Source organism: Bacillus sp. V3B, assembly GCF_024494465.1.
GTDB lineage: Bacteria > Bacillota > Bacilli > Bacillales > Cytobacillaceae > Bacillus_BD.
Genome location: NZ_JAETXM010000005.1, coordinates 115,343 through 210,945, shown reverse-complemented (window position 1 = coordinate 210,945; position 95,603 = coordinate 115,343). Strand labels below are relative to the sequence as shown.

Below are 95,603 nucleotides of genomic sequence, written 5' to 3'. Positions count from 1 at the left end.
ACAAAAGCGAGCAAAGAAAACAACTCGTAATAAGAAAAATGGCAAGATGAACCGTAAGAAACGATTCGGCAAGTCCATCGCTCACCATGCTCCTGCCATGCTCCTAACGATTATTGACCGAAAACTTGGTTATCAAGGACGATCCATCAAGAAAATAGATACCTATGCTACAAAGGCTAGTCAGTTCAATCATCTAACTGGCAAATACAAAAAGAAACAACTCTCAGACCGTTGGAATGGTTTTGGAGAGTTTCGTATCCAGCGTGATTTATATAGCGCCTTCTTGATTGGCAACACGAATGAAACGCTCAATTCCGTTGATGTGGATTTATGCAACGTTGGGTGGGATCGCTTTGTTGAACTGCATAATTATGAGATTGCACGATTAAAACAGTCATCGAGTAAAATATTGCGTTGGTTTGTCGCATAAATACAAATCTGATTGGTCGTGACAACGCCCAAGAGAAGTCGGAACGATAAGCACATCAAGAGTCTTTTTAGGCTTGTTGAGAGAAGTGCCTTGCTATATGCAATACGTCCGTTAATGTTCTAGAAGAACGTACATCAGTGCTTGAGTAGAAACTCTTTCTGCGAAGAAAGATAAGGGTACTCTTGAGAAGTGTATTAGTACCTTAGAACCCCACTGGCTTTAGCCGTGGGAGTTGTCAGTTTCCCTTTAACATCCTCAGTAAAATGCTTTGCGATATATTTCGCTGCTTGGGCATGGCTTCTTACTTTCTCTACAGGGGTATACTCACCGCTTTCTAGCGATGCGATCGGTTTAATATTTAATAGCGAACCTAACATAGCAGTCCCTTTGCCAATCCTTCCACCCTTTGCTAAGTTCTCTAATGTATCGACAACGATGTAAAGACGAGACTGTTGACGCACTTTCTTTAGTTTCTCCACAATATCCTCCGTATTATACCCTTCTTTTACCATTTGAACAGCCTCTACCACTTGGAAAGACAATGCTTTTGAAATAAAACGTGAGTCTACAACCGTTACATTTGTTTCTGTCATGTCTGCAGCACTTTGTGCAGACCGAGCTGTACCACTCATACCTCCCGTTAAATGAATGGAAATGACGTCATAACCTTTCTAAACCAAGTCTGTCATATACTTCGAGAAATGCACCAGTAGACAGTTGTGACGTTTCGGGTAATTCTTCAGACTCTTTCATTTTTTTCATAAACTCAGAAGGAGTAATATCTACTCTATCGGTATACGTTTCACCATTAACACTTATGGTTAATGGAACAACTTCAATATCGTATTTCTTTATTTCCTCATCCATAAGATCCACTGTTGAATCTGTTACGATTTTAATTTTTGACAATCCGTTCACTTCCTTATTAGAACACTAACTTTTATTATACATGCAATAATTATTTTAGAAAAATATCGTCATGAAGCACCCAAAAAATATAAAAAGCACCGACTATGTCGGTGCATACATCATTATGCATTATTCTTAAGTTCTGGCGGTGAAAATATATCCTCATAATCAGGCCACCTTAATATTCTTTTTAAATAATCCTTAAAAGAATAGCATTTTTTCATGCTTTTCTCACCGTAAATAGTTGTCATAAATGTTTGTAAACGGAGTTGAATCATAAAATAATGAGGGTTATCTTTCTCCAATACCGGGATCTCCATAATTTTTACCTTCTGTCCAACAACATTTTTGAACTCTAGGCTTTTAAATAACACTATATCAATCCTTCTTTTCACCCGTTTAATTTTATTATACCTTAATTATAACGCAAAATGTATTTGATTATACAAAAAACCTCGTCTTTTTTTATACAATACTCGACAATTTTCTAGTATTAAAAAATAAAAAATTTATTTACATAACAAGAGGCTGCCTCCAAAATAAATGGGGGTAGCCTCTTGTTATGATATCCATATTGATTATACGAACCTTACTCTTTGGTTATTTCATCATCGTCAGTTGCAAATTCAGCTTCCCATTTCTTTACCTTTTTCAATTTCCGTTTATAGACGATTTTCGATAAGTTCACACTAATCTCATATAAAAAGAGCAATGGAACCGCTACTAGAAAATCAGACATAAAATCTGGTGGTGATATAAGAATCGCAACTACAATAAGAATGAAATAAGCATATTTCCTTATCTTTTGCAGGACGTATGGATTAATAATTCCTAGTGAGGTTAAAAACATTAATACAACAGGCAATTCAAACAGAATACCAAATGGTATTGTCGTATTCATTAGAAAGCGAAAATATTTTTCAGCGGTAAAATTTGTCGCCATCATATCTCCACCGAGTTCAATCAAAAAACTCATAATTGTCGGAAAGATAATAAAATAACCAAAACAAAGCCCCACAATAAAAAGAAGAAACAGGGCAGGAATATATGAAAGTGATATCTTTCTTTCAATTGGCTTGAGAGCAGGTTTAATAAAAAGCCAAATTTGTGTAGCAAGTACTGGAATCGTTCCTGCAACTGCAATGACTCCCGCAATCATGAAATAAATCCAAATAATATCACTTGGCCCCAAAACAATCAGCTTTACATCTAAATCTCTAACAAACCACTGATATATCTCTTCTACATACATAAAACCCACAATAAAAAAGATAATAAACGCGGCAACAATAATAATGAGTCTCTTTCTTAATTCATCTAAATGATCGATAATATTTAATTCTTTATCCGTCATGTACTTCCCCTGCCATTTTTTCTTTTAAAAAAACCTAAAGTGTATATCATAAACTGTTTAATGAATAAACAAATTTACACAAAAAATTCAGTGATCACACCTTAAATTCAAGAAAAAAAGGTGTAAGAGAAAATCTCACACCTTATTTAGTCACTTTTGTCGATTCTGTTACATCTTTTTTTACATCTTCTACTTCATCCATTACGTCACTTGTTAATTCACGCGTAGACTTTTTAAATTCACGTAGCGTTTGTCCAAAGGCGCGACCAATTTCGGGTAATTTCTTTGGTCCAAATATGATAAGAGCTAGAATAAGGATTAAGATTAATCCTGGAACTCCAATGTTTGATAACATAAGATGCATCTCCCTTTGTCGTTTATTGTCTTACTATTTTTCTAGCTTAATTATATTACAACTATACACACTTTGGTAAAAGAGAAATGAACTTTCATATAAACTTCACAAAAACCATGAGATATTTATAATATGTGATGATTATCATTTTATCTCAAACAAAAAACCTGTATTATGACTCCCTTTACCTAGATCAATAAATGAAATAAACGACTATCGTTATTAATTTCGGAGTATTTAAAGCCCTTTTTCTCCATTCTTACAATTAAATCACTATAATCCGATTTATATTTTAATTCAATGCCGACAAGTGCTGGTCCATTATCCTTATTATTTTTCTTCGTATATTCGAAACGAGTAATATCATCATTTTCCCCAAGTACTTCATCTAAAAATTCACGTAAGGCACCTGCACGTTGCGGGAAATTAACAATAAAGTAATGAAGCAGTCCCTCATATAGTAAGGATCTTTCCTTGATATCCTGCATCCTTCCAATATCATTGTTTCCTCCGCTTATCACACAAACAACGGTTTTTCCTTTAATTTGATCTTTGTAAAAATCGAGTGCAGAGACTGGTAATGCTCCAGCCGGTTCAACCACAATCGCATGCTCATTATATAACTCTAGAATAGAAGTACATATTTTCCCTTCAGGAACAACGATGATATCTTCCACTAAATCTTCACAGATGGAGTAAGTTTTTTCTCCTACACAAGCTACAGCGGCACCATCCACAAAGCTATCAATCGATTTAAGTTGTGTAACTTGATGATTTTGCAGAGACACTTGCATAGAAGGAGCACCTTTTGGCTCTACTCCAATTACTTTTGTCTCAGGTGAAACGCTGTTTATATAAGTACTTAAACCAGAAATCAGTCCACCTCCACCAATACTACCAAACACAAAATCGATTTTATCATCACAATCATTTAAAATCTCAACAGCAACCGTTCCTTGACCAGCTATAACCTTTTCATCGTTAAAAGGATGGATAAATGTCCTTCCTTCTTCTTCTGCACAAATAACAGCTTGATTATAAGAATCATCAAAGGTATCTCCACTCAACACGATTTCGACAAATTCCCTCCCATGCATTTCAACCGATCGAATCTTTTGACTTGGAGTAGTCGTAGGCATGTAAATTTTCCCTTGGATTTTAAGCTGCCGACATGCATAAGCAACACCTTGAGCATGATTTCCCGCACTTGCACAAATAACACCATTTCCTAGTTTTTCTTGTGGTAGCATTTTCATCGCATAGTAAGCACCGCGCAATTTAAAAGAGCGTACAACTTGTAAATCTTCTCTTTTTAAATAAACATTACAATCATACTTCTCGGATAATCGCTCGTTTTTTTGCAATGGCGTATGGGTAACGATATCTTTAAGATGCTGGTAAGCAATGAGAATATCCTCCACTTGCAACCATTTCTTTTTTACAACCTTCTGTTCCATATCTTCACCCTCAATTCATTTCTATATCCTTATTATTAATCAGTACATTATATCATGAATCCCGATATTTTCAATTCCCCCTTCCCAATATACATATATTTCTGTTAATTATGAGCCTAAATCTTTATTGTTTTTCCAGTTCATATAAAGAACATTTTGAAAAAAATGATGAAACTCGATGAATAAAATAAAAGAAATAGGGAAATCCATTGATGTAAGGCTTTAGAATGTGTTATATATGATATATAGTGCTATTAAATACGAATATCGTTAATAGTCAATTAATTGCTACAGGATTGGGAGGATTTACAATGGATAAACGTAAAGCAGCAGAAATGGTTGGTTTGGATTTTGGCTATGTTTTAGAAGCAGCAAATTATTTTAATTCTTTAGACGAAACATTTAACTGGATCTATCTTACAGGGCATAATTATGAATTAAGTCAACAAGATTTAATTAAACAATTATCCGCTGTTACGGTTGAACAAATGAAAGAAGTTGGTGCGAATACACCTGCTGAGTATATGGTTCTAGACCATGATCACACCTATATAACAAGTGAAGGAATAGCATATTTACGTATTACAAGATAAAAAAACAATAAAATACGAAAGATGATTACAAAAGCAGCCTATACACGATGGCTGCTTTATTCATTATTGAACAATAAAATACATTATCATTTTTCAATTTGAGTACAGGGATTGATTTTTACTTTTATTATTCATTGTTATTGTTTCTCTAATAGACTAAAATGAAACAACATAAAATTATGGAGGTATAATATGATCTTTTCGCTTAAAGAAGAAATAGCTAATAGTATTACTCATGGGATCGGGTTTCTATTAAGTATGCCTGCACTCGTTCTACTAGTCGTTTTTGCCGTTCAAAGTGGTGACCCGTGGAGGATTGTTAGCTTTACTATATTTGGTGTTACGATGATTCTATTGTACCTTTCTTCAACTCTTTTACACAGTATTCAACACCCTAAAGTAAAATATTTTTTTGAAATTCTGGACCATTCAGCGATTTACTTACTTATTGCCGGCACCTATACGCCTTTTGTCTTAATTCCTCTACGCGGAGGACTAGGGTGGACTTTATTCGGAATTATATGGGGCCTAGCTATTTTGGGTGTTGTTTTTAAATTCTTTTTTGTCAAAAAGTTCATCATTCTTTCAACCATTCTATATGTGATCATGGGTTGGTTAATCGTGATCGGCATTAAGCCTCTTTATGAATTTCTTGGTAATTATGGATTTAGCTTGTTACTGATAGGTGGTATTCTCTACACAGTTGGATCCATTTTCTATATGCTACAAAAAACCCCCTATTTCCATGCTGTTTGGCATATCTTTGTTCTTGCAGGGAGTTCATCTATCTATTTTTGTATTTTATTTTATGTATAACAAAATACAAAAATATCTTGTGTAACTAGATTATTACCTCTCACAAAAGGAAGCAACCATCCGGTTGCTTCCTTTTGTATACACACTTCAACTTTTTATTTACGCTCGTAAATATTGAAAGAATAATCATAAGGGTTTTTTTCGTCTTTGGGCCCTTTTTCTGTGGAAATGAGATTCCAATCCGTTTCGTTAAATTCAGGAAAAAACGTATCACCTTCAAATTCATGTTCAATCATTGTAATATAAAGACGATCCACGTTTGGAAATGTTACTTGAAAAAGTTCTGCACCACCAATTACAAATACTTCTTCCTGTTTTTCTTCAGTAAACTTGGTCAATTCTTCTACTGAATGAATAACCGTACAGCCTTCCACCTTATACTCCTGATTTCTCGTCACAATGATATTTTCTCTACCAGGTAGTGGTTTCCCAATTGACTCATACGTTTTTCTTCCCATTATAATAGGATGTCCCATCGTTACTCTTTTAAAAAATTGTAAATCTGCTGGTAAATACCATGGTAACTGGTTATTCTTCCCAATGACCCGATTTTTATCCATTGCTACAATATATGAAATCATATCATAACCTCCTTTTTCAATAAGTATAAAATAACTTATACAGCTACAGGTGCTTTAATCGCTGGATGTGGATCATATCCCTCAATTTTTAAATCTTCCATTTCAAGATCAAATAAAGATTGTTTATTCTTGTTTATATGTAAAGTTGGAAAAGGCTTTGGTTCACGTGTTAACTGTGTTTTAATTTGCTCAATATGATTATTATAGATATGAGCATCTCCAATTGTGTGGACAAACTCGCCTACTTCAAGTCCACATTCATGGGCAATTAAATGCGTTAACAACGCATAACTAGCAATATTAAAAGGAATTCCGAGAAAAATATCCCCACTACGCTGGTATAATTGGCAGCTTAATTTTCCACCATACACATAAAATTGAAACAATGTATGGCACGGTGGCAAAGCCATTTGTGGTGTAAATTCAGGTGACCATGATGTTAAGATTAACCGTCGAGAATCAGGATTAGTTTTAATTTGCTCGATCAAATCCTTCAACTGATCAATGGCTTCTCCTTTTGTCGTTTCCCATGCCCGCCATTGTTTTCCATAAACAGGACCTAGATCCCCATACTTTTTTGCAAACTCATCATCTTTTACTATCTTATCTTTAAATTTATCCATTTCTTCTTGATAACGTTGACGAAATGCCTGATCTTGTTCACTGCGTAATCCAAAGTCTTTCATATCAGGTCCTTTATATTCATCACTTTCAATCCATTTTTTAAACGCCCATTCATTCCAAATATTGTTATTATATTGAAGTAAGTAACGAATATTTGTATCGCCTTTAATAAACCATAATAGCTCACTCGCTATTAAACGAAAGGGGATTCTTTTTGTTGTCAGTAAGGGAAATCCCTTTTGTAGATCAAATTTCATTTGATGACCAAAAACAGATAAGGTTCCTGTTCCTGTTCGATCACTTTTTTGATTGCCATTTTGTAATACATGACGGCACATGTTTAAATATTCGTACTCTGGATGTTGCAATAGCTTACACTCCCTTTGATAAACTTCACGATTAAAAAGACAACGAAGTCAGTTACTTTTCTAATTCACTACTACATTTAACAGCAATGACCATTTCCATTGTATCAAATATCCAAACTCTAGGACAAACCTCTGATCAATTGATAGGTCATTGGAGCTGACCTTTTCAATTTTTCTCGATATTTTCCACCCATATAAAAATAAGCAAAGCTTTCAGCAAAATATTCTTCAGGAAAGGTTAAAAAATAATGGTTTCCAGGAAACAATTGGTCTTTTTCTTGATTCCAAATATCTAAAAAATGTTGTTGATAACGAAGTCCTCTATAGACATGGCGGTCGATCGAGTGTGCCAATTCATGAAATTCTAGATTGATAGAATTATGTCCATTTCCTTGATTACTTGATCCTATTTTCACAAGAACGGTTTTACTCCCCCCCATGCCTGGTACATTGTCCCATGTTACTTTCTTGACATAACCACGAGGAACCACACCCGAAAGATGTGTAGCCGTTCTGTTATCGGTTAAATTGCCAGTAAATAGTTTGACCACAATATCATTTCGATAAATTTTTGCTAATAGGGAAGTTGGGAGCCTGTCCAATCGTGATATCATTTTTGCAGCTTCTTCTTGATTAAAATTTGAATTTGGAAGAATAATAATATGATTAAGTTCATGTACAGACGTTAACTGCAACGATGTCTTCAAAATAGAGGTTTCTGGATAATCTTTTAGCTTTATCCCTCCTTTTTCCGCTTGGGAATTTCCCATAAGCGCTAATGAAAGAAGCGCGATACAAAGGAGAATATAATTCTTGTTTTTCATTAGCCTCAGTCCTTATCATAATCAAATCTAGGAGGTTATCAATCTATGTTGGAATCGATTAACATTGAACATACGCTCTACACTATTTATCTCAAATTAGACGATAGTCAGGTGGTTTCAGTAGGAAAGCTCGGGGAATTTTCTTTTCCAAAAGGAATATATATTTATGTAGGCAGTGCCAAAAGAAACCTCAAACAAAGAATTGAACGACATAAAAAGATTCAAAAGAAATTTCATTGGCATTTTGACTATCTTCGTCTATATGGAACAATTACTAGAATTATAACATATGATCGTAGGTTCGGAGAGTGTGAGTTAGCTGAGAATATTAGGAAAAAAGAAAATGGGATTACCAAGGTTAAAGGATTCGGCTCCTCTGATTGCAAATGCGACTCTCATCTAATCTATATTGGGGATTATCATTAAAATGGTTCTTAAAATTATTTTTGTAGAAGATTTTACTTTAAAATGGATAATGGATATGAGAAATTCTAAAGAAGAGTCCACTGGAAATAGTCATGGAAAAGAGGTCTGACAGTTACTGTCAGACCTTCTTTTCTTATATTCTCTCTATTTATTACGTATATGAACGAACAAGGTCACTCAGACTGGCTGCTGTCGTGCCATTCCCTACTGCTGCAAATTTCCAATCAGATCCATTACGGTAGAGCTCACCTACAAATAACGATGTTTTTCCGCTATAATCATCTGATAAATTATAATGGATTAACTCCTGCCCGTTGGCTGGATTTACAATTCTAATAAATGCATTCTTGATCATACCGAAATGCTGTCTTCTTTTCACACAATCATAAATATTTACAGCAAATACAAGTTTATGAACCGTAGAAGGAATACGATCTAAGTCAATACGTACTTGCTCATCATCACCAGCACCCTCACCTGTTAAATTATCTCCTGAATGCTGAATGCTACCATCGTTACTTTTTAAATTCCCAAAATAAATCACATCACTATTGTGTTTAAGCTTACCGTTTTCATCAAGTAGAATAACAGATGCATCACAATCAACATTTGGTCCTGAGCTACCGCCGCCAAAGAGTGAGCTTAAGAAACCACCTTTGCTGCCGCTACCACTCGCAACTGGGTCCCAACCAAGACCGACCATGATTTTGCTTAAACCGGGGTTCCCTTTCGTTAAATCAACACGTTGACCTTTTTGCAAACTAATAGCCAAATCAATCACCTCTATAACTAATTTATATTTAAAAACTTTGTGGACAGTCACACACTTCGATGAATCCTTACAGTAAGCTATAAAAAGGCCTTTCTATGAGGTTTCGTCATGTGCTTGTTTAGAATGAACACAAAGGAAATCCTCTTTGAGATACTACATGGAAACAAACCTCTCTTGTTTCGAAGGTAATTATTATTTTCTTATTAGGAATGTTTTACTTTTTGAAAGCTCTCCTGCAGTTGTTCTAATCGTTTTGTCCCTTCCTCTCGAAGGCGTTTGTTCTCTTCTTCAATCGATCTGGTTTCCTGCATCCCCTTCATAATAATATTCCATGACTCCTCAACCGTTTCAATCTTGATACTAGGACTCCCCGCAAGCCGAGAGATATCAACACTTTGCTGGGATATATTTTGTGCATTTCGAACAAGCATTTCATTTGTTCTTCTATCAAGTTCACTCATTGAATCAGCGACCAGTTTTTGGCGTTTAGCCGCCATTGCTTGAATGAGGCCATTTTTAAAAATAGGAATAGTGGTCACAAATGCGGAATTTATTTTTCCAATAAGCTTTGTATTTCCACGCTGTAGCAGTCTAATTTGCGGTGCAGTCTGTAAAGAAACCATCTTTGCCATTTCAAGATCATACACTCTTTGCTCTAACAGTTCGACAGCATTACGCAAAGTATCAAGCTGCATAGAAGCAATTTGGTCTCCTCCCGCAGCACGTGATTCTAATTGGGGTAGTTGATGGGCCTTTAACTCATCCGCCTTCATTTGTCCGGCAACAGCATACTTTTCAAGTTCTAAATAGAATTGATAATTTTGCTCGTACATATCTTCGAGCATCGTTGTCGAATTGACCATTTCACTCTGATATTTGGAAATTTCAACATATACTTTATCAATTTCATTCCCCATCGTTTGATACTTTCCAAACAGTTTTTCAACGATTTTTTCACCTTTCTTAAAAAGCTTTCCAAAAATCCCTCCTGAGGTTTTTTCAAAATCCTTTTTATCAAACTTATCCATGATTCGACCAAGTTGCTTTAACAATTCCCCTGAATCCTCAACCTTTGTTGTTTTCATATTACTTAAGATTTGATCAGAAAAACGTGAAATTTGTACAGCAGGTTCTTTTCCGAATTCAAGAATTTGAATTTGATCGCGCTCATCAATTGAATGAGCAAGAGTTTGCACCTCCGGATCATTTCGTAATGCAAGCTTAAGTTCCGATACTTTTGTTTCAGAAAGCTTATCATCAACCGGTGTTATACTAGTTTCAATTGGTTGAATCTGATTAGTCATTTCATTAATCCCCTCTCAAATTTTTTAAAAAACCATTAAAGAATATTTTTTTCAATGGAGATGGCTCTTTATATTCCTGATCAAAAACAAGATCCTCTAGCCAATGAGTATCAAAAATTTTATCATCTATATAAGTTTCAATATCATTCTGTCCTGACGGATTATAGATCATAATATCGATACCAAATTGATTTAAAAGTAATAATAATGCCGCATCGGTTCTTGTTATTGTGCCGTTCAAACCATTATTATAAAGAACTAATTTTGGGACATCTTGTGAATAATCAAATTTTTGCATAAGTCTCACAATTTCGGATGGAATTTGCATACCCTGTGTAAACAAATAAACTTTTACTTCTTCCTCAGTTTCTTTATGAATCGGCTTTAGTCGAGGTTGTGTACAACTATTCTTGATCGCCATTGCTATCCCGTTCTGTAAACCTTTAGGAAGATGGTTATATTTCCAATAATTTGCTTCCATTATTTTTATTACATCTAGTTCACCACTTTTTGAAAGTGCATTACGATAATGAAAGCGAAAGTCATTGTTGATCGAATGTGTTAATGGGAACTGTGTAATTAATAGGTTATTCTCCAATTCAGTAAGTGAGTGAAGACGCTCCCAGTACTCTTTTCGGTTTTTACTAACTCCTTGAATCTTGGCAAAAATGGATGGAATTCTTACAACTCCATCCTTCACTTCAAAACCAGGGCGAATCATGGCTTTCTCTTTACCAAGAATAAATAATTCATCATAGGTTGTTTTCAATGTAACAGAAGAAGGCGTATAATCCCTTAACTGCCATGGTTTATATAATCCAGAACCTTCATGATTAAGGATCGACTCAATTTCCCGCGATGCTCGATAAGCCACCGTTGCTTTCCGACTTCTCTTTTCAGTCGGAAAAGGTTCAGAATCTCGAGTTTCTGGAAATTTATGAACAAAGGTTAGTTTTTGCTCAGCGTCCATACCAGAAAGTGGATCTTGGCCACTGGGATTAAACATTAAAACATCACAGCCTAGCTGGATTAAATAATACAAAAAATATTGATGGCTTTTTTTCGTATTTCCATACCAAAGAAACTTTGGCATATTCGTATCTGTACTTGACCTCTCAAGCATTTCAGACAAATGATTAAACGACCATTTAATCAAATCCACTAAAACTCTCTGTAACTCGTTACTTTTTAATCCTTTTGTTTCCATTTTTGAAAAAATCTGTAACGTAGCAACCATGGCTTCTCTTATTTTACGATGAATAGCTGGAACAGATGACTTTAAAAGAAGCTGTTCACCATCCAGAAAAGCAGTAAAACGATTAATGGATAGATTTTGTTCACGGTTTATGTTTAACACCTTTTGTATTGATTGAAATTGCTGGTTATGAATTGTTTTATCTAAAAAATCATGGCTGATCAATTCAATTCCGGGAATTTCCTGATGAACGAAATCATATAGCTGATTATAATATTCGTCCTCATCTAAAGAGATACCAAGAAATCGAGCTACTACTTGTCCGATATGTACGATTCCCTGATCAATAACATATTGGGGACGTTCGGATATAGGCTTATTTAACGTTGACTGCCAATTTTCAAAAGACAATGGCAAAATATGAAGAGTCATTTGCTGAGTCGTTTGTTTCAAGTTTGTCACTTCCCTTTAACAGCGAAAGATTATATTCAAAAAGGGTGATAAAAATGTAGAAACGAGGGGAACTTCTAGTACTTTTTTCTGCACTAAAGAAGGGATATTCAAGAAAACCTCATTTCCATTTATTAAAACTTCTTTTTAAATAGTTATTCCTTTTCATCATAACATAGCTTCTTTCCAATTAGTATGATTACGCTGAATTGGTAGGAAAGGTTTCAGTTTTATTAAATTTCTATTTACTTTATTCACCGTTTAGTAAATCCATACATATAGTTGAATACAGTGATAACTATGAATTGAAAACTTCCCTTTCTGAATTTTCTCGCATTTAACTATAAGCAACAATAATAGATGATTATTATGTTAAAAAGGGTGAACAGCATGAGATTTATGTATAAACGAGCTGCAGATGAAGAATTGCAAACCGATTTAAATATCGTTCAGCATACATTAAATTCAGGATATTTTATTTTAATAGATCTAATATTTTGGGCATTTTTTTTAACTTTTTTCACTACAACAGCACACCATTCGATCAAATTAGCTATCCTTTTTTTTATCAGTTACTATATTTCTGGTGTATGTTTATTTTTATTGTTAAGAAGTTGGCTCAAAAACTAACTACTAACACCATTATTGCTGTTTTCAATGACAATTCAGCTAAAAAGAGAGCAGACAAGAATGAAAATACTGAAAAGTGTTCACTTTGAATCATTAAAAGGGACTCTCATCCGTATACACTAAATAAAGAAGTTGATTATTTACATGTAGTAGTTAATCAACTTCTTTCTCTCTTTAAAATGGACCTTTTCAACGCCTTCGACAAACACTCGTCTTTTCTTTAGACAGTAAACTTATCCTTTAAAGCTTTTTCAACTACTTTAGGTACTAACTCCGAAATATCTGCGCCATATCGTGCCACTTCCTTTACAATACTAGAACTTAAGAAAGAATATTGATTTCTCGTCATGATAAAGAATGTTTCAAGATCTTTGTTTAATAAGCGATTCATAGACGTGATTTGCATTTCATACTCAAAATCAGAAACAGCCCGTAACCCTCTAATATTAGCTGTTGCACCAACTTTTCGAGCATAGTCAACTAACAGCCCACTATACCAATCAGCTTCTATATTGGGAATATCCCTCGTCACTTCTTTAATTAAATCTACTCGTTCTTCAACCGTAAACAAAGGATTTTTGGATCCGTTATTCAGCACGACAATATAGAGCTTATCAAATATTCGAGCTCCCCTCGTAATAATATCTAAATGACCATTTGTAAGCGGGTCAAAAGTTCCTGGGCAAATCGCAATATTATCCATATTTTCCTCCTATTTTTCCCCATATGTATAAATAGAAACAGCAATGATTCCATATTTCTCATATTTAGTTTTTACGAAATTTCCAACAATTTCAGGTAGAGTAATTTCAGATCCATGCTCACAAACGACAGTACCATTTTCACTTAAAAGTTTGTGTTCATCTAGCATTTTCAAAAGCTTTTCTAACTGTTGCTTTTTATAAGGAGGATCCAAAAAAATATTATTAAACACGAGTTCTCTCTTTGTAACCGCTTTAATAGCCCTCTCTGCATCATTACGATACACTTCAACCTGATGATCAAATTCACATTTATGAATATTTTCATAGATCGTTTGGATTGCTTTTCCATCCCGATCGACAAAAATGACTTTTTCTAATCCTCTACTTAATGCTTCTATGCCAAGTCCACCGCTTCCAGCAAATAAATCAAGACCTATCCCTCCATCAAAATAGGGACCAATCATATTGAATATAGCTTCTTTTACCTTATCAGTCGTTGGCCGAGTTGAATTACCTGGAACAGCCTTTAATGCCTTTCCTTTGCAACTACCTGAAACCACTCTCATTATATCACCACAACATTTCCATTTTCATTAACTTTTTTTATTTTCTATCCTAACACACAGAATCAAAGTAGCCAATCATAAGTATTCCATTTTCAAGAAAAAAGAGTCAATTTTAACGTATAAGGAACTTTAATATGGAAATAATGAAAGTAACAACATCATTCGAGGATGTTGTTGCCAACCGCGGAGAAGACTTACGTTTCCCCATAAGTTCTTCCTCCGGTTTCTCCTCTCCCTTTACCTTCTATCCAAGTTGGATATAGAAGGACCCTGCAGATTGCTGCAGGGATTTTTTATTTTTTCAATTATATAGAAAAAAGCTAACTCAAAAGGAGTCAGCCTTTTAGATACCCATTTTATAATCATATTCCTTCGCCTTATCTGGCTTCGAATTTTCAAATTCTATTTTAATAAACGGTTTATAAGAGGGTTCAACCTTTTTAACAAAGGAATAGGACTTTATTTTCGTCATTAACTCTTCTATTTCCTCTTGATTACAATATAAAACAGCATATTTTAATCTTTTTGAAACATAATGAACATTGCCAAACCTTCTAAGCATTTTTGCTTGTTTAAGTGAATATAACCAAACAATCAGTCCTTGTCGTTGACCTAACATAACATTTCCCCTTACATATATTTCTATTTCTAGTCTAGCATAATAAGGAACAGAGTTTCAATCCATATTAGGCTTGACAAAACAAATGAGTTTACCTCAAAAGGGCAAACCCATTTTTACCTGCTATATAAATCCTGTTAAGCTGAACAGCTGCAACCCCCGCCAGAACCGCAACCACTTGAATGACTACCGAAGAAAGGATTGCCAGTGGGCACTTTAATATGTTCGGAAACAGAGTGACCGATCAGCATACTCACTTCATCAAACAAATCTTGCAAATCATTTTCTGCTTTTCGAAGTTCAGCCACATTTTCATCAAGGTCCATTTCTCGTTTTAAATGCCTAACCCTGGTCATAATCGTTTTATAATCAGGGTGGTATTTACCAAAACGCTGTACGTCCTCGTATTGTTCTTTTATCTTAACGAATTCACGGATTTTCCGCTGTGTTTCATCATTGTTCTTTACATTATATAAACATCTATTATAATGATCAGCTAATTCTGACTGCAGTATCATTTTAGCTATTTCTTCTGCTTTCTCTACTATTACCACACTTTCCATTGTAGCAAGCATAATCGCTCACCTCCGCTTCATATTTTAACATAAAACTGAGTCAAAACGAAGTATCTGATTTTTAATACTCACTGAAAAGGAATTGTTATTTTATTATAGAATAACTACTTCAATTTCTTTTATTGCTTTAGCTGAATGTTCATTTTGTTTGAATAGTTCCAACTTTAATTGATGTGTACCTGACTGAAGTTCTTTTACGATAAAAGCAGCTTGTTTAATTTCTTTGTTTTTCTTTCCATCAATAGACAATACTATTTTTGCACCGTTATTTCGGAATGAAATGTCCTTCACCATGCATTCAATATACACATTTTTCCCCTTTACTTGATGTTTCACAAAAAATGGATCAGCTTGAACAACCTGATATCCTGAAGCTTGTACAGCTTTATCCAATTGAAAAGAGATATCTTTTGTTTCAGGCTCTGGTATATCATTTTGACAGCCCACCAATAGGGAGAGTAATAAAAGGGGCATTATATAGTACATCTTTTTCATTATAATCACTCCTTACATTTGTTTGGGAAAGAAACAAATGTTTGTTTAGGTTTAAACTTGGTCATATTGTTTACTATCTGTAGTCTTTTTACTCGGTAAATCATTTAACATAAAATAGAAAATAAAAAAGCTCTCTCTGTGATGAGAAAGCTTTTTAAGGCTGAGAATTCATAGTTTGAAACATACTAATCATCATGGAAGCCATCTGAAGTCCATTTGAGAATTTTTCCACTCGGTGTGGGATCGTCTTTTTATAATAATGCAATGCCTCAATTTCCATTGCTTGAATTCGACTTGGATCTCTCGTTAACTTACGATACCATCCTGGTTGTTCTCGGAGAAACGTTAGTAACTCCTTATTCTGTTCCAAATACATATATACATCTTTTCTCATTGTCACTCTCCCTATTCGACTCAATCTTTTCTAAATGAAAAGGGGTGATTAGGCTTTGGGTGAGGAGAATTCGAAGAGTTCTTGGCAGCTCCGTTCTGAAACTGCGTAAGCACTCCTTGGACTGCTCCCAGCGCTTGGCTTAAATGACCAATATAACTTTGCATTTGCTCTGGATCCATTTTTTTCATGGTTCCTAAAATATTTGAAAACCAATCTGTTTTTGATTCGCTTGTATGAACCTCATCCTTTTTCTCAGAACGAAAGTCATCCCACCTCGTATCATCTTCACCTAACAAGTACCAGTCCTCATAAAGTTCTTGCAGTGTGGTCCGTCCGCTTCTAGCTTCTTCCAAAATTTTTGGGTTACTTTTCACAAATAATTTAAATTTCTCAATTGATGGATGAAGCTTACTATTTGTCATTTATTTTCACCTCAACCTATGAGTTACCTATATTACGATATGTTCAGGAGAAAATTTGGTGAATAACATTATTCATTGTTTCTATTGGTAAAGTAAATTCTCGTAAAGTATGTTTTATAGACACCAATACCAATATGAGTAAAATCATCATTTAGAAGGCTCTCACGATGACTGTTACTATTAATCCATCCTTCAACAATTGCTGGGGCATCGATGTCATCGTAAGAGGCATTTTCAACTGCCAATTGATAGACAACATCTCCTTCTTCTATCGTATTTGTAATCTCATCATATTTCTTTGCAGTTTGAGATGCATCATTTTCAAACTTATCTACACTATGGGTATAAGCAACCTTTGCTTTTTCTTCATCCCACTCCAATGGTTTAACCTGAAAACGAGCTCTTAATATGTTTGTCAAATCGAAAATTTGCTTTTCATGATCCCTTTCTAACTTTTCTTCGTTTATACCCCCTACCGCTGAAGCTTCTTGTGATTCTCCTTTGTCATCAAAGGGATACAGCTTGATTAGCGTCGGAACATCCATTAAACGAATACTCGATAAGGTACCAGTAAATTTATCAATATATAATTGCACATAAATATCTCCTATTTGAATGAGCGGCCGATTATTAATATCTTCTTCGGACAATTCAAAATAGTAAGATTCCCCCTGATAATCAAGACTTACAACTGTTTCAATGGGGTGTGTGGCATAAATTTTACCGACGGACTGTCCTATATAAAAAGGACGAATATTGACATCTTCACCAATGGCAAAAAGTGTGACAACCTCATGATCTTCAATTCCAACTTGGACATATTCTTTTTCACTTTCTTTATAAATCCACCAGTCATAACCATAGGAGGATAGATCGACTCTTACCGGTTTTCCAAGTTCAGCTTCTACCTCTTTTTCACTTTTTCCCATTAGATTAAAGAGCCCCTCTGTTTGTGATCCATAGGAGGTTGTATCCCTAAATTGTTGGTTTTGTAATGGATCTTGATTCTTTTCTGTAATGTTCATGTAAAATAAAATCCCAAATAAGATCATTATAATAATTAAAATTCGAAAAATAGTTTTCAGAGGCGTACCTCCTCTCCGTCATACTGTTATTGTGCATTATGATTACCTTCATTAATAGAATAAGTACTTTATTCTATTATAACATTTCAACTAAACGACTATGTGAAATATACATTAAAATTATCAATATATAATCATAAGAACAGCACAAAGTACCTCTCTATCGGTTTAAGCTCAACCGATATCTTCTTTTATAAATTTTTACATCAAAAGAAAAAGGCGCCTAGAGGCACCTTTTTATTGGATTTGATTATGTTGTTCTGATATATCAGATAGAGCATGTCCGGCCTGCTCATCTGTTAAATCACGAATAGCAAAATCACCTAGACTAACAATTCCAACCAGCTTTTCTCCTTCGACAACAGGCAATCGGCGAATTTGATGTTCAGACATCAACCTTTCAGCATCTTGCGTAGTCGTCTCCCCTGTAACCGTCACAAGGTTAGTACTCATGACCTTCTCTACCTTTGTTGATCCTGGACTTTTTTCGGCTAAACCACGGATCACAATATCTCGATCCGTAATCATCCCAACAAGCTTTTGTTCATCGACAATGGGAATAGCACCTACATTTAACTCCTTCATTTTCATGGCAACTTCAAACATATTGTCTAACAAAGAACAGCATTCTACATCATCTGTCATTATATCACGTATTTTTCCCATCACTATTTACCTCCTCTTTTGAAGTTTCGCTCTAATCATTCTAGACTGAAGACTAATCATAATAGAGCCCATTCTATTTGTTAGATTTTCCAATTCATTAATAATTATACAAAATTAAATTTTTTATATGTAATAGATTGAAACTTTACCTTATTTAAACTATTATTAAATTTGAATAAAATTTGATTTTTGGAAACAATACAATAATTTATATCTTAACTGACAGGAAGTTTTGATAGGAGGGACAGACAATGAAGTTTGAAGACAAAGGATTTAAAGGATTAAAAGCCGACCTAAACCGCCTAGAGGATTGTTTCTTCGAGTATGGTTTAGTACTAGAAGGTCAATGGGATTATGAACGTGTTACATATGATCGAAAATTCGAATTAGAAGAAGGTGTTTTCTATCTTCGAATAATGGGTCATGCTGTTGAGGGAGATGTTGGTTCTAATAAGGCTCTGATTCAACTAACGACACCACTGCTTGGTAAACACTATTATCCACATGGCGTTGAGTATGGCGAAGGTGAACAATTCCCAAAACCTCTTGTAGCTGAGTGTGAGAAAATTTTAACCGAACTAAAAGCAGAAATTGATCAATTCGCCAAATAAACTACATCTAGTATAAAAGAAAATAAAAAAGATATATTTTACTCACTCTAACTGTATGAAGTAAAACTCAAAAAGCCCAAAAAGCCACGCTATTCTCGTGCACCTTTTTAGGCTTTTTTCATCTTATATGTATTACCAGAACCTCTAAAATCCTAATATGGCTTTCAAAACAGAAGTCGTTTCTCCACCGTGATAAAAAACATAAAGCAACAAATATACCGCTACACCCGTAATAGCCGTAAAAAACCAGATAATACTTGTAATAGGACCTAACTTACGATGTTTAGCTAAATTATTTTTCAGACCTGTAATAAGCGTAATAATCCCTAGTACGGCTCCTGTCGTTGCCAAAGTAATGTGAAAAACCAGAAAAATCGTATAATAGATTTTAAGATGGTCTGGCCCTCCAAAAGATGTGTTCCCTACAAAAATCGTTCTACTCGCATAAATAATAAAGAAAATGATCGCAAAAACAGCCGCCCACAACATACACCTTTTATGAGCTTCAATCTTCCGTTGCCTGATTAAGCTCCATCCAATGGCAACCATAATAGCACTAAGTACAATAAATGTCGTACTAATGGTTGGCAAAATTGGCAATGAATATTCCATAGTAGTATCCTCTCTACCTTTTGAATTCTTTTATATAACTAATATAAGTATCTATTCATTTATTGTAGTGGAGAAAGTATTATTTTTCAATAACAATCAATTGTTATTCACAAAATATTATTAATTTATTACAAAATAAAGATAAAAATGTGATGAATTTAATTGACTAATTATAATAGGTAGAAACAACCTAACGAAAAAAGCCGCTCATTAACTTATTATGAGGGCTTTTATATTAGCTAGCTAATTATTCAACTGGCTGTGGATTGTATGCGGTTAATTGTTCAGACTCTGATTCCTGCTGATCTTTCCGATACCATTCAGTGAAAACACGCGCTAAAATGATACCATATACAATCTCCTGAATAACCTTCATCAAAACACCACCAAGTTGTTGGTCATGCAGTAGTGACATTGAACTGAACATTTCAGGGCCACTTAAATCTAAAGTGGCTAACGTTGCCGATGGAACACAAAGGGCCAACGCTGCTGCCCATACTTCTGGATCAGAATAAGTAGAGTACATCGGTGTATCATTAAAAATAATAAGCGCACAGGCGGGTAATATTAATGCTCCGCCTACAAAAATATAGGCAACTTTCTTTAATCCAATGATGCTTCGATTTTGATCAATCTTATTAACGAGCGGCCACCACATGCACATGGCAAGAATAAATAATGTAATCGTATAGATCTCATGAAGCCATATATTTACTTTAATAACATCGAATATAAGTGGGATATGATAAAACGAGAACATAACATTAAACAAAATAAGCGCTATAATGGGTCTAGTGAAAAAGGATAGGACATTTTTTAACACTGATTTTGACCAAATTCTGCTCCATATCCATTCTGGTATTGCAAGAATCAAAATAGGAGGAATAATAAATAGGAGAAAAGCCATTTGAATCATATGAGCATAGAACATTAAATGCCCCATCAAATCAAGTGGTCCACCTTTTATAAGATACAATAGAAACATCGCAATAACAAAAAGGCTTCCTTGCAATTTCGTAAGCGTTTTATTTTCATTGAACATATGTCTGTATTTAATTGTCAATAAAAAGAAACCAACTGTTACCAATACAATTCCTGCGAAAAAATAAGGGCTCCATAATGCTCTAAAGCCAAAAATCTCAAGAGACATAACTCTTTCACCTCGATCTCTTATACTAGAGATAGTGTTAAAATCCTATCTCCATTAATTCATAATATTATACTATTTTCATATTATACGCTCAAATGAAGTGCTTACCTACTCTTTATAACGAGTAAAAAGGAAATCAGCCTAGCCGATTTCCTTTTTCTTTCTACCACCAAACGATTGTTACAAAAGCTAGGACCGTTATAAAAGCGATCAAGACGCCACTATACATAAATATAGCTACCATTCCATGACCTTTATGGCTCATATGCATAAAATAATAAAGTTGATAGGCAACTTGTATAACCGCTAGTAAAAGTATAAATGGGATTATAAACCAATTACTAAACCCCTCATAGGAAACTGCAACAAAAGAAACTAAAGTGAGGAAAATCATAAGCGCAAATGTTATAACTTGATGTTTCATTTCCTCCGCATTTTTTTTGCGACGATAGTTGATATCAGCACTAGGGTTAACTGAATTCAATTGTTCATGATTCATCAGATTATCCCACCATTCCCATTAAATATACTACTGTAAAGATAAATACCCATACCACATCGATAAAGTGCCAATAAAGACTGGCTATATAAAATTTTGGTGCATTATATAAGTTTAAGCCCCGTTTCGCATTACGTACCATCAACGTTATAATCCAGGCAAGACCGAATGCCACGTGAGCCCCATGAAAACCTGTTAATGTATAGAAGGCTGATCCAAAAGCACTACTCGAAAAAGTATGATGGTATTCATGAACATAATGATTAAATTCGTAAATTTCGAGCCCTAAGAAACAAGCACCTAGTACAACTGTAGCACCTAACCAAATCATCATTTTCTTAAACTGAAAATTCTTCATATGATACATGGCGTAAACACTCGTTAAAGAACTCGTTAATAATATCATTGTTGTAGCAAAAACTAATGGAAGTTCAAATAAATCTTTTGCTAACGCATGATCAGGACTAGGGACTTTATCCTTTAAGGCAAGATATGTAGCAAACAAAGTTGCAAATAGTACCGTCTCTCCACCTAAAAATAACCAGAAACCAAGGAATTTATTTTTCCCTTCCAATGTTTGTCTTTCAGGTGAAGCCGGCCACGTTTCAGCTGTCCATTTTTCTTCCGCGTGCATTATGCCTTCCCCCCCTTATCATCATCAAGCAAGTCTTCTTTATGAATATGAAATCCATGATCATCTTTAACCGACCGGAAAGCCATCGAACCAAACGTAATAAGCAAACCGATGATAAGGACGATAGTTCCGCCAGAATTAGCAAATACTTCACCCGTATTTAAGTCATATTGATATGTAGCACCAAGTGCCGCAATAAACAAACCTACACTGATCATAAATGGAGTAAAAGATGAATTTGGCATATGGATATCACCTAGCGGCTCAGCTGGTGTTAAATTCTTCTTCCCTTCCATTTTCTCAATCCAATAAGCATCTAACCCACGCACAAGTGGCGTTTGTTTAAAGTTATAGAAAGGTGGTGGTGAAGCAATTGCCCATTCAAGTGTACGTCCATCTTCCCAAGGATCGTTACCTACTTTTTCATTTCTCACCGTTGTAATAATGACATTGATTAACAAGATAATAACAGCAACAGCCATAACAAAAGCACCAATTGTACTAATTAAGTTTGCCGTATCCCAACCTTGATTTGGAAGGAATGTAAAGACACGACGTGGCATTCCCATTAAACCTAGGAAATGTTGAATAAAGAAAGTTAAATGGAAACCAATTAAAAATAACCAAAAAGTCACTTTACCTAATTTTTCACTCAACATCGTACCAAACATTTTTGGCCAGTAGAAATGTGCTCCAGCCAGTAACGCTAACACAACCCCACCTACAATAACATAGTGGAAATGAGCAACGATAAAATAACTATCATGATATTGGTAATCTGCAGGTGCTGCCGCTTGCATGACACCTGTCACTCCACCCATAACGAATGATGGAATAAAAGCTACCGCATACAGCATTGGGGTTGTAAATTTAATACTCCCACCCCACATCGTAAATAACCAGTTAAAGATTTTAATCCCTGTCGGAACCGCAATAGCCATTGTGGCAACAGAAAAGATTGCATTAGCAATTGGGCCAAGGCCCGTTGTAAACATATGATGCGCCCAGACCATGAAACCTAAGAATCCGATTAACATCGTTGCAAAGACCATGGAAGAATATCCAAAAAGTCTCTTTCTTGAGAAAGTTGGGAAAATTTCAGAGAAAATCCCAAACGCTGGTAAAATTAATATATATACTTCAGGATGACCGAAAATCCAGAAAATATGTTCATAAATAATGGTATTCCCACCACCAGCTACATTAAAGAAATTCGATCCGAATAGGCGATCAAATGTTAATAAAAACAATCCAATAGCAAGTGGAGTAAAAGCAAATAATATAAGAGTGGATGCAACAAATGTTGTCCAAGTAAACAGTGGCATCCTCATAAAAGTCATGCCAGGGGCACGCATATTAATAATCGTTACAAGGAAGTTTATCCCTGAAATCAAAGTACCAAATCCTGATATTTGTAAACCTAGGGTATAAAAATCAATTCCATGGCCTGGTGAATCAAGTGATAGGGACGCATATGAAGTCCACCCCGCATCAGGTGCTCCTCCTAAAAACCAAGAAAGATTCAAAAAGACTCCGCCAGAGAGAAACAACCAAAACCCTAACGAGTTTAAAAACGGAAATGCAACATCCCTTGCACCAATTTGCAGAGGCACAATGGCATTCATAAATGCAAACAACAGTGGTGTCGCTGCTAAAAATATCATCGTTGTTCCATGCATAGTAATAATTTCATTAAATAATCCAGCACTGACAAAATCATTATCAGGTTTCACAAGCTGAATTCGAATCATCATTGCTTCTAACCCACCGAGAACAAAAAACAGTCCACCGGCAATTAAATAAAGGTGTGCAATCTTTTTATGGTCTACCGTTGTTAAATAATCCCATAAAACTGCCCCAAACCCTTTTTTTTGAGCATAGGTACTCACAATTTTACCTCCCCTTTTACAAGATACTCCTCATTAATCCTGTACTTTTAAATTCATTAGATATTCAGTTAATGCATCAAGCTCCTGATCAGTTAGCTCTCCATATGCACCAGTCATTTTATTAGCTGGCTTGAAGCTTTCTGGATCTTGAATCCATTTTTTTAAGTTTTCTTCATTGTGCTCTAATACACCCGCAATTGTGTCACGCTCACCAAAGTTAGTTAAATTAGGTGCAATTCTCGCAGCCTCAGGTGTCGTATTCTCTGGCGTAACAGCATGACAACCAATACAGCTATTGTTATAAACTTCTTGACCTTGCTGAGCTAAAGGTGTAGTTGCTTGTTCAGGTTCTGTAACACTTTTCATGTCTTCTACCCAACCATCAAACTCATCGCGAGAGACCGCTTTTACTTTGAAGTCCATAAGCGCATGGGAAGGACCACAAAGCTCTGCACATTTACCATAGAAAATGTTTCCAGCTTCTTCTGCCTTTTGACTATCGAATTCTAACCAGAACTTGTTAACATTATCTGTATTTGTATCCATTTTCCCACCAACAGCAGGAATCCAAAATGAATGTTTGACGTCAGAAGCCTTCAAATTAAAGTAAACCTTTTCATCAGTTGGAACAACTAATTCCTGACCCGTAATAATTTCTTCATTTGGATACTCAAACTCCCACCAATATAGACTGGCACGTACATTTACCACTACTGCATTCGTATCTTCCTTTTCCATTTCTGCTGTATCAGCTAGATTAAATGTTGCTGATACGGTTGGAATAGCAAGAATAAAGAGTAAAATAATTGGAATAATAGTCCAAATAATCTCCAGTTTATGACTACCCTCCACTTGCTTTGGAATCTTGTCATCTTTTCTCCTGAATTTCCAAATAACCAATAAGAAAAGGATAACAACAACCACAATAACTCCTACCATAATTGCAGTACTAAATATCATTAAATCATACTGCGTTTTTGCCACTTCCCCTGCCGGCTGTAAAGTGGATAGAAACGGTTCACCACAACCGGATAGAACAAGCGCCAGCACCGACAATAACGGAATTAGACGCCACTTTGATAGCCTCTTCATAGCGAATTCATACCCCTCTTTCGTGAAAAATTTCTTAAATAGAATATTGCAAAAAATATGGATAACTTCTTTCTGTCCTTGTCTTACCATTTCAAGAAAGAATTTCCTACCAAAAATCAAATGAAACGCCACTCATCCCCTTTTAATATGAGTGACGCTCTCTAGTATGGTGGATCTTGATGTGTGACACTATAAAGAAAAGAGTCATATTTTTAGAGTTCCATAATCAAATTAAATGAGTGTAACAATCACCATAGAGACAAACATGATCGTTAAATACTGTAAAGAATATACAAACATGATTCTTGCCCATTTTATATCATCTTTAAATTTATTCGCATATACTCCAGTAACAAGCCAACCTATATTAAGAATCGTAGCTAGTACTAAAAATGAAATTCCTAAATCAGCCATAAAAAATGGAAGCGGCATCAGTGCAATTACCCATAAATAAATATGTAGTTTTGTCCTTTTAAATCCTTTCAAAACCGGAAGCATTGGGATACTAGCTGCACGATACTCCTCAACTCGCCGCATAGCTAGAGCGTAGAAATGAGGCGGTTGCCATGCGAACATGATAAAAAATAGCATCCATGCCATTAAATCAAGATTAGGATCAATAGCAGCCCAGCCAATTAATGGAGGTACTGCACCTGAAACGCTTCCTACAATCGTATTTGAGACATGCTGACGTTTTGACCACATGGAGTAAACGACTACATAACTAAAGACACCGATGAGCCCAATCACTACTGCTGATATTGTAGTAAATAGTAGAAAGATTGTCCCAAGTAAAATGAACAAAAATCCCATAACTGCTACCATCTTGGAATTCACTTTCCCGGTAACAGTTGGTCTCGCTTTTGTTCGATCCATTAAATGGTCAATATCACGATCGATATAGTTATTAAGACTACATGATCCAGCCATTATGAAAGCAGAACCGACTAATAAAAAAAAGACAATATGTAAATTTTCAAAAAAGCCTTCATTCGTAAAATGTAATGCCAACCAAACGCCTGTAAAGGTTGGAATTAAATTCGAATTGACAATACCTATTTTAATGAGAGCTAGAAAGTCTTTCCATCCCGTTGTTTTCGGTATGTTTGCTTCTAAACTTCCTTCATTGGTCGCCATAACAGTATCCGAGGTAACCCTAGAACTAGGCATCTCTTTTCCTCCTTTTTTGTTATTACAAGTACTATCCACTTGCAATAACATAAAACTTCATCAGACATTGAAGTTTTAATCAACAACTATTCATTCACAAAATAATATTTATCATTCTCACTCTCTAAGCCTTGTTGACTGAATATTAAATCATTACATCTCTCTTCTGTATATTAAATCACACTTTTGATACTTTTTGTGAATTTTTTTTGAATATTTTTTGAAAAATATGTGCCTGCAATGTTATTTTGTTTCCAATCATGTTATTTTAGTGCCATAATAAAGAAAATTAATAATTTACGGATAACTTATAATTGATTAAATTTTCTTTATTATTTTTTCTTTTACCTATATTTCTAACAAACTATTATATAAGTTTCAACCTTTTTAACCATATGAACAGTGAATATTAAGATTAAACAGAAAAAGGTCATTTTTATCTAGTAGTACTTGAAAAAGGAAAGCCACTTTCTACCTTGTTTAACATGATTAAATATGTTGCAATTATGTTATTATTTTGTATATTTATTTTATTATATTTATTAATGTATTACTATAGTAAAGATAAGAACTAAGACAAGTAGGTGGAAAAAATTGAGTCGCTCTCTTAAATGGTTTTCTGTATTAACAACAATTGGCATGCTTTTTATCTTACTCGGAGGTGCACTAGTTACGAAAACAGATTCTGGCATGGGCTGTGGCCGGTCATGGCCTCTTTGTGACGGTCAACTGATTCCAGCGGAAGTTACTAGTGAATTACTTATTGAACTAGCACATCGCATCGTTTCAGGTGGCGTTGGAATCATGGTTGTCATTCTATCCATATGGGCTTGGAGGTCAATCGGACATATCCGAGAGACTAAGTTTCTCTCTATTACATCCATATCATTTCTCGTTTTACAAGGGTTAATTGGAGCGGCGGCCGTCATATGGGGGCAATCTGATTTTGTCCTTGCTGCTCATTTCGGTATTTCTTTAGTTTCCTTTGCAACCGTTTTGCTACTGACCCTTCTTATTTTTGAAGTGGACAAAAAATTTCAAGCTGACAAACTCATTCTTGACAAACGTATGAAAGGTCATATTATCGGTGTAACGCTCTACAGTTTTATTGTTGTGTACACGGGTGCCCTCGTACGCCATGTAAATGCAAGCCTTGTTTGTCCTGATTGGCCATTGTGCCTTAATGATCAATTTGCACTTCCATCAAATATGTATCAATGGGTTCAAATGGGCCATCGTGCAGCAGCAGGCCTCATATTTATTTGGATCGCTTACATCACCTATCTAGCAATTAAACATTATCGACATCAAAGGGTTATATACTGGGGATGGATTATCTCTTTTATATTAGTTTCTTTACAAGTCATCGCAGGCGCTTTCATTATTTTTTCGAGAGGACTTCTACTGATTGCCCTCTCTCACGCCTTCTTTATTGCTTGTTTGTTTGGAATGTTAAGTTATTTCATTTTACTCACATATAGAAGTAAACTGAATGCGGATACTTTAAAGACCCACTCAGAGCAAGAAGTAAAAAAAGAGTTACAGCTCAAGCTGTAACTCTTTTTAATCGGTTATTTTGTTAATTCAATAAGGAGATCTCCATTTTGAATCGCGTCTCCATTTTGAACATATATATCTTTGACAACACCTGAGAATGGAGCTTGAACAGTCGTTTCCATTTTCATCGCTTCTGTTATCATCAAATGATCGCCTTTTTCTACCTTTTCCCCTATTTCTGCAATGACTTTCACAACTGTTCCAGGCATTGTAGCTGATAGGTGGTTAGGATTTTTTGGATCACCTTTAATTTTAGAAATGACCGTTGACTTAATGTTTTCATCCTTAATGACAACCTCACGAGACTGGCCATTTAATTCAAAATAAACAACTCTTGTCCCATCTGCTTGAGGTTGACCTACAGATACGAGTTTGACAATCAATGTTTTTCCAGTTTCAATCTCTATTTCGATTTCTTCACCGAGGCGCATTCCATATAAGAAAGTCGGTGTATCTAATACAGAAAGATCACCATATTGTTGTGTCATTTTCACATATTCTAGAAATACTTTTGGATAGAGTGCATAGGCAATAAGGTCGAAACTTGTTACTTCTCTTCCGATCTCTTTATACAACTCATCTCTTAGAGCCTTAAAGTCAATCTCTTCCATTAGTTCACCAGGACGAACCGTAATAGGTTCTTTCCCTTTAAGAATGACTTTTTGTAACTCTTTCGGGAATCCGCCATGTGGTTGACCTAGATATCCTGTAAATAACTCAATGACCGAATCTGGAAAATCAATTGTATTACCTTTTGTTAACACATCTTCTTCTGTTAAATTGTTTTGCACCATAAATAAAGCCATATCACCAACTACCTTAGAAGAAGGGGTTACTTTAACGATGTCACCAAACATTTGATTAACTTGGGCGTACATCCTTTTTACATCATCCCACTCATCCCCAAGGCCAACTGCTTTCGCTTGTTGCTGTAAATTACTATATTGACCACCAGGCATCTCATGCTGATACACTTCTGTATGTGGTGCAACCATACCTGATTCGAACACTTGATAATATTTACGAACATCTTCCCAATAATGAGAAAGTTTTTCTAAAGAATCTGCTTTAACAGACGGTTGACGATCTGAACCTTCAAGGGCATAGAATAAAGTGTTTGCACTTGGTTGTGATGTTAACCCTGCCATAGAACTTAAAGCAACATCGACAATATCAACACCCGCTTCAATCGCCTTTGCATAAGTAAAGATTCCATTTCCACTTGTATCATGTGTATGCAAATGAATTGGTATATCAATCGTTTCTTTCAGTTCAGAAATCAAACGATACGCTGCTTCCGGTTTTAATAATCCAGCCATGTCCTTAATCGCAAGAATATGTGCACCTTGAGCCTGAAGTTCTCTTGCTATATTTTTATAATAATTTGTATCATATTTGCTTCTTGTAGGATCAGAAATATCACCTGTATAACAAACAGCTGCTTCAGCAATTTTTCCTGATTGTCTTACCGAATCGATCGCTACTTCCATTCCGCTAACCCAGTTTAAGCTATCAAAGATACGGAACACATCGATTCCTGCATGAGCTGATTTTTCGATAAATTCACGGATTACATTATCTGGGTAATTTTTATAACCAACAGCATTTGAAGCTCTAAAAAGCATTTGAAACATGACATTTGGGATTTGCTTTCTTAATGTCAATAATCGATCCCATGGGTCTTCCTTTAAGAATCGGTATGCAACATCAAATGTTGCCCCGCCCCACATTTCTAAAGAAAATAACTCAGGTAGCATTTTTGCAGTTGGTGTAGCAATATGTTTAAAGTCATTTGTTCTAATTCTTGTTGCTAGTAATGATTGATGGGCATCACGGAATGTCGTATCTGTCAATAATACTTCTTTTCGATCTTTTACCCATTTAACAAGTCCATCTGCGCCTTGTTCATCTAATATTTGCTTTGTTCCATTTTTCAGTTCTAAATCGGGTGGCAGTTTTGGAATTCTTGGCTGATCAAAAACAGGTCTCTTCTTTTTCTTTTCAATCCCTGGAAAACCATTAATTGTAACATTGCCAATATAGTTAAGCATTTTTGTTCCACGGTCTTTTCTTTTCGGGAAAATAAATAATTCAGGCGTGTCATCTATAAAAGATGTATCATAATCCCCATTACGGAACTTTTCATGTTTAACCACATTTACCAAAAACGGAATATTTGTTTTAATACCGCGAATACGGAATTCTTGTAAATTACGATCCATTTTCGATGCAGCTTGCTCAAATGAATGCGCATGTGTAGTTACCTTCACAAGTAATGAATCGTAAAAAGGAGTTATAACAGACCCTTGATAAGCATTTCCAGCATCCAAGCGAACACCAAACCCACCGCCAGAACGATAAGCCATAATTTTCCCTGTATCAGGCATAAAATTATTTAATGGATCTTCTGTAGTGACACGAGATTGAATAGCATATCCGTTTGTTCGTATGTTTTCTTGTTGCGGTAATTCTATTGTTTCTCCGTGAAGGTCATGCCCTTCCGCGACAAGAATTTGCGTTTGAACAATATCAACACCTGTTATCATTTCGGTAATGGTATGTTCAACTTGAACACGTGGATTTACTTCGATGAAGTAAAACTCTTCGTCAGCTACTAAATATTCTACAGTACCAGCATTAATATAGTTAATATTTTCCATTAAACTAACAGCTGATTCACAAATACGTTTACGCAAATCCAGAGAGAGAGATACACTTGGTGCAATTTCGACAACCTTTTGATGACGACGCTGAATAGAACAGTCACGTTCATAAAGATGAATGACGTTACCATGTTGATCCCCAATAATTTGGACTTCAATATGTTTTGGTCTGTTAATATATTTCTCTACGTATACTTCGTCATTTCCAAATGCCGCTTTTGCTTCTGATTTTGCTCTGTCATAGGCTTCTGAAACTTCATCCATACTATTAACAATTCTCATTCCGCGACCACCGCCGCCTAAAGAAGCTTTAATGATGATTGGAAAGCCAAACTGTTCTCCAAAGTTTTTTACTTCCTCAAAGCTACTAACTGGTCCATCCGTACCAGGAATAACAGGAATGTTTGCTTTTATCGCTTGTTCCCTTGCTTTAACTTTGTCACCAAACATATCAAGATGATCTGACTTAGGGCCAATAAAAATGATTCCCTCTTCTTCACATTTTCTGGCAAAATGAATATTTTCTGATAAAAATCCATAACCAGGATGAATGGCATCTACTTCACTTTCTTTTGCAATTTCAATAATGCCATCAATATCAAGATATGCGTCAATTGGCTTTTTTCCTTCACCTACGATATAGGCTTCATCTGCTTTATAACGATGTAAAGAGCTAGAATCCTCTTTCGAATAAATTGCAACAGTGCGAATATTTAACTCACTACAAGCCCTAAAGACGCGAATAGCAATTTCTCCCCTGTTTGCAACTAACACTTTGTTGATGCGTCTGCTCACATAAAACACCTCTTCTATTCTGTATATTTGGGCTCATTAATGATTCTTGTTAAAAATATACAAAATGAACACATTTAAATAAAAATGCAAGTTCACTTTCACTATAAAGAATTCATTAATGAAACCTATATTAAAAAGCGCAGGGGGATATATTCCCCACGCCTATTTACGAATGGAATACTCTTGTCTAGAAATTTGATTTGTTTTTTTCGATTGAGTTTTCGTTACGCCTGGTTTATGTTTTTTCTCATAATTCACAAACATAGAAACATTCAGTAGAATACCCATTGCTATGGATAATTGCAATAAGGATGAACCACCATAGCTGACAAATGGTAATGGTACTCCAGTCAATGGAATAACACCTGAAATCCCTCCAAGATTGATAAAAGATTGAATACCGATCATAGAGGAGATACCAATGGCCAGAAGGCTTCCAAATGGATCTTGACATTTTATACCAATAAATATTCCTTTTAAAACAATGTACCCTAAACATAACAAGACAAAGGAAACTCCAAATATACCTAATTCCTCAGCAATTACAGCCATAATAAAATCCGTATGTGATTCAGGTAAGTAGCCAAGCTTTTGAATACTTTGACCAAGTCCTAGACCTTTAAGACCACCTGAACCAAGAGCCATGTAAGAATTGGCTAACTGCCATCCAATTCCTTGTTCATCGACAAAAGGGTCTTGAAATGCTAGGAAACGTCCAACTCGAATATCTGAAAATAAAATATCCTTCATCATGAAAAGCAGTGGCATAGATAGTATCAAACCAATCCCACATAGCTTTCCTATATTTTTGAAACTCATTCCTGATGAAAAGATAATCATTCCTGCGATTAAAAAGATAATCGCTGCTGTTCCAACATCAGGCTGAATCGCAACAAAAACAACGACAAGAAGCAAATAAGCTAGTGGTGGCACAACCCCTTTATTAAATTCATTTATATAGGATTGTTTCTTAGCATATACAGCTGATAAATAAATAATAACACATAATTTAACAAATTCTGAAGGTTGAAGGCTTGAAGCACCAATTTTAAACCAACTTTGAGCATTTCCTGCCACATGCCCGAAAATAAAAAGGCTACCTAATCCAAAGAGAGACAATATAACCATTGGAACGAGAATCTTATTACTTTTAAGCATTTTATATGGAATCAATGCTGTAAAAATAAAGACCAACACAGAAACAATTAAGTTGACTTTCTGCTTCTGGTAGAAATAATCACTCTCTACACCGTATCGCTGGACTGCTGAGACCATACTAGCACTGTATACCATGATTAAGCCAAAAATAACTAACATGATTAAAGCAACAATAATCGAATAATCATATGATTTTAAGATTTTTTTTAACATCCAACCTCTTCCCTCGTCTTCCAAGTTGTATAATTTATTCTACTATACTATCAAATATCCTGCATCTAGAGAGAAGAAAATGTTTAGAGTTATAAAAGGGAATTGCATTTTTATATCATACTAGTTAAAACGAGCGGATGCAATCTTCATTATACAGAAAACTTAATCATCTATCATATGTATTTGTATATAATGCTCTAGTCTAAAACAACTACAATTATGAGATAAAAAAACTCAAACAAGCTCTTCCCATGTTTGAGTTTTAATCTTATTTTTTTATTGACGATTCATGTAAGAGAATAAGTTCTTTTTCCAACTCGTCCAAAAGATTTTTCCCATCATTTTCGTCAATAAGCCCAAGTCGTACTGCAAAGTCTATTTCACGCGATAAGCCAAACATTTGCGTGTCCAATACATCTTCATAAAGAGGACATTGAGGCATAGTGAGATTATCCATCTGCACTTTGATCAGCCTTAATATTTTATGAGCATCAGCTTTTAATAAAGCACCTGCTTTTTCTTTATGATCAATGGTCATTTTAGAAGCCAAAGTTGATCCCCCCGTTTTGCGAGCGATTATCCTATTTATAAATTTTAAACTTATATATATAAAAATGCAAGGAATATTAAAGAAGCTCAGACTTTTGACTCTAATATCATAAACAATAATATTTTGTTCCTAAGTACATTTCATGACAGCTGATCATTAATAGAGTATAATCTGTAACAAAGAAAAAATGCAAGGTACACTCAAGTTTTATGTACAACGATAAATATTAGTGAATACATAGAAATAGCAGTAAAATAAATAAATATAGGAGGCACAAATGGAGAATATTGTACATATTAATGGTAAAGTCAAATTCCCTATTACGCTTGATCCGAGCGTTTGGATTTTCGATGATCGCAAACTTGATCTAGATACATATTTTGACCAACAGTTAGAAAAGGTTAACGAATTAGAGGAATATACAAAGTCTATTTCAAAACATTGGGATCGCGAAATAATAGAAGGGGCAACGGTTTCCACTCCTGGAAAAGAAAAGAAAAGATATGAAAAAGAGAAAATATTAACTACTTCCTTCGGGATTCTCTTTCAACCTTTTTTAGATAATGCAGAGCCTTTGGAAGAGGCACAAACGGTTGTTATTGAAGGGGTCGATAATAAGTACTCCCTTCCGATAGAAGAAGCAAAAGACATGATACTTGGTTTTTCACAGACCGGAAAGCCACTAACAGAAGATGGACCTATTCATGTTTATTTGGGCGATGGAAGTAACAGAGAAAATCCGATTAAAAATATTAGAACCTTTAGAGTTGAATAAAACTTTATTTAAAGCTATGTTAATCATTATTGTTGATACACTAAAGGCCATTAGAACATCAACACGATTATTTAACATAGCCCTATTTAAAAGGAGAAAAAGCCTTAGCTCTCTCTCCTTTTTTCTTACTCAGCTTACAATAAATCAGCTGCCAATTGGGCTAGCCCAGACCTTTCTCCTTTTATAAGCTTTACATGTCCAGCTATTTTCTGATCTTTAAACTTTTCGACCACATATGTAAGGCCGTTGTTATATGCATCTAGATATGGGTGATCAATCTGCTCTGGATCTCCCATTAAAACAATTTTACTCCCTTCCCCTACCCTCGTCAGAATTGTTTTCACCTCATGCTTGGTTAAATTTTGCGCCTCATCAATAATGATATATTGATCTGGAATACTTCTTCCCCTAATATAGGTTAGTGCCTCAACTTCGATTGAACCCATACCTGCTAGAATCGCTTCGAGTTCACCTGGCTTTTTAGCATTAAATAAGAATTCAAGATTGTCGTAAATCGGCTGCATCCAAGGTCTTAATTTCTCTTGCTTTTCACCAGGAAGAAATCCTAAATCCTTTCCAACAGGTACAATAGGCCGTGCCACAAGTAATTTTTTAAAAGTGCCCATATCCTCAGTTTGCATGAGCCCTGATGCAAGAGCTAGTAAAGTTTTTCCGGTCCCTGCTTTTCCTATTAAAGTGATGAGCGGAAAATCTTTTCTTAGCAACAGTTCAACAGCCATTGTTTGCTGAACATTCCGTGGCTTAATACCCCAAATATGATCATGATCAAAGATTAGTTTTTTCACTTTTTGTGCATTAGGATCCACGATGCCAATAGCTGATGAAGAAGAACCAAGTGCATCTTTTAAAAGGATAAATTGATTTGGATAAAAAGGATGATTCGCAATATCCCTTAATGGCAGTTCCCCATTTTCATAAAACCTATTTAATAGTTCGGTTGCAATAAAAATATTTAAATAACCTGTATAAATGTGGTCATTTTCTACAACACGATCACTAAGAAAATCCTCTGATAACAATCCGATTGCATCCGCTTTTACTCTTACAAGAGCATCTTTACTTACTAGGATGACTTGTCGTCCATTTTCTTTCGTTTCCTCTTCTAATGACAGATTTTTTGCAACGGCTAAAATACGGTTATCATTTGTTTTTTCAATAAAGATTTCTTGCAGTTGATGAAACGAACGATGATTAAGCTCAATTCGAATTTCTCCCCCATTTTCTAATGGAATCCCTTCATGTAATTTCCCTGTTTCCCTGAGACCGTCGATCAATCTCGCTACTTGTCGTGCATTTCTCCCTATTTCGTCCATGTATCTTTTTTTGGAGTCAACTTCTTCAAGTACAACTGCTGGAATAATAACTTCATTTTCTTCAAATGAAAAAATTGAATGAGGATCTTGTAACAACACATTGGTATCTAACACGTATATTTTACTCAATCCGATGCCTCCTGCTCCTATGTGTTCTATTTGCTGTGATGCGTTTCCTTTTTCTCTAAAGACAAACAGTGTAAACGTATCTTGTTGACTCCCCCCATAATTTCAAGACACTGCTTGCCCATTACGCAGAGTTTTAATGTTATTACTTCACAGAGCCTTCCAATGAAAGTCGCTTTCTTATCAGGTTGCCACACCCCTTCATTGATGAACTAACCTAGGACAGTTAGAACTTTGGTAAAATATATGATTTTTTGTATAAAGATAGAAGGTATTTTGCACAATAACTAATAATGATTTCAATTTTAATTGAAATAATCCCCTATTCACCCTAAATTGATTGTGATATTTAAAGGAGGTGCTTGAAATGAAAATGTACTTATTACTCCTAATCAGCCTGCTTACCCTTTTTGGATGTGGAGGAAAAAACGAGGTTACAGAGCAAAAACAAAATGTCATCAGCGTAAAAAATAGTACCGTTCAGAAAGTTGATAAACAGACAGGGCAGGAGGTTTCAAAACATTTAGTAAGTCTTGCTTCAAGTATTCCAAATGTAAATGATTCCACTGCAGTAGTTCTTGGGAATTATGCAATTGTTGGTATTGATGTAGATAAAGATTTAGACCGTTCAGAAGTTGGATCGATTAAATATTCTGTAGCAGAAAGCTTAAAAAACGATCCACACGGGGCACGCGCTATCATAGTTGCAGATCCTGATATAAACGCCCGCCTAAAAGAAATTCAGGAAGATATCCAAAATAATAAACCCATTCAAGGGATCATGAATGAGTTGGCTGATATCGCTGGACGTCTCATGCCTGAAATCCCAGCCGATATGGCCGATCCAAATCCAAAAAATGCTACAGAAGATCCAAAAAACAAATTAAATGACAACGAAAAACAAAACCTAGAAAAAGAACAACAAGAACAATCCAACCATCATAAATAGAAAAGCTTGTCGCGTCTTGAGGTTGTAGTCGGATGCAATGAAAAAAGCTTAGTCATTTGACTAAGCTTTTTTCATTGCATCCATTACTTGAGTATCCAACCTTTTAGCGGCTTCACGATCATATGTTTTATCATATTCAGGTGCGCTAGTAATTTTCGATCCATAAAACATGACATCTCTTACTTCCTTTATATCCAATTGGATCAGTGCCAGCTTTAATGGAGCTTCCTCAATCTTTTCTTGTATCACCCTCGCATCACCACTAATTGAATAAGAAGACTCTTCCACAATCACATTGATTGCTATTTTAGAATTCCCCCTAATATTCCGAACAATCCTAGAGCGATTATCAACTGCAAACAGGATAGTTTGTTCATTTTTTGCCAACACCCAGGAGATAGCACTTACATTCGGACCTCCTGTCTCGTAATCAACCGTAGATAGCAGAACAAACCGTTCACTTTGTAAACAATCAAATAATCGCTTAGTCAATACTAATTCTACTTGATTTGCCATCAAAAAACCTCCTTTTCATTACCACCATCATATTATTAAAACACCTTATTTTCAATGTTATAGCAATTAAATTAATCCACTTAGAGAACAAGAACAATAAATAAATTCGAAACAAATAAAAACATATTATATAATATAAGTAATACAACTTATAAGTAGTGTGAAATTTATCCATAGAAAGGTTAAAGTAATTAAAAGAAAGATTAAGAAAAAATAAAATTCCATTTTAATTTAGATAAAATGAATGAAATTCTAGAGGTGTGTCGAATGAGAGTAAAATGCGTAATTTGTGATAATATTGAATCCATTGAAGATGATTCCTTTCAAGCAAAACGATTAAGAAACAGACCTATTTATACGTATATGTGTCAACCCTGTACAAACCGAATCACAGAAAGAACTGAGCAAAGAATAGCAACTGGAAATTTCCATCTCTATCGCAGCAAAAAACAAGAAGACGAATGGGAATAAAATAAAGAAAGACTGTTCAAATAACAATCGTTTTAAGAAACAACAAAAAGCGCCCATTAAAATGGACGCTTTTTGTTTACACGATTGAACTGACATTATAGGATATTCATTTTACTCTGGATAGATCTTATACTTCTCTGGTTCCTCATTAATTTGATTGATCATTACATCGATTAATTCCCTTGGAAAGCGAGCTTTAGAAGATTCTCCATCTTTCATATATGTAATATAATACATAACCTCATCCTTATCGATCGTTACGTTAGATAGGCCATGCTCATCTTCTAGAATCGTCCAAAACATCTCTTCCGTTTCAACTGCCGCCAAGTCACCAGGTCTTTCCTCACACACTACTCTTATCGTCAACCAATTATAAATAGCATCTTGAACAGATTTCATGATTATTTCTCCTATTCCACATAATACTCATGCATTTTTATATCTATGTAGACGAATTTTATAAATAATTAAAATTAATGCAGCTACCACGAGCCCTTCTGTAATTGGTAGAAAAATACCTAGAAAACTTAAAAATGCACAACCGAAAATTAAGAATAAATAGATAATGACAGATTTAAGTAATGGCAGTTTTTGTGCAAAACCAAGCTTAAACACAAGAATACTCAAAAGTAATATCGTTATATACAAAAGCCACATACCCAAATCCGAATTCTCATCTACCCTATATAAAGCAGCAAAAAAAGAAAGGCGTTCACTTATATCCATTCCCCTTTATTCCCCCTATTCTATCCCTTCATCTAAAATCTACTATACTATGGATGAGAAAACCGTTCAATAAAGAAAACTTCCATCAGTGGTCGTTTTTCGATACATAGTAAAAGGGAGACAATACTGCCTCCCTTTTAACTCTTGCTATTTTATGCCTGAACTTCAGAACCTTTTTTCTTTTTTGCTGATTTTTCACGTTCATTTTTATTAAGAACTTTTTTACGTAAACGAATCGATTCTGGAGTGACTTCACAATACTCATCTTCATTTAGGTATTCTAATGATTCTTCCAACGTCAAAATACGTGGCTTTTTCATTGTATTTGTTTGATCCTTCGTTGCAGAACGAACATTTGTCTGTTGTTTCATTTTTGTAATGTTCACAGTAAGATCATTTTCACGGTTATGTTCACCGACAATCATTCCTTCATAGATCTCTGTACCAGCATCAACAAAAATAACACCACGATCTTCTACTCCCATAATTCCATAAGTAGTTGCTTTACCATTTTCCATTGAAACAAGCACACCTTGACGTCTACCGCCTACTTGACCCGCTTGCATTGGTTGGTAGCTATCAAATGTATGGTTCATAATGCCGTAACCACGTGTTAAGGTTAAAAATTCAGTGCTATATCCAATCAAGCCTCTTGCAGGTACATTAAAAATGAGACGAACTTGCCCATTTCCATTGTTGATCATATCAAGCATTTCACCTTTACGAGCACCCATCGACTCCATAACCGATCCAGTATGCTCTTCAGGTACATCAATTTGAACACGTTCAACTGGTTCACAACGAACACCATCAATAATCCTTACGATAACTTCTGGCTTAGATACTTGAATTTCAAAGCCTTCACGACGCATATTTTCAATTAAGATTGACAAATGCAATTCCCCGCGTCCAGATACAATCCATGCATCAGGAGAATCCGTATTATCAACACGTAAACTCACATCCGTTTGAAGTTGTGCACGAAGTCTTTCTTCAATTTTTCTTGATGTCACAAATTTTCCTTCACGTCCCGCAAACGGACTGTTATTGACAACAAATTCCATTTGTAACGTTGGTTCATCAATTCTTAAAATCGGTAATGCTTCTTGATGCTCAACCGGACAAACTGTTTCTCCAACATTAATATCTTCCATACCGGAAACAGCGATTAAATCACCTGCATATGCCTCTTCAATTTCTAGTCGTTTTAAACCAAAAAAGCCCATTAGCTTCGTTACCCTAAATTGTTTGACCGATCCATCAAGCTTCATTAATGCTACTGACTGTCCAACCTTTATCGTACCACGGAAAACACGGCCGATCCCGATTCTACCAACAAAGTCATTATAATCTAACAAAGCCACTTGAAATTGAAGTGGTTCTTCACGATTATCGATTGGAGCAGGAGTATGTTCCAAAATCGTATCGTATAGTGCTTTCATGTTTTCATCTTGTTTTTCCGGATCCAGACTTGCTGTTCCATTAATAGCAGACGCATAAACAACTGGAAAATCTAACTGATCTTCTTCTGCACCTAGTTCAATAAATAAATCAATGACTTCATCGACTACTTCTGTTGGTCGAGCAAAATCACGGTCAATTTTATTAACAACAACCATCGTGTTTAATTTTTGCTCCAATGCTTTTTTAAGCACGAAACGAGTTTGCGGCATACAACCTTCGTATGCATCAACAACTAATACAACTCCATCAACCATTTTCATAATTCGTTCGACTTCACCACCAAAATCCGCATGTCCTGGTGTATCAAGAATGTTTATTCTTTTATTTTCATACTGAATCGCTGTATTTTTTGCTAAAATGGTAATACCACGTTCTCTTTCTATGTCATTTGAATCCATAGCCCGTTCTTCTACATGTTCATTTGTACGAAATGTACCAGACTGCTTCAATAACTGATCCACTAACGTTGTTTTTCCATGGTCTACGTGGGCAATGATTGCAATATTACGAATATCTTCTCTGATTTTCAAAAAAACTTCCTCCTACCTATATTTAAGGTGAAACACTTGCTAGCTATCTAATAGGGTGATCAACATCACCTAAATGTCCGAAGCTTAACTGAGACATTATAACACAAATGTGTGGAAAAATAAAAATATTTTGTGTAAAATATCTTTAAAGGTTTATTAGAATACTTTTTATTTTTCAAATAAATTATATTTTCTGTCTGGAGGCATTCACTTTGAAAAAAATCAAATGGGTATTTTTATTATTTGCAATTATGGCGACTGCATGCATGATGGGATTTGCAATAGCCATCGCCGAAAGAAGTATCATCGGAATGTTAGCATGCACCCTACTCCTAGTTTTTATCATGGGGATAGGTTTTATGAAAAAGAAAAAGATGAGGGAAAATGGGACTTTATAATCCCTTTCCTCACCTTCCCCATTGTATAAAAAAAATGGTGACTGTTCTGACCTTATCCTTCTCAACAAAAAAAGATTAACTTACTTACCAATTTCCATTGCTTAAATAACTTTTCAAAATTTCTTCATGCAGTCCCGGTTTTGAAATAAAAATTGAATTTTTCTCCAAAATATTCAATGGCTCCCCTCTTAAATCAGTCACTACTCCGCCTAATTCTTCGATTAATATGATTCCAGCCGCAAAATCCCATGGAGCTAAACGCAATGAAACATAAGCATCTAGCCTTCCTGCAGCAATTGATGCTAGTTCAATTGCTGCACATCCATATGATCTTGTCCCACGCAAATCTTTGACAAGCGCTCCAAGTATAGAAGGATTTATCCGTTTATTCTCTGTTACCCATGTCGCATTCATGCCAATAATCGCTTCTGAAACACGCCCTTTTTTTAATGGACTTAACCGAGTGTTATTCATATAGACACCATTATTTTTTGTTGCATGATATAATTCATCACGAACAACATCATAGATTAAACCAATTTGACCTATCCCATCTTCATAAATCCCTATTGAAATAGCAAAATCTCGTTGCATATGCACAAAATTCATTGTTCCATCAATCGGATCAATAATCCAAATAACCCCGTCCGTCGATGTTAAATCATCACCAAAGCCTTCCTCACCAATAATTTTATGTTCTGGATAGGTTTCACGAATTTTACGAATAAAAAATTGTTCTGTTGATTTATCCATTTCAGTAACAAGATCATTTTGATTTGATTTTGTTTGAATATCTAACGTTTTAGGAAAAGAGTCTTTTATTAGCCTACCTGCCTCATTAATCCACTCTTTGGCTTTCATATCAATTTCAGTCCAATTCGTCATTGTCGCCCTCCTTGATTTAATCGAAATTCCAATACAATATTACAATCATTTTAGTTTATTATTTCAAATAAAACCATTTTTAGTGTTTCCAAACATAAAAAACGAACTCTTTCATTCTTACAGAAGAGTTCGCTTCTAATCAAAAAATAATTTCATCATTTTCTATTTCTTTCCCCTTTTTCTTTTTACAGAGCCTTTAACATAAGAAGTTCCTGTCTAATCATCTCTAACCTCTTTTTACTTTCTTTTTTCTTGTTTTCATTATTATCTCCCATTGCCTCAAAAAGAACAGCTAGCTCATAATCCATTTCCATTTTTAGTACAGCTTTTCTCTCCTTTTCAATCGCTTTTTTCTTCACTGAATTCATCACTTGTTTCATTGACAGTACACCCCTTCCAATTTTATTTCACTTCTCCAAAGAGTCTGATTATTCTTATTATTATATTATGTGGAAAACCTTGCTCTTGCAACTAATTTGCACACTTGCCTATTAGAAAAAAACTTTGATATTACGGTCATCAACCGAATAATTAGAAGCTGTAAGTAAGAGGCTTTTTACTTCAGTCATATCTCTTAAAATAGTGATCATACAAATTTCACATTATGCTACAGACAACTTTCTTCTTGTTTATTAGTCTTTATGATACAATGTTTGACAAAGTAACAGGAGGTTAGTTAGATGTCTTTTACGGGATTTACCCATTCTGATTTTGATGTTTTTTCGATAGATGGATTAGAAAATCGTATGGATGCTTTGAAAACACATATTCGACCAAAGCTTCATGCACTTGGTGACCATTTCACTCCAACGTTTTCGGCTATGATAGGTGAAGAAATGTTTGCACATGTTGCAAAACATGCACGTCGGAAAATAAATCCTCCAAACGATACATGGGTAGCGTTTTCTAGCAATCCAAGAGGCTACAAGATGTTACCACATTTTCAGATTGGATTATGGGGGACCCATGTGTTTATTTGGTTTGCCATGATTTATGAAGCCCCACAAAAATCCGAATATGGAAAAATACTTCAATCACAAGTTAACCAGATTCATCAAAAGATTCCAAAGGATTTTGTTTGGTCCGTTGACCATATGAAACCTAATGTACAAAAACACAAGCGGCTTTCCAAAGAGGATTTGACAAACATGTTTGTCCGTTTACAAACGATCAAAAAAGCGGAAATACTATGCGGCTTTCAAATTCCTAGAGAAAAAGCGATCCACATGTCTGGGCAACAATTTCTTGAACAAGCCCAATCCGTATTTAAGGAATTATATCCTTTATACAAATTGGCATATAACTGGAACTAAATGCATATAATGAACTTGGAATACCACCTCCTAAACCTATAATGATTTAGGAGGATTTGTTTATTTTTCATTATATGCACTTAGTTATGGTTGCATTCTAATTATTGCACCCAAATCAGATTCTTTTCCTTTTTTTATTGTACGGTAAGAGGAATAGCCACTTACCTCTTCAAACTCTGAACAAAGTTTCTTTTCTTGTGCTTTACCTGGAACAATTTCCTTAAACCTTCTGTAAACACTAAGTAATTGCTCTCGCTTTACACCCTTTTCATATGCGCGTTCAATTGTCTCAAAAAAGTGTATAACATCAACAACTTCTTCTGTTGACCAATCATGATCAATCGGATACTGATACTCCATTTCCTTCATCCCTTACTTTTTATTATTCATTCGTTTCATTTTCATTTTCTTCCCAATTACGACAACGCCTTTAGCTCTACCCATTGATTCTTGCAAATGCTATCCTCAACGTTATAGACATCTTTAATAATCCCCATAACCCGGTCTTCTTGTACAAATGCTTCCTTCATCCTTTTTCTCTTAGATATATCCTAGCTTAGATAACCTTTTAATCGCTCATTATCACCCTCTTTTTTTCAATATTTACTATGTATGTATCTCACTTCATCTTTTTCGCCTCCCCTATATTAGTATTTAAAAATGATACAAGACCTCTTTCACTTTTCATCACTATTCTCCTTTTATTATTTAAAAATGGTTTAGAAAGACCATAATAAGAAGAACAATTAAAATAAAAAAATATATGAACGGTGAAGTTAAAAAATTCAAGTCCTTACTTTTTTAAAAAACCTATGCAAGGAATTGTAATAATGCTATAATTCATATGTTTTGTGACGAATAAAACATATTACTTCTATTACATCTATACTAGCATGCTTAAGATGAACTTATTTAATTAATTTAAAATAAAAAGGTGTGGTAATCAATTGTCTCAACATCGTACACCGTTATTTAGCGGACTACTTGAACATACAAAAAAAGAGCCTGTTCAATTTCATATACCTGGACATAAAAAAGGAAATGGAATGGCACCGGAATTCCGAGAATTTATTGGTAATAATGCATTATCGATCGACTTAATTAATATTGGTCCCCTTGACGACTTACATCAACCAAAGGGGATCATTAAAGAGGCACAAGATTTAGCCGCTGAGGCTTTCGGTGCTGATCATACATTCTTTTCAGTACAAGGTACAAGCGGAGCTATTATGGCCATGATCATGGCTGTATGTGGGCCTGGAGATAAAATCATTGTACCTCGAAATGTCCATAAATCCATTATGTCTGCTGTTGTGTTCTCTGGCGCTATTCCAATCTTTATTCACCCAGAAATTGATAAGGAACTTGGTATTTCTCACGGAATTACAATCGAGTCTGTCAAACGAGCTCTCGAACAACATCCAGATGCAAAAGCGTTATTGGTTATTAACCCAACTTACTTCGGTGTTTCAGCTGATTTAAAAAGTATCGTTGAAATTTCCCACTCGTATGATGTTCCTGTATTAGTAGATGAAGCACACGGGGTACACATTCACTTTCATGATGAACTACCTTTATCCGCTATGCAAGCAGGTGCAGATATGGCCGCAACAAGTGTTCACAAATTGGGTGGTTCCATGACACAAAGCTCTATTCTTAATCTAAAAGGAAAGCTTGTTTCCTATAAACGAGTACAATCGATTCTCAGTATGCTGACAACGACTTCAACTTCTTATTTGTTGCTCGCCTCTTTAGATGTAGCAAGAAAAGAACTTGCAACTAACGGAAGAAAGCTCGCGGATCATTCCATCCAACTGGCTAACTCAATCCGACAGCAAATCAATGAAATTGAGCACATCAAATGTATCGGCGAAGAAATTTTAGAAACAGAAGCTGCTCATGATTATGATCCTACCAAATTAATCATTTCTGTAAAGAATCTGGGAATGTCTGGATATGATGTAGAAAAGTGGTTACGTGAACATTATAATATAGAAGTTGAAATGTCTGATTTATATAATATCCTTTGCATCATTACCCCTGGTGACTCAGAAAGAGAAGCAGACATTTTAGTTGCAGCTCTAAAACAATTAGCTAAGGAGCGACATATACTTGCTGAAAAAATAGAAACTAAGGTTCTTCTTCCTGATATACCTCTCTTGGCTGTTTCCCCAAGAGAGGCGTTTTATTCCGAAACTGAACTTATTCCCTTTGATCAATCTGAGGGAAGGATTATTGCTGAGTTCATCATGGTGTATCCTCCGGGTATTCCAATTTTTATACCCGGAGAAATCATCACAAGCGACAACCTTCTTTACATTAAGAAAAATATGGAAGCCGGACTCCCTGTCCAAGGACCAGAGGATTATGACTTCAAAATGCTTCGTGTTATTAAAGAACATAGAGCTATAAAGTAGAAAAAGAGAAAAACTTAAACGCCTTAATTAACCGACGAAGTCTTTAGCCAGCCCCAAAAACAAAAGAACGAGCCCTTTCTTCATCGAAAGGGCTCGTTCTTTTGTTTTAATCTAAATAAAAAAAAGCATGCGATATGCATGCTATAATTTATAAAAACAATTGATTATTTTTGATCGATTTTTTCATGTTTACAACAATTACAATTCGAAGAATAAAGAACCGTTACTTTTTCATCCTCAAAATGATCCAATGTTGCGTTGCATTCTTGACATACGATAGTTCCCATTAATTCCATCTCCTTATCATTATGATTATGACCTTATTAAGTAAACGCTTTATTTTCTATAAATCTATAATAATATAACACAATTAAAAAATCAAGCTCAAATTGTATAACACATTTAAAATATTATGGAATAAATAAACTCAATATCAAAAAAACGTTATCCCCATCAAAACCATAATAGTTTGTCCGGCGATAACGTCTTTATTAACTTAAAGATTGATCCAACCCGTATGTTTCCTTAATAATACTGTGGTTCATACGGTAGACTTGGTAAAGATTCAGAAAAGAACTCTGCTAAATCTGCTGCTTGCTGATGGTTTTCAACATTAAATACCTTCTGTAAATAATCAATATCTGCGAGGTCTGCTGGATCGAGGAGTGTAGAACGGCCAGTTTGCATACAAACGACAAGAGGCTTACCAAAAAATAAAGTAGTATAAACAATTCCAAAATCATAACGATTAAGTTCAGTCATAAATCCGATAAAACGAACTTTAACATTTTCATCTTCATCATATAGTTTATCAAATATTTCCATTTTCTTAGCTCCTCTCTTGGTTAATATTTAGATAATCTTTAGAATATAATTATATTTCAAAAAGTATGCTTTATGCAATTTATTACCGAAAAGTTTTCAAATTTGTCATAAATTTTAGAACAATGTTAGAATAATAGTGTAATATTTTATTAAACTTTCATTGATTCATTAAAGTTCAACAAAAGGATGGGGATAGAAATGACCATTAATGCCTATATAAAACTTGTTCCTGCTTCAACAAAACAAACAATATCAGTTGATGAACTGATAGAGCTCCTTGAATACTACAAAGAAATCACCGCAAAAACAGCTAGCCAAGTTAATTGGAAATACGAACAAGCAGCCTTTCCATATGAAATGAAGGAACAGCCAAACGATAACAATAACGAGATTCATTTATTTTCAAATGATGATCGCTACCGTGAAATCTTCATTTTTATTGAGCAAGAAAACCTCACAGATGAAAACCATAAGGAATCATCACAAACGTTTATCAAAATAACATTATCAAAATTCTCCACCTATGGAGATAAAGGGAAAGCAAATGAATTCTGTAAATTCATTGCCAAAAAACTTCAAGGAGAGTTACATTTATTTAACGGCCGTATCATGTACTATTACCGTAGAAAATAAGTTTATCGATCTGGTAAAGGTACGACTTTCGTGAAATACCTTTACCAGATACTGATCATCACTACATGAAAAATACTATAAAGACATAAACTTAAAAGAGTCGTGAACATTGTTTTTTTATTAGACTGAATGATCTTATTACCTATCATAATGGCAAGATAAAAAAAGATAAAAAACATAGTGATTTTATAAATAATCCCGTCATATGTTGATAACCATTCAATAAATGAAAAACCACTCCACACCATAAATTGTATGATAACGACCGTATAGATCCGCATATAACACCACCATTAAGCTAATATATTTTACATTTAATATATGTAAACACTCTCTTACTTATTTTTCATTTATGTAACAAGTACATAATAATACATATAATCCCAATTTTTTATGATATCATGATTTTATCATTATATATTTAGTCTATATGATATTTATTTAGGAAGAGGAAGAGAAAAAGTAAAGCGAGGCAATGTATAAATGAAAGAGAAATCCATCTTAATAGTGGCTTTTACTCTTTTACTTATCATGTCATGTGATAGAAAAGAGTCAATCAATTCATGGAGTAGTGACCAAAACACGAAACAGATTGTATTTTTTTCTGACGAAGAGCATTACGAACAAGAGATTTCCTATTACGATGCCATTATACAATTAAAACAAGACTATCCAGAAGAAGTAAAAAATATGAAAATTCTCTCAGCTTCTGAGATGAGAGATTATACTCATATTTTTCAAATAAACCATTGCCCCGCTCTATTGGTTTATTATAAGGATCAAGTAATTGTAGAAATAAAAGGTAATAAAGTAACCATTGATGAAATTGTAACACCCATTGCAAATGTTCTATCAGACGCTTATTAAAGAATGGACTGTTATTTTAGTTGAGAAATAATGATCAAAAAGCCCCTTTAACAAAAAACTGCTCATAAAGGTAGTAGACTCCACAAAACGATATCTATAATTAAAAAGATATCGTTTATATGGAAGTCAGTCCCTTTATGAGCAGCCTTTTTTATATTCTTGTCCTACTTTATTTTAAAACATGAATCGGTGTTCCTAAAGCAACTTCAGCCGCTTCCATTGTCATTTCTCCAAGAGTTGGATGTGCATGAATGGTTAAGGCTATATCTTCTGCAGTCATTCCAGCTTCAACAGCTAGTCCTAATTCAGAAATAATATCAGATGCATTAGCACCGGCAATTTGCGCACCAATGACCACCCCATCTTCTTTACGCGTGACTAATTTTACAAAGCCATCTGTACTGTCGAGTGATAAAGCACGACCGTTTCCTGCATATGGGAATTTTGCAGTTGTCACTTCGATCCCTTCATCTTTTGCATCTTTTTCAAGATAACCAACAGTTGCAAGTTCAGGATCTGAGAATACAACAGCTGGAATTCCTAAATAATCAATTTCAGATGCATGACCAGCAATTGCTTCAGCAGCAATTTTGGCTTCATAAGATGCTTTATGCGCTAATTGAGGACCAGAAACAATATCTCCGATGGCATAAATATTGCTTACATTTGTACGACATTGTTTGTCAATTTCAATAATGCCACGATCAGTCATCTTCACTCCAGCTTGTTCTAGACCCATTTCATCTGTGTTAGGGCGTCGACCAACCATGACGAAAACGTAATCAGCTTCAATTTTCTTTTCTTCACCTTTTGCTTCAAATGTTACGACAACACCATTATCTGTTTCTTCCACACCTTTAGCCATTGCTTTTGTATAGATTTCCGCACCGTTTTTCTTCAAGTTGCGCTTAACGAGTGCAGACATTTGTTTTTCAAAACCAACGCTTAAAATATCATCTGCTCCCTCTAAAATGGTTACTTGTGTACCAAAATTAGCATAAGCACCACCAAGTTCGACTCCGATAACACCGCCACCAATTACAATGATCTTCCCTGGAACTTCTTGTAAAGCAAGCGCACCAGTAGAGTCAAGAACACGTTTAGAATATTTGAAAGTAGGCAATTCAATCGGACGAGAACCTGTTGCGACAATTGCATTTTTAAAGTTATACGTTTGAGAAGAATTATCACTGATCACACGTAGGGAATTACTATCAACAAAGAATGCTTCACCACGAACAATATCTACTTTATTTCCTTTTAATAGTCCTTCAACACCGCCCGTTAACTTTTTAACGATACTAGATTTCCATTCTTGAACTTTTGAAAAATCAACTGTTACATTTTCAGCTGAAATCCCATACGCATCAGAATGCTTCGCTGTTTCGTAACGATGTCCTGCTGCAATAACCGCTTTCGAAGGAATACAACCGACGTTTAAACAAACGCCTCCGATATGCTCTTTTTCAATAATTGTTACTTTTTGTCCTAATTGGGCAGCACGAATGGCTGCAACATATCCACCAGGACCTGAACCAATAACTATAGTGTCTGTATCAATAGGAAAATCACCAACTACCATTTTATCACGCCTCCATTAACAAAAGTTCAGGATCATTTAATAATCGTTTAATATGATTTAAAGCATTTTGTGCTGTAGCTCCATCAATCATACGGTGATCAAAGCTTAAGGATAAAGCTAAAACAGGTGCTGCCACAATTTCACCATCTTGAACAATTGGTTTCTGAGCAATACGACCGATTCCAAGAATAGCTACTTCTGGATGATTAATAACAGGTGTAAACCATTGTCCACCAGCTGAACCGATATTTGAAATCGTACATGATGCACCTTTCATTTCATCAGGAGCAAGTTTTCCATCGCGGGCTTTAGCGCCTAATTCATTAATTTCATTTGAAATAGCAAAAGTTGATTTGCGATCAGCATCTTTAACAACTGGTACTACTAAACCTCTATCCGTATCAGCAGCGATTCCAATATTATAATAATGTTTGTGTACAACTTCACCAGCTTCATCATCAATAGATGTATTAAGTGCTGGGAATTCACGTAATGCACTTGTTAGAGCTTTGACAACATAAGGAAGGAATGTTAACTTAATTCCTTTATTTGCTGCCACTTCTTTAAACTTCTTACGGTGAGCAACAAGTTTCGTTACATCGATTTCATCCATAAGTGTAACATGTGGTGCTGTGTGTTTCGAATTTACCATTGCTTTGGCAATTGCTTTACGCATACCACTCATTTTTTCACGAGTTTCAGGATATTGTCCTTGTGGAATAGCTTGAGCTGTTACTGTTTCTTCAGTCTTTGGAGCCTCAGCTTGTTGAGAATCTACAGTTGGCTGCACTGCGCCTCCAGTTGAGAATGAATCAACATCTTCTTTTAAGATACGACCATTTTTACCGCTACCGGCAACAAGGCGGATATCAATTCCGTTATCCCGAGCATATTTACGAACAGAAGGCATTGCCACTACATTACGATTAGGATCAACTTCCGCTTGTGTGCTAACTGCAGCAGGAGATTCTTCTTTCTTTGCTTCTGGGGCTGCAGCAGGCGTAGGTGCAGGAGATTCTTCTTTCTTCGCTTCTGGCGTTTCTGCTTCTTCATCACCTTTAAACTGCAAATCTTCGTATCCAGGAGCATCAAATTTAATTAGAACTTGTCCAACTGTCGCAACCGTTCCTTCTCCAACTAATACTTCTTCTACAGTTCCTGCTACTGGAGAAGGGATTTCGACAACAGCTTTATCATTTTGAATTTCACACAATACATCATCTTCTTGAACCTTATCTCCGGACTTTACAAACCACTTTACAATTTCACCTTCGTGGATTCCTTCACCTATATCAGGCATTTTAAATTGAAATGACATCGGAAATTACCCTCCTATATAGTCACGTTCATATGTATGTTGTTTCAAGTATCCTATTTTCCGTATGAACTGACCTTACTTATTATGACTGCTTTATCAATTTAGCATTAGTTATTTCGGAATAACATCCATGCCCTGCTAATAAAGAAAGCAATTCCCAACCTTTATGCAGGACATATTAGATTCATTTTCATAAGAATATTAATTAAAATGTTAAGACCTTTTTCGCTGTTTCAATAATGTCTTTATAATTTGGTAACCAAACAGCTTCTGCTTGCGGGAATGGGAATACCGTGTCAGGAGCCGCTACACGTAATACAGGCGCTTCAAGACTTAAAATAGAACGATCATTAATTTCAGCAACGACTTGTGCTGCAATCCCAGCCTGCTTTTGTGCTTCCTGAACGACAATTGCACGACCCGTTTTTTCAACTGAAGCAATAACTGTTTCAATATCGATAGGACTCACTGTACGCAAGTCGATTACTTCTGCAGAATGACCTTCTTTTTCTAACTCTTCTGCCGCTTTCAATGCCTCATGTACCATTGCACCATAAGTAACGATCGATATACCTGTACCTTCGCGTTTCACTTCCGCTTTCCCTAGCGGAATGGTATAATCCTCTTCAGGAACATCTTGACGGAAAGAACGATATAACTTCATATGCTCAAGGAAAATAACTGGATCATTATCACGAATAGCTGAAATAAGTAACCCTTTTGCATCATATGGAGTAGACGGGATTACAACCTTCAATCCAGGTTGTTGAGCCATGAGTCCTTCTAAGCTATCAGCATGCATATCAGGAGTATGTACGCCTCCACCAAATGGTGCGCGAATCGTAACAGGTGCACTGTATTTACCTCCAGTACGATAACGCAAACGGGCTAATTGACCAGAAATAGAATCCATTACTTCAAATACAAAACCGAAGAATTGAATTTCTGGTACTGGACGAAACCCTTGTAAGCTAAGACCAACTGCCAAACCACCGATTCCGGACTCTGCAAGTGGTGTATCAAACACTCGATCTTCACCAAATTCTTTGTGTAGCCCTTCCGTTGCTCGGAATACGCCGCCGTTAACACCTACATCTTCTCCAAATACTAATACATTTGGATCATTACGTAGTTCTGCGCGTAACGCATCAGTAATTGCTTGAATCATTGTCATTTGCGCCATGGCTTACTTCGACTCCTTTGCTTTATAAATTTCGTATTGTTCTTTTAGATTTTGCGGCATTTCTTCATACATAATAGACATTAAGTCTGTTACTTTTTGTTTTGGCGCACTATCCGCTTTTTTGATCGCTTCTTTAATTTCTTCTTTTGCTTGTTCAATCACTTCATTTTCCTTCTCTTCATTCCACAATCCTTTTTCCTCTAAGAATTTACGGAAACGAACAAGTGGATCCTTCTTTTCCCACTCATTATTTAGTTCTTCTGTCCGATATCGAGTTGGATCATCCCCTGCCATCGTATGTGGACCGTAACGATAAGTAAGGGTTTCAATTAGAGTTGGCCCCTCACCATTGATTGCGCGCTCACGAGCTTCATGTACAGCAGCGTATACAGCAAGTGGGTCCATACCATCTACTTGAATTCCCGGAATTCCAGCTGCAACCGCTTTTTGAGCAAGCGTATTTGCTGCAGTTTGCTTTTCAACAGGAGTTGAGATCGCAAATTGGTTATTTTGAGCAATAAAGATAGCCGGAGCTTTGAAAGCACCTGCAAAGTTCATTCCTTCATAGAAATCCCCTTGAGAAGTTCCACCGTCTCCTGTGTATGTAATAGCCACTGATTTTGCACCACGTTTTTTCATTCCAAGTGCGACACCCGCTGTTTGAACATACTGAGCACCGATAATAATTTGAGGAATCGCCACATTAACACCTTCAGGAATCTGTCCACCTTCAAAATGACCTCTTGACCATAAAAATGCTTGATATAATGGTAAACCATGCCATACGATTTGTGGGACGTCACGATAACCTGGTAATATATAATCTTCTTTTTCAAGTGCAAATTGTGATGCTAATTGCGAAGCTTCCTGTCCAGCAGTTGGAGCATAAAATCCTAATCGTCCTTGTCTGTTTAATGAAATAGAACGTTGATCAAGAATTCTTGTATAAACCATGCGGCGCATTAATTCTTGAAGTTGTTCATCACTTAAATCGGGCATTGCTGCTTTATTTACAACTTGACCCTCTTCATTTAAAATCTGAAGCGTTTGAAATTGCTCAGCGATCTTTTCCGCTTGAGTGTTTGCATCGAATTGCACATTCTTTGTTTTAGAAGCCATTTCAGTCACCCTTTCATTTCTTTTCGATATTAATAGACTATCCAAAAAACTAATTTCTCATTGCTATTTCATAAAGAAAATATTTTAAAGATAAAGTATCTATTTTTTAATTAATATAAAAGAAAGAACTCCTCATTTAATATTAATTATTATAATTTAACGAACCTTTTGCAGATATATTTTACTATTAAATACTAATATACTTGTATACTGTATCATTATAATTTTTTATATTTAATAATACACTTTTTCACCTGCTTTTTAGTTTAACGATAAAAGTCGTGCTAGTCAATGAATATGATTGAAATTCCTTTAAAAAGATTCAAGGAATGTACATAATATAATCAATCTGTATTATAACCCTAAATAAACTGTATTATATGAACCTATTATTAAGAATTGTGTTATATGAAAGAAACAGATTTTCTATAAATAACAACTACTATAATAAGTGAACTGTTTTTAACTATTGAGTCATTTATATATGTTGGATATGATGATGGTAAGGGGATTTAATTAATAGTACAACGACCTATCTCTTCTTTTTATTAACTTTTTTTATATTCTTTGTTAAAATTGGACTACATGATTTTTTAGGAGGAAGTGTTTCAGAATGCTAACCATGAATGATATTATTCGCGATGGACATCCAGTATTAAGAAAAGTAGCTACAGAAGTTCCTTTACCCGCATCAGAAGAAGATAAAAAGATCTTAAATCAATTAATGGAATTTGTTCAAAACAGCCAAAACCCAGAAATCGCAGCCAAATATGACCTTCGCCCAGGTATTGGTCTGGCTGCACCACAAATAAATGTATCCAAACGAATGATTGCCATTCATGTTACAGATGAAAAAGGGAAATTATATAGCTATGCTCTTATGAATCCCAGAATCATCAGTCACTCTGTTGAACAATCCTTTCTTGCAGCCGGCGAAGGGTGTTTATCAGTGGATGAGCCATATCCTGGATATGTACCAAGATATGCTAGAATAACTGTTAAAGGGTTTACTTCAGATAATAAAGAAGTGAAAATCAGATTAAAGGGGCTTCCTGCTATTGTTTTCCAGCATGAAATCGACCATTTAAATGGAATTATGTTCTATGACCATATTAACAAAGCTAATCCAATGAAAGAGCCTGAAAACGCAATTGCAATTGATCGATAATGAATAAGCAATAAAAAATGACAGCAGCTTGCCGTCTTTTTTATTGCTTTTCTAGAAGGTTTACATATCAGACTTCATCATTATTTTACTCCCCTCAACTATTGATCCTTCAATAAACAAAACAAATTCCATATTTACCCATGAGAAATAACCGTATTTATGTCAATAATATAAGAAAAAAGAGGGATAAATTATTTTAAACACTTAATACTACTTTACATTGTAGGAGGAATGTTTAAAATAGAATTAAGGAGATGAACCACAATGTTGAAGAAGCTGAAAAAAAAGCTCTTAAAACAGTGGAATGATATGCTGCGAAAAAAATCAATTGCCTGATTATTTGAGCCCTTCAGTCTTACGGAGGGCTCCTTCCTTATTTTTATTGAACGTGTATACGAGCCTAATGAAAAAACATATATAAGTTTGTTTTTTTAAATATAAAGGGAAAAATAGATAAAGGAGAGATATAAGTGATTTTTAAGGTTTATTTTCAAGAATCAAAAACGCAAGTACCCGTTCGGGAAAAAACACAAACCATCTATGTGGAAGGTAAATCAGTTCGAGATGTACGTCGTAAATTGCTAAGCTATCCATACAATATCGAGTTTGTTTCTTCTATAGAAGGTGCATTCTTAGAATATGAAAAACAAAATGAAGACTTTAAAGTATTGGAGATATAAAAATGAAATTTGTTAAAAATGATCAAACTGCTGTTTTCGCCCTTGGAGGACTTGGGGAAATCGGAAAAAATACGTACGCAGTTCAATTTCAGGATGAAATTATTTTAATTGATGCTGGGATCAAATTTCCTGAAGATGAACTACTCGGAATTGACTATGTCATACCCGATTATACTTATTTAGTAAAAAATGAAGAAAAAATTAAAGGTCTATTTGTTACACATGGTCATGAGGATCACATTGGTGGGATTCCTTATTTATTACGTCAAGTTAATATCCCTGTTTATGGCGGAAAGCTCGCTCTAGGCTTAATTCGAAATAAATTAGAAGAGCATGGTCTATTAAGACAAACCGTATTACATGAAATTAAAGAGGATGATATCATCAAGTTTAGAAAAACATCCGTCACGTTTTTCCGTACGACACATAGTATCCCTGATTCTTATGGGATTGTTGTCAAAACTCCTCCAGGTCAAATTGTCCACACAGGAGACTTTAAATTTGACTTTACACCTGTTGGTGAACCAGCAAACTTAACAAAAATGGCTGAAATAGGAAAAGAAGGTGTACTTTGCCTATTATCTGACAGCACAAATAGTGAAATCCCTCATTTCACGATGTCAGAAAGACGTGTGGGTGATACCATCCATGATATCTTTAGAAAAGTGGAAGGTCGCATTATCTTTGCTACCTTTGCTTCCAATATCCACCGTTTACAACAAGTTACAGAGTCTGCAGTTGCTAATGGACGGAAAATAGCTGTATTTGGACGAAGTATGGAAGCTGCGATAAACATTGGACAGGAACTTGGTTATATTCGAGCACCAAAAGATACCTTCATTGAGCCGCAAGCCATTAATCGTCTCCCAGCCGATAAGGTCACAATACTATGTACAGGAAGCCAAGGGGAACCAATGGCAGCACTATCACGAATAGCAAATGGTACGCATCGACAAATTCAAATTATTCCTGGTGATACGGTTGTATTTTCCTCCTCTCCAATCCCTGGAAATACGATCAGCGTGAGTCGAACCATTAATAAGCTCTTTAGAGCAGGTGCAGATGTCATCCATGGAAAATTGAGTGATATTCATACATCTGGTCACGGTGGACAAGAAGAGCAAAAATTAATGTTAAGGCTCATAAAGCCGAAATTCTTTATGCCTATTCATGGTGAATATCGCATGCAAATAACGCATGCTAAGCTAGCAGTTGATTGTGATGTTAAAGAAGAAAACTGTTTTATTATGGATAATGGTGAAGTACTCGCACTTAGTGATGATCAAGCACGAGTAGCAGGAAAAATCCCTTCTGGAAATGTTTATATTGACGGAAGCGGTATTGGTGATATTGGTAATATTGTGTTGCGTGACCGTCGTATTCTTTCCGAAGAAGGACTTGTTGTTGTCGTGGTTAGTATTAATATGAGGGACTTCAAGGTTGCATCTGGACCAGATATCATTTCACGTGGTTTTGTCTATATGAGAGAGTCTAGTGATTTAATTAATGATGCCCAGAGTTTAATTACGAAGCATTTGAATAAAGTCATGGAACGACGTACTACACAATGGTCAGAAATTAAGAACGAAATAACAGATACGTTAGCACCATACTTATATGAAAAAACAAAGCGTCGCCCTATGATTTTACCAATCATTATGGAAGTTTAAATTTAAACAAGCAAAAAGCACCTGTAAAAAGGTGCTTTTTGCTTTTCCATATAAGCTTATACGAGTGCCGTGTTACTAAAGTATCTGGCAAACTCACCCGACCTCTTACTCTGCTATTGTTTAGCTTTATGAATTAGCCAGTCAGGTCGAGATCTTAAACGGGTTGTGGTTGACCAAACAAATTTCTCTTATTCCAAAACCTTTTTTTCAAAGCGATTCATATCAACGTCTGCACCGATAACGATAAGGATGTCATTTTCTTGGATAATTTCATTTGCCTGAGGCGAAACAATGATTTCATTTTTTCTTTTTATAGCAACAATATTAATCCCGTATTTAGCCCGGACATCTAAATCAATAATAGATTTCCCATCAATCTTTTGACTCGCCACAATCTCGACAATGCTATGCTCATCAGAAAGCTCTAAATAATCAAGAACACTGTTAGAAATCATATTATTAGCAATACGTCTCCCCATATCACGCTCAGGATGTACAACATGATCCGCACCGATCTTTAACAATACCTTCCCATGATAATCATTTTGGGCTTTCACCGTAATATTTTTAATACCCAGTTCTTTTAAAATGATCGTTGTTAAAATACTTGCCTGAATATCATCACCAATTGCAACAATTACATGATCAAAATTTCGAATCCCTAAACTTTTCAACACTTTTTCATCCGTTGTATTTCCGATAACTGCATGTGAAGCAATCATTGAATATTCATTGACGCGATCCTCATTAAAATCAATAGCCATTACTTCCATGCCTTGTTCCGCAAGAGTGCGACATATACTACCTCCAAAACGACCTAATCCAATAACTGCGAATTCTTTTTTCACCATTCATTCCTCCAACAGTAATACGAACTATGCTCCTATTTTAGCATAGAAGTAACTTCTTACAATACGTACACTTCATCTAATCGGACAAAATATAGGACTCCTTTTCTTTATTTTGTTTTTCACTTCTTAAACAATGGAAAAGATGAAATATGTATATAATCAATTTAAAAAGGAACCAAGCAGACAATGCTTGATTCCTTTTTAAACCTTTAGCTTACTCACTTTTCGCAGTCTCATCTAACACACGATTCACACGCTTTTCTAGCATTTTCATTCCACTACCACCTGCTTGGAAATGACGAAGTTGGCCATCTTTATCAAAAACATAATACGCTGGTACATATTGATTTTCAAATGCTTCCGTTAACTTATGTTCACTATCGACAAAGATTGATTGTGATATCCCATGTTCTTCCGCTACTTCCTTCACAAGATTAATATTAATATCATCTTCAGATCGAGGCATATGAACAGCCACAACATTTAACTTGTCTTTATAGTCATCACGAAATTTATTGACTTGTGGCATAGCTTCTTTACATAAGTGGCAACTAACTGACCAGAAGTGAATTAAAGTCGGTTTCTCTCCAATTAATTGTTCTTTAGATACTTCCCCATTTACCCATTCCGTTGCACCTACTAATTCTGGCATTGGTTCGCGTAACTTCATTGGTTATTCCTCCTAGAATTTCGAAAAATTTAATAACAATCATTATATGGTGAGAAAAGACCTAACTTTAACGTTAGGCCTTTTCTCCTTCTTTATATAATAGTCTTTGAATATTAAACGCTTATAGAGTTGCTTGACCTGGCTTCCAGTTTGCTGGGCAAAGTCCACCAGTTTGAAGTGCTTGAAGAACACGTAATGTTTCATCAACATCACGGCCAATGTTGTTATGGTTCACAACTGCGTATTGTAATTCACCTTCTGGATTGATGATGAATAATCCGCGAAGAGCTACCCCTTCTTCTTCAATAAGAACACCATAATCACGAGCAACTTCATGATTTGTATCTGCTGCAAGCGCATAGTTAAGATCTCCAAGACCATTGTCTTTACGATCTGTTTTAATCCATGCTAAGTGAGTATGAATTGTATCTGTTGATGCACCAATTACAACTGCATCAAGATCTTCGAACTCGTCGTTACGATCAGAAAGTGCAGTGATTTCAGTTGGACATACGAAAGTGAAGTCCATTGGATAGAAGAAAAGAACAGTCCATTTATCATTTTTCATATTTTCTTCAAGGCTTACTTTTCCAAATTCTTTGTTAGGTAATACTGCTTCCATTTCAAAGCGTGGTGCTTGTTTTCCTACCATACGTTCTGCCATTAAAAATCCCTCCAAATATGTTTATTATTAAATGAGAAAATCTTATGTAATTCTCATTTGTTACCTCATCTCTACAAGACTTATTATAATACTTTGGGTTTTTTTAGTCAATATTAAATTATAATAAATTTAAAAAACTATTTATTATTAATATTATCTTAAAACTCCCTTACTTGTTTTACCCTATTTCATATTAAAATAACCAAACTTAATGAAGCACTTTCCTAATTAGTTTAACAAATATTTATTTATAGACAAAACAAAACGCCTTTTTTACTGACAATTTTCTACGTTTTCACCTATATATTTGCTAAAAAAAAACCGGATATTCCGGTTTTCGAACATAGCTTAATCCATTTACTATTATCGTAAATTATTCATTTCCTTTAAACTCAATATATTGAGTAATCAAATGGATCGCTGTATCAATTGCTGCCTCATTTGGTTTGAGCTTTGCATGATGAAGACCATATTCGGACTCCACACCAAGCCAAAACATGAAGCCAGGTATTTCTTTTAACATATACCCAAAGTCTTCCCCTGTCATTGCTTCTTTGCATTCAATCACTTTCACATCCGTTTGACTTTCTGCAAATTCCATAAATTCTCTTGCTAAACGGGCTTCATTATATACTTGGTAGTACATAGAACCGAAATCGACTTTCGCTTCACATTGAAAACCTATTTCTATCCCTTTAACTATTTCTTCAATCCTTTTCTTCACTTTATCCATCGATTCAGCGGAAAGTGTACGAATCGTCCCGTCCAACCGTGCGGTTTCTGCAATAATGTTTTGAACGGTTCCACTTGTAATCTTTCCAATTGTAACGACAGCACTGTCAAGAGGATCAACATTTCTTGAAATAATAGTCTGTAACTGTGTTACTAAAGAACAAGCAGCAATGATCATATCATTTGTTTGATGAGGATATGCTGCATGTCCTCCTTTACCTTTTAAATCAATAAATAATTCAGATGTATTAGCAAACAGTAGCCCTTCCCTCAATGCAATCGTTCCAACTGGATATTCTGGTGCTATATGAAGGGCCATGATCATATCAGGCTTCCATTCCCTCATAATATCTGTCTTAAGCATGGACTCGGCTCCACCAGGACCTTCTTCAGCCGGTTGAAAAATAAATAATAGATCATCCTTTATAGGATTGTGGACAAAGCTTGTTAATACACCAAGAGCAATCGACATATGGAAGTCATGACCACAGGCATGCATTTCTGTTTCATGATTGGAATAGAATGGTAGGCCCGTTTCTTCCACAATTGGCAACCCATCTATGTCGGCGCGGTAACCAATTATTTTTTTCGGTGCTATACCATTCACTTTAACAAAAATACCTGTTTTCCATTGTTTTATTTCCATTCTGTCTTGTGGTAAAGAATCTAGATAGGACAACAAATAGGCTTGTGTTTTATACTCTTGAAAGCCAAGTTCAGGAATTTGATGAAGATCGCGACGAATTTGAACGAATGGATTCATTTTGATACCTTCCTTCCAATTATTTTCATGATACTGATTTTCACTAATATCAATAGTGGCAATTATCCTATTATTCTGCCTTATACATTCTTTAAAGAAGGCGTGGACTCAAATGGTCCACGCCTAGTCCTATTTTACAGCTGACGAAGTTCTTGTTTTATTTCAGTTTTTGATTTCGTTTTTTCATCAATTTCTTTAATCACACGAGCCGGAGTACCTGCAACAACGGTATATGGTGCTACATCATCAACTACAATCGCTCCTGCAGCAACAACAGCACCTTTTCCAACTGTAACACCCTCTAGCACAACACAATTTGCTCCAATCACAACATCGTCTTCAACAATAACCGGCTTTGCAGACGGCGGCTCAATCACACCAGCTAATACAGTACCTGCACCAACATGACAGTTTTTACCGACCGTTGCTCTTCCTCCAAGAACAACATTCATATCAATCATCGTCCCTTCACCTATTACGGCACCAATATTAATAGAAGCACCCATCATGATGACAGCATTATCGCCGATTTCCACTTGGTCACGAATAATGGCACCAGGCTCAATTCTTGCATTGATATTTTTCATATCTAATAATGGAATCGCTGAATTTCTACGATCATTTTCAATCACATAATCTTCAATTTGAGCTTTATTTTCCTCAAGAACTTTATTTATTTCTGACCATTCCCCAAACACAACACCACTATTTCCAGTAATAAAGGATTGGCTATTTGAGCCGAATTCAATTCCGTCTAGATTACCTTTTATGTAAACTTTTACAGGTGTAGATTTTGTACTGTTTTGAATAAAAGAGATGATTTCGTTTGCATCCATCATTTTCATTATTAATTACCTCCAATAATTTTATCAATATATATTCTAAAAATACTTTATCAAACAAAAGCATTGAAAACAAGAAAAAAAGACTATGCAGGGATAGCTTTATACACTAAAAAAGAATTCATTAAAAAAGTTGACATATTTGAGAATGATTCTCTAATATGTCAACTTAAAAAGTTAGTTAGATTGCACAAATAATTGAACCCATGCCCCGTTATAGAAACCAACGCCAATTCCGTTATAATTGCGATTAAGAATATTGGCACGGTGACCAGACGAATTCATCCAAGCATTCATAACTTCCTGCGGCGATTTTTGCCCTTTCGCAATGTTTTCTCCTGCCGAACGATACGTTATACCAAATGACTTTAGCATGTCAAACGGACTTCCATAGTTTGGACTTGTATGGGAGAAATAGTTGCTATGGATCATATCCATTGCTTTTTTCTCTGCTACATTCTTGACGTCTGCACGATGGCTCAATGGAGCTAAACCTTGTTTCGCGCGCTCTTGATTGACTAAGCGCACAACCTCTTCTTCAAAAGAGGAAACGGGTGCTGAAGTTGGTTTTAACCGAATAATTCCTCCAACCTGCATATTATAAGGATTCGTTTCAGGGTTTAATTCCATTAACCTTTTGTAATCTAATCCATAACGTTTAGCAATAAACCAAAACGTATCCCCTTTTGAGATTTTATAAAATTCAAAAGGGGGTTCTTTAAACATGGTTATGGATTGAGCGTGCGTTGTGATCGGTGACGCCATACCTAAACTGATTGCTACCGTTAGCATAAATGAAAGTAGTTTTTTCATTATTGATCATCTCCTTTACTTTCATTAGTTTGAAAAAAACATCAGAAAATATGAGGAGATTTTCAATGGGAATATTTGGGTTAATCCGATCCTTCTTGTTTTTTCGGTAATAATAAAATGAAAATAAAACTGATAATGGCTAGTAAGAGTACAACATAGTACACCGTATGAAGAGAATAGGTTAATCCATCTTGAAGCAATTGCAGTAAACTATCCGGTAAATAATTTCTCTCTTCTTTATTTAATAATACATTTGTGGAATCAACAGTAAGGTTCATACTGATTCCCTGACCATGCTCATCAAAATAGCGCATGATTTGACTATTTAAAATACCCCCTAGTAGCGCTGCTCCAATCGTATTACCTAAATTTCGCATAAACGAATTGGCAGCAGTTGCAATCCCTCTCTGTTCCCAAGAGACTGTACTCTGGATCGAAACGATAAACGTTGTGGATGTTAATCCCATACCGATACCGAAAAGGAAAGAACCGAAAGCCGCCCATACAGGACCTGCATCAGGTGTTAGCGTTACAAACAACAGACTACCCAAAATAAGAGCAACCCCACCTAAAATAGATGTTGTTCGGAGACCTACTTTTAAAAGTAGCTTACCTGCAACGATTGAGGCAATGGGCCAACCAATTGACATAGTTGTTAACGTAAAACCAGCCACAATAGGTGATTGTTCCATTACACCTTGAACAAATGCAGGTAAAAAGCTGGATATGCCTATTAACATGATCCCTGTTATTAATGAGGTCATATTTGCAAGAAAAATCGGGCGTTCCTTCCAAATTGAAAAAGGCATCATGGGTTCTGTTGCTTTTTTTTCTTGAAAATAAAAAAGGATGAAAGCAAATAGACTAATGCCTAGTAGGACGAGAGCTTGATAAGACAGCCAAGACCAACGACTTCCTCCTTCAACAAATACAAACATCAAAGTGGATATCGAAACCGTTAACAAAACCGCCCCTGCATAATCGATTTCATGTTTTTTCTTTTCAATATTCTCATGTAAAAATATTCCTACCCCAATCATAGCTAAAATTCCAAGAGGAATATTAAGCCAAAAGATAAATCTCCAGCTTACAAATTCAACAAGAACCCCACCAAGAGCAGGTCCAAGAAGGGCTGAAATGCCCCAAACACTTGAAAGATACCCTTGTATACTCGCTCGTTCTTCCTTTGTATAAATATCACCCACAATAGTGGTTGCAATTGGGGTGATCGCACCTGCTCCGAAGCCTTGTATGAGTCTAAAAATAATGAGGGTAGTCATCGATTCAGCCAATCCACAAAGGATCGAACCGACTAGAAAGATGCTAATTCCAAAAATTAAAATTGGCTTTCTACCAAATAGATCAGCAAGTTTTCCATATATGAGAACTGTCACAGCATTCATTAATAAATAAGATGAAAACACCCAACTATATAAAGAAAACTCTCCTAAATCACCCACAATGGCGGGCATTGCTGTCGAGACTATAGTCCCTTCAATTGCCCCCATAAACATGGCAAGCATGATAGAAGCAAGTACAATTGGTCGATTGGTTTTCTTTTTTAATTGTCTTCCTGTTATCTCCTTCTCCATTTTAACAATCCTTTCTTTCTGCACCACCCTATTAGGCCAAAACATAAGAAAAGCGTAAGATTCTGCTTATCAGCTCGTCTTATGACCAGAGATCCGATGATGCCCTAGAGCTAGACCGCTATCTCCGTTTAGAAAAGTTATACTTTCTTACCTTATAAAAAAATAGCTCCCAATTTATCTGGGAGCCTTCAATGGACATTAGTCGTGAAGTGCATCATTCAACAAATCTAAAACAGCTCTTCTAGTGATGATTCCTTCAAAAAAACCTTTATTATTTTCCACACATAAAAAAGGATGATCTACTAGTAATTCAATCGTATTTTGTATGGAAGCATTAATTTTAAGGTGTGGAATCGTTGTGTTCATAACCTCTTCGACCCGAGTTTGCTCCAGCTTTTCATATTCAATTCTTTCTAGACCAAGAATTGATTCCATTATAATAGGAGTAGAAATTAGACCATGAAGCTTATAATGCGAATCAAGAACAGGTATTGCCGTATATCCACTTTTTGTTAAGACCAAGAGAGCATGCTCTAGACTATTTCCTACTTGAACATGGGCCACCCTCTCAGATGGTACCATTAAATTGCAGATATTCGTCTTTAAAAACTCACTGTCAAGATTGATCATAGCGGAAAACTCCCCAAGAATATAATTTCATAAAGATTATTCTAACACAGTTTTCAATTTTCCGCTTCTCTCACATCCCCATAATTGACCAGCAAACTCGTTAAATAACCTATAACCCCATAAACAAAATAAAAGAGAAACCCCTAGAGGTTCCTCTATATACATTATTGAATTAAGTCAAAAATCTCAATTGTGATCATATCAATGTTATCAAATTGATATCTTTTTGGCTTTTCTTTGTCCAAATACACTTCCAACTCAAAGGTTTGTATCTTAGGTTGATAGGTAACCTGACATTTCCGCTCTCCATTCACCTCAAAAAAACGTTGGGAAGGTTCTCCATTATTCGATTGCTCTTGCAAGTTTTTTAACCTGGATAATATACCTTGAAGCTGTGACATGTTCCCTCTCCTTTCAACAGAAACCAAGTATCATATTACTAGGTTTCTCATTTGGCCTATTTCTAAACCATAAATCTACAGTCTAAATTTTTCTGTACAAATACTCTTTAGCCAATATAGACAGCATAAAATAAAATCATTGGTTTGCACAAGTAAAATTTGAATAAATTTCGTCTTTTTTTTACAAAACACAAGAAAAAGATCTTTTTTTCGACATGTTTATGCAAAGATTTAACTCCGATACTCAAAGTAAATCTTCATTCTGATAGAGAAAGTCATAGGACAAATCAATAAATAAATAATCATGTGTATTTAAAGGGTATGAGAAGGTTCGAATCGTTTCCCCCGTCTCAATATCATTATATAGGTCAGATAAAATCCCCTTTTTATCATTGCGCATTTTAATAATATTTTCTAAAAAATACGGTCGCCAACTCCAATTCTTTTTAAAATACTCAGTTTGTACCACCCATTGCTTATCTTTTCTAAACAAATTGGGGGATTTTTGAAAACCATCTTCATCACACACATACATTCTAAAGGCGACATGATCCAAATTCTTCGCAAGTGACCCTAGTAGTTCTTCATATTCCACTGACTTGCGACTTTTACTTAACAGTTCTTGAAGCCGTGTATGAAATTTTTCAGTAAGTAAAAATAACGATTCTAGTTTTTTCTTTTCATACATAATAAATTCATGAAATTCCGCTTTCAACTTATCTTTTAACGTATCTCGTGAAATAAATCCTGAAGCTGGTTCTTCTAAGTAAAATCCTTGATAATATCGACCACCATGTTGCCAAGCAAATTGGAGTTGATAAACCATTTCAATATTCTTAAACAATAATGTGGCACCTATTTTACGGGCAAGAATCGATAAGGAATATAAAATATCTTTATAAGCAGGTGATGGGTTCGTTAATCGCAATGGCATCAAATCAACTTTCACGATATCAGGCTTCAAATGCCCAATTCGATCTAAATGACTACTGTCATCTCCCATTTTATCAATAGCGATTTTGATTCCGTATGTACGATAGTAATTCATTAAATTCACAAGTTCTTCTATAGAATCATCCGCAGATATCTCTAATACAATCTGATTTAAGGCGATTCCCTTTTCTTGATATTGCAACAATAGTTGTAAAAAACCTTCACCACTATCATGCGTTAAAAGATCTGTATCTCTATTCACAAATAAAAGCATATCCTTATCTAAGACAACGGCTTGCTCAAAAGCCTTCGTAAGTACAACATTATCGACTTCTAGACGATATTCATCCGGTATGCTTTTATCCTGAAAGAAAGGTCCTAGGCTTATTACCTGTCCCTCACCATTATATCTTCCAAATATCTCATAGCCAATAATTCGATGTTCATCTGCACTGAATACCGGCTGAAAATAAGGGAAAACATGATCTAAGTCCGTTAGGATATCCAATGCATCCATTTTAAACCTCCTTGTAGATAATGAAATATTATACCATATATACAGACCCTCAAATAAAAAGAACAGGAAATAATCTTTACTTAACTGAGTAAGCAACTACATTTGTAACAATGAAAACCCATTTATTTAACGAATATAGATTCTATTTCAAATGATCGTTTGATAGTATAATAGAAGATACTTTTAATGATAGGTTGGTTAACGATATGACAAAAAAATGGTCAAGAAGAACATTTATCAAAAAAATAATGGCGTCCCTATTAACCATGGTAGCAACTGGGACAGGCGGTTATTATTATGCAAGAGAAATCGAACCAAAATTACTTGACATCAACCACCATTCGATTACCCGTTCTCATATTCCTAAAGGTTTTGATCAGTTTAGAATGATACAATTCAGTGATACACACCTCGGTTTTCAATACACGCTTAAACAACTAGAAAAACTCATTGATCGCATCAATCAGCTTAACCCTGATATTGTTTTTTTTACTGGCGATTTAATTGATGAACCAAATAAATATAAAAATAGTGAACAAATTATTCCTATATTATTAAAATTAAATGCTCCTTTTGGAAAATTTGCTGTTTATGGAAATCATGATCACGGTGGTTATGGAACAGATCTTTATACGAACATCATGAACGAAAGTGGTTTTGTCGTATTACAAAACGATGCATATGAAATTAAGCTTCTCGATCACAGTCGGATTCATATTATTGGGCTCGATGACGCTATGCTTGGAAAGCCCGATTTAGAAAAGGCCCTAGATAACATCCCCTCAGATACGTATAAGATCCTCTTGGCACATGAGCCCGATTTAGCTGAAATAGCAGTTGGACAGGGCATTCATTTACAGTTGAGCGGGCATAGTCATGGTGGTCAAGTAAAAATCCCTTTTTTCGGAGCATTAGTCACTCCCCCTTATAGTGAACTTTACTACGAGGGATTTTATGAGTTAGGAGATTCTCAGGATCCAATGACTTTATATGTCAATAGAGGACTAGGAACAACCCGCCTACCCTTTCGCTTTTTATCAAAACCTGAACTTACTTTATTCACGATAGACGTCTCAAAATAATCAACATGCACGAATAGAATCTAAAGCATTTTCTAATTGAAAAGAGCATTTAAAAGGAGAAGCCTGATGACTGCTCCTTTTAAATGCAACTATTCAAACCCTTGATAAGGAATAATTTACAAGCTCCCTACTATTATATCTTCATTTACATCATTTGTCTCCGCCATTAAAATAGCCTGACTATCGACCTCAACTTCGTTTTCTCTTTTTTGAATGTAATGATAGACTCCGTCACTATCTTGTTGCCTTGCTTTCATATTGTCTGTAAGTTGAAGAGCTAGTAAACGCCTTAACTTTTTCTTTAAATCACTCTCGAAAATAGGAAATAAAATCTCTACTCGATTTTCCATATTTCTTGTCATCATATCTGCTGAAGACAAGAATATTTTTTCTTCCCCATTATGATAGAAGTAATAAATTCTGCTATGTTCTAGAAACCTCCCTACAATGCTAATCACTCGGATATTCTCACTAACATTTTCAATACCTGGCTTAAGGCAGCACGTGCCACGGATAATTAACTCAATTTTCACACCCGCACATGATGCTTCATACAGCTTAATGATTAGCTTTTTATCTGTTAACGAATTCATTTTAGCTATGATATATCCATTACCATACTGTTTTTGAAACTCAATTTCATAATCAATTAACTGAATAAATTCTCCTCTAATATCATTCGGTGCAACAACAAGATGGTTGTACTCCGGTTTCTGTGTATAACCACTTAAATAGTTAAAAAAATGAGTTGCATCAATACCAAATTTACTTTTGGCTGTGATATAGCCGAAATCTGTATAAAATTTGGCAGTTTGATCATTATAATTCCCCGTACCTAAATGAACAAATCGTTCAATAACGCCTTGTTTCCTACGAACAACAAGGGTTATTTTGCTATGTGTTTTTAAATGTGTCATCCCATAAATGACATGGCAGCCGGCTTTTTCTAGTTCTTTTGCCCACTGAACATTGTTCTCTTCATCAAATCTAGCCTTTAATTCGACTAAAACCGTGACTTGCTTTCCATTTTCAGCAGCTCGCTTAAGAGCCTCAATGACAGGTGAATCACCACTCACTCTATATAATGTCTGTTTAATTGCTAGCACATCAGGATCATCTGCAGCATCTGAGACAAAATCTACGATAGGCTGAAATGATTCATATGGATGGTGAAACAACATATCATGATTTAATGCACTTTGAAAAATATCTTTATTCGTAATAACTTCCGAAAAAGACTTCGGTATGAACCGTTCATAGACTAAATCATCTCTTCTACCAGCAAACACGTTATAAAATGAAAATAAAAATGTTTTATCAAGCGGACCAGAAATATAGTATGTGTCCTCTTCTTTAATTTCTAACTCTTCAAGTAAATAGTCTAATATATGCTTATCTACCTTTTCATCCTTTATCTCAAGACGAACAGCGGCTCCCCACTTTCGCTTCTTTAATTCTTTTTCTATTTGTTGAAGAAGATCTCTTGCCCCCTCTTCATGAATTTCTAAATCAGCATTTCTTGTAATACGGAACTGGGTAACTGACACAACTTTATATCCGCTAAACAGTTTGCTCATAAAAAAAACAATAATATCTTCAAGCAATACAAAACAAGTAGTCCCATCAATAAAAGGAACTTCAATAAATCGTTTTAATACAGATGGAACTTGTACAATGGCGAGTTTCTGTCTTTTATCATATTCACGATCCGTTTCAATCGAAACAGCTAAATTAATGCTTTTATTTAACAGCATTGGAAACGGTCGGTATGCATCAATAGCCATTGGTGTAAGAACTGGAAAAATTTGTTCTTCAAAATAGAATTCAAGATAATCCTTTTGTCCTTCAGCTAATTCCTTTACTTTTATTAAATGGATATTTTCTTTTTCTAAGTCTGGAAGAATTTGTTTTCGAAATGTTTCATCTTGCAGAGTCACCAGATAATGTGCTCTTTCAGAAATTTTCTCTAGTTGTTGTTTCGGTGTCATACCTGCCTTGTTCTCTGGTTGCATAAAACCCACTTTAACTTGATCTTTTAATCCTGCAACTCGAACCATAAAAAATTCATCTAAATTCGAACTAAATATAGTGAGAAATTTGATTCGTTCTAATAAGGGATTACGCTTATCTAATGCTTCCTGTAGCACGCGCTCGTTAAAAGCAAGCCAACTTATTTCCCGGTTATTATAATTTGATGGATGATGTAAATGATTTTGATTATCCATATGCCCCACACCTTTTTACAAAATTCAACAATTATAGAATATCAAAAAAAATATAAATCTTTGTTAGGAAATGATAAATATTGTTCATACTTTATTGAATTTAAAATATGAATGCTCCCTATACTTTTTAAAGCATGACACTCTAAATAGTCCACATGTTAGACCTCGATAAACTTCAGTACAATCGTTCTATGAGTTGCTTTCTCTAGCTGTCGAATATTTTTTTCTGTCTCATATTGTTCAACAAAAGCATTCCCCTGACAATAAACATTAAGTTGCAAAACTGTTGGTGACACTTCTTCAATGATTACTTTTTTAACAATGGCTCTTTTCGAGGAATCAAGTGCACACGCCAGTTTAGCAACTGCACCTCCTGTTCGAATATCATCCATCTCTATTTTTGTAAACCAATTTGTAAATGAAGCCATATATTGCTTTAATAATGTTTTATTTTTATAAGAGGCGATAAAAGCTAGTTTTACCCGGTCTTTATGTAAAAGTCCATTAATCGATTGATTTGCTAACAAATAAAAGGTATGTTGACTACTCGAGTCATTCTCTATATATTGTCCTAAATAATAGAGCTGTGCTCCCCTGATAACAAATTTTTTAAAAGATTCTTTACTTTCAACCTTATAAAAGCGAGTTACTTCCTTGAATAATTGTTCTGCAAGTTGCCCTCTATAATGTGCATGTGGTTGATCTACTCCATAATCTGCGAGTAGTTCAGAAACACTGTTATAAATAATTTGATCCGTTGATTGACGCTTATCATTGATTTCGCTTTTTTTTATGGAAATCCCATCTCTTAGACCTTTTTTACTAAACATGAAAGAAGTAGATTGACAATATTCACATAGCTTCACGAATACTTCAAGTGCAGGTATAATAATGTCTGCACGATCCTTTGAAAGACCTTCTACTTTTTCTAGTTGTTCTATTGAAAACTGCCCAAGATACGTTTGTATGTTCTCTAAATCTGAAAATGTCATGATATACTGATGAATGCCTGCAATTGGATACTTTTTTAAATTTTGATCGATTTGAGCAATATTTCTTGCGCTTCCACCAATAGCAATAATTGGTACTTGTAAATTTCTTAACCACGGAAGCTGAGCGAATGAATTTAGGATGTATTCCGTCAGCTTATTTCGTTCCATCTCTGTTATTTGATCATGTTTCATAAATTGTTCTTTTAATGAAACGACTCCAAATGGAAAACTATGATAATGGACTAATTCCCTATTTTGAAAATAAGTAATTTCCGTGCTTCCGCCTCCCATATCAATCGTGATTCCTGTATCAATTGGAGTTGAGTGAGAAACTGCATAATAACCAAAAAAGGTTTCTTCTTTTTCAGAAAATACTTGTATATCAAATCCCGTCTTTTCTTTAACAAGCTCAACAATTTCTTGTTGATTTTTTGATTGTCTAATGGTAGCTGTTGCTACGCAATAAATAGTTGAAATATGATGAAAATGAATGATGTCTTGAAATCCCTGTAAGATGTTAATTAAAAGAGTAATCCCTTCATTTTGTAATACTTTTTCCTGATTTAAATATCGTCGAAGTCTCGCTACTGTTTTGATATTTTCTGCTTCTTTATAACTACCAGAATGGCTTTTCTCATAGATGACAAGTCGGATCGTATTGGACCCGATATCAATAACTGCCCATTTTTCTTTTCCCATGTCAGTTCTCCTTCATGAAATTTCAATGACAAAACCTTTCTAAATTATTGATCCATTAAGAATCCTTTATTATCTTGTATTATTAATATCATAACTTTCTTATAAGAAAAATAAAGTACCTTCTACTCATTTTCTACATAAGATTAAAAATAACACCAAAAACTTTCATTTGAGGAAAGGAATGGGATACATGCTTCACACCATTAAACGTGGAGAAACTTTATATTCAATTTCAAGAGATTACCGTGTCTCACTCGCACAGCTATTAACTGCAAATCCGTCCATTACCAATCAAAACATAATCCAGGCTGGTCAAATACTCGTCATTCCTGGCTTACCAAATCCAGAAGCAATTCCATATAGGATCTTCATTTCAAGAAACGAACGAACACTTCAACTTTTCCGTAATAACACATTAATTAAAACCTACCCTATTGCTGTAGGAAAAATGCTAACACAAACACCTGTAGGTTCTTTTGTGGTTGTAAATAGACAGCCGAACCCCGGAGGACCTTTCGGGGCCATGTGGCTCTCTCTTTCGAAACAAGGTTACGGTATTCATGGAACCAATGATCCATCCTCCATTGGGAAATTTGTTTCACAGGGCTGTGTACGTATGTATAATCAAGATGTGCTTGAACTTGCTAGACAAATTCCAAATGGAACAAGAGTCACAATAACATAAAGGGAGCAGAATTCCCCTTTATGTTCCTCTAGTCTTTCCTAAATCCAATGATAATTTTTCGAGAATTTATTTTCTTTTATACACAAAAGGGTTATAATGATAATAATAAATTTATTTTTCTTGACAACCTGATTTTGTCATCACAGTGTTGTAATGCCTTAAAATATGGAAGGGAGACTTCACATTGTCCGCAAATAGGAATTGTTCATCACAGCCTCAATTAAACCCAACAATAGAAAACCTCTCACAGGCGATCTTCATTGTGAATCGACATGCCAAAACCGCCCCAAACCCAAAGTTTTTATATAAGCTTAAATACATGGCCCTTCACAAACTCATTAAAGAAGGAAAAGCGAAGAAAGTCGGCCTTCACTTTTCAAATAATCCAAAATATAGTCAGCAACAGTCTGACGTTTTAATAGCCTGTGGAAAGTATACTTTTCATTTACCGCCTACAAAGAGTGATTTTACAGAACTCCCCCATCTTGGAAAGTTGGACAACCATGTTAGAAATCCAAAAACCTCACTCTCCTTAACTCAAGCGAAACGAGTGCTTTCTAGGTATACAGGATTAAAAGAAGACGACAAAAAGTCCATACCTTCAAAGAAAAAATATGATAAACCTGTATTTAAGAAACTTGGCGAAAGTTATTTTTAACCAAAAAGAAAAAACTTTCATTAGCGGATGACCTTTCCGCTAATGAAAGTTTTTTCTTTTATAAGGAAAGTTTATCAATTAAGAGCACGAGCTCTGCAATTTCTGGTTTACTTACTTGTGCATTTGCACCAACTACTTGTCCTTTATGTCGCAAATCATCAGTAATTAGCGATGAAAAAATAATAACAGGTATTTTCTCTAAGTCACTATGTTCCTTCACTTTTCTTGTTAAATGATGACCATCCATTTGTGGCATTTCAATATCAGTAATAATCAGTTGAACCTCTTCTTCAATCTTTTTCCCATTATTAATTATATTTTCTAAATAATCAAAAGTATCTTTTCCATTTTCAAAAAACTCTATATACTGAAACCCCGCTTCTTGTAGCGTATCATGAAGTAATTTCCGAAGCAGTGGAGAGTCTTCCGCTACAACAAGGTGTTTATTTGAACGTTCACGTTCACCTAATTTTTGAATTCGTTGAATATTAATTCCTGAATCCGGATTGACCTCTAACACAATTTTTTCAAAATCCAATAATAAAATCATTTCGCCATGCAACTTAATGACTCCAATAATCTGGCTTTCAGCACCTTGGTACATTTCTGACGGTTTTTCAATTTGATCCCAAGATATACGATGGATTTGCGAAACACTGTGAACATGAAAAACCACTTTTTGCTGATTAAACTCCGTTAAGATGAATTTATCCTTGTCAGGTTCTTCTGAAGGTGGGAAGCCGATTGCCTTTGCCACATCTACGACAGGTAATACCTCATCACGTAATTCAATGATTCCTTCAACATTAGGATGGGCATGGGGTACTTGTGTAACAGATACAGGATTTATGATTTCTCTTACTTTTATCACATTAATCCCAAATTTATTATGTCCAATCCCAAACTCAACAATTTCTAGTTCATTTGTACCACTCTCAAGTAAAATCCCTTTATTATCTTCCATAATTATTCAACCTACCTATCCTCTATTGAATCAATATTTACCTCTACTATATCATGAACAGAAACAATAGTTGGATGATTTTTGTGATGTTTTCTAAAAATAAAAGTAAAATAGAAAAAACAGATTCGAGAAACTTTGTTCAAGACAAAAAGTAGGCATAAAGTTGTCATTTATACTTCTTGTTTTAATGAAAAAACATGACTCTGAATTAGAATTCAGAGTCATGTTTTCTACGTTCTATGAGTTAGACATCATTCTATTTTTTAACTACTAGAGTCCCAGCGATTAAGTCATGTAAGCCTTGTTTCTTCTCTGTAAAGGCAGCTATTATATATCCGATTAATAATATACCTGAAAGAAAAGCCATGGCTAAATATCTTCCAAATGCACGCCAAAACGAGATTCGGTTGCCTGTAAGGTCCGTTACCTTTAATCCCAACATTTTTTTTCCAAGAGTTCCCTGCCATTTTGAAGCATGTAATCCAGCGAAATACGCCACTACAGTGATAAAACTAATCAAACTTGTCACGAGTAAAGCTCCGAAATAGGTACCCATGAAAGATAATGCTTCTTGCTCCGTTAATTCTCTCTCTAAATATGTTGGATCATTCATTATCGAAGAAAAAACATCAGAAGTGCCAAAAAACAAAATAAATATAATAATAGAAATAACACTTAACGGAATACCAATGATAATAGAATCGATGAGATATGCACCAAACCGAATCCAAAAGCCTCCATATTCCTGCTTTTCTACATAAGAATGATTTTCAATTGTTGTCTCCATTCACTCCACCCCCGCTCTATTTGTCAAACTACCTAAATGGTTAAATGATAGCATCATGCCTAAAAATCACTACAATGGTATCCATATGTTTATCTATCTTTGTCTATTCCTTCCTAGCCGTAATTTAAGCATAAAGCGCTTCAACATTTAATTTATCATAATATTCTATGTTAAGAGAATCATCCAACAATAAAAATATGTCAATTTTGTGAATAAGAGTATAATCATCTAGACTTAAGAGTGAAACAGGACTACAATACAGACGATAAGAAAAGCACTACAAAAAAATAAAACTTAATGAGGTGTAGAACTCGATGAAGGGTACAGCTATTCTTTTCCAAGAGGATAAGAAAGTTACAATTATCGAAGGTATTGACCACAAAATTTATGAAGAAATAAAAGATCAAATTGGTTGTAATGAGTGCCATTGTAAACTTGATGATAAAGTCATCCATTTAGGCCCTGTACATCCTGCTCTCTGGCATGATGAAGAAGTCGATTGGGATTATGGGTATTAATAAATATATTTTCTTTTTTTCCTTAGGGACAGGCGTAAGATTTTACCTGTTCCTTTTTTATTTTTTCCTTTTTAAAAAGGGTGAAAAGCCTGGTTTTATCCGATTTATTCCTAAGTAGATCATTTATAAGTCTCTAAGCTATTTTATTTAACAATCGTTTAAGTTAAAATAAGATGATTATTTTTTTGGGGGTGAATGCGTGGAGCATTTAATTAATCATAAGGTAAAGGAAATAGAAATTTCCGGAATACGTAAGTTTTTCAATATGGTGGCAGGAACAGAAGGAATGATTTCACTCACCATTGGTCAGCCTGATTTTCCAACACCTCTTCATGTAAAAGAAGCTGGTAAAAAGGCTATTGATGAAAATTTCACTTCTTACACTCACAATGCTGGGGATTTAAAGCTTCGTGAGGCCGCTTCTCAATTTATGATGGGTAAATACCAATTGAACTATCAGCCAGATTCTGAAATTATTGTAACGGTCGGAGCTAGTGAAGCAATTGATATTGCTTTTCGTACCATTTTAGACGACGAATCTGAAGTCATCTTGCCTGGACCTGTATATCCCGGCTATGAACCAATTATTAAACTTTGTGGTGCCAAACCAGTATATGCTGATATTCGAGAAAACGATTTTCGCTTTACCGCAGAAGTCATAAAATCATACATAACTGATCGCACTCGTTGCATCGTTCTACCCTATCCTTCTAATCCAACGGGGATAAGTTTAAGGGAAGAGGAGTTAATCGAAATTGCTGAGTTGCTTTCTCAGAGGGATATTTTTATTTTAGCGGACGAGATTTACAGCGAATTAGTGTATGATCAGCCCCATACTTCCATTGCTTCGTTTATTCGAGACAAAACGATTGTCATTAACGGCTTATCAAAATCACATTCCATGACTGGATGGAGAATTGGTTTATTGTTTGCACCTAAAAATATAACAAAGCATATGCTAAAGGTTCACCAATACAATGTAACCTGCGCAACATCTGTTTCACAAATGGCTGCCTTAGAAGCTCTAACAATAGGGAAAAATGATGCTCTCCCTATGAAAGAAGCCTACTTGGAACGTAGAAATTATGTTTATGACCGCCTCATGAAAATGGGACTTGAAGTTCAAAAACCGGATGGTGCTTTTTATTTTTTCGTTAAAATACCCGTTACCCAGGTTTCATCGTTTGACTTTTGCCTTTCTTTAGTAAAAGAAGAGAAAGTTGCGGTTGTTCCTGGTAGTGCCTTTTCAAACTATGGTGAAGGATACTTTAGACTTTCCTTTGCTTGTTCTATGGAACTGCTAGAAGAAGGCTTAAATAGAATAGAGAACTATCTAAAAAAAGTGCAAGCATAAGGCTTGCACTTTTTCACGTATGAAGCGAAACTCTCATAAACCGCCTTTGTATTTACCAGCATTTTTTGATGCTTTTTCTTTTTTTGCTTTGTCTTTGTGAATTTTATTTGCATCAGTGCTGCCCATTTCGTGAGCAAATTCTTGATTCAGAACAGCTGAATCAAAACCCTTTTTATTTTTTTGTTGTGGATCATTCTTTTTATTTTTCTTTGCCATCAATAAAAAACCTCCTTCTATCATACATCATTAGTGTGAATCAGGAGGTTTTCATTTATGCAAATTTATTGCTGCCAGTATTTATAAAGAGCGTGTGTACCACTATTTTCCTCACCATGTTCAGCAAGATGATCATACATCTTTTTGGCTAAAGCAAGGCCAGGTGTTTCCATCTTCATTGCTTCTGCTTCTTTTAGAGCAATATTCATATCTTTAATAAAATGTTTGATATAAAAGCCAGGTTCAAAATCACCTTCAATCATTCTTGGTGCCAAATTAGAAAGTGACCAACTACCAGCAGCTCCTGACGTAATGCTTGTAAGCACTTTTTCTGGATCTAGACCTGCCTTTTGTGCATAAACAATCGATTCACATACCCCAATCATATTTGAAGCAATCGCGATTTGATTGCACATTTTTGTATGCTGTCCAGCACCTGCTTTCCCTTGATAAACAACATTTGTGCCAAGATGGTTGAAAAGAGGTTCTAGTTCGTCATACACCTCTTGATCTCCCCCCACCATGATCGAAAGTTTAGCTTTTCTTGCACCAATATCTCCACCTGAAACAGGTGCATCCACGGCATATATACCCTTCTTAAGGGCTTCTTCATATATTTTTACCGCTAAAGTCGGAGTGGATGTCGTCATATCAATCACATATGTATGGGATTTTCCATTGGTCACAATTCCCTGCTCACCAAAGTAAACCTCCTCTACATCCTTTGGATATCCAACCATCGTAAAAATGACATTCGCCTTTTCAGCCACTTCTTTTATCGTACTTACCCATGTAGCTCCTTTTTGTAAAAGCTCATCCGCTTTCTCCTTCGTACGATTGTAAACGATAATAGGATACCCTACACTTAGAAGATGTCCAGCCATACTCTTTCCCATCACGCCTGTTCCAATAAAACCAATCACAGTATTTTCAGGTGTTAACATGATTCGATCTCTCCTTCCAAACAAGTCAGTTCTATTGTATCATGACCCATTCTAGAAAGAGGAATAGATTCTAATTTCACCAATAGGATTGGATTTACATTTGCGAGGTAAAATTTGTTAAATAGGATTTCGCAATCACTTCTTCATCGCTTATAATTTGGATCGATATCGCTTTTTGATCTGTTATTATTTTTTGAATATCAAAAACATGTAAATCCAAGAGTAATGGGATAGGTTCCATATAGATAAAGGATTGTTTACTGTCTGAGACATTCAGTGATTTACCGTTAAACACTTCCTTTGATCCGTATATAAATTCCCCACTACCAAGTGCTGCTACTAACTGTTCATCATGTATGAGTACTTTGACTTTATACATCTTTTCATCCGTAAACACTTTTTCATTAATTTTAAAACGGAACTGTAATTCATTTTTATTCGTTAAGAGCGCTTCAGCATGGCGATTAATAATAGATGGTTCAGGGGTTACCGCACAACCAACGAGACTGATAAGGCCAACGAAAATCAGAGCTGAATAGATCGATTTAACATTCAATGGATAATCCCTCCTTATCTCCACTTTTGCCATATTAGTTACTTATTAAACGAATAACGCTCATTCTTAATCAGAATATTTTTTAAACTTGTTCACACGAAAAACCGACTAAAATACCTAGTCGGGTGTACGTAGTTGGAACAAGTCTATAGTTTAAATACATGGATTCCAATGAAGTTTATTTTTTTGTAGCTTCTTCGACCGCCTCAATGACTTCACTTGTTGTACTCATTTGCAACACTTTTTCAGCTAAACCTTCCATCGCTTTTTTGGAAAGACGAAGAATTTGCGAGCGTGCTTTTAAGATCGAGGTAGCACTCATGGAGAACTCATCTAAACCAAGACCAAGTAATAATGGAATCGCTGTTTCGTCTCCCGCCATTTCGCCACACATTCCAGCCCATTTACCTTCTTTATGTGCTGCGTCAATGACCATTTTCACAAGTTGCAAAATCGCAGGGCTATATGGTTGATACAAGTAAGAAACCCTCTCATTCATGCGGTCAGCAGCCATCGTATATTGAATCAAATCATTTGTTCCTATACTAAAGAAATCGACTTCTTTTGCAAATTGGCCAGCCATTACAGCTGTTGAAGGAATTTCAACCATGATCCCAAGCTCAATATGATCAGAAACTTGTATCCCTTCACTGACGAGCTTTTGCTTTTCTTCTTCTAAAATGGCTTTCGCCTCGCGGAATTCATCCAAGGTTGCAATCATTGGGAACATAACTTTTAAATTCCCATAAAAACTCGCTCGTAAAAGGGCACGAAGCTGCGTACGGAATAGATTCTCCTCTTCCAAACAAAGACGGATCGCACGGAAACCCAGGAAAGGATTCATCTCTTTTGGTAAATCTAAATAAGGTAATTCTTTGTCTCCTCCAATATCAAGTGTCCTGACCACAACAGGCTTTCCGTTCATTCCTTCAAGTACAGCTTTATAGGATTCAAACTGCTCATCTTCTGATGGTAACTCCGTTCTGCCCATGTATAAGAACTCTGTACGATATAAACCAATGGCTTCACCACCATTATTCACAACACCCTCGAGATCTTTAGGTGTTCCAATATTGGCTGCCAATTCAACCTGATGTCCATCAGCTGATACCGTTTTTTCATTCACAAGCTTTGCCCATTCTGCCTGCTGCTCTGCAAAGAGGACTTGTTCCTTCTCGTATTGAGCGATCATTTCGGATGTTGGATTTACATGAACCTCACCCTTTAAACCATCCACAATGATCATATCACCATTTTGAATTTCTTCTGTTGCCGTTTTTGTTCCAACAACCGCAGGAATTTCCATGGAACGTGCCATGATGGCGGAGTGAGAAGTCCGTCCCCCAATATTCGTTGTGAAACCTTTAACAAATTGGCGGTTTAATTGGGCTGTATCGGAAGGTGTTAAATCTTCTGCGACAATAATCGTTTCCTCTGAAATCATACTCGGGTTGACCATTTGAACTCCAAGTAAGTGCGAAAGAACTCGTTTTGTTACATCCCGAATATCAGAAGCGCGTTCTTTCATATATTCGTTGTTCATTTGTTCAAACATCGTAATACACATATCCGCCACTTCTTTTAAGGCCTGCTCTGCATTCACCTGCTCGGTTTTTATTTTATCTTCTATTGGGGATAGAAGTTCTGGGTCACTTAAAACTAGTAAATGCGCTTCAAAAACGGCTGCTTTATCTGCACCCAGTTCTGCATTTGCCTTTTCGCGAATAGCCTCAAGTTCTGTTTTTGAAGTAGATAATGCTGCTTGAAATCGTTCAACTTCCATTCCAACATCCTCAATCGTTTTCTTTTCGAATGAAAGGTCTGGCTCAACTAAGCGGTAAGCCTTTGCAATCGCTATTCCGCTTGAAGAAGAAATTCCCTTTAAAAAAAACATTATTCTGCCAATCCTTCTTTATTGAACATTTCTTGTAAGGATTTTAAAGCTTCCTGCTCATCTTTCCCTTCTGCAATAATTTTAATTTCTGCACCTTTTCCTATGCCAAGGGACATAACGCCCATAATCGATTTTAAATTGACATCTTTTCCGTTATACTCAAGACTAATTTCAGAATCAAATTTACTCGCCACCTGTACTAAAAATGTAGCTGGGCGAGCATGAATCCCTGTATCTGCAATCACTTTAAACTTTTTTTCAACCATGTAAATCAAACTCCTTCATGAATAGTATTATCAACTCAGTTTTCTAACATTCAATAACTCAATCACAAAATAGTCTTACTTTCAATCATTTTCTATAATGATCATACTCTCCTTCTTCCAACATCATAATTTTCAGTGATTCAGTCGCTTTTATTTTTAATTGGACGGTTATCATAACCGCCTTTTTATACGTAACTCTTAACTTCTTGCTTCTTCCAAATACTGATATAATACGTCCCCATTCCTTTGAGCAATTCCACGAAAATGCTTAAAGTCCTCTCGTTCTACAAGAACTTTACGAAAATCAAGAAAATCATCCTTCTTAACAAAATACTCCTGTATTTCTCCACTCTTTAACTTATCTAGAGTCTGATTAATGAATTCTTCATCTTTCATCTCAATTCACCCCTAAAAATTATATTGATATAAGCAATAAATATAAGCATTATTATCATTCTTAATCATAAAAATGATAATAAAGAAAATCAATGAAAAAGTTAGAGGAAATCCTTTACGAATAAATAAAAGTAAGGCAAAATATTAATTAATTCGTAAACGAAGGGGAGAAAGGAGATAACGATTTTGAGAATAGCAGAGATTGGTAATGTAATTGAATTTAGAGATGGATTACAAGGAATAGTTGAAAAGGTGAATGAAAACTCTGTAATTGTAGATTTAACGTATATGAAAAACTTCAGAAACTTAGAATTACATTCTCGAACGGTTGTTAATCATAAGAACTATAAAATTATTAATCCTTCAATAGTCTGAATTATCCGTCATTAAGATGAAGAACTATTTTTGATTCCGCTATTGATTTATGAATAGAACCACTAGAAGGTTCACGTTTAAATGAAAAATGATTAAAGGAGAAGGAACAAGCCTATCTTGTTCCTTTTTCCTTGACCTCTATATCGTGGAGTTACTTTCCGTTATTTGCTATTTCTTTTAATGATTTCACTTTTCCATGAGGATTTTGGTCTTGTTTTCGTACCGTCCATTCACGCTCTTTCTCACGCTTTGATTTTGACATTAAGTCTCCTCCTTTACCGTTTTCTCAACAACATTTTCGAATGCTATTGTTCACCTATATCTTTCTCTTTTCTTCAATTTTTATCAATTAAAATGTAACCCTTTTTCAAAAAAACAAATTTCCTTCCCTTTCCTACCCACATACATTGTTTTTTGATAAAATAATGGGGGTCAATATGAAAGGAGATTCTCAGTGAAAAAGTTTACAATTGATTACCTTGTAATTATCGGCTTGCTCATCGCGCATCTACTCATGTATATAACTTTTCAAGATAAAGCTATTTTTTGGTATATGTTTACAGCAACCATGTTGATTCTAATTAGTTATTCCATCTTGAATGAAAAGGTAGACGATGAAAGTACATTTCTAACGTATAGTGTGTATGGTATCTTCTCTGGTATTATCCTTTATGCTTTATTTTGGACAGGTCATCTATTAATCGATGTTTTTCATTCACCTCTTGACAAGGAAATTTCCAGACTATACACTCGTTTTTCACCCAGTCAAATCTGGCATTATATTGTTCTCCTACTTTTTATTGTCCCAGGAGAAGAGTTGTTTTGGCGTGGATTTATTCAAAAAAGGTTATTAAAATCCATGGGAGTGACCTATGGTATCCTGCTAGCAGCCGTTCTTTATGCTTCCGTTCAAATCTACTCAGATACCTTTATCCATCTCATTGCAGCATTAATTGCAGGAACTTTTTGGGGTGCGCTTTATGCATGGAAAAAAAGTATGCCTTTAGTTATTATTTCACATTTAACCTTTGACCTATTACTTTTTATCTTATTTCCATTCCGTTAAAGAAAGATTTACGATAACATGGAAGGATATTGATCACCTTAATACTAGATACTAGGATAAAAAATAATTTAGGGGGAATTATTATGCTTCGATTAGCAAAATTCTTTTTACTAATAGGAATCTTCTCTCTCCTATTAACTGCATGTGGGACAAACAATGAGTCGGATACTACCAATGAATCTGCAAATGACTTAGAACAAACAACGGATCAAACAGAGAAAGTTGAAGATGAAACTTCAGATGAGCAGAAAGAACTAGAAGGAAATAACGAAAACAAAAGTGAAGTAGATCCACAAGAGCAAACAGATAGTGATGTACAAGATGGAGCAGGGTCACCTCCTTCTGAACAAACTGTTTCTTATTCATTCAATGGAGAAACACAAGAGGAAAAGGCCCTTCTGCAAGAAAGTGACAATCAAAATTTTTCATTCTATATCTTGCCTGCCTATGAATTAACGGCAGAGGAACCTTATAACGATAGTGTTTTTCTTAAAGAAAATGATCGTGTCTTTATGAGAATTAGTATTTTACCACCGGATTCAGATATGGAATTATTAAAAGAAAATACAACGGCACAACTTCAAGTTGTCAATGAAACCGTTCAAACAGTGACTCCTCCAAATGAGGCATTTTTACAAAATGCTATCATTATGGAAGCTTCGAATGATGATGGTGAAGTTGTCACTGCCTATTTAATTAAAAACCAAGAATCCATTATTAAATTGTCACTTTTCACAACAGAACAACTTGATCATCGCGACGCTTTTATCCAAATGGCAAAAACGATAAAAGTAGGAAATTGAAAGAATAAAAAACTCGGTGAGTGAATTTCGTTGAACCGGGTAAATTAGAGCATAAAGTGATTTTATTTGTTAAGATGATGAGCACAATTGGTGCTAGGTATAACCGCCTAGCACCTTTACTTTTTCCCAGCATTTTCTGGCTTCATCCACAACAAAACAATAAAGAGAAGGCTAACATAACCAAAAATAGGATATAGGTATGAAAGAAGTTTGCTGTATTCAAAGAGACTTAACAAATACGAAACCACAAAAATACCACTTACAATAATCATCTTTGGCAGTGCTATGTATTCCTTTAATTGTTTCTCTAAGCCAAAAACATTTCCAATCACTGATGTAAAAATCTCTCCATAGATAACTAGTACAAAAATCCAATATAATCCTGGAACTAAATTTTTCATAATGATAGCCATGGGGATCTCATATAATTCAAAGTTAGGTAGCATGACCAATGTCATATGGCTAGCAATGAGGATAATAGTCAATGCAGTTCCACCTAACATGGCTCCTCTTTTAATCGTCCGTTCATCTTTCACTTCTGTCGCAACAGGTACCAAGACAGCCTGAGCCAATGATAAATTAAATGCTGTATATGAAAATGGAGCTACTACCGCTGTCCATCCATCTTTTACATATGGAATATATAACAATTGATCCATAAAATTAGGTAGTTTCAATGATAAAACCAGCAATATAAAACTAAATGTAATCATGAGTGGAACAACAAACGTGTTTACAGCGAACAATGCTTTTATCCCAACAAACATAACAAGGATTGATAAAGCAATTGTAATCATGACTCCACTTGCTTTTGACAACCCTAATTGTTCTTCAAATATAGCTCCAGCCCCTGCCAGCATCACGGCACAAACACCAATCAACATAAGCATTAATAGTAAATTAATCACTTTTCCGATTTTTTTCCCGAATAAATATTCATTAAATTCTTCATAGGATTTTGCATTAATTCGAGCGGAGATAATCATTAATTTTGAACCTAAAAAAATCAAAATATATCCTGACATTAGCATTCCAACTAGTCCAATAAAACCGAATCTAGAGAAAAACTCGACAATTTCTCTACCTGTTGCAAAGCCAGCTCCCACAACCGTTCCTACATAAACGGCGGCAATTTGAAAAGCGGCTCCCCAATTTGTTTTCACATGTCTCCCCTCCCTTCCTTCACTATATGTTCAGAAGGACAAACTAAGACCAAACCAGTATCAGACACTAAAAAAAGACATTTGTTACTATATAGTAGACAAAATACCTTAAATTTCTAGTGTAAAATACTTGAAAGTCAAAAAAGGTCAGAGTATAATCAGAATATAGAAGATCAAAGAAAGTCAAAGTCAAATTAATAACATTGAAGGGGGAATGGTTATGATCTGTCAAATTTGTCAACAAAGAAGTGCAAATGTCAATATGAGAATGGTATTAAACGGAAAAGAAACACAATTACACCTTTGTCAAACTTGCTTTGAGTCGCAAAAACAAAAAATAGCTTCTAATTTTGGACCTAACTTTAATCAATTCAAAGGATTTTCTGGCGTCAATCAACTGCCGATTGACGATCTATTCAAAAGTATGCAAAACCAACAAAATAATGATCATGATCCAATACAACAAGTAAACCCAAATCACAGCTCTCCAAATGGGTTTCTTGATCAATTCGGGCGTAATTTAAATCAGATGGCAAAAACAGGTCTAATCGATCCTGTCATTGGTCGTGATGAAGAAATTGCTCGTGTCATTGAAATTTTAAACCGTCGCAATAAAAATAATCCTGTTTTAATTGGAGAACCTGGTGTAGGGAAAACAGCTATTGCCGAAGGTCTTGCATTGAAAATTGAGGAAGGTACTGTTCCAAATAAACTGATAAACAAACAAGTTTATTTGTTAGATGTTGCTTCATTAGTAGCTAACACAGGCATTCGTGGTCAATTTGAAGAACGAATGAAACAATTAATCAGCGATTTACAGAAACGCAAAAATATTATTCTATTTGTGGATGAGATCCATTTACTTGTCGGGGCAGGCTCAGCAGAAGGTTCAATGGATGCTGGGAATATTTTAAAACCTGCCCTTGCGCGTGGTGAGTTGCAAGTAGTCGGGGCAACAACATTAAGAGAATATCGAGCTATCGAAAAGGATGCAGCCCTTGAACGTCGCTTTCAGCCTATACAAGTCGCGGAACCCTCTGAAGAAGAAGCCTTAGACATTCTAAAAGGACTTCAGTCCAAATACGAGGCTTTCCATGAGGTAAACTATACAGATGAAGCATTAAAGGCTTGTGTAACATTATCACATCGCTATATTCAAGATCGCTTTTTACCTGATAAAGCTATTGACTTACTTGATGAAGCTGGTTCCAAAATAAATCTATCTTCCAGCTATACATCAACCAAGGAAATTGAAAAACGTTTAAAAGAGATTGCGGTGGAGAAAGACACCGTTTTAAAAGCAGAAGAATATGAAAAAGCTGCTAAGTTACGTGAAGAAGAAGTCAAACTTGAAAAATCCTTAAATACAGCTGAAGCAACTGAACGTCCAATTGTTCATATCGCACATATCCAAGAAATTATTGAAAAGAAAACAGGAATTCCAGTCGGAAAATTACATGATGATGAACAATTAAAGATGAAGGATTTAGAAAAAAACCTTACATCTAAAGTAATTGGTCAGCATGAAGCTGTTGAAAAAGTAGCGAAAGCGATTCGTCGTAGTCGCGCTGGCTTAAAGTCCAAACACCGTCCAATTGGATCCTTCCTATTTGTTGGTCCGACTGGTGTCGGAAAAACGGAATTATCAAAAACACTGGCTGAAGAATTATTTGGTACGAAAGATTCTATGATTCGACTTGATATGAGTGAATATATGGAAAAACATAGTGTCGCAAAAATCATCGGCTCCCCTCCAGGATACGTTGGACATGAAGAGGCTGGGCAGCTTACAGAGAGAATTCGCCACAACCCTTACAGCATTATTTTACTTGATGAAATTGAGAAAGCTCATCCAGATGTCCTTCATATGTTCCTGCAAATCCTTGAAGACGGTCGATTAACAGACAGTCAAGGCAGGACGGTAAACTTTAAAGAATCCGTCATTATTATGACGAGTAATGCTGGTGTTGGTGAGCGAAGAATCGAAGTAGGGTTTGAAAAAAATAATACGATGAAAGAATCTAGCATTTTACAATCACTAGGACAATATTTCAAACCAGAATTTCTCAACCGATTTGATTCTATTATTGAATTTAAAGCATTAGAAAAAACACATTTACTACAAATTGTGGATTTAATGCTGGCAGAATTGAACGAAAACTTACATGAACAACAATTTAGTTTAACGGTTTCAAATGAAGTAAAGGAAAAGTTGGTTGAGCTTGGTTATAACCGAACCTTTGGTGCACGCCCACTAAGACGGGTGATCCAAGAACAATTAGAAGATAAAATTGCCGACCATATTCTTGAAAATGGGCAAACAGGCGAGCTTAAAGCTGAACTAAAAGATCAAAAAATAGTCATTCATAAAAGATAACCATGAGACAATAAAGGAGTCGCTACCAAAAATAGCGACTCCTTTCCTTTTACTGTATATCGTACATAAACAAATATATTTTTATGGTGCCTGACACCATAATTATAAGCTTTTATCGTCGATTGAGTTTAGCCAGTTTTCAATTTCTCCAATGACCGAATCTACACAGCCTTCTTCAAAGGGCGAAATGAGATTTGCGACTTGGACAAGCCCTGTGAAAGGCAAACTTCCCCCTAGTTTACAAAGCTGAACATAATCATGCCACGCTTTTTGATGATCTTCTCTTGACCGCTTCCAGAACTGAAACGCACATATTTGTGCAAGTGTGTAATCAATATAATAGAATGGTGAATTATAAATATGAGCTTGACGCTGCCAATAACCACCGTTTTCCAAATATTCATTCCCATCATAGTCTTTATGTGGCTGATATTTCTGCTCAATCTTTCTCCATGCTTGTTTCCGCTCTCTTGGTGTAGCCGTTGGATTCTCATATACCCAATGTTGGAATTCATCGACAGACACTCCATAAGGAAGAAAAAGCAACGCTTCACTTAAATGGGCAAACTGATACTTCTCCGTATCTTCCTTAAAGAATAATTCCATCCATGGCCATGTAAAAAACTCCATACTCATTGAATGAATTTCTGCCGCTTCATACGTAGGCCAATAATATTCGGGTAGTTCAAAATGGCCACTCGAATATACTTGAAAAGCATGACCCGCTTCATGGGTTAGCACATCGATATCTCCTGATGTCTCATTAAAATTAGAAAAGATAAAGGGGGACTTATAGTTTTCGATAAACGTGCAATATCCTCCACCTGCTTTCCCCTTTTTAGCGACAAGATCCATCAGCTTATTCTCTCTCATATATGTAAAAAATTCACCCGTCTCTTTTGAGAGCTCATTATACATTTTTTGCCCATTTTCAATAATCCATTCAGGGCTTCCTTTCGGTGTAGCATTACCTGTTTTGAAAATAAAACCTTCATCATAATACTTCAAATTCTCGACACCAATTCGCTCAGCTTGGCGCGCCTTTAATTTCGTTGCCATAGGAACAATTGATTCTTTTACTTGTTCACGAAATGCTGCCACCATTTTGGCATTATAGTCCGTTCGGTTCATACGATAATAAGCAAGCTCAACAAAATTTTTAAATCCAAGTCGATGAGCAATTTCTGTCCTCACTCTGACAAGTTCATCATAAATTCGGTCTAATTCATCTTCATGCTCGGCCATGAAAGCAAATCGTGCTTCATTTGCTTCTTTCCGAACGTTACGATCCACCGATTCCATATAGGGCCCTAATTGTGCTAACGTCCTTTCTTCCCCCTCAAACATGATTTTCGCAGAGGCAATCAACTTTGTATATTCCGTAGACAGTTTATTTTCCTTTTGTAAAAGGGGGACAATTTCAGGAGAAAACACCTTTAACTGAGCTTCCGCTAAAGCAAATAATTGATTTCCCCACTTTTCTTCCAACTCCCTTCGAAAAGGAGACTTAACGAGTGCCTGATAATAGTCTGTTACATACTGATCGATCTCTGGTTGGACATCATCCATATATTCTTGTTCTGCTTTGTAGAATGCATCATTCGTATCAACCGAATGTCGGATATAACAGAGATTTTCCATTGTACCAATATCATTTTGAATTTTTGCCAATTCTTTCATCGCTTCACTTTGCATCTCTACGCTAGAAGCCTTTTGAAAAGTGTCTAGTGCTGTTTCAAAATGCTTTTTTATTTCGGTCAATTGTGGACGTACATATGTATAGTCTTGAAATTTCATTTTCTCACCCCTGACTTCATCTTTACTGCTCCATTTTACAATAACACTTTTTTCCTACAAAAGAAAAAACAAGTTCTTTCATATATTTCGCCTTCACTAAGAAAGGGCTACAAAAATATGAAAGAACTTGTAGTTTTGTTCGATATTTACTGTTAAAAGTAGAGATATCTATAGATAGACTAATATTCCTTAACAGATAAACCAATTCTTTTCAAAAGTTCAATGGCTGTATCCTTCTCTTCATCTGAAAGAACAGACATGATCCTTTCAATTTCATTTTGATGTGAAGGAAAAACTTGCTCAATTAACTTTTTCCCTTTTTGCGTAATTTGTGCAAATGTAACCCTTCTATCCTCTGCACATGCGACTCTAGTGATATATTCCTTCTTCTCAAGTTTATCAATCACGTAAGTCATACTTCCACTTGCTAATAAAATTTTACCGCCAATTTGCTGTAACGGCTGATCTCCTTTATGATAAAGTAACTCTAATACCGCAAATTCTGTCGGGTTAAGCCCATAACGTTGAATTCGTTTATTTACATGCTCATTCATTGCCCTATAAGCACGAGATAAAACAATAAATAATTTTAATGATTGATCATTCAGTTCAGATTCCATATATAAACCATATCCTTTTACTCATATTATATTACACTTTAGTACTGTTTTCATTGATTTATGTTCACCTTATAGAAAATAGCAATTCTCTATTAAATTCTTATTATAAAAAAATGTACAACTTAAGTCAATTTCTCTATAATTAACCGATGTTACACTTTTTACGCCTGACGATAATAAGTACCTTTTTAATTATGCTATACTACAGTTAGTATAAATGTTGGAGACTACTACTTATGAAAAATTTTAAGCATTATATTTACTTATACATCATGATTGTCATACTACCTGCCATTATTATCGTATCTTATTTTTCATCAGAGATCTCTAAACAAGATACGGTAGAACGAGCAAGGCGCGCAGAGTGGATTGCTTCTTTTCATGAGGACCATTGGGATAATCTTATTGGAAACTCCGTTACCATAATAGAAACGCTCTCCATGACTGCTGTAACCATTCAGGATACACTTGAAAAAATGGAACCTATACTGCTCAAAGCAAATGAATCTGACCATCGTTATGGTGGGATGTATTTATTAGATACCTCGGGAAATGTACTGACTGGAACTGGTGTGATAAACGAGACCCATTTCTCCAAACAAAAATATATTCAAGAAGTCATTCATATGAAAGACATAATTATTTCGAATGAAATAGAAACATTGATAAATGGCCAACGTGTTATTGGACTGGCTAGACCTGTCTTAGATGAAGAACAAAACTTTCTTTTTATCATTATAGCTTATTTAAATGTGGATTACATACAAAATATATTAAAAATGATGATGCCAGAAGAACACATTGTCATCACAAATGCGAATGATGAAATGATCATGCAAATCAATCATAGTGAAAAGATAAAAGAACAGGAGAATTATTACTCTCTTCCGATTAATAGAATCCCCTGGAAGATTCATGTTTCACTTCGTGAAGCCAATCAACATCAACTCCGTTGGGAACAAGTCAAAATCGGTATATTAACGCTATTTTTATGCCATATTATTTATTTACTGGTCCATTATTATCGCTTACGTAGGCAATCGGCACGTGAAAAAAAACAAAATGAAGTGCAAAAGTTGGAATTGGTTGGTACATTTGCAGCCAGTATTGCTCATGAAATTCGAAATCCCTTGACAGGTATTAAAGGTCTTGTTCAGTTATTAAATGAGAAGTATACATCTGAAAAAGACCAAACTTACTTTTCCGTTATTGATCAAGAAATCAATCGAATCAATGAAATTGTGAGTGAGTTTTTAGTTCTTGGAAAACCAACAGCAGTAAAAATAGATACCGTTGATGTAAGAATGGTCCTTACTGAACTGATCCCTCTTATCCAATATGAGGCAGATCGAAATCACCATCAAAGCGAATTTATTTTACCTAAACATCCAATGTACGTACTGTGCTCGAAGGATCAAATGAAACAAGTTATTTTGAATATAACCAAGAATGCGATTGAATCAATGAATTCTAAAGGAAATTTGATTGTTGAGCTTAAACAAGTATCCAATGAATGCCATCTTTCAATCTCAGATACAGGTATTGGCATCTCACCTAAAGAAAAGAAAAAAATCTTTAAATCATTCTATACTTCAAAGGAAACCGGGACAGGTCTTGGACTTGTGATCTGCAAAAGAATTATTGATTCATTTGGAGGACACATTCATATTTCAAGCAAAGTGAACAAAGGGACAACCTTTACTATATCCCTGCCTGTTTCTACTCCATCACAATGAATATAACAAGGTATCTGACATTTACAAAATTACAATAATAGCTAGTACAATCCTGTTCAACTTGATTGTACTAGCTATTATTGTATTGTGATGTCTGACACCTTTCCTTTAAGGACTTTTCTTTTTATTCCTTCTTCCATCCTTTTTAACTAAAACGAACATCTCTCTTATCCATTCTTTCTCCCCATCTTATAGGACATATACTTCTATAAAAATTCAGAAAACACTAAAAGTGCAAGTTGAATCTCTTGTAAAATGATGAATGAAGTTCAATAATGGATTTATCTAAATATAGGATCGCTAACTCTTCAGACTAGCCACGTATTATTTTTTCAGGAGGAATGAAAATGAGTCACACAGCAGTAACTGCACATGAATCAATACAAAGTCAGCAAAAAACAACTTATAAAATATTAGTGATTATGGGACTATGTCATTTATTAAATGATTCGATTCAGGCTGTAATCCCCGCTATGTTTCCAGTGTTAGGAAAGTCAATGGGGTTATCCTTCACTCAACTGGGTTTCATTGCTTTTGCGTTAAATATCATTTCCTCTGTTATGCAACCATTTATTGGTGCACTGTCAGATAAAAAGCCAATGCCCTATGCACTACCAATTGGCATGACCTCAACTTTAATAGGAGTACTTGGGTTAGCCTTTGCACCAAACTATAGTTTTGTCCTTATTGCCGTTCTATTTATCGGACTCGGTTCAGCCATCTTTCACCCAGAAGGCTCAAGAGTTGCTTATATGGCAGCCGGTTCAAGAAGAGGATTAGCACAATCCATTTACCAAGTAGGAGGAAACTCAGGTCAGGCTTTAGCACCCCTTATCACTGCTTTGATTCTTGTACCACTCGGTCAAATTGGTGCTGCTTGGTTTACCATCGTTGCAGCAGTTGCTGTAGGCCTACTGTTCTATATTGCCCTTTGGTACTCTAGTAAATTAAAAGAAATTCAAATACAAGAGACAGCAAATGCGCATCATTTCTCAGATAAAACCAAACCAATCTCTAGAGCTATTCTTTTTTCACTTGTGCTCATCCTATTTTTAATTTTTGCACGATCTTGGTACGTAGCCGGTATCACGAACTACTATGCTTTTTTTACAATTGAGCAATATTCTATGACCATTCAACAGGCACAAATGTTTTTGTTTGCCTTCTTAATAGCAGGTGCTCTCGGTACATTCTTTGGTGGACCATTAGCCGATCGCTTCGGAAAACGTAATATGATCATTGCTTCCATACTTGGATCAGCTCCACTTTCTATCTTAATGCCACATGTGCCATCGTCCATGGCGTTTATTTTATTATTAATAACGGGGTTTATTTTAATGTCCAGCTTTTCCGTTACTGTTGTGTATGCACAGGAATTAGTACCTGGAAAAATCGGCACAATGGCTGGTTTAACCGTTGGGTTGGCTTTTGGAATGGGGGCAATTGGTTCAATTGCTTTAGGTGTGATGGCCGACCACTTTGGACTCCTTACTACGCTCACATTCACAGGTTGCTTACCTCTCTTAGGTGTGCTTGCCTTTCTACTGCCTTCTGATAAAAAACTTGCAGAGTAAGTCAACTCGTGTCGAAAGGTTTTACTAGTGAAAATAATGTCTAATATTGCGATTCTATTTACTTTAATATGAATTGTTGTCATAATTCAAAAAGGGGAGTTATTCTAGTAACGATTAAGAGAAAAGGTAGAATCAGGGGGAATTTTTGTTGCCTTATACAAATAAAACCATATTAGCTGAAATTCAAAAAAAGAGAGAGAACATGATAGATTTAGTACACAAAAAAGGGCTAGCAAATGATGATACGATCAAATGCAGTCAAGAACTGGATCAATTAATCTACCAATATCAATTACTTTTTCACAGAACTCAGGAACAAAAAGGCGACAGAAAAATAAAACAAATGGTCGTTTGGCCAAAAATAGAGGTTATATTCTAACATTAGAACAAAAGCATAGGCGTCACACTCAGCCCCTCGGGTCATAAAAGCCAGATCACACAGAAGATCGTTTGGCTTATGACCCGAGGGGCTAGATGCTTGTGCTAGATGCAGACAACTAATACAACTGATCTCTACGTTCCCTATACATGAAAAAAGTCGAGAATCCCATCATAAATGGAATCTCGGCTTTTTTATTTTTATCTAACAGTTAGAACATTATTATAGAAGTAGATTTGCATGTTTTGCTTTTAGAGTTTCCCATCTTCTTTGGATTTCTGCTTCAAAATTAGCCAGTATTGCTTCGTTTCCTTCTTTAACGTACAGCGATAATATGTTGCTGGTACGAAACGATGTAAATATCCCCAATTAGGGGGTGTCAAATTTCGTATATAAACAGTTAATCATAAACTTTTACCCTCCTCCTAGATCTTACAACAATAGGAAGCCTATTAAAAAATCGAGATTCCCACAAGGGAACCTCGATTTTTCTTTTCAATAGCTTCTATTATAAAAACGGACTTTCATGTTTTGCTTTAAGTTGATTCCAACGGCGTTCGATTTCATGTTCGAACTCTTCAAGCATGGCTTTATTTTCTTCTTTTAACATGTGTTTTGATTTACCCATGTGTTTTAACCATTCGCTAACTTCAATGCGTTTTTTCTTCTCCTCTGGATTATAAGTGATGGTTGTAACACCATTTTCCACTTCATAAAGAGGGAAGAAACAAGAAGTAACGGCAGCATCTACAATCTCTTGTCCTAATGTTTCATCTGATTTCCAGTTCAATGGACATGCGATTAAGATTTTTCCATATACCATACCTACGTTATTTGCATACCATTGTGCTTTCGCAGCTTTTTTCACAAGATCTTGTGGGTATGCTTCTGAACCTGTGAATATATATGAAATATTTGTTGCAGCCATAATTTGAGCTGTATCCTTATGGTGGAACGCTTTACCTGCTTGATATTTTCCTACAGCAGAAGTACTTGTCATATGTCCTAGTGGAGTTGAATAAGATAATTGGCTTCCTGTATTCATGTAACCTTCATTATCATACTCAACGATAATCATTTTGTGGTTACGTAAAGCTGTACCGATTGCAGGCCCCATACCAATATCCATACCACCGTCACCAGTTATCATAACAAATGTAAAATCATCGCTTAATCCAAGCTCCTTAAATTCACCACGGCGTTGTCTTTCATAGAACATTTCTACAAGTCCAGATAATGTAGCTGCACCGTTTTGGAATAGGTTATGGATATAAGTTTGTTTATGTGAACTGTAAGGATATCCTGTTGTTACAATCATCCCACAACCAGTATGGAATAACGCAACAATATCGCCTTCAATTCCTTTAAAGAATGTCTCTAATCCAGAGAAAATACCACAGCCAGGGCATGCGCCGTGTCCTGAAGCAATACGTTTTGGTTTTTTCGTTAAGGCTCTTAGTGGAGGAATCTTAACTTTTAATTTACCTGTTTCTTCATTAGGAGTAACGGTAATAAGACCTGTACGTAAATCTTCTTTTTTCAATGGTTCTACACGACGTTGTGGTGCTAATTCTGGATTACCAGGAGTGTGACCAAAATAATCAAATGGTACTTCTACTTTATCAGCTTCAACAGCATCGATTGCTAATTGGAAAAACTGTTCTGCATCATCAGCATAGAAGTCTTTTCCGCCTAAACCATAAACACGGTTAACAACTTTTATTTCATTGTTTCCGTAAGTTTGTAGTGCTGCTCTTACTTCAAGTGCCATGTTACCGCCATGGGCTCCATATGAATCTCCACGGTCACCCACTGTAATAGCTTTTACATTTTTTAATGCTTCAGCAATTTGTTTTTGCGGGAAAGGACGAAGAATATTTGGAGAAATAACCCCTGCTTTAATACCTTTCGCACGTAATTGATCAACAACATCCTTACACACTTCTGTAGCTGAGTTTAACATGAATACGGCAACTTCAGCGTCTTCCATTTTATATAGGTCAAGGATCGGATATTCACGACCAGTTAATTCTGCGTATTCTTTTGCAATTCTTTCGAATACTTTCTCTGCGTTATACATTGCTTCAGATTGTTGATAACGGTTATTAATTGTATCAGGCTCATTCATATAAGCACCAATTGATACTGGATTGTCACGGTCTAAAGCATGTGGGAAGTTTGTTGGAACTTCACCGATAAACTTTTGAACTTCTTTATTATCTTTAATTACTTGTACACGTCTCTTTTGGTGAGATGTAAAGTATCCATCGTAAGATACAATAACTGGTAAGCGAACTTCAGGATCTTCTGCTAGTTTAATAGCCATAATGTTCATATCATAAGCAACTTGTGGATCACGCGCCATTAATATCGGCCAGCCGATATTTAATGCAAAATATAAATCAGAATGATCACCATGAATATTTAATGGTCCTGAAACAGAACGGTTTACTAGATTTAATACCATAGGCATACGAGTTCCAGATTGAACAGGTAATTGTTCAAGCATATATAAGAAACCATTCGCACTTGTTGCGTTGAACACACGTCCGCCACCTGTAGCCGCACCATAACAGATCCCTGCAGATCCGTGCTCACCGTCAGCAGCGATTAATTTAATATCATGTTGTCCTCTTGCTTTCATTCCATCAAGGAACTGAGCAACCTCTGTTGAAGGAGAAATTGGATAATAACCCATGATATGGTAGTTTATTTGATGGGCAGCATATGCTGCCATTTCATTTCCAGATTCAAATACAATCGCTTGATCAACAGATCCTTCTGATAGACCTGCTTTTTCTTTATCTATGATAATCTCTTTAGACATATACGTATTCACCCTTCTCTATCAATTATTTTACTAGTTCGAATAAATGTGGTACACGGTTGGCGTCAGCATATCCGTCATTCGTTTCAGCAGCACTAGATAATGCATCTGTCGGACAGGCATGTACACATTTTAAACAGCCTTTACAGTATTGATAATCAATTCCTTTAAGGAACATTTGCGGACGGCCTTTTTTGTCCGGCTGTTCTTCCCAAACAAAGCAAAAGTCAGGGCAGGCTGTGTCACATTGAGCACAATTGATACATGTATCATCATTAAAATGAGGAAGTTCCCCAGAACGTGAAATACTTAAATCTTTGAAAATACTATTTCCAGGATCTACAACTAGACCACCGATTGGTTGTGTTTCATATCCAAGAGTTGGCTCATGGCGAACAAATGGCTTGACAGCTCCGTCTGAACTCACTTCAAATGTTTTAAATTCAACTTCATTGTAACCGCGGTCAAATGTACGAATATTTGATTCTACTAAATGAGGATATTTCTTTTCAAAAGTGCGACGGATTGTATCTCTCATTGAGTCTGCATCTAAGAAATCAAGAATTCTAAAAATTGCTCCCAGCATAGCTGTATTTACTTTTGTTTTTTCTTCCAGAGCAATTTGTGTAGCATCTACAACGGCTACGGTACCGCCATCAATTTTCGCTAACTCTTTTAGCTCATCTGGAGTTTTCTTAGAGTTAACTAAAGCCGTACTATCTGGATAAATACCGCTAGTACAGTCTTGAGTTTTAAAAAGCGCATCATGGAATATCGCTACTACATGAGGACGCTCAACAGGAGTTGTATCACGAATATTTGTGTAAGGGTCACAGAAACGAATATTCCCTTTTACAGGTGAACCTTTTTTCTCTGAGCCATAAGATGAAAAGCTAAGCCCATTTAGACCACTTCCAACTACACCAGCTTCGGAAAGTAATTTCCCGGCTAAATTCGCTCCCAATCCTCCGATTGATTCTAAGCGGATTTCAAAAAAACCTAAATCATTCTTTTTTGGTAAAATTGACATAATAATTCTCCCCTCCAATGAGACAAATGAAAGTACATAATTCAACCTTAAAACAA

General features: G+C 35.4%; 97 protein-coding genes and 2 pseudogenes. 29 read left to right on the top strand and 70 right to left on the bottom strand.

Annotated elements, in window-relative coordinates; genetic code table 11:
- Positions 1-430 (top strand): annotated as a pseudogene (locus JMM81_RS09430) (RNA-guided endonuclease TnpB family protein); the annotation flags it as partial.
- Positions 431-651: 221 nt separating this feature from the next.
- Here JMM81_RS09430 and JMM81_RS09425 read toward each other — a convergent pair.
- The 5 genes and pseudogenes from JMM81_RS09425 to ilvA all read right to left on the bottom strand — a co-directional run.
- Positions 652-1,339: pseudogene (locus JMM81_RS09425) on the bottom strand (DegV family protein); the annotation flags it as partial.
- 122 nt (positions 1,340-1,461) lie between these two features.
- Positions 1,462-1,713 carry a DUF2535 family protein gene (locus JMM81_RS09420; protein ID WP_256241309.1) on the bottom strand — a complete coding sequence of 84 codons (252 nt, stop codon included), beginning with the start codon at positions 1,711-1,713 and terminating at the stop codon, positions 1,462-1,464.
- A 215-nt stretch (positions 1,714-1,928) separates the two neighbouring features.
- On the bottom strand, positions 1,929-2,693 hold the full coding sequence (tatC, locus tag JMM81_RS09415; RefSeq protein WP_256241308.1) for a twin-arginine translocase subunit TatC: 765 nt from the start codon (positions 2,691-2,693) through the stop codon (positions 1,929-1,931).
- 142 nt (positions 2,694-2,835) lie between these two features.
- Positions 2,836-3,048: a twin-arginine translocase TatA/TatE family subunit gene (locus tag JMM81_RS09410; protein ID WP_256241307.1), complete on the bottom strand. Its 213-nt coding sequence runs from the start codon at positions 3,046-3,048 to the stop codon at positions 2,836-2,838.
- A 188-nt stretch (positions 3,049-3,236) separates the two neighbouring features.
- Positions 3,237-4,505, bottom strand: coding sequence for a threonine ammonia-lyase IlvA (gene ilvA / locus JMM81_RS09405; RefSeq protein ID WP_256241306.1), 1,269 nt, complete (start codon positions 4,503-4,505; stop codon positions 3,237-3,239).
- Between the two features lie 311 nt (positions 4,506-4,816).
- Between ilvA and JMM81_RS09400 the strand changes: the two genes are divergently transcribed.
- Both JMM81_RS09400 and trhA read left to right on the top strand, forming a co-directional pair.
- Positions 4,817-5,098: a hypothetical protein gene (locus JMM81_RS09400; protein ID WP_256241305.1), complete on the top strand. Its 282-nt coding sequence runs from the start codon at positions 4,817-4,819 to the stop codon at positions 5,096-5,098.
- A gap of 195 nt (positions 5,099-5,293) precedes the next feature.
- Positions 5,294-5,914, top strand: coding sequence for a PAQR family membrane homeostasis protein TrhA (gene trhA, locus JMM81_RS09395; RefSeq protein ID WP_256241322.1), 621 nt, complete (start codon positions 5,294-5,296; stop codon positions 5,912-5,914).
- Positions 5,915-6,009: 95 nt separating this feature from the next.
- Here the strand turns inward: trhA and JMM81_RS09390 are convergent, their stop codons facing one another.
- The 3 genes from JMM81_RS09390 to JMM81_RS09380 form a co-directional block, all read right to left on the bottom strand.
- The gene (locus JMM81_RS09390; RefSeq protein ID WP_256241304.1) at positions 6,010-6,495 is read right to left on the bottom strand and encodes a dihydrofolate reductase; all 486 of its coding nucleotides are present in this window, start codon (positions 6,493-6,495) and stop codon (positions 6,010-6,012) included.
- A gap of 35 nt (positions 6,496-6,530) precedes the next feature.
- Positions 6,531-7,487, bottom strand: a complete 957-nt coding sequence (locus JMM81_RS09385) for a thymidylate synthase (RefSeq protein ID WP_256241303.1) — start codon at positions 7,485-7,487, stop codon at positions 6,531-6,533.
- Positions 7,488-7,606: 119 nt separating this feature from the next.
- Entirely contained in the window at positions 7,607-8,311 is a 705-nt protein-coding gene (locus JMM81_RS09380; protein ID WP_256241302.1) for an anthrax toxin lethal factor-related metalloendopeptidase, read from the bottom strand.
- 45 nt (positions 8,312-8,356) lie between these two features.
- Here JMM81_RS09380 and JMM81_RS09375 point away from each other — a divergent pair, with 45 nt between their 5' ends.
- Positions 8,357-8,737 (top strand): GIY-YIG nuclease family protein, encoded by a 381-nt coding sequence (locus JMM81_RS09375; RefSeq protein ID WP_256241301.1) that lies wholly within the window; start codon positions 8,357-8,359, stop codon positions 8,735-8,737.
- Positions 8,738-8,888: 151 nt separating this feature from the next.
- On the opposite strand, the gene JMM81_RS09370 is transcribed toward JMM81_RS09375, so the two are convergent.
- The 12 genes from JMM81_RS09370 to JMM81_RS09315 all read right to left on the bottom strand — a co-directional run bounded on the left by JMM81_RS09370 (position 8,889) and on the right by JMM81_RS09315 (position 18,614).
- The gene (locus JMM81_RS09370) at positions 8,889-9,509 is read right to left on the bottom strand and encodes a TerD family protein (protein WP_256241300.1); all 621 of its coding nucleotides are present in this window, start codon (positions 9,507-9,509) and stop codon (positions 8,889-8,891) included.
- Between the two features lie 203 nt (positions 9,510-9,712).
- Positions 9,713-10,813 (bottom strand): toxic anion resistance protein, encoded by a 1,101-nt coding sequence (locus JMM81_RS09365; protein ID WP_256241299.1) that lies wholly within the window; start codon positions 10,811-10,813, stop codon positions 9,713-9,715.
- A gap of 4 nt (positions 10,814-10,817) precedes the next feature.
- Positions 10,818-12,470, bottom strand: coding sequence for a YceG family protein (locus JMM81_RS09360; protein WP_375162364.1), 1,653 nt, complete (start codon positions 12,468-12,470; stop codon positions 10,818-10,820).
- Positions 12,471-13,308: 838 nt separating this feature from the next.
- Positions 13,309-13,791 carry a pantetheine-phosphate adenylyltransferase gene (coaD, locus tag JMM81_RS09355; RefSeq protein ID WP_256241298.1) on the bottom strand — a complete coding sequence of 161 codons (483 nt, stop codon included), beginning with the start codon at positions 13,789-13,791 and terminating at the stop codon, positions 13,309-13,311.
- A 9-nt stretch (positions 13,792-13,800) separates the two neighbouring features.
- Positions 13,801-14,358, bottom strand: a complete 558-nt coding sequence (gene rsmD / locus JMM81_RS09350; RefSeq protein WP_256241297.1) for a 16S rRNA (guanine(966)-N(2))-methyltransferase RsmD — start codon at positions 14,356-14,358, stop codon at positions 13,801-13,803.
- A gap of 343 nt (positions 14,359-14,701) precedes the next feature.
- Complete coding sequence (locus tag JMM81_RS09345) at positions 14,702-14,977, bottom strand: YlbG family protein (protein ID WP_256241296.1); 276 nt, start codon at positions 14,975-14,977, stop codon at positions 14,702-14,704.
- Between the two features lie 137 nt (positions 14,978-15,114).
- Positions 15,115-15,552, bottom strand: a complete 438-nt coding sequence (locus JMM81_RS09340; RefSeq protein WP_256241295.1) for a YlbF/YmcA family competence regulator — start codon at positions 15,550-15,552, stop codon at positions 15,115-15,117.
- Between the two features lie 93 nt (positions 15,553-15,645).
- The gene (locus JMM81_RS09335) at positions 15,646-16,047 is read right to left on the bottom strand and encodes a hypothetical protein (RefSeq protein WP_256241294.1); all 402 of its coding nucleotides are present in this window, start codon (positions 16,045-16,047) and stop codon (positions 15,646-15,648) included.
- A gap of 154 nt (positions 16,048-16,201) precedes the next feature.
- Positions 16,202-16,441, bottom strand: coding sequence for a YlbE-like family protein (locus tag JMM81_RS09330; RefSeq protein WP_256241293.1), 240 nt, complete (start codon positions 16,439-16,441; stop codon positions 16,202-16,204).
- Positions 16,442-16,461: 20 nt separating this feature from the next.
- Complete coding sequence (locus tag JMM81_RS09325; RefSeq protein WP_256241292.1) at positions 16,462-16,863, bottom strand: YlbD family protein; 402 nt, start codon at positions 16,861-16,863, stop codon at positions 16,462-16,464.
- Positions 16,864-16,931: 68 nt separating this feature from the next.
- Complete coding sequence (locus tag JMM81_RS09320; RefSeq protein WP_256241291.1) at positions 16,932-17,888, bottom strand: CAP domain-containing protein; 957 nt, start codon at positions 17,886-17,888, stop codon at positions 16,932-16,934.
- 297 nt (positions 17,889-18,185) lie between these two features.
- Entirely contained in the window at positions 18,186-18,614 is a 429-nt protein-coding gene (locus tag JMM81_RS09315; RefSeq protein WP_256241290.1) for a CBS domain-containing protein, read from the bottom strand.
- A 251-nt stretch (positions 18,615-18,865) separates the two neighbouring features.
- Here JMM81_RS09315 and JMM81_RS09310 point away from each other — a divergent pair, with 251 nt between their 5' ends.
- Complete coding sequence (locus JMM81_RS09310; protein WP_256241289.1) at positions 18,866-19,225, top strand: YugN family protein; 360 nt, start codon at positions 18,866-18,868, stop codon at positions 19,223-19,225.
- Positions 19,226-19,369: 144 nt separating this feature from the next.
- On the opposite strand, the gene JMM81_RS09305 is transcribed toward JMM81_RS09310, so the two are convergent.
- The 7 genes from JMM81_RS09305 to cyoE form a co-directional block, all read right to left on the bottom strand.
- On the bottom strand, positions 19,370-19,837 hold the full coding sequence (locus JMM81_RS09305) for a DUF420 domain-containing protein (protein WP_256241288.1): 468 nt from the start codon (positions 19,835-19,837) through the stop codon (positions 19,370-19,372).
- A 247-nt stretch (positions 19,838-20,084) separates the two neighbouring features.
- Complete coding sequence (ctaG, locus tag JMM81_RS09300; protein WP_256241287.1) at positions 20,085-20,987, bottom strand: cytochrome c oxidase assembly factor CtaG; 903 nt, start codon at positions 20,985-20,987, stop codon at positions 20,085-20,087.
- 163 nt (positions 20,988-21,150) lie between these two features.
- Positions 21,151-21,486 carry a cytochrome c oxidase subunit IVB gene (gene ctaF, locus JMM81_RS09295; protein WP_256241286.1) on the bottom strand — a complete coding sequence of 112 codons (336 nt, stop codon included), beginning with the start codon at positions 21,484-21,486 and terminating at the stop codon, positions 21,151-21,153.
- A gap of 4 nt (positions 21,487-21,490) precedes the next feature.
- On the bottom strand, positions 21,491-22,120 hold the full coding sequence (locus tag JMM81_RS09290; protein WP_256241285.1) for a cytochrome (ubi)quinol oxidase subunit III: 630 nt from the start codon (positions 22,118-22,120) through the stop codon (positions 21,491-21,493).
- Complete coding sequence (ctaD, locus tag JMM81_RS09285) at positions 22,120-24,009, bottom strand: cytochrome c oxidase subunit I (protein ID WP_256241284.1); 1,890 nt, start codon at positions 24,007-24,009, stop codon at positions 22,120-22,122. Before ctaD ends, JMM81_RS09290 begins: the two co-directional genes overlap by 1 nt.
- A gap of 33 nt (positions 24,010-24,042) precedes the next feature.
- Complete coding sequence (coxB, locus tag JMM81_RS09280) at positions 24,043-25,101, bottom strand: cytochrome c oxidase subunit II (RefSeq protein WP_256241283.1); 1,059 nt, start codon at positions 25,099-25,101, stop codon at positions 24,043-24,045.
- 231 nt (positions 25,102-25,332) lie between these two features.
- Positions 25,333-26,271 (bottom strand): heme o synthase, encoded by a 939-nt coding sequence (gene cyoE, locus JMM81_RS09275; protein WP_305367765.1) that lies wholly within the window; start codon positions 26,269-26,271, stop codon positions 25,333-25,335.
- Between the two features lie 594 nt (positions 26,272-26,865).
- On the opposite strand from cyoE, the gene JMM81_RS09270 reads away from it, so the two are divergent.
- Complete coding sequence (locus JMM81_RS09270; RefSeq protein WP_256241282.1) at positions 26,866-27,828, top strand: COX15/CtaA family protein; 963 nt, start codon at positions 26,866-26,868, stop codon at positions 27,826-27,828.
- 14 nt (positions 27,829-27,842) lie between these two features.
- On the opposite strand, the gene pyc is transcribed toward JMM81_RS09270, so the two are convergent.
- From pyc to JMM81_RS09255, 3 genes are all read right to left on the bottom strand, one after another.
- Positions 27,843-31,286 carry a pyruvate carboxylase gene (gene pyc, locus JMM81_RS09265; protein WP_256241281.1) on the bottom strand — a complete coding sequence of 1,148 codons (3,444 nt, stop codon included), beginning with the start codon at positions 31,284-31,286 and terminating at the stop codon, positions 27,843-27,845.
- A gap of 162 nt (positions 31,287-31,448) precedes the next feature.
- Positions 31,449-32,657 carry an FtsW/RodA/SpoVE family cell cycle protein gene (locus JMM81_RS09260; protein ID WP_256241280.1) on the bottom strand — a complete coding sequence of 403 codons (1,209 nt, stop codon included), beginning with the start codon at positions 32,655-32,657 and terminating at the stop codon, positions 31,449-31,451.
- A gap of 268 nt (positions 32,658-32,925) precedes the next feature.
- A complete protein-coding gene (locus tag JMM81_RS09255; RefSeq protein WP_256241279.1) occupies positions 32,926-33,207 on the bottom strand; it encodes an Fpa/YlaN family protein in 282 nt (93 codons plus the stop codon).
- A 277-nt stretch (positions 33,208-33,484) separates the two neighbouring features.
- On the opposite strand from JMM81_RS09255, the gene JMM81_RS09250 reads away from it, so the two are divergent.
- On the top strand, positions 33,485-33,982 hold the full coding sequence (locus tag JMM81_RS09250) for a peptidyl-prolyl cis-trans isomerase (protein WP_256241278.1): 498 nt from the start codon (positions 33,485-33,487) through the stop codon (positions 33,980-33,982).
- Between the two features lie 134 nt (positions 33,983-34,116).
- On the opposite strand, the gene JMM81_RS09245 is transcribed toward JMM81_RS09250, so the two are convergent.
- Positions 34,117-35,445, bottom strand: a complete 1,329-nt coding sequence (locus JMM81_RS09245) for a PhoH family protein (RefSeq protein WP_256241277.1) — start codon at positions 35,443-35,445, stop codon at positions 34,117-34,119.
- A gap of 364 nt (positions 35,446-35,809) precedes the next feature.
- Between JMM81_RS09245 and JMM81_RS09240 the strand changes: the two genes are divergently transcribed.
- On the top strand, positions 35,810-36,391 hold the full coding sequence (locus JMM81_RS09240) for a YhcN/YlaJ family sporulation lipoprotein (RefSeq protein ID WP_256241276.1): 582 nt from the start codon (positions 35,810-35,812) through the stop codon (positions 36,389-36,391).
- 60 nt (positions 36,392-36,451) lie between these two features.
- Here the strand turns inward: JMM81_RS09240 and JMM81_RS09235 are convergent, their stop codons facing one another.
- Positions 36,452-36,907, bottom strand: coding sequence for a pyridoxamine 5'-phosphate oxidase family protein (locus tag JMM81_RS09235; protein ID WP_256241275.1), 456 nt, complete (start codon positions 36,905-36,907; stop codon positions 36,452-36,454).
- A 267-nt stretch (positions 36,908-37,174) separates the two neighbouring features.
- On the opposite strand from JMM81_RS09235, the gene JMM81_RS09230 reads away from it, so the two are divergent.
- On the top strand, positions 37,175-37,378 hold the full coding sequence (locus tag JMM81_RS09230) for a YlaI family protein (protein WP_256241274.1): 204 nt from the start codon (positions 37,175-37,177) through the stop codon (positions 37,376-37,378).
- 111 nt (positions 37,379-37,489) lie between these two features.
- Here JMM81_RS09230 and JMM81_RS09225 read toward each other — a convergent pair whose 3' ends face one another.
- From JMM81_RS09225 to typA, 3 genes are all read right to left on the bottom strand, one after another.
- On the bottom strand, positions 37,490-37,777 hold the full coding sequence (locus JMM81_RS09225) for a hypothetical protein (protein ID WP_256241273.1): 288 nt from the start codon (positions 37,775-37,777) through the stop codon (positions 37,490-37,492).
- Positions 37,778-37,804: 27 nt separating this feature from the next.
- Positions 37,805-38,104 (bottom strand): YlaH-like family protein, encoded by a 300-nt coding sequence (locus tag JMM81_RS09220; protein ID WP_256241272.1) that lies wholly within the window; start codon positions 38,102-38,104, stop codon positions 37,805-37,807.
- 152 nt (positions 38,105-38,256) lie between these two features.
- Positions 38,257-40,098 (bottom strand): translational GTPase TypA, encoded by a 1,842-nt coding sequence (gene typA / locus JMM81_RS09215; protein ID WP_256241271.1) that lies wholly within the window; start codon positions 40,096-40,098, stop codon positions 38,257-38,259.
- Between the two features lie 212 nt (positions 40,099-40,310).
- Between typA and JMM81_RS09210 the strand changes: the two genes are divergently transcribed.
- Positions 40,311-40,496 (top strand): YlaF family protein, encoded by a 186-nt coding sequence (locus tag JMM81_RS09210; protein WP_256241270.1) that lies wholly within the window; start codon positions 40,311-40,313, stop codon positions 40,494-40,496.
- 84 nt (positions 40,497-40,580) lie between these two features.
- On the opposite strand, the gene JMM81_RS09205 is transcribed toward JMM81_RS09210, so the two are convergent.
- The gene (locus tag JMM81_RS09205; protein WP_256241269.1) at positions 40,581-41,381 is read right to left on the bottom strand and encodes an inositol monophosphatase family protein; all 801 of its coding nucleotides are present in this window, start codon (positions 41,379-41,381) and stop codon (positions 40,581-40,583) included.
- 185 nt (positions 41,382-41,566) lie between these two features.
- Complete coding sequence (locus tag JMM81_RS09200; RefSeq protein WP_256241268.1) at positions 41,567-41,761, bottom strand: hypothetical protein; 195 nt, start codon at positions 41,759-41,761, stop codon at positions 41,567-41,569.
- Positions 41,762-42,061: 300 nt separating this feature from the next.
- Between JMM81_RS09200 and JMM81_RS09195 the strand changes: the two genes are divergently transcribed.
- Positions 42,062-42,694, top strand: coding sequence for a YktB family protein (locus tag JMM81_RS09195; RefSeq protein ID WP_256241267.1), 633 nt, complete (start codon positions 42,062-42,064; stop codon positions 42,692-42,694).
- Positions 42,695-42,778: 84 nt separating this feature from the next.
- Here the strand turns inward: JMM81_RS09195 and JMM81_RS09190 are convergent, their stop codons facing one another.
- On the bottom strand, positions 42,779-43,054 hold the full coding sequence (locus JMM81_RS09190; protein WP_256241266.1) for a UPF0223 family protein: 276 nt from the start codon (positions 43,052-43,054) through the stop codon (positions 42,779-42,781).
- Between the two features lie 587 nt (positions 43,055-43,641).
- Between JMM81_RS09190 and JMM81_RS09185 the strand changes: the two genes are divergently transcribed.
- Positions 43,642-45,111, top strand: coding sequence for an aminotransferase class I/II-fold pyridoxal phosphate-dependent enzyme (locus tag JMM81_RS09185; protein WP_256241265.1), 1,470 nt, complete (start codon positions 43,642-43,644; stop codon positions 45,109-45,111).
- 164 nt (positions 45,112-45,275) lie between these two features.
- Here JMM81_RS09185 and JMM81_RS09180 read toward each other — a convergent pair whose 3' ends face one another.
- Both JMM81_RS09180 and JMM81_RS09175 read right to left on the bottom strand, forming a co-directional pair.
- Positions 45,276-45,398: a GapA-binding peptide SR1P gene (locus tag JMM81_RS09180; protein WP_256241264.1), complete on the bottom strand. Its 123-nt coding sequence runs from the start codon at positions 45,396-45,398 to the stop codon at positions 45,276-45,278.
- 238 nt (positions 45,399-45,636) lie between these two features.
- Positions 45,637-45,936 (bottom strand): DUF3055 domain-containing protein, encoded by a 300-nt coding sequence (locus JMM81_RS09175; RefSeq protein ID WP_256241263.1) that lies wholly within the window; start codon positions 45,934-45,936, stop codon positions 45,637-45,639.
- Positions 45,937-46,134: 198 nt separating this feature from the next.
- On the opposite strand from JMM81_RS09175, the gene JMM81_RS09170 reads away from it, so the two are divergent.
- Together JMM81_RS09170 and JMM81_RS09165 are read left to right on the top strand one after the other, a co-directional pair.
- The gene (locus JMM81_RS09170; protein WP_256241262.1) at positions 46,135-46,569 is read left to right on the top strand and encodes a DUF1885 family protein; all 435 of its coding nucleotides are present in this window, start codon (positions 46,135-46,137) and stop codon (positions 46,567-46,569) included.
- A gap of 483 nt (positions 46,570-47,052) precedes the next feature.
- On the top strand, positions 47,053-47,436 hold the full coding sequence (locus JMM81_RS09165) for a small peptidoglycan-associated lipoprotein (protein ID WP_256241261.1): 384 nt from the start codon (positions 47,053-47,055) through the stop codon (positions 47,434-47,436).
- 169 nt (positions 47,437-47,605) lie between these two features.
- Here JMM81_RS09165 and lpdA read toward each other — a convergent pair whose 3' ends face one another.
- From lpdA to pdhA, 4 genes are all read right to left on the bottom strand, one after another.
- A complete protein-coding gene (gene lpdA, locus JMM81_RS09160) occupies positions 47,606-49,018 on the bottom strand; it encodes a dihydrolipoyl dehydrogenase (RefSeq protein WP_256241260.1) in 1,413 nt (470 codons plus the stop codon).
- A gap of 4 nt (positions 49,019-49,022) precedes the next feature.
- Entirely contained in the window at positions 49,023-50,336 is a 1,314-nt protein-coding gene (locus JMM81_RS09155) for a dihydrolipoamide acetyltransferase family protein (RefSeq protein WP_256241259.1), read from the bottom strand.
- Between the two features lie 205 nt (positions 50,337-50,541).
- Complete coding sequence (locus JMM81_RS09150) at positions 50,542-51,519, bottom strand: alpha-ketoacid dehydrogenase subunit beta (protein ID WP_256241258.1); 978 nt, start codon at positions 51,517-51,519, stop codon at positions 50,542-50,544.
- 3 nt (positions 51,520-51,522) lie between these two features.
- Positions 51,523-52,638, bottom strand: a complete 1,116-nt coding sequence (gene pdhA, locus JMM81_RS09145) for a pyruvate dehydrogenase (acetyl-transferring) E1 component subunit alpha (RefSeq protein ID WP_256241257.1) — start codon at positions 52,636-52,638, stop codon at positions 51,523-51,525.
- A 613-nt stretch (positions 52,639-53,251) separates the two neighbouring features.
- Between pdhA and def the strand changes: the two genes are divergently transcribed.
- The 3 genes from def (at position 53,252) to rnjA (ending at position 56,156) form a co-directional block, all read left to right on the top strand.
- Positions 53,252-53,806, top strand: a complete 555-nt coding sequence (gene def, locus JMM81_RS09140; RefSeq protein ID WP_256241256.1) for a peptide deformylase — start codon at positions 53,252-53,254, stop codon at positions 53,804-53,806.
- A 470-nt stretch (positions 53,807-54,276) separates the two neighbouring features.
- Positions 54,277-54,486 (top strand): DNA-dependent RNA polymerase subunit epsilon, encoded by a 210-nt coding sequence (locus JMM81_RS09135; RefSeq protein ID WP_256241255.1) that lies wholly within the window; start codon positions 54,277-54,279, stop codon positions 54,484-54,486.
- 2 nt (positions 54,487-54,488) lie between these two features.
- The gene (rnjA, locus tag JMM81_RS09130; RefSeq protein ID WP_256241254.1) at positions 54,489-56,156 is read left to right on the top strand and encodes a ribonuclease J1; all 1,668 of its coding nucleotides are present in this window, start codon (positions 54,489-54,491) and stop codon (positions 56,154-56,156) included.
- A gap of 188 nt (positions 56,157-56,344) precedes the next feature.
- Here the strand turns inward: rnjA and JMM81_RS09125 are convergent, their stop codons facing one another.
- From JMM81_RS09125 to JMM81_RS09080, 10 genes are all read right to left on the bottom strand, one after another.
- The gene (locus tag JMM81_RS09125; RefSeq protein ID WP_305367764.1) at positions 56,345-57,007 is read right to left on the bottom strand and encodes a potassium channel family protein; all 663 of its coding nucleotides are present in this window, start codon (positions 57,005-57,007) and stop codon (positions 56,345-56,347) included.
- Between the two features lie 214 nt (positions 57,008-57,221).
- Positions 57,222-57,677 carry a TlpA family protein disulfide reductase gene (locus JMM81_RS09120; protein WP_256241253.1) on the bottom strand — a complete coding sequence of 152 codons (456 nt, stop codon included), beginning with the start codon at positions 57,675-57,677 and terminating at the stop codon, positions 57,222-57,224.
- A gap of 121 nt (positions 57,678-57,798) precedes the next feature.
- On the bottom strand, positions 57,799-58,341 hold the full coding sequence (locus JMM81_RS09115) for a peroxiredoxin (RefSeq protein WP_256241252.1): 543 nt from the start codon (positions 58,339-58,341) through the stop codon (positions 57,799-57,801).
- A gap of 373 nt (positions 58,342-58,714) precedes the next feature.
- Positions 58,715-59,836: an N-acetyldiaminopimelate deacetylase gene (locus JMM81_RS09110; protein ID WP_256241251.1), complete on the bottom strand. Its 1,122-nt coding sequence runs from the start codon at positions 59,834-59,836 to the stop codon at positions 58,715-58,717.
- Positions 59,837-59,970: 134 nt separating this feature from the next.
- The gene (dapD, locus tag JMM81_RS09105; protein ID WP_256241250.1) at positions 59,971-60,681 is read right to left on the bottom strand and encodes a 2,3,4,5-tetrahydropyridine-2,6-dicarboxylate N-acetyltransferase; all 711 of its coding nucleotides are present in this window, start codon (positions 60,679-60,681) and stop codon (positions 59,971-59,973) included.
- A gap of 174 nt (positions 60,682-60,855) precedes the next feature.
- A complete protein-coding gene (locus JMM81_RS09100) occupies positions 60,856-61,491 on the bottom strand; it encodes a CAP domain-containing protein (RefSeq protein ID WP_256241249.1) in 636 nt (211 codons plus the stop codon).
- Positions 61,492-61,571: 80 nt separating this feature from the next.
- Complete coding sequence (locus JMM81_RS09095; RefSeq protein ID WP_256241248.1) at positions 61,572-63,083, bottom strand: MDR family MFS transporter; 1,512 nt, start codon at positions 63,081-63,083, stop codon at positions 61,572-61,574.
- A gap of 198 nt (positions 63,084-63,281) precedes the next feature.
- Positions 63,282-63,713, bottom strand: a complete 432-nt coding sequence (gene cbpB / locus JMM81_RS09090) for a cyclic-di-AMP-binding protein CbpB (protein WP_256241247.1) — start codon at positions 63,711-63,713, stop codon at positions 63,282-63,284.
- A gap of 164 nt (positions 63,714-63,877) precedes the next feature.
- On the bottom strand, positions 63,878-64,114 hold the full coding sequence (locus JMM81_RS09085) for a YkuJ family protein (RefSeq protein WP_256241246.1): 237 nt from the start codon (positions 64,112-64,114) through the stop codon (positions 63,878-63,880).
- A gap of 244 nt (positions 64,115-64,358) precedes the next feature.
- Positions 64,359-65,564, bottom strand: a complete 1,206-nt coding sequence (locus JMM81_RS09080) for an EAL domain-containing protein (RefSeq protein ID WP_256241245.1) — start codon at positions 65,562-65,564, stop codon at positions 64,359-64,361.
- 206 nt (positions 65,565-65,770) lie between these two features.
- Between JMM81_RS09080 and JMM81_RS09075 the strand changes: the two genes are divergently transcribed.
- Positions 65,771-66,646: a metallophosphoesterase gene (locus JMM81_RS09075; protein ID WP_256241244.1), complete on the top strand. Its 876-nt coding sequence runs from the start codon at positions 65,771-65,773 to the stop codon at positions 66,644-66,646.
- 116 nt (positions 66,647-66,762) lie between these two features.
- Here JMM81_RS09075 and JMM81_RS09070 read toward each other — a convergent pair whose 3' ends face one another.
- Positions 66,763-68,871 carry an RNA degradosome polyphosphate kinase gene (locus JMM81_RS09070; RefSeq protein ID WP_256241243.1) on the bottom strand — a complete coding sequence of 703 codons (2,109 nt, stop codon included), beginning with the start codon at positions 68,869-68,871 and terminating at the stop codon, positions 66,763-66,765.
- A gap of 158 nt (positions 68,872-69,029) precedes the next feature.
- Positions 69,030-70,562 (bottom strand): Ppx/GppA family phosphatase, encoded by a 1,533-nt coding sequence (locus JMM81_RS09065; protein WP_256241242.1) that lies wholly within the window; start codon positions 70,560-70,562, stop codon positions 69,030-69,032.
- A 190-nt stretch (positions 70,563-70,752) separates the two neighbouring features.
- On the opposite strand from JMM81_RS09065, the gene JMM81_RS09060 reads away from it, so the two are divergent.
- Both JMM81_RS09060 and JMM81_RS09055 read left to right on the top strand, forming a co-directional pair.
- Positions 70,753-71,247: a L,D-transpeptidase family protein gene (locus JMM81_RS09060; protein WP_256241318.1), complete on the top strand. Its 495-nt coding sequence runs from the start codon at positions 70,753-70,755 to the stop codon at positions 71,245-71,247.
- A 184-nt stretch (positions 71,248-71,431) separates the two neighbouring features.
- A complete protein-coding gene (locus JMM81_RS09055) occupies positions 71,432-71,905 on the top strand; it encodes a YkyB family protein (RefSeq protein WP_256241241.1) in 474 nt (157 codons plus the stop codon).
- A 58-nt stretch (positions 71,906-71,963) separates the two neighbouring features.
- Here JMM81_RS09055 and JMM81_RS09050 read toward each other — a convergent pair whose 3' ends face one another.
- Complete coding sequence (locus JMM81_RS09050; protein ID WP_256241240.1) at positions 71,964-72,869, bottom strand: chemotaxis protein; 906 nt, start codon at positions 72,867-72,869, stop codon at positions 71,964-71,966.
- A gap of 256 nt (positions 72,870-73,125) precedes the next feature.
- A complete protein-coding gene (locus JMM81_RS09045) occupies positions 73,126-73,656 on the bottom strand; it encodes an RDD family protein (RefSeq protein ID WP_256241239.1) in 531 nt (176 codons plus the stop codon).
- Positions 73,657-73,970: 314 nt separating this feature from the next.
- Here JMM81_RS09045 and JMM81_RS09040 point away from each other — a divergent pair, with 314 nt between their 5' ends.
- Both JMM81_RS09040 and JMM81_RS09035 read left to right on the top strand, forming a co-directional pair.
- Complete coding sequence (locus JMM81_RS09040) at positions 73,971-74,174, top strand: hypothetical protein (protein ID WP_256241238.1); 204 nt, start codon at positions 73,971-73,973, stop codon at positions 74,172-74,174.
- 199 nt (positions 74,175-74,373) lie between these two features.
- Complete coding sequence (locus JMM81_RS09035) at positions 74,374-75,528, top strand: aminotransferase A (RefSeq protein ID WP_256241236.1); 1,155 nt, start codon at positions 74,374-74,376, stop codon at positions 75,526-75,528.
- A 33-nt stretch (positions 75,529-75,561) separates the two neighbouring features.
- On the opposite strand, the gene JMM81_RS09030 is transcribed toward JMM81_RS09035, so the two are convergent.
- The 6 genes from JMM81_RS09030 to JMM81_RS09005 form a co-directional block, all read right to left on the bottom strand.
- A complete protein-coding gene (locus tag JMM81_RS09030; RefSeq protein WP_256241235.1) occupies positions 75,562-75,744 on the bottom strand; it encodes a hypothetical protein in 183 nt (60 codons plus the stop codon).
- Positions 75,745-75,809: 65 nt separating this feature from the next.
- The gene (locus JMM81_RS09025; protein WP_256241234.1) at positions 75,810-76,688 is read right to left on the bottom strand and encodes an NAD(P)-dependent oxidoreductase; all 879 of its coding nucleotides are present in this window, start codon (positions 76,686-76,688) and stop codon (positions 75,810-75,812) included.
- Between the two features lie 94 nt (positions 76,689-76,782).
- Positions 76,783-77,244: a hypothetical protein gene (locus JMM81_RS09020; RefSeq protein ID WP_256241233.1), complete on the bottom strand. Its 462-nt coding sequence runs from the start codon at positions 77,242-77,244 to the stop codon at positions 76,783-76,785.
- Positions 77,245-77,422: 178 nt separating this feature from the next.
- A complete protein-coding gene (ptsP, locus tag JMM81_RS09015; RefSeq protein ID WP_256241232.1) occupies positions 77,423-79,138 on the bottom strand; it encodes a phosphoenolpyruvate--protein phosphotransferase in 1,716 nt (571 codons plus the stop codon).
- Positions 79,138-79,404 carry a phosphocarrier protein HPr gene (locus JMM81_RS09010; protein WP_256241231.1) on the bottom strand — a complete coding sequence of 89 codons (267 nt, stop codon included), beginning with the start codon at positions 79,402-79,404 and terminating at the stop codon, positions 79,138-79,140. The genes ptsP and JMM81_RS09010 overlap by 1 nt, the downstream gene beginning before the upstream one ends.
- Positions 79,405-79,602: 198 nt before the next feature.
- The gene (locus JMM81_RS09005; RefSeq protein WP_256241230.1) at positions 79,603-79,800 is read right to left on the bottom strand and encodes a hypothetical protein; all 198 of its coding nucleotides are present in this window, start codon (positions 79,798-79,800) and stop codon (positions 79,603-79,605) included.
- 186 nt (positions 79,801-79,986) lie between these two features.
- Here JMM81_RS09005 and JMM81_RS09000 point away from each other — a divergent pair, with 186 nt between their 5' ends.
- The gene (locus tag JMM81_RS09000) at positions 79,987-80,175 is read left to right on the top strand and encodes a YkvS family protein (RefSeq protein ID WP_256241229.1); all 189 of its coding nucleotides are present in this window, start codon (positions 79,987-79,989) and stop codon (positions 80,173-80,175) included.
- Between the two features lie 151 nt (positions 80,176-80,326).
- Here JMM81_RS09000 and JMM81_RS08995 read toward each other — a convergent pair whose 3' ends face one another.
- Positions 80,327-80,437 (bottom strand): DUF6254 family protein, encoded by a 111-nt coding sequence (locus JMM81_RS08995; protein WP_256241228.1) that lies wholly within the window; start codon positions 80,435-80,437, stop codon positions 80,327-80,329.
- 192 nt (positions 80,438-80,629) lie between these two features.
- Here JMM81_RS08995 and JMM81_RS08990 point away from each other — a divergent pair, with 192 nt between their 5' ends.
- Both JMM81_RS08990 and JMM81_RS08985 read left to right on the top strand, forming a co-directional pair.
- A complete protein-coding gene (locus tag JMM81_RS08990) occupies positions 80,630-81,241 on the top strand; it encodes a CPBP family intramembrane glutamic endopeptidase (RefSeq protein WP_256241227.1) in 612 nt (203 codons plus the stop codon).
- 83 nt (positions 81,242-81,324) lie between these two features.
- On the top strand, positions 81,325-82,044 hold the full coding sequence (locus tag JMM81_RS08985; protein ID WP_256241226.1) for a hypothetical protein: 720 nt from the start codon (positions 81,325-81,327) through the stop codon (positions 82,042-82,044).
- A 116-nt stretch (positions 82,045-82,160) separates the two neighbouring features.
- Here JMM81_RS08985 and JMM81_RS08980 read toward each other — a convergent pair whose 3' ends face one another.
- A complete protein-coding gene (locus JMM81_RS08980) occupies positions 82,161-83,207 on the bottom strand; it encodes a YkvI family membrane protein (RefSeq protein ID WP_256241225.1) in 1,047 nt (348 codons plus the stop codon).
- Positions 83,208-83,427: 220 nt separating this feature from the next.
- On the opposite strand from JMM81_RS08980, the gene JMM81_RS08975 reads away from it, so the two are divergent.
- The gene (locus JMM81_RS08975) at positions 83,428-85,584 is read left to right on the top strand and encodes an ATP-dependent Clp protease ATP-binding subunit (protein ID WP_256241224.1); all 2,157 of its coding nucleotides are present in this window, start codon (positions 83,428-83,430) and stop codon (positions 85,582-85,584) included.
- Positions 85,585-85,686: 102 nt separating this feature from the next.
- Here JMM81_RS08975 and JMM81_RS08970 read toward each other — a convergent pair whose 3' ends face one another.
- Positions 85,687-87,381: a M3 family oligoendopeptidase gene (locus JMM81_RS08970; RefSeq protein WP_256241223.1), complete on the bottom strand. Its 1,695-nt coding sequence runs from the start codon at positions 87,379-87,381 to the stop codon at positions 85,687-85,689.
- A gap of 179 nt (positions 87,382-87,560) precedes the next feature.
- Positions 87,561-88,001 (bottom strand): MarR family winged helix-turn-helix transcriptional regulator, encoded by a 441-nt coding sequence (locus tag JMM81_RS08965; RefSeq protein ID WP_305367763.1) that lies wholly within the window; start codon positions 87,999-88,001, stop codon positions 87,561-87,563.
- A gap of 236 nt (positions 88,002-88,237) precedes the next feature.
- On the opposite strand from JMM81_RS08965, the gene JMM81_RS08960 reads away from it, so the two are divergent.
- The 3 genes from JMM81_RS08960 to JMM81_RS08950 all read left to right on the top strand — a co-directional run bounded on the left by JMM81_RS08960 (position 88,238) and on the right by JMM81_RS08950 (position 91,690).
- Complete coding sequence (locus tag JMM81_RS08960) at positions 88,238-89,737, top strand: PAS domain-containing sensor histidine kinase (RefSeq protein ID WP_256241222.1); 1,500 nt, start codon at positions 88,238-88,240, stop codon at positions 89,735-89,737.
- Positions 89,738-90,084: 347 nt separating this feature from the next.
- On the top strand, positions 90,085-91,311 hold the full coding sequence (locus JMM81_RS08955) for an MFS transporter (RefSeq protein WP_256241221.1): 1,227 nt from the start codon (positions 90,085-90,087) through the stop codon (positions 91,309-91,311).
- 148 nt (positions 91,312-91,459) lie between these two features.
- The gene (locus JMM81_RS08950) at positions 91,460-91,690 is read left to right on the top strand and encodes an aspartyl-phosphate phosphatase Spo0E family protein (protein WP_256241220.1); all 231 of its coding nucleotides are present in this window, start codon (positions 91,460-91,462) and stop codon (positions 91,688-91,690) included.
- 508 nt (positions 91,691-92,198) lie between these two features.
- Here JMM81_RS08950 and JMM81_RS08945 read toward each other — a convergent pair.
- Both JMM81_RS08945 and JMM81_RS08940 read right to left on the bottom strand, forming a co-directional pair.
- On the bottom strand, positions 92,199-94,517 hold the full coding sequence (locus JMM81_RS08945; RefSeq protein WP_256241219.1) for a thiamine pyrophosphate-dependent enzyme: 2,319 nt from the start codon (positions 94,515-94,517) through the stop codon (positions 92,199-92,201).
- A 25-nt stretch (positions 94,518-94,542) separates the two neighbouring features.
- The gene (locus JMM81_RS08940) at positions 94,543-95,547 is read right to left on the bottom strand and encodes a 2-oxoacid:acceptor oxidoreductase family protein (protein WP_256241218.1); all 1,005 of its coding nucleotides are present in this window, start codon (positions 95,545-95,547) and stop codon (positions 94,543-94,545) included.
- Positions 95,548-95,603 lie beyond the last annotated feature (56 nt).

What these genes read in the sequence shown, in the direction of transcription:
- tatC (WP_256241308.1), bottom strand. Translation starts at nt 2,693, where the DNA reads ATGACGGATAAAGAATTAAATATTATCGATCATTTAGATGAATTAAGA.
- JMM81_RS09410 (WP_256241307.1), bottom strand. Translation starts at nt 3,048, where the DNA reads ATGTTATCAAACATTGGAGTTCCAGGATTAATCTTAATCCTTATTCTA.
- ilvA (WP_256241306.1), bottom strand. Translation starts at nt 4,505, where the DNA reads ATGGAACAGAAGGTTGTAAAAAAGAAATGGTTGCAAGTGGAGGATATT.
- JMM81_RS09400 (WP_256241305.1), top strand. Translation starts at nt 4,817, where the DNA reads ATGGATAAACGTAAAGCAGCAGAAATGGTTGGTTTGGATTTTGGCTAT.
- JMM81_RS09390 (WP_256241304.1), bottom strand. Translation starts at nt 6,495, where the DNA reads ATGATTTCATATATTGTAGCAATGGATAAAAATCGGGTCATTGGGAAG.
- JMM81_RS09380 (WP_256241302.1), bottom strand. Translation starts at nt 8,311, where the DNA reads ATGAAAAACAAGAATTATATTCTCCTTTGTATCGCGCTTCTTTCATTA.
- JMM81_RS09375 (WP_256241301.1), top strand. Translation starts at nt 8,357, where the DNA reads ATGTTGGAATCGATTAACATTGAACATACGCTCTACACTATTTATCTC.
- JMM81_RS09365 (WP_256241299.1), bottom strand. Translation starts at nt 10,813, where the DNA reads ATGACTAATCAGATTCAACCAATTGAAACTAGTATAACACCGGTTGAT.
- coaD (WP_256241298.1), bottom strand. Translation starts at nt 13,791, where the DNA reads ATGGATAATATTGCGATTTGCCCAGGAACTTTTGACCCGCTTACAAAT.
- rsmD (WP_256241297.1), bottom strand. Translation starts at nt 14,358, where the DNA reads ATGAGAGTGGTTTCAGGTAGTTGCAAAGGAAAGGCATTAAAGGCTGTT.
- JMM81_RS09345 (WP_256241296.1), bottom strand. Translation starts at nt 14,977, where the DNA reads ATGTTAGGTCAACGACAAGGACTGATTGTTTGGTTATATTCACTTAAA.
- JMM81_RS09340 (WP_256241295.1), bottom strand. Translation starts at nt 15,552, where the DNA reads ATGCTTGCTACAATGGAAAGTGTGGTAATAGTAGAGAAAGCAGAAGAA.
- JMM81_RS09335 (WP_256241294.1), bottom strand. Translation starts at nt 16,047, where the DNA reads ATGAAAAAGATGTACTATATAATGCCCCTTTTATTACTCTCCCTATTG.
- JMM81_RS09330 (WP_256241293.1), bottom strand. Translation starts at nt 16,441, where the DNA reads ATGAGAAAAGATGTATATATGTATTTGGAACAGAATAAGGAGTTACTA.
- JMM81_RS09325 (WP_256241292.1), bottom strand. Translation starts at nt 16,863, where the DNA reads ATGACAAATAGTAAGCTTCATCCATCAATTGAGAAATTTAAATTATTT.
- JMM81_RS09320 (WP_256241291.1), bottom strand. Translation starts at nt 17,888, where the DNA reads ATGAACATTACAGAAAAGAATCAAGATCCATTACAAAACCAACAATTT.
- JMM81_RS09315 (WP_256241290.1), bottom strand. Translation starts at nt 18,614, where the DNA reads ATGGGAAAAATACGTGATATAATGACAGATGATGTAGAATGCTGTTCT.
- JMM81_RS09310 (WP_256241289.1), top strand. Translation starts at nt 18,866, where the DNA reads ATGAAGTTTGAAGACAAAGGATTTAAAGGATTAAAAGCCGACCTAAAC.
- JMM81_RS09305 (WP_256241288.1), bottom strand. Translation starts at nt 19,837, where the DNA reads ATGGAATATTCATTGCCAATTTTGCCAACCATTAGTACGACATTTATT.
- ctaG (WP_256241287.1), bottom strand. Translation starts at nt 20,987, where the DNA reads ATGTCTCTTGAGATTTTTGGCTTTAGAGCATTATGGAGCCCTTATTTT.
- ctaF (WP_256241286.1), bottom strand. Translation starts at nt 21,486, where the DNA reads ATGAATCATGAACAATTGAATTCAGTTAACCCTAGTGCTGATATCAAC.
- JMM81_RS09290 (WP_256241285.1), bottom strand. Translation starts at nt 22,120, where the DNA reads ATGCACGCGGAAGAAAAATGGACAGCTGAAACGTGGCCGGCTTCACCT.
- coxB (WP_256241283.1), bottom strand. Translation starts at nt 25,101, where the DNA reads ATGAAGAGGCTATCAAAGTGGCGTCTAATTCCGTTATTGTCGGTGCTG.
- cyoE (WP_305367765.1), bottom strand. Translation starts at nt 26,271, where the DNA reads ATGCCTAGTTCTAGGGTTACCTCGGATACTGTTATGGCGACCAATGAA.
- JMM81_RS09260 (WP_256241280.1), bottom strand. Translation starts at nt 32,657, where the DNA reads ATGTTAAAAAAAATCTTAAAATCATATGATTATTCGATTATTGTTGCT.
- JMM81_RS09250 (WP_256241278.1), top strand. Translation starts at nt 33,485, where the DNA reads ATGGAGAATATTGTACATATTAATGGTAAAGTCAAATTCCCTATTACG.
- JMM81_RS09240 (WP_256241276.1), top strand. Translation starts at nt 35,810, where the DNA reads ATGAAAATGTACTTATTACTCCTAATCAGCCTGCTTACCCTTTTTGGA.
- JMM81_RS09235 (WP_256241275.1), bottom strand. Translation starts at nt 36,907, where the DNA reads ATGGCAAATCAAGTAGAATTAGTATTGACTAAGCGATTATTTGATTGT.
- JMM81_RS09230 (WP_256241274.1), top strand. Translation starts at nt 37,175, where the DNA reads ATGAGAGTAAAATGCGTAATTTGTGATAATATTGAATCCATTGAAGAT.
- JMM81_RS09225 (WP_256241273.1), bottom strand. Translation starts at nt 37,777, where the DNA reads ATGAAATCTGTTCAAGATGCTATTTATAATTGGTTGACGATAAGAGTA.
- JMM81_RS09220 (WP_256241272.1), bottom strand. Translation starts at nt 38,104, where the DNA reads ATGGATATAAGTGAACGCCTTTCTTTTTTTGCTGCTTTATATAGGGTA.
- JMM81_RS09205 (WP_256241269.1), bottom strand. Translation starts at nt 41,381, where the DNA reads ATGACGAATTGGACTGAAATTGATATGAAAGCCAAAGAGTGGATTAAT.
- JMM81_RS09200 (WP_256241268.1), bottom strand. Translation starts at nt 41,761, where the DNA reads ATGAAACAAGTGATGAATTCAGTGAAGAAAAAAGCGATTGAAAAGGAG.
- JMM81_RS09195 (WP_256241267.1), top strand. Translation starts at nt 42,062, where the DNA reads ATGTCTTTTACGGGATTTACCCATTCTGATTTTGATGTTTTTTCGATA.
- JMM81_RS09190 (WP_256241266.1), bottom strand. Translation starts at nt 43,054, where the DNA reads ATGGAGTATCAGTATCCGATTGATCATGATTGGTCAACAGAAGAAGTT.
- JMM81_RS09180 (WP_256241264.1), bottom strand. Translation starts at nt 45,398, where the DNA reads ATGGGAACTATCGTATGTCAAGAATGCAACGCAACATTGGATCATTTT.
- JMM81_RS09175 (WP_256241263.1), bottom strand. Translation starts at nt 45,936, where the DNA reads ATGGAAATATTTGATAAACTATATGATGAAGATGAAAATGTTAAAGTT.
- JMM81_RS09170 (WP_256241262.1), top strand. Translation starts at nt 46,135, where the DNA reads ATGACCATTAATGCCTATATAAAACTTGTTCCTGCTTCAACAAAACAA.
- JMM81_RS09165 (WP_256241261.1), top strand. Translation starts at nt 47,053, where the DNA reads ATGAAAGAGAAATCCATCTTAATAGTGGCTTTTACTCTTTTACTTATC.
- lpdA (WP_256241260.1), bottom strand. Translation starts at nt 49,018, where the DNA reads ATGGTAGTTGGTGATTTTCCTATTGATACAGACACTATAGTTATTGGT.
- JMM81_RS09155 (WP_256241259.1), bottom strand. Translation starts at nt 50,336, where the DNA reads ATGTCATTTCAATTTAAAATGCCTGATATAGGTGAAGGAATCCACGAA.
- JMM81_RS09150 (WP_256241258.1), bottom strand. Translation starts at nt 51,519, where the DNA reads ATGGCGCAAATGACAATGATTCAAGCAATTACTGATGCGTTACGCGCA.
- pdhA (WP_256241257.1), bottom strand. Translation starts at nt 52,638, where the DNA reads ATGGCTTCTAAAACAAAGAATGTGCAATTCGATGCAAACACTCAAGCG.
- def (WP_256241256.1), top strand. Translation starts at nt 53,252, where the DNA reads ATGCTAACCATGAATGATATTATTCGCGATGGACATCCAGTATTAAGA.
- rnjA (WP_256241254.1), top strand. Translation starts at nt 54,489, where the DNA reads ATGAAATTTGTTAAAAATGATCAAACTGCTGTTTTCGCCCTTGGAGGA.
- JMM81_RS09125 (WP_305367764.1), bottom strand. Translation starts at nt 57,007, where the DNA reads ATGGTGAAAAAAGAATTCGCAGTTATTGGATTAGGTCGTTTTGGAGGT.
- JMM81_RS09120 (WP_256241253.1), bottom strand. Translation starts at nt 57,677, where the DNA reads ATGAAGTTACGCGAACCAATGCCAGAATTAGTAGGTGCAACGGAATGG.
- JMM81_RS09115 (WP_256241252.1), bottom strand. Translation starts at nt 58,341, where the DNA reads ATGGCAGAACGTATGGTAGGAAAACAAGCACCACGCTTTGAAATGGAA.
- JMM81_RS09110 (WP_256241251.1), bottom strand. Translation starts at nt 59,836, where the DNA reads ATGAATCCATTCGTTCAAATTCGTCGCGATCTTCATCAAATTCCTGAA.
- dapD (WP_256241250.1), bottom strand. Translation starts at nt 60,681, where the DNA reads ATGAAAATGATGGATGCAAACGAAATCATCTCTTTTATTCAAAACAGT.
- JMM81_RS09100 (WP_256241249.1), bottom strand. Translation starts at nt 61,491, where the DNA reads ATGAAAAAACTACTTTCATTTATGCTAACGGTAGCAATCAGTTTAGGT.
- JMM81_RS09095 (WP_256241248.1), bottom strand. Translation starts at nt 63,083, where the DNA reads ATGGAGAAGGAGATAACAGGAAGACAATTAAAAAAGAAAACCAATCGA.
- cbpB (WP_256241247.1), bottom strand. Translation starts at nt 63,713, where the DNA reads ATGATCAATCTTGACAGTGAGTTTTTAAAGACGAATATCTGCAATTTA.
- JMM81_RS09085 (WP_256241246.1), bottom strand. Translation starts at nt 64,114, where the DNA reads ATGTCACAGCTTCAAGGTATATTATCCAGGTTAAAAAACTTGCAAGAG.
- JMM81_RS09080 (WP_256241245.1), bottom strand. Translation starts at nt 65,564, where the DNA reads ATGGATGCATTGGATATCCTAACGGACTTAGATCATGTTTTCCCTTAT.
- JMM81_RS09075 (WP_256241244.1), top strand. Translation starts at nt 65,771, where the DNA reads ATGACAAAAAAATGGTCAAGAAGAACATTTATCAAAAAAATAATGGCG.
- JMM81_RS09070 (WP_256241243.1), bottom strand. Translation starts at nt 68,871, where the DNA reads ATGGATAATCAAAATCATTTACATCATCCATCAAATTATAATAACCGG.
- JMM81_RS09065 (WP_256241242.1), bottom strand. Translation starts at nt 70,562, where the DNA reads ATGGGAAAAGAAAAATGGGCAGTTATTGATATCGGGTCCAATACGATC.
- JMM81_RS09060 (WP_256241318.1), top strand. Translation starts at nt 70,753, where the DNA reads ATGCTTCACACCATTAAACGTGGAGAAACTTTATATTCAATTTCAAGA.
- JMM81_RS09050 (WP_256241240.1), bottom strand. Translation starts at nt 72,869, where the DNA reads ATGGAAGATAATAAAGGGATTTTACTTGAGAGTGGTACAAATGAACTA.
- JMM81_RS09045 (WP_256241239.1), bottom strand. Translation starts at nt 73,656, where the DNA reads ATGGAGACAACAATTGAAAATCATTCTTATGTAGAAAAGCAGGAATAT.
- JMM81_RS09040 (WP_256241238.1), top strand. Translation starts at nt 73,971, where the DNA reads ATGAAGGGTACAGCTATTCTTTTCCAAGAGGATAAGAAAGTTACAATT.
- JMM81_RS09030 (WP_256241235.1), bottom strand. Translation starts at nt 75,744, where the DNA reads ATGGCAAAGAAAAATAAAAAGAATGATCCACAACAAAAAAATAAAAAG.
- JMM81_RS09025 (WP_256241234.1), bottom strand. Translation starts at nt 76,688, where the DNA reads ATGTTAACACCTGAAAATACTGTGATTGGTTTTATTGGAACAGGCGTG.
- ptsP (WP_256241232.1), bottom strand. Translation starts at nt 79,138, where the DNA reads ATGTTTTTTTTAAAGGGAATTTCTTCTTCAAGCGGAATAGCGATTGCA.
- JMM81_RS09010 (WP_256241231.1), bottom strand. Translation starts at nt 79,404, where the DNA reads ATGGTTGAAAAAAAGTTTAAAGTGATTGCAGATACAGGGATTCATGCT.
- JMM81_RS09005 (WP_256241230.1), bottom strand. Translation starts at nt 79,800, where the DNA reads ATGAAAGATGAAGAATTCATTAATCAGACTCTAGATAAGTTAAAGAGT.
- JMM81_RS08995 (WP_256241228.1), bottom strand. Translation starts at nt 80,437, where the DNA reads ATGTCAAAATCAAAGCGTGAGAAAGAGCGTGAATGGACGGTACGAAAA.
- JMM81_RS08985 (WP_256241226.1), top strand. Translation starts at nt 81,325, where the DNA reads ATGCTTCGATTAGCAAAATTCTTTTTACTAATAGGAATCTTCTCTCTC.
- JMM81_RS08975 (WP_256241224.1), top strand. Translation starts at nt 83,428, where the DNA reads ATGATCTGTCAAATTTGTCAACAAAGAAGTGCAAATGTCAATATGAGA.
- JMM81_RS08970 (WP_256241223.1), bottom strand. Translation starts at nt 87,381, where the DNA reads ATGAAATTTCAAGACTATACATATGTACGTCCACAATTGACCGAAATA.
- JMM81_RS08965 (WP_305367763.1), bottom strand. Translation starts at nt 88,001, where the DNA reads ATGGAATCTGAACTGAATGATCAATCATTAAAATTATTTATTGTTTTA.
- JMM81_RS08960 (WP_256241222.1), top strand. Translation starts at nt 88,238, where the DNA reads ATGAAAAATTTTAAGCATTATATTTACTTATACATCATGATTGTCATA.
- JMM81_RS08955 (WP_256241221.1), top strand. Translation starts at nt 90,085, where the DNA reads ATGAGTCACACAGCAGTAACTGCACATGAATCAATACAAAGTCAGCAA.
- JMM81_RS08945 (WP_256241219.1), bottom strand. Translation starts at nt 94,517, where the DNA reads ATGTCTAAAGAGATTATCATAGATAAAGAAAAAGCAGGTCTATCAGAA.
- JMM81_RS08940 (WP_256241218.1), bottom strand. Translation starts at nt 95,547, where the DNA reads ATGTCAATTTTACCAAAAAAGAATGATTTAGGTTTTTTTGAAATCCGC.